Raw genomic sequence first — 113,368 nt, 5'->3', positions numbered from 1 at the left:
ACTATCTTCACGCCCCGATAATCGGGGCTTTGGCCAGCCAGACCCGGCATGATTCCCGCCCCCAGTCGCAGTCATGATCCGGGGGGTGTTGTCACCGGGTCTGGTGGGTGGCTGGTGATCGCTGATAGGGGTTTGGCCGGGATTTCCCGACGCCGTCCGTAACGTGGATGCCGAGACTTGCCACCGTTGTTGCAGGCCAATCCGTTCACTCTGCTCATACTTCGATGCAAGACACTCAACAACATGGCGCCGTCGATGTCTTCGTCGGCGTTGATGTCGGTAAAGGCCAGCATCATGCCGTCGCGCTCGACCGGAACGGCAAGCGCCTTTACAACAAGGCGCTACCCAACGACGAGGTCAAGCTGCGAGCCCTCATCACCGAGCTCAAGACTCACGGTCGACTGTTGTTCGTCGTCGATCAACCGTCCACCATCGGCGCGCTTCCTGTAGCCGTCGCCCGTGCTGAAGGCGTCCTCGTCGCCTATCTGCCGGGACTGGCCATGCGTCGCATCGCCGACCTACATGCAGGCGAAGCCAAGACCGATGCCCGCGATGCCGCGATCATTGCCGAGGCCGCTCGCTCGATGCCGCACACACTACGCTCGCTTCGGTTGGCAGACGAGCAACTCGCCGAACTCACCATGCTGTGCGGCTTCGACGACGATCTCGCGTCTCAGGTCACTCAAACCAGCAACCGCATTCGCGGCCTGCTCACCCAGATCCATCCGGCGCTCGAGCGCGTTCTCGGACCGCGCCTCGACCATCCGGCGGTGCTCGATCTGCTTGAGCGCTACCCCTCGCCAGCCGCGCTTGCCGCAACTAGCGAGAAGACGCTCGCCAACCGCCTGACCAAGCTCGCGCCTCGCATGGGCAAGAACTTAGCGGCCGAAATCGTTCAAGCGCTGAGCGAGCAAGCCGTGATCGTACCCGGCACGCAGGCTGCCACCATCGTCATGCCCCGCTTGGCCCAGCAACTCGCCGCCTTGCGCAAGCAGCGTGACGAAATCGCCGCCGAAGTTGAGCGGCTGGTGCATGCTCACCCTCTTTGGCCGGTCCTGACCAGCATGCCGGGAGTCGGCGTCAGGACCGCCGCCAGACTCCTGACCGAAGTCGCCCATAAAGCCTTCGCCTCGGCTGCTCATCTCGCGGCCTACGCTGGCCTCGCGCCGGTCACCCGGCGCTCAGGCTCGTCGATCCGAGGCGAACATCCATCCAGACGCGGCAACAAGGTGCTCAAGCGCGCCTTGTTCCTCTCCGCCTTCGCGGCATTGCGGGATCCTGTCTCGCGGGCTTACTACGCGCGCAAGATCCAGCAGGGCAAGCGCCACAACCAGGCACTCATCGCGCTGGCACGGCGACGCTGCGACGTCCTGTTCGCCATGCTGCGCGACGGCACCATTTACCAACCCAAGTCAGCCCCTAACGCTTGACGAAAGACATAGGGGCACCCTCCTGTTGCAATCAATCGGGTTTCGGTGTGGGCGTTCGGTGGTGGCCGGTGGGCGCGGCCACGACAGAGAAAGATGGTGTTGAAACGCTAACGCTGCCATATGCGAACGCCGAGGGTCCGCGCCGAAGCCCGATTGCCCCCGCCTCCCTGCCCGCTCCGCCAGCGCAACCGCGCATCGTTCAGAAAATCGATACACCCGTCGATATAATTTCCCGAATATATCGAAATATCAACCATTAAAGACATTTCATTAAATCGATTAACATAGATTTTCGATTTACTGAACAATAGCCATTCCTCATCGAATATTTTTTTATTTATTTTTCGGCATGCTCGATTCATCGCGTTTCAAACGGCAAACGTTTGCACGACACAACTCGAAGCCTTACCCATCATTCCTCAGGAGGAAAGCATGACCGATTCTCAAACGTCATCCAATCGCGCCGGCGAGTTTTCGATTCCGCCGAATACCGATTTCCGCGCGATTTTCTTCGCGAATGCCGCCGAGCAGCAGCACATCAAGCTGTTTATCGGCGACAGCAAGGAACCCGCCGCGTATCACAAGCTGACGACGCGCGACGGCCCGCGTGAAGCGACGCTGAATTCCGGCAACGGCAAGATCCGCTTCGAAGTGTCGGTGAACGGCAAGCCGTCGGCCACCGACGCGCGCCTCGCACCGATCAACGGCAAGAAATCGGACGGCTCGCCGTACACGGTCAATTTCGGGATCGTCGTGTCGGAAGACGGTCACGACAGCGACTACAACGACGGCATCGTCGTGCTCCAGTGGCCGATCGGCTGACCTGACGCGCACCTGACGACTCCCCCCGCCGGCCGCCTCAGGGCCGGCCGGCGGTTGCGCGCCGCCTTCAGCGGCACCTCCCTCCTTTGCATCGAAACCCGCCCTACCAACGGAGACATCCATGCCCCTCCTTTCGGCTTCGATCGTCAGCGCACCCGTGGCGACCTCGGAAACCTACGTCGACATCCCGGGCCTGTACATCGACATCGCCAAGGCAGAGATTCGAGACGGGAAACTGCAGGTCATCCTCAACGTGCCGACGCCGTACGCGACCGGCAACAACTTCCCCGGCATCTATTTCGCGATCGCCACCAACAAGGGCGTCGTCGCGGACGGCTGCTTCACCTATTCGTCGAAAGTGCCCGAATCCACCGGGCGCATGCCGTTCACGCTCGTCGCGACGATCGACGTCGGCACCGGCGTCACGTTCGTGAAGGGCCAGTGGAAAAGCGTGCGCGGCAGCGCGATGCATATCGATTCGTACGCGAGCCTGTCCGCGATCGGCGATACAGCCGCGCAATCGTCGTCCGGCGGCGGCAGCGGCGAAACCGGCGCGGGCGGCAACTCGGGCGGCACAGGCGGCACGGGTAGCGGCACGATCGGCGGCGGCGGCGAACGCGACGGCACGTTCAACCTGCCGCCGAACATCAAGTTCGGTGTCACCGCGCTCACCAACGCGGCGAACGACCAGACGATCGACATCTACGTCGACGACAACCCGAAACCGGTCGCCACGTTCAAGGGCGCCGGCGTGCACGACCAGAACCTCGGCACCAAGGTGCTCGACTCCGGCAAGGGGCGCGTGCGCGTGATCGTGATGGCGAACGGCAAGCCGTCGCGGCTCGGCTCGCGGCAGGTCGATCTCTTCAAGAAGTCGTACTTCGGGATCGTCGGCTCGGAAGACGGCGCCGACGACGACTACAACGACGGCATCGTGTTCCTGAACTGGCCGCTGGGCTAAGCACGATGACGCGCGGCGCGGCAGGCAGCGCGCGCCGTCGTCGAATCCGCAATGGCGACGGGCCGACCCCACATTGCGAACCGATTCATTCGAGCAGTCAGTCGTAGTTCCACTGCTGTACTCCGTGCGCGACAACGGCGAAATCCATTCACCGGCCGCGCAACGCGAGACCTTTCATCGAGACGAGGACGACATGTCACAACCGTTTACCCATGACGATCTGTACGCCCTGCTGCAACTCGCCGGCAACGATGCCACCGCCGTCCAGGCGAACGGCGACCAGGCGGTGCTCGACCGCATGCGCCAGTTCATGACCGCGCAGCTCGTGGAAAAGCTGCCGCAATACGATGTGTTCGTCGACATCGCGACGATCCCGTACAGCTTCGACGTCGGCAGCTGGCAGAACAAGGTGAAGGCCGATGCGGCCGGGCAGGTGGTCGCCTGCACGGTGACGTGGGCCGGTGCGCCCGGCGTGCTGCCCGGCGCCGCGGCGAAGTTCGGCGTCGGCGCGGTGGTCAATTACTTCTCGAAAGCCACGCCGCAGCCGCAACCCACGCAGCCGGATCCCACGACGACCGGCGGCGGCGAACGCGACGGCGTCTTCAACCTGCCGCCGAACATCGCGTTCGGCGTGACCGCGCTGGTCAATTCGTCGGCGCAGCAGACGATCGAGGTGTTCGTCGACGACAACGCGAAACCGGCCGCGACGTTCCAGGGCGCCGGCACGCAGGACGCGAACCTGAACACGCAGATCGTGAACTCCGGCAAGGGGAAGGTGCGCGTGGTCGTGACGGCGAACGGCAAGCCGTCGAAGATCGGCTCGCGTCAGGTCGACATCTTCAAGAAGACCTACTTCGGCCTGGTCGGGTCGGAAGACGGAACGGACGGTGACTACAACGACGGCATCGCGATCCTGAACTGGCCGCTGGGTTAAGCAGCGCGACCGTGCCCCTTCGCCACGCCGCCCGGCGTGGCGATTCATTTCAACGCGCATGCTCGTCTCTTCCGCCACGCGCGACAGCCCTGATACCTTCAGTTCGGTCGCATGTAACGATCGAAATTGTTGATGTATTCGTCAAGGTGGAGTTCCAGTGCCTTCCTGTATTCATCGCAGAAATACTGGATCGTTTCTTCCCGCATCGCTGCCATGTCCGCACCGGACCCATGGCCGGATGCACTGAGCCATGCGTTGAATCGTGCGGTCGCATACATCATCGACGCACTGACTTTGCCGCGACTCGGCGCTTTTTGAAGCTGCTCGTTCGATAGCTCGATGTGCTCGTCTGCACGAGCATGGAAATTTTCGTCGACGTCCATGGCTTATGCACTGCGCGTTAAGTGAAAGTCCTTGTCCGGCATTTCAGGGGACTGCGCCCGTTGCGGTTCGGATCTTCTCGAACCGCTTCGGGGTCGACAGGTGGGCACCGAGGCGCGCGATCGTCGACGCGAATGACCACTCGAACGACGATTGCGACGAAGGCATCGTGTTCCCGAACCGGCCACCGAGTCAAGGTCGGCATCCTGCCTTCCGCCGTCACGCCGCCCCGCGCGGCGATCCGCAAGAACGATCAAATGCCCCCTCCGCCGATACCATATAGTCCGCTCGACACCCTCATTGGAACGCTATGAACCCGGTAGGACATGCACTCTGGTTTATCGAAACCAAACTGGACCGCGAACTGACGCTCGACAGGATTTCCGCCAATTGCGACATGACGCGCTTCGGCTTCTCGCGCCTGTTCTCGATGAATACCGGCTGGCCAGTGATGCGCTATGTCCGGTCGAGGCGGCTGACGCGTGCGGCACACACGTTGGCGCAAGGCGCGCCGGACATCCTGCAGGTGGCGCTCGATGCCGGCTATGGCTCGCATGAGGCGTTCACGCGCGCCTTCCGCGATTGCTTCGGCATCACGCCCGAGGACGTGCGGGCACGGCGCACTCTCGACGGATTGTCTCTTGTGGAGCCGCTACGCATGAAAGAACTGAAACTCATCGACGTTGCACCATCACGCTTCGAAGCCGCCGGAAAACGGCTGATCGCCGGCATGAGCGACCGGTACACCTTCGAAACCAACGAAGGCATTCCGGCGCTGTGGCAAGCGTTCATCCCATACATCGGTACCATTCCCGGCCAGGTCGACGACGTGACCTACGGCGTGTGCTGCAACCCGGATGCGGATGGCAGCTTCGAATACATCGCGGGAGTGGAAGTCACCCACCGCGACCGGTTGCCCGCGCCCTTTCGTTGCGTCGAACTCGAACCACAGCAGTATGCGGTCTTCGAACACAGTGGGCACATCTCCACGCTGCACCAGACGTTCTACAGCATCTGGAACGGCTGGCTGCCGACGTCCGGATTCAAGGCGGTCGACGCGCCCGAGTTCGAGCGCTACAGCGCGGACTACGATCCGGTGACGGGCGCCGGCGTGCTGGAAATCTGGCTGCCGGTCGAACCTGCTGCGTAAGCGGTTTGCCCTGATCGGCCACGACGGGGCGCGTCGCGGCCGGCACCTCGCCAACCGTCAACCGGCCCGAGATCCGGCAGGCTCCGACATCACAACCGGCTGCGACCACTCAACCGACGCCAGGCGCGTGCGTGCATCGAGCACCACGCGATTGAACGCCACGCGTCGCTCACCCTTCAGCTTCGCTGCCTTGCCCGCCTGTACCAGCGCGACCGGGTCGACGAGACGGGCATGCCGCCGAACCTCGAAGTGCAGATGCGGCCCGGTGGCCGTACCCGTGCTGCCGACCGCGCCGACACGCTGGCCGCGCACGACCCGCATGCCGGTTCGCAGCGTCGGCTCGAATGCCGACAGGTGCGCGTAGTACGACGCATAGCCGCCGTCATGACGAATCACCACGTACTTGCCGTAGCCGCGCGGCTCGGTGCCGATGAACGTGACGACGCCGCGCTCCGACGCATGAACCGCACGCCCGGCCGGCGCCGCGAGATCGACGCCGGAATGCACATGGCGCGCGCCGGTGACCGGATGCACGCGCGTACCGAAATGCGAGCTGATCCGCTTTGCGCTGACCGGCATCGCAAACCGCGCGCCGGCGAGCGGCACGCCGTCGAGGTCGTAATAGGCGCCCGGCGAGCCGGCATCGGGCGCAAACCACACGGCCGCGACGTGCTCGCCGCGCAAGCGAAGCTCGAGCGCCGTCATGCGCACGCCGCCCGGCAGCTTCGCGTTGCCGTCGGGTTCGTAGACGACGCGGAACGTGTCGCCGAGTGCACCGCGCTGTTTCAGGTCGATGCGACCGGCGAGCATGCGGGTGATCTGCGCGGCAACGCCGGCCGGCAGATCCGCACGCGCCAGCGACGCCTGCAGGCTGCCGACGATCGCGCCGCCACGCGCGCCGCGCTCGGCTTGCGCGAACACGAACGGCTCGGCGGCGGCAAGATCGACGGGACGCCGTTCGAACGCAGCCTGCTCGCCCGCGACGGGCAACGCCGACGCAAGACCGTAATCGAACCTCGATGCGTACGCGCGCTCGACCGCCCCGCGCGCCGCATCGCACAACACACGGTAAGCCACGCAGGCACCGAAGCGCGCCACGGGGTCGTCGCGTTCGCCGGCCGTCGGCACGGTCAACGCATGCGACGTGTAGGCAACGTCGAGCGGCGCGGCCGTCGAGGCGTGCAAACCGCCCCACGTCGTGCGCGCGGCATTGAAAAAAGGCACGTCGACAAGGTCGGCCATCACGGGCGAAAACGGCGCGGCGTCGTGCGACGCATGTGCCACCACACCCGGTGCGCCGGCCACACAGGCCGCCGCGATGACACCGCGCAGCAGCGCGCGGCGCACCGGGAAACCGTGAACGCCGCGCCGTGCGGGTTGACCTTGTTCGCGTGCGAGACGGAAACGCAGGTCTAACCGCATGACGTCGTCACTCGCTGTCTGTCAGTGAAAAATCGGGAAAGAACCGGGTATCGCGGAGGAATGATCGTCGCGACCCGGCAACGTGAAAACGAGTGTAGCGGCGCGATCGACGCGGCTGAATAAGACTAGTCTCATTTAATCGTAAAGCCGCTTAGTACAAAACCGAAACCTCGATTTCGCGGCCCGGCGGCACGGGTACGCGGCATTCGGCCCCACCCGCTGGCGCGAACCAATGTGTGCCGCATACAGTCGAACGCTGCCGGCGCGTGAGCGCAAGCCTGCTCGACCACGGCCGCGTCACGCATCGTTTCTTCAACCCGGAATCCCGTCAATGTTTCTCGATCAACTACATCCGGAACGCTGGACGTTCCTGTGGAACGCGCTGTCCACCCTCTCCCTCAAGCTCTGCGCCGGCCTAGCGCTGCTCGTCGCCGGCTGGTGGCTGTCGAAACGCATCGGCAACTGGCTGAACCGTCTGCTCTCGAGCAAGGAGCGCGTCGACGACACGCTGCGGCCGATCCTCTGCGACGTCGCCGTGTGGGGCATCCGCATCGTCGCGATCGTCGGCGCGCTGTCGCAGCTCGGCATCGAAACCGCGAGCATCGTCGCGGTGCTCGGCGCGGCCGGCCTCGCGATCGGGCTCGCGCTGCAGGGCACGATGCAGAACATCGCGGCCGGCATCATGCTTCTGCTGCTGCGGCCGTTCAAGGTCGGCGACTATATCGACGGCGGCACGGGCGTCGCGGGAACCGTCGACGAGGTCGGGCTCTTCATGACGCGGCTGACGAAGCCGGACGGCATCTGCGAATACGTGCCGAACAGCGCGCTGTGGGGCAGCTCGATCCGCAACTACACGCGCAACCCGACGCGCCGCCTCGATCTCGAAGTGGAAGTGTCGGTGCATGACGATATCGATCGCGCGCTCGACGCGCTGCGGGCGCTGGCCGCGGCCGATCCCGACGTGCTGCAGGACCCCGCGCCGGACGTGATGGTGATGCGCTTCGACGACAGCACGGTCGTCGCAAACATGCGCGTATGGACGCACACCGACAAGTTCTGGGCGATGCGCTGGCGCCTCGCGCGCCAGGTGCGCAAGACGCTCGCCGACGCGAACTGCGCGCTGCCGATCCGCACGCGCGAGCTGCACATCGTGCATGACGCGGAGCGTCGCGCCGACCGCGCGCAAACGCACGCGCTGTAAACGGCGAAGGCCGCGAAGCGCATCCTGCTTCGCGGCCCCGGCGACGTCAACGCAACGTCACCGCAACGTCACCGCCACATCACATCTTCACGATATCGAGCAGCGCCTTCTTGCCGCTCTTGTACGTGAACACCGAGATCGCGCCGTGCTTCAGGTCGCCCTGCGGCGTGAAGCTCGTCTCGCCGATCACGCCCTTGTAGTCGGTCGCGGGCATCGCCGCCAGCACCTTCGCCGGGTCGGTCGAGTTCGCGCGCTTCATTGCGTCGACGATGATGTAGACGGCGTCGTACGAGAACGGCGCATACACCTGCATCGGCTGGTGATAGCGCGCCTCGTAGCGCTTCGCGAACGCCGCGCCGCCCGGCATCTTCTCGAGCGCGATGCCGGCCTCGGAGCACACGCCGTCGCCGGCGAGGATCTTCGCGCGCATGCCGAGCTGGCGCGCCTGCTTCGCGAGCGGCCCGCCCGTCGCATCCATGCCGCCGTACATGATCGCGTCCGGATTCGCGCCCTTGATCTTCGTGAGGATCGCGCGGAAGTCGATCGCCTTGTCGTTGGTCGCATCGCGCGACACGACCTTCATCCCGGCGGCCTTCGCCGCTTTCTCGAACTCGGTCGCGAGGCCCTGGCCGTACGCGGTCGAATCGTCGACCACGGCCACCGTCTTGATGCCCATGTTCTTCGCCGCGTACATCGCGAGCGCCGGCCCCTGCTGCGCGTCGGTCGCCACCACGCGATAGGTCGTCTTGAAACCCTGCTGCGTGTAGGTCGGGTTGGTCGCGGCCTGCGAGATCTGCACGACACCGCCGTCGCGATAGACGCGCGACGCCGGAATCGACGTGCCCGAGTTGTGATGGCCGACGACGCCGATGACCTTGTCGTCGACGAGCCGCTGCGCGACCTGCGTCGCTGTGCGCGGATCGCCCGCGTCGTCCTGCGCGTCGAGTTGCAGCGTGACCTTCCTGCCGCCGATCGTCAGGCCCTTCGCATTGATTTCCTCGACCGCGAGGCGCGCGCCGTTCTCGCTGTCCTTGCCGAGGTGCGCGATCGCGCCGGTCAGCGGCGCGACGTGGCCGATGCGCACGATCTCGTCCGCATGTGCGGACAGCGCGCACGTAAGCGCCGCCGCTGCCGCGAATGCCGTCATGGAATGTCGAAGCATGTCTGTCTCCTGGTCAGTCTTGTGGGGCCCCGTTCGATGCGGGACGTGTTGTGGTTCGGATGACGAATCGGTTGCGGTCAGTGATGCAGCGCTTCCTGCACGGCGGGCCACATCCCCGTCGGCTGCACGGCTGCGGCGCCGCGCGTTACGCGCGCCCTTCGAATCCCAGCAGCACGTTGACCGCGTTGATGCCGATCTCGTCGACCATGTAGCCGCCTTCCATCACGAACAGCGTCGGCACGTTCAGGCGCGCGAGCGCCGCGCCGATGCGCAGGTAGTCGGGCGAGCGCAGCCGGAAATGGCTGATCGGGTCGTGCTCGAACGTATCGACGCCGAGCGACACGACGAGCGCGTCGGGCGCATGCGCGGCGATCGCGGTGGCCGCCTGATCGAGCGCCGCCGAGTAGGTGTCCCACAGCGTGCCCTTCGGCAGCGGCAGGTTCAGGTTGAACCCTTCGCCCGCGCCGATGCCGCGCTCGTCCGCATAGCCGGAGAAGTACGGATACGACACCGGCGGCTCGCCGTGGATCGACGCGAACAGCACGTCCGCGCGGTCGTAGAAGATGTCCTGCGTGCCGTTGCCGTGATGGAAATCGACGTCGAGCACCGCGACGCGCGCGGCGCCCTGCGCGACACAGTGCTGCGCGGCGATCGCCGCGTTGTTCAGGTAGCAGTAGCCGCCCATGTACTCGCGGCCCGCATGATGCCCAGGCGGGCGGCACAGTGCGAACGCCGCGCGCGCCGCGCCGCTCGACAGCAGGTCGGCGCCGGTGAGCGCCGAGTTCGCGCTCGCGCTCACGGCGTCCCACGTGCCGGCATTGATCGGCGCGCCCGCGTCCATCGCGTAGAAGCCGAGCTTGCCGTCGATGAACGCGGGCGGCGTCGCGGCAGCCGGCATCGCGCGCACCGGCCACACGAGCGGCAGCGCCTGGCAGGTGCGGCCCGTCGCGGTCCACTCGTCCCACGCGCCGGCGAGGAAATCGACGTAGCGGGCACTGTGCGCGGCCGCGTAGTGGGCGCGGTCGAACGGCTTCGGCGCGATCACGTCGCCGAGGCCGGCGGCACGCACCTGCGCGAGCACCGTTTCGGCGCGAAGGGGGTTTTCGAACGAATCGGTGATCGCGCCGTCCTTCAGTTCGACGCCGCGATGCAGTTGGTGATCGCTGCTGTAGACCGTGAGCATGGTTGACCGTTGCAGTGAGGGTGGCAACAGTTTATTGACGGCAACCGGCAATAGCTTTGCTTTCGACGCGCGCCTTTCGTACAATTTTGAGAAAACCGCCTACGGATTTCCGGAAATGAGCAAAAATCGCGCTTCAGCCGAACTGGATGGCGTCGACCGCGCCATGCTGCGCCTGCTGCAGGACGACGGCGCGTTGTCGAACGCGACACTCGGCGAGAAGCTGTCGCTGAGCGTCACGCCCTGCTGGCGGCGCCGCAAGCGGCTCGAGGACGAAGGCGTGATCACCGGCTACCAGGCGAATCTCGACCGGCGCGCGCTCGGCATGAACGTGTTCGCGTTCGTGCAGGTGACGTTCAACATGCATTCCGGCCAGGATTCGGATCACTTCGAGGACGTGATGCGGCGTCACGATGAAGTGACGTCCTGCCACAAGATCACCGGCGCGGCCGACTACATCCTGCAGGTCGTCGCGGCCGATCTCGATGCGTACGCGGAATTCGTCGAGCGCGTGCTGCGCAAGCAGGCCGGGGTGTCGTCGATCCAGTCGAGCCTCGCGTTGCGCGAAGTGAAGTTCTCGTCGCGGGTGCCGGTGCCAGGCGACTGACCGTTCATGCTGTTCCGCGCCCGGGCCCGGGCATCCGTTGTCGATCGTCATCCCATGGAGCGCTACCTGATGAAACGTCTTCTTCCGTCTGCTTCGCTGGCCGCCGCCATTGCCTGCGCGCTCGCGTTGAGCGCCTGTGCGGCGCAATCCACCGTGCCGGCCGCCGCGTCAGCGCCGGCCGAAGCTGCCGCGCCGCCCCCGCCGCCGATGCCCGGCAGCGATCGCGATTCGCACGGCTGCATCCCCTCGGCCGGCTATTCGTGGTGCGAAGCAACGCAACAATGCGAACGCCCGTGGGAACTCGCGAAACAGAAGGGCTTCGCGAATTCGGCGCAAGGGTACGACCAGTTCTGCCGGAACGGCACCGCGAAGTAAAGTGACGTGACGTCACGCGATCGTGTCGCGGCGCACGGCCGCGACACGAGGCAGCGCCCCTCGACATCCCCTCCCGATCCCGCGCAGTTATCCCCAGCTTTCCCGGTTCCAGCGACCGTCATTCCGGAAACCCGGACACACAAAAAACCCCACAAAAACAACGGGTTTTTTCGTTTGTGACACAGCAAACGAGTTCGGTTACATTACGCGCCCCTTGCCACCCCGCCCCCGCAAAACGCGTCGCGCGCGGCCTCTTTCCACGCAGCCTGAAGCGTCTTCCGCTCAGGCTTGCCGCAAGGGCCCGGGCGCGTTGTGCGCCACTGTGACGCAGGCACTTGCCTGCCCGCAGGCAGCCGATCCGAAGGTGTTCTTCCCGACGGGTTCGCGTGCGCAAATGCAACGGCGCGCGGCGTCGATCCGGAATTCCGGATTCGCGCGTCCGGATCTCCGGACCCGTGTTTCACCGCGATCGACACACGCGCCGGGCGGCTTGGCAAACCGATGCATTCAAGTTGAGAAAGGGATCTGCTGTGATCAAAACGTTACGGGTAATACTGTCGGCGCTCGCGCTGTGCGTCGCCGCGTCGTCCGCGCATGCCGCCGATACGAAGAAGGTCGACGTCCTGCTGGTGGGCGGCGGCATCATGAGCTCGACGCTGGGCGTCTGGCTGCACGAGCTTCAACCTGACTGGTCGATGACCATGGTCGAGCGCCTCGACGGCGTCGCGCTGGAAAGCTCGAACGGTTGGAACAACGCCGGCACCGGCCACTCGGCGCTCGCCGAACTGAACTACACGCCGGAGAAGGCGGACGGCAAGATCGACATCTCGAAGGCGATCGAGATCAACGAGTCGTTCCAGATCTCGCGCCAGTTCTGGGCGTGGCAGGTCAAGCAGGGCGTGCTGAAGAACCCGCACTCGTTCATCAACTCGACGCCGCACATGAGCTTCGTGTGGGGCGACGACAACGTCCGCTTCCTGAAGAAGCGCTACGAAGCGCTGCAGGCGAGCCCGCTGTTCCGCGGCATGCAGTATTCGGAAGACTACGACCAGATCAAGCAGTGGGTGCCGCTGATGATGGAAGGCCGCGACCGCAACCAGAAGGTCGCGGCAACGTGGACGCCGATCGGCACCGACGTGAACTTCGGCGAGATCACGCGCCAGTTCGTCGGCTACCTGAAGACGCAGCCGAACTTCACGCTGTCGCTGTCGAGCGAAGTGCGCGAGATCTCGCGCAACGCCGACGGCACGTGGCACGTCACGTGGGTCAAGCTGCACTCGGATGAGCCGGCGCAGTCGGTCGACGCGAAGTTCGTGTTCATCGGCGCGGGCGGCGGTGCGCTGCACCTGCTGCAGGCATCGGGCATCCCCGAGGCGAAGGACTACGGCGCGTTCCCGGTCGGCGGCTCGTTCCTCGTGACGGACAATCCCGAAGTCGTGAAGCAGCATCTGGCGAAGGCCTACGGCAAGGCGTCGGTCGGCTCGCCGCCGATGTCGGTGCCGCACCTCGACACGCGCATCATCGACGGCAAGAAGATCATCCTGTTCGGGCCGTTCGCGACGTTCTCGACCAAGTTCCTGAAGAACGGTTCGTACTTCGACCTGCTCAAGAGCACCAACACGCACAACGTCGCACCGATGATGCGCGTGGGTGTGGACGAATTCCCGCTGGTGCAGTACCTCGCCGGCCAGCTGATGCTGTCCGACGACGACCGCTTCAACGCGCTGAAGGAATACTTCCCGAACGCGAAGAAGGAAGACTGGCGCCTGTGGCAAGCCGGCCAGCGCGTGCAGATCATCAAGCGCGACCCGGTCAAGGGTGGTGTGCTGAAGCTCGGCACCGAGATCGTCAGCTCGCAGGACGGCAGCATCGCGGGCCTGCTCGGCGCATCGCCGGGCGCGTCGACGGCCGCGCCGATCATGCTGAACCTGATGAAGAAGGTGTTCAAGGACAAGGTCGCGACGCCCGAGTGGCAGCAGAAGATCCGCCAGATCGTGCCGAGCTACGGCACGAAGCTGAATGACAGCCCGGCGAAGGTCGTCGAGGAATGGACGTACACCAGCGACGTGCTGCAGCTGTCGCCGCCGCCGAAGATCGACGTCGGCACGCCGTCGCAGGCCACCGGCACCGCGCCGGCCCGCCCGGCGAAGGCGGCGACCGACATGGCGCTGTAACGCGCCGAGCGCCGCGCGACACCCTCGCGCCGCACGACACGGCCGCCCTCCGGGGCGGCCGTTTTTCTTGGCGGGTAGCGGGCGAAACCGCCCGGCCGGTCGCCCGCTTCCGCTAGAATTGCGGCACGCGCGACCCTGTCGCCGCCCGATCCACCATCCGCATCGACGCAATCCAAGCGACGCCCGGTGCGGCCCGCGCCCAGGCCGCGCTAGCGCCGCCCGCCGTTGCCGCGCCCGCCCGGGCGCGCCATCAACCGAATTCAGCTGGAGAAAGACCGTGTTTACCTGCCGAAACCAGAGCTGCGGCACGCCGTGGGAGCAGTCCGACGTCGTCATCAAGGACGAAGGCCAGGGGCTGCTGTTCCGCTGCCCGCTGTGCGGCGCGCGCAACTACCTCGAACGCTTCGAAGACGACGAAGGCAAGGTCGTCTACGAGCAGATGGAAGGCCGCCCTTACCTCGGAGACCTGGAATGACCCAGCCGACCGCCACGCCGTTCAGCGCGCTGTCGTTGACGCCCGCCACGCTCGCCAACCTCGCGCAGCTCGGCTACGTCGACATGACGCCGATCCAGGCCGCGAGCCTGCCGATCGCGCTGGCCGGCCAGGACCTGATCGCCCAGGCGAAGACGGGCAGCGGCAAGACCGCCGCGTTCTCGCTCGCGCTGCTGGCGCGCCTCGACGCACGCCGCTTCGACGTGCAGGCGATGATCCTGTGCCCGACGCGCGAACTCGCCGACCAGGTCGCGCAGGAAGTGCGCCGCCTCGCGCGCGCCGAAGAGAACGTGAAAGTGCTGACGCTGTGCGGCGGCACGCCGATGCGCCCGCAGGCGCAGAGCCTCGAGCACGGCGCGCACATCGTCGTCGGCACGCCGGGCCGCATCATGGATCACCTCGATCGCGGCAACCTGAAGCTCGACGCGCTGAACACGCTGGTGCTCGACGAAGCCGACCGGATGCTCGACATGGGCTTCTTCGACGACATCGCGAAGGTCGCACGGATGTGCCCGACCTCGCGCCAGACGCTGCTGTTCTCCGCGACCTACCCGGACGGCATCGTGAAGCTGAGCCAGCAGTTCCTGCGCAACCCGAAGGAAGTGAAGCTCGAAGAGCGCCACGACAACAGCAAGATCCGCCAGCGCTTCTATGAAGTGACGGAAGACGAACGGCTGCATGCGGTGGGGCAGTTGCTGAACCACTACCGGCCGGTGAGCACGATCGCGTTCTGCAACACGAAGCAGCAGTGCCGCGACCTGCTCGACGTGCTGCATGCGCAGGGCTTCCACGCGCTCGCGCTGCACGGCGAGCTCGACCAGCGCGAGCGTGACCAGGTGCTGATCCAGTTCGCGAACCGCAGTTGCTCGGTGCTGGTGGCCACCGACGTCGCCGCGCGCGGGCTCGACATCGCGCAGCTCGAGGCCGTGATCAACGTCGACGTGACGCCCGACCCCGAAGTGCACGTGCACCGCATCGGCCGCACGGGCCGCGCGGATCAGGACGGCTGGGCGCTGAGCCTCGCGAGCATGGACGAGATGGGCCGCGTCGGCGCGATCGAGCAGGCGCAGAAGCGCGACGTCGAATGGCATCCGCTCGCGGAACTGAAGCCGGCCGACGACGGCGTGCTGACGCCGCCGATGGAAACGCTGCAGATCCTCGGCGGGCGCAAGGACAAGATCCGCCCGGGCGACGTGCTCGGCGCCCTGACCGGCGACGCCGGGTTCGACGGCAAGCAGATCGGCAAGATCAACGTGACCGAGTTCTCGACCTATGTCGCACTCGAGCGCGGCGTGGCGCGCGATGCGCTGCGCAAGCTCAATGCCGGGAAGATCAAGGGCAAGCGGGTCAAGGTCCGGTTGATGGACGAAGAGTGACGGAACGCGGCGCGGACGGTCGCACCGTTGCGCGCCGCCCTGCATTCCCTCACATTACCCCCGCATCACGCCAGTTCCGGATATCCGTGCGCGGCCGCGTCCTCCGCGAGTCGCGCAATTACGTCGTAGTCGCCTGGCGACAACCGTTCGAATCCCTTCAACCGCAGCACGCGCGCCCGTTCCGCATCGGTGGCGACCGCGTGATCGAGCGCGTCCTGCAATGAGGCGACCTGCGCTTCCGGCAGCGCGCGCGATGCGATGAACGGTAATCCCGGCGCAGAGGCCGTCATCCCGATGATCCGGATGTCCTGCAGCAGATCGGGCAACGCGTCGCGTACATACGCGAACGTCACGCAGTCGATCGCCGCACAATCGGCTTCCGCCAAAGCCAACGCACGCAGCACGTTCAGGTGCGAGCCGAGCGCCGTAACCGATCCGAAGAATCGTCCGTCGCGTGCATGCGGCGCGACCGCGTGCCGGAGCGCGTTCATCCCGCTGTGCGAATCTCGACCGTTGAATGCGGCCCGCAGCCCCCGGCATGCGGCGAGCGTCGTCGCGCCGTCCGCGTGTGCATCTGCCGACACGACCAGCACGCTGCTGTAGTGCGCACCGTGGCAACCGTCGGCATCGAACACGGGGGTCGCGATCAGTCGCACGACATCGCGCAGGCCCAGCATCCGGTACGGGTAGCCGCAGGTCTGCGACAGCAGCAGATCGTCGCGCCGCCACAGCGCGTGCAGGTCGTCGAGGGGTTCGTCGGGAAGCGTGACATCGGCGGGCCCGCCCGCGTTCGCGAACGCATCGAGCGCGTCGCGCAGCAACGCGCGCCACAGCGCGTCGTGGCGCGGCGTCACGTTGTACATCGGCAGGGCGGCGATCCATGAGCTCATGCGGGCATTCTACGCAGTGACGCTCGCGCAACGGAACCCGGTTCGATCACGGTAAAACGGGGGCTGAACGCGGCGCAGCGCGCCCGAAGCTTATCGGCCACGCGACGATAAGCAAATGCGAATCGATTGGTTGGCCGCGCAGCGCGATCCCGGTACCGTCCTGATGCCTGCCCGAGCATCGCCATTGCACGTGATAACGGACAGGCCGACCGTGATCCGCGAGACACCTGCGCACCGGGCCGAGCGCACCGGTTCAACCGCTCGTTCCCCGCACTGCCCGTTCAATCCGCCTCAACGCCATGGCCGAATACTTCGACGTCGACCACGCGCGTGCGATCGCCGCGCTCGACACCCGCTTCACCGCCCGCACCGAGTGGCCGACCTGGCTGCTGGTCGTCGCGATCTACGGCGGCTGGCTCGCCGTGCTGCTGCTCGTGCGTGACGGCACGCTGTCGCTCGCGGCCGCGACGCCGCCGCTGATCCTGCTCGGCGCATGGCACCTGTCGCTGCAGCACGAGCTGCTTCACGGCCATCCGACACGCTCCGCCCTCGTGAACAAGCTGCTCGGTTATCCGCCGCTGACGGTCTGGTATCCGTACACGCTGTATCGCGACACACACCTCGACCACCACCGCGACGAAGACCTGACCGTACCGGGCGTCGATCCCGAAACGAACTACGTCACGCGCGAACGCTGGGCGCAGCTGCCGCGCTGGCGCCGCGTGCTGACGGTCGCCCGCAAGACCTTCATCGGACGCTTCATCGCCGGGCCGCCGCTGAGCATCTTTGCAATGTGCATCGATGCATTCGCCGCGTTTCGTCGCGGCGACTTCCGCTATCTGCCGATGTGGGCGATGCATATCGCCTGCGTGGTTGCGCTGCTCGGGTGGCTGCAATGGGCCATCGGCGTGCCGTGGTGGTATTACCTGCTCGTGATCACGTGGCCGGCGTTGTCGATCGCGATGATCCGCTCGCTGTACGAGCACCGCGCCGCCCCGCATCCGAAGGCGCGCATCGCGATCAATGAAGCCGGCTTCGCGATGCGGCTGCTGTACCTGAACAACAACTATCACCTCGTCCATCACGACCTGCCGAAGCTGCCGTGGTACGACCTGCCGCGTGCGTACCGGATGCGACGCAATGCGTACGCGCAGAAGTGCGGCGGCTTCGTGATTCGCGGCGGGTATTGCGAACTGCTCGCGCGCCATGCGTGGACGCCGACCGATACGCCCGTCCATCCGTTCGACCAGGGCACGGCGTCGTTGTCGACGGGGAGCGGCGTGAAGGTGGCGGTGGTCGACAAGGTGCTGCAGATCAGTACGTGACGTTCGGCGGAGCCGACGATTCGTCCGCCCCACCGCACATTTCTTACGAAACACCAACATTCCTGCTCCCACCCGAGCATTGCCAATTGCGTCGGCAATGCCCAGAATGACGGCTCGTCCGGGGCTTCCAACAATCATTCGCTCCGGCTCTGCTCCCGGCCGCGCGCCGCACGCCCCCACGACGATGCAACCGAACACCCCGCCCGGCGCAATCCGCGCGATCGGCAACGACTGGTCCGTTTCCGCGATTACCGCGGGTTTTCTCGCGGTACTGATTTCCTACGCAGGCCCGCTCGCGATCTTCTTTCAAGCCGCGCAGGCAGCGCATGCGTCGAATGCGTTGGTGTCGTCGTGGGTCTGGGCGATCTCGATCGGCGCCGGCGTATCGGGCCTGTTCGCGAGCTGGAAGCTGAAGGTGCCGGTCATCACCGCGTGGTCAGCGCCCGGCACCGCGCTGCTCGTCGGCCTGTTTCCGCAACTGACGCTCAACCAGGCCGTCGGCGCGTACATCACGGCCGCGCTGATCATCCTGCTGATCGGCGTGACCGGCTATTTCGACCGGCTCGTGCGCCACATTCCGCGCGGTATCGCGTGCGGGATGATGGCCGGCATCCTGCTGCCGTTCGGCACGCATGCGTTCGCCGCCGCGTCGGAACAGCCCGCGCTCGCGTTCGGGATGATCGCGGCCTACGTGACCTTCAAGCGCCTGCTGCCGCGCTACAGCATCGTGCTCGTGCTGCTGACGGGCGCCGCGCTCGCGGCGCTGCTCGGGATGACGCATCTCGGCAACGTGTCGGCGAGCCTCGCGCACCCGATCTTCATCGCGCCCGAATGGACGCTCGGCACGACGCTCAGCCTCGCGCTGCCGCTCGTGGTCGTCAGCCTCACCGGCCAGTTCCTGCCGGGCATGACGATCCTGCGCGTGTCCGGCTATCACACGCCCGCGCGGCCGATCATCACCGCGACCAGCGTGATGTCGCTCGTGGTCGCGTGCTTCGGCGGGATCACGATCGTCGTCGCGGCGATCACGGCCGCGCTCTGCACCGGCAAGGACGCGCACGAAGACCCGGACCGGCGCTACATCGCCGGGCTCGCGAACGGGGCGATCTACCTGATCGGCGGGCTCTTCGCCGGCACGATCGTCACGGTGTTCTTCGCGCTGCCGAAAGCATTCGTCGCGATCCTCGCAGGGCTCGCGCTGATCGGTGCGATCGGCGCGAACGTGCACGGGATCTTCGAGGATGAGAGCCACCGCGAAGCATCGTTGATCACGTTCCTCGCGACCGCGTCGGGCATGACGTGGCTCGGGCTCGGCTCCGCGTTCTGGGGGATCGTGATCGGGTCGCTTTCATACGCTATCCTTAACAAGGTGCGGCGACCCGCGTGATGCGTAATGCGCGTCGCCGCCGCCTCTATTACCGCGCGTGCTGGCGCACCAGTTGTGCGAGTGCATCGGTCAGCGTCGTCGTGCCGTAAAGCCGTTCCGACACCCCCTCCTCGACGTCGATCTGCCCCGCGTTGTGCACATCGTAGAGATCGACGATCAACTGCGCATGGCGTTCGCTGAGGCCCGCACGCAGCAGCGTCGCGGCCCACGTCTCGCGCGGCAGTTCATGCGCGACGATGGGCCGGCCGGCCGCCGCGCCGAGCGTATCGGCGATCGCCGTCACGCTCACCCGCCGCGGCCCTTCGATACTGACGATGCGCGGCCCGTTGCCGCCTTCCGGCGCGTCGAGCAGCAGCCGCGCCGCAACGACGCCCACGTCGGGCGCCCAGACCGTCGGGAACACCTTGCCGACCGGATGGTGAAAGCTCGGCAGCACACCGGTGCCGAGTGCGACCGGCAGGATGCGCGTCCAGTTCTGCAGATGCTCGGCCGAACGCAGCAGCGTCAGATGCGTCGGGATCGTCTTCAGCCGCTCCTCGAAGTGATGAAACAGCCGGGTGATGCCCGTATTGCCGTCGCGCTCCGCACCGTAGTCCGACAGCGCGAGCAGCACCGGCGGCGGGTTGGCGGCGAGCGCGGCGGTGGCGACGTCGATCGTCCGCGTCATCGTCGCGGCCGGATCGGGGTCGGCGACCGGCACCGGGCACAGGATCTGCACGGCCCGCGCGCCGTCGATTGCCGATGCGACCGCGTTCGCGTCCGTCAGCTCGGCGATCACGACATCGCAGCCGAGCTGCACGAAACGTTCACGATGGCGTGCGTCGCGCAATACCGCGCGCACGGGATGGCCGGCGTTGCGTAGGGCCGTCACGGTCGACTGGCCGACGTTGCCGGATGCACCGAAGATCACGAACACGATTCGCTCCTTGGGGGATGAAAGTGTCGTGATTGTCAGGTTGGGCGGCGGGAGCGGCGCGCAGGGAGGGATGAATACAGCAGGAAAGGATGACGGGATGCGGGGAGCGCACGGATCGCGCCGTGCGCCGCCGCGAAGCCGAGGCTAGCGACGCGAAGGCTTCGCACCCTCCTCGCCGTCATACGCAAGCCGCAGCCCGCCCCTTGCCCCCGACCGCGCAATCTCGGTCGGCGTCGCGCCCAGCACGCGATTCATCCAGTTCGCCATGTGGCTCTGATGCGCAAACCCGGCTTCGAGCGCGATCTGGCTGATGCTGAGCCGGCCTTCTAGCAGCAACGCCTTCGCGCGCTCGACCCGGCGCCGCACGACGTACTGGTGCACGGGCATCCCGAGCGTTTCGCGGAACAGCACCTTGAAATGCGGCACGCTGATCGACACGAGCGCCGCGAGTTCGGCCAGCGTCATGCGCCGGTCGAGGTTCGCTTCGACGTAGTCGATCACGCGCGCGGCCGCCTTCGGCGCGAGCGTGCGGCGGCGCTCGCGGAACGCCGGCTGGCCGTCGACCAGCCGCGCGACGAGCGCCGTGCACAGGCTTTCCGCGTAGAGCGGATCCGACGCGTCTTCCGCTTCGAGTTCGGCGGCCATCGCCCACGCGATGTGCTGCAGGCGCGGGTCACGCACCTGCAGCCGGCGGCGGATCTGCCCCTGCGACGGCTTCAGTTCGAGCTGTTCGACGGTCCGCCGCACGAACGTGTCGCTGAGTGCGATATGGAGGATCTGGCAGTCGGCGCTGTCGGTCCACTGGCCGGGCAGGCCGGCCGGAATCACGTCGACGTCGCCGTGCGCCTGGATGCGCGACACGCGCTCGCCGTCGCACACGCAATCCGCGCGAACCGGCGACCCGATATGCACGCCGATCCGGTGATGCTCGGCCGCCGGAATCCGGTAGGTGCCCGCGCGGATTGCCAGCAGCGACGCGCCGAAGCCCTGCCAGCCGAGCCCGCGGCTCGAGCGCAGGCTGACCGGGACGCCGTTGTCCGTCGGCGCCGCGAGAATCGCATCGCTCATGGCCTTCCTCCAGTGGATCGGGATGTCGAACGCGCATTGTGACGCGTTTTCGGGCGGTCTGCCGGGCCTGCCGGCAACGCGCCCGGGTCGAGCAGAAAAAGATCATCCGTTCCTGCTCAGGGCCATCCTTGCGTGTGCGCCGGCGGGCGCCGCGCCACTTACGATGGCCCCATCCGACACCTACGGAGACCGTCATGCCCCATCAGTGCCTTGCGCAACGCGCAGCGTTCACCGCGCGCCCGCGTTCCGCCGCCACCCGTCCGTCATCCGGGCGCCACTCCCGCAGCAACCGCGCCCCGATCACCGCCTGGTGCCTGCGCATCGTCGGCTGGTACCGGCTCGAACGGCTGCTCGCGTCGATTCCCGACAGCAACGACGACTTCGGGCTCGTCTGACCGGCCGGTCAACGCATTCGCCTACTTGCGCCGCCGCTCGTGCGGCGCCGCCGTCGCGCCGTCGATCACCGGTGCGCCCTGCTTGATCAGGAAATCGCGGAACAGCCCCGTGACCTGCGAGATCCGCCGGTCGGCGAGCGTGACCACATACCATTCGCGCTCGATCGGGTTGCCGGGAAACGGCAGTTGCCCGAGCAGCCCGGTGCGCAGTTCGAGTGCACACGCGTGCAACGACAGGAACGCCACGCCGAGCCCCGCTTCGGCCATCTGCTTGATCGCCTCGTTGCTCGACAGTTCGGAGCCCACATGGAACCGGTAACCCGCGTTCTTGAACAGGCTCTCGACGGTCGAGCGCGTACCCGCGCCGCGTTCGCGCACGAGCAGGTGCGCGGATTCGAGATCCTTCAGCGCGACGCGCTTGCGCTGCATCAGCGGATGGCCGGGCGCCGCGACGAACACCATCGGATGCTTCGCGAACTCGACCGCATGCGTGCGCAGTTCCTTCGGCGCGCTGCCCATCACCGCGAGATCGATTTCATGCGTGGCGAGCATGCGGATGATGTCGTCGCGATTGCCAACCTTGAAATAAGTCTTCACGTGCGGACGCGTCGCGGTGAATTTCACGAGCAGCGGCGGAATCAGGTACTCGGCCGTCGTGATCGCGCCGATCCGCAGCGTGCCGCCGAGATCGCCCGTCAGCGCGGCCACTTCGTCGCCGGCCTCGCTCCACAGATGCAGGATCTCGCGCGCATAGCGCGACACGATCTCGCCGGCCGCGGTCAGCTGCACGCCCCGCCCCACCCGCTGCAGCAACGCGGCGCCCACCGCCTCCTCGAGCAGGCGCACCTGCAGCGACACGGCCGGTTGCGTCAGGTTCAGTTCCTCGGCCGCCCGCGACACGCTGCCGAGCCGCGCAATCATGTCCAGCGCCTTCAGCTGCCGGAACGTCGCGGTCTTTCCTATAAGTGAATACATATGAGTCGCTTATAAACATTAAATTGTTCGTGTAGGTTCAAAACTATATCGTCGGTTCTTGAGCAATGTCATCCGAATCGTCATTCAGCGGGAGCCCAACATGGACAACACCACGCCCAACCTTGCAACGGACCGCGCACCGCGCCTGCCGCGCATCGTGATCGTCGGCGGCGGCGCCGGCGGCCTGCACCTCGCCACACGTCTCGGCGATACGGTCGGACGCCGCGGGCAAGCCGAAGTCGTGCTCATCGACCGCTATCCGACGCACTTCTGGAAGCCGCTGCTGCACGAAGCCGCATCGGGCCATCGCGACCCGGCCTCGCACACGATCGAATACGCGGCGCAAGCGAAGCGCCACGGTTTCCGCTTCATGCAGGGCGCGCTGCAACACGTCGACCGCGCGGCACGCACGGCGACGATCGCAGCCGTGCAGGATGCGGACGGCACGGAAATCCTGCCGCAGCGCGAGCTCGGCTATGACGATCTCGTGCTCGCCGTCGGCAGCGTGACGAACTTCTTCAATGTGCCGGGCGCGGCGCGCCACGCGCTGCCGCTCGAAAACCTCGACCAGGCCGAGGATTTCCGCCGGAAGTTCCTCGCGGCCTGCACGAAGGCGAATCACCTGGCCGAGCAGCAGCCCGCGCGGCGCGCGGCGCCGATCTGCATCAACGTGATCGGTGCGGGCGCGACGGGCGTCGAGCTGGCAGCGGCATTGCGGGATGCGATCCAGCAATTGACGACGTACCGCTTCAAGGCGCTAGTGTCCGCGCGCGACGTGCACATCCGGCTGATCGAAGGCGGCCCGCGCATCCTGCCGGCGCTCGACGAGCGGCTGTCCGGCAAGATGCACGCGCAGCTTCGCGCGCTGAACGTCGACGTGCTGACCGATACCCGCGTGGCGGAAGTCGGCGCGGATGCCGTGACGACCTCGACCGGCGAACGGCTCGCAAGCGACATCACGATCTGGGCGGCCGGCGTGGCGGGCCCCGCGTTCCTGCGGCAGATCGGCGACATCGCGCTCAATCGTTCGAACCAGGTGATCGTGACCGAGACGCTGCAGACGCCGGACGATCCGCACGTGTATGCGTTCGGCGACTGCGCCGCCTGCCCGACGGCCGGCGCGAACGGCTTCCTGCCGCCGCGTGCGCAGGTCGCTTTTCAGCAGGCCGTGTACCTGGTCAACGCGTTCGCGCGGCGCGTCGCCGGCAAGCCGGTGGACGGCTTCACATTCCGCGATGCGGGCACCGTCGTGTCGCTCGGGCATGCGGGCGCCGTGTACCAGGCCGACATCGGCGTGCGTTCGCGCTCGCTGATCGTCGACGGGCTTGCCGCAATCGGACTGTACAAGTTCCTGTATCGCAAGCACCTGTTCAGCGTGGTCGGCGTGAAGCGTGCGCTGTTCCAGTCGCTGAGCCACTGGCTGCAAAGCCGCAACCAGCCGTCGATCAAGCTGCACTGATCGCGTCGATTCACACGCAGCCTCGCAAGACGGCATATCGGGCGTGCATCGTTCGATATGCCGTTTTTTCATTTGCCCATGCGCGGTGCATTCAGCGCGTGCGCGAATCTGGTGCATCACATCGAGGGCCGTCGATGCGATGCGATTCGCGCGGAACAGGCCGTGCGACACGCATCCCGCGCCCACATTGGCTCGTCGTCCCATTCATTAGTCGAATCGTATGGGTCGGATATAAATATTAATTGGTCGCGTTTTCCGGATCGACGCTAAGGTGTGTGGCATTCCCGTCGGCGAACGGATCATCACGTCTCTGAAGAGGAATCACCGTGGTTATCGAAGCCATCGTCACCCGTCTCGACGCAGCATTCGCGCAAATCGAAGCAACGCCGGATTCGCATGAATCGCGCCATCAACGCGATGCGATCATCCAGTGGCTCGATCGAGCATCGGAAGAAGGATATCGACTCGGTCTCGTCACGACGCTGCCGGCCGCACGGCTCAGCGACATGTTCGAAGGCCAGTTCGGCCGCGCGAACCTCGACCGCTTCTCGGTCGTCGTCACGGACGCCAATCAGCAGGACTCCGGATCAACCCAGCATCCCTTCGACGTCGCGTTGCAGGCACTCGGCGTGCCGCCCGAACGCGCGGTGGCCATTGCGAGCAGCGAACCGGAGCGCCGCGAAGCCGAGCATTTCGGCCTGTCGCGCTGCGTGAACATCACCGACACCGTGCGCTCGATCGCATCGGCCGGCCTGCACTGAACGCCGGCGCACGGGCCGGCGTTGGCCGGCCGTGCGCGACTCGAAGGCAATCCGACGATTGCCCGACCGAATCCTGACACTCTGCTGTCAAAGTCGCTTGCAACACTTCCGGGCTTGACCGATCACTCCCGGAGACGGGACGACGCAAACCTGCATCGTCCCGCCCGTTGCACGCCACGATGACACGCCCGATCCGCACCGCCACCGCCCTCGCGATTACCTGCCTACTGCTCGCCGCTTGCGGCGGGGACGACTCGGCACCACCCGCGGCCTCTGCCGACAACAGCGGCTCGACGCCCGCACCGCAACCGCAGCCACAGCCTCAGCCCAAGCCGACACCCGCGACTTACTACCAGACGAAGACACCGTACCGCCCGCAGCAGGACGCCGCGACGTACGAAGCGCCGCCCGCCGGCTACGCGCCCGTCTATACGGAACTCGTCGCGCGCCACGGCTCGCGTGGATTGTCGGGCTTCAAGTACGACGGCGCGATCTACGCGATGCTGGTCAAGGCCGAGGCCGACGGCGCACTGACCGCACTCGGCGCGCAGCTCAAGGCCGACACGTACGCGATGATGAAGGCCAATGCACTGCTCGGCTATGGCGTGGCGGGCATCTCGACGCCCGGGTACGGCAATCTCACGCAAACCGGCATCCGCGAACACCAGCAGCTCGCCGCACGTCTCGCGCAGCGGCTGCCTGCCTTGTTCGCGGCCGGCAACCGGCAGGTCGTCGTCGTCAACTCCGGCCAGGATCGCGCGGTCGACAGCTCGACGTATTTCTCCGCGTCGCTCGTGGCCGCGCAGCCGGCACTGGCCTCGGCGATCACGCTGCCCGCCGCGCCGTCCGGCTATCCCGCGAACGCGCCGGTCGCGCAGCCGGCCGGCACCAACCGCTTCCTGCTGTATTTCCACGCGCTGAAGCCGGCCACCGATCTCGTGACCGATGCAGGCAACCCGTACTACGCGACCTATCAGGCGAGCCAGGCATACCAGGCCTATGCGAACGACGCGACGGTGGCCGCGAAGCTCAACGCGATCAAGGCCGCGCCGCAGGCGGCCGACGTTGCGCAAACGGTGCTGTCCGCGCTCGTGTCGCAAGCCTTCATCGCGAAGCTCGGCACCGACGGCTACACGTTCGCGAACACCGGCACCTATGCCTTCACGTCGGCGGACGGCAAGTTCACCAACACGCTGAAGGGCGACGGCAAGACCAAGATCGCGACGGCCGTCGATGCGGTGAACGTGCTGTACAACCTGCTGCAGGTCGCGCCCGCGATGACGGCGGAAACCGGCGGCGTCACGATGGAGAATTACATCGGCGCGGAGCAGGCGCAGTATCTCGCGTATCTGCAGGATGCCGAGGACTACTACCAGAAGGGGCCCGGCATCCAGGAAACGAACCCCGTCACGTACCGGATGGCGAAGGTGCTGCAAGACGATTTCTTCGGTGAAGTCGATGCGATCGCGCGCGGCGACCTGACCCGCGCCGCGAAGCTGCGCTTCACGCATGCGGAGATCGTGATTCCGTTCGCGTCGATCATGAACCTGAAGAACGTGTTCGTGCCGACGCCGCACGCGCAGACGTACACGTACGCGACCAATCCGTGGCGCGGTGAACAAGTGTCGCCGATGGCCGCGAACATGCAGTGGGATGTCTATCGCAACGGCTCGCGCCTCATCGTGAAGATGCTGTACAACGAGCGCGAAACGGATTTCCAGGCTGCGTGCGACGGCGCGAAAATCGCGCCGGGCAGCCACTTCTATGACTACGCGGGGTTGAAGCAGTGTTACGGGTATCAGTGACGTGACGCGGGCGGCGGGTTACGCAACCCGCTCGCCCCGCTACCCGCCGGCGCTCTCCGGCTCGACCAGCATGACCTCGATCCGCTCCTTGCCCTTCCCGGTATTCCTGCGCTTGAGCGTCAGCATGCCGATCTCGCCGGTCGACGCCGGATGCGTGCCGCCGCACGCCATCGTCGCGAAGCCGTCGACACGCCAGAACCGGCGTTGCGCGTCGACATCGCTGAAATCGGTCACGATGCGCAGGTCGCGCTTCGACAGGTCGGCCGCGGCCGATTCGATCTCGGGAAACAGCGGCGCCACGCTCGTGTCGCTCGCGAAGTCGATGCGCGCCTTGTCCTGCCCGATATGCGCGCCGATGCGCTCGATGCCGGGCCTGAGCCGATAGACCAGCTGCAGCACCATTTCGGCCGCGAAGTGCAGACGCATCAGCCGGTACCGCCGTGCCCAATCGATGCGCCAGGTCACGCGATCCCCGACGCTCAGCGCATGATCGCGTGGCAGCGTATAAACGATGTCGAGGCCCTGCTTGTCGGCCTGGATGACCGGATAGCCGCCCAGTGAGCCCGCGTCGCTCCCCTGCCCACCCGAAAACGCAAAGAAGATGGTGGCGTCCACCCGCACGCGATCGCCGTCGACGTGGCTGACGACGGTATCCAGCGTGGTCCGGTAGGGATCGTCCCAGAATACTTTCTTCGTCATTGCCCGCCGCGCCTTCCGCCGAGGAAAGCACGCAGGTTAGCCGGATCGCGTACCCGCGGCTTGTACGATCTTGCGCCCTTGCGCCGACGCCTCCTCATCAGACATGGCACGCGATGCTGTCGCGGCCTCCTCCTCGCCCTTGCGCTCGACACTCCACGCATGAATCGGCCGATGCCCCGGCCGCTCCCATTCGGGCGGCATCCACAGGTGTTTCAGCCGCTGCAGGACGGGCCCGGGCGCGAACACGTCGCGCCACATGTCGACGAATTCGTGCAGGTTCAACACCAGAAAGTTATACGAACGAATCTGCTGCGTGATCCCGTAGTCGACCGGCTCAGTTTCCTCGACATACGTGCCGAACAGGCGATCGAAGATGATCAGCACGCCGCCGTAGTTCTTGTCGATGTAACGCGGATTGCGGCCATGATGCGCGCGATGATTCGACGGCGTATCGAACACGTACTCGAACCAGCGCGGCAGCCACCCGATCGCTTCGGTATGCACGAAGTACTGGTACGCGAGATCGACCGCGAGCAGGAACAGCACGACGGCCGGCGGGATGCCGAGCCACACTGGCGGCAGGTAGAACACGAACACGCCGACGAACGCGTTCAGCAGCGACTGCCGCATCGCGGTCGTGAAGTTCATCACTTCGCCGCTGTGATGCGGCACGTGCGCGGCCCAGAACCAGCGCACGCGATGCGACGTGCGATGAAACCAGTAGTAGCAGAACTCCACGACGACGAAGATCGGCACGATCGTGAAGCCGTTCACCGGCACGTCGAACAGCCGGTGCCGGTAGACCAACGCGAAAATCGCACCCGTGAACAGGAGCCCCATCACGGTTTCGGCCACCTGATAGCCGGCGCCGAGCGACAGGTTCGCGACGATCTCCTTCCAGCGAAACGGCTCGCGGCGGCCGCGCCCGGTCATCATCGCGTATTCGATCGCGAACGCGATCAGGAAGACCGGCGTCATGCCGATCAGCAGCACCTGCTTCCAGTCCACGTCGTTACCCAGGAACGCGTGGAGCCACGTCATCAACTCGGTCGGCATGTTCGCGGCCTCGATCAAGAACTGACCGGCAGTATGGTCGCGCACGGGTCGCCCCGCGTTGACACTTGCCGACAATTACTTGACACTTTCCGCCATGCCCGCCGCCTCCCCGCTATCGACGCAGCGCGTCTACTACTCGAGCACCTACGTGCGGCTGCTGTTCGACTATCTGTCCGAGCAGGGCAAGGATGCCGCGCGCGTGCTCGGCGACGCGCGGCCGCCCGAGGACGATCGCGGGCTCACGCTGTACGCGAGCGCTCACTGGCGGCGCCTGCTCGAATGCGCGGTGCACGCGCTCGACGATCCGCTGCTCGGCCTGCACGTCGGCCAGCGAATCACGCCCGCCCATCTCGGTGCGCTCGGCTATGCGTTGCATGCGTGCCGCGATGCCGGCGCCGCGCTCGCGCGCTGGCAGCAATACGAACACCTGATTGCGAACGTCGCGCGCATGGAAGTGCGGGTCGAGGCGACGTCGGTCGCGATCGAATGGCATGACGCGCCGGAGCCGCTCGGCCCGCTCGTCGATGAAGTGGCGCTGACGGCCATCGTCCAGTTCGCACGCAACATCACCGGTACGCATCACGGGCCCGACGAGGTCTGCCTCGTGCACCCGTCACCCGGCGACGAACAACCGTACATCGACTATTTCGGCTGCCCGGTGCGATTCGGCCAGCCGGTGAACCGCCTCGCGTTCCCGCTGCACCTGCTCACGCAGCCGCTGCGCCAGCCGGACGACGCGCTGCTGCAGATGATGGAACGCCAGGCGAGCGCGCTGCTTGCCGAGCTGCGGCAGACGGACGATCTCGAACAGTCGGTGCGCGAAGCCGTCGCGCGCCTGTTGACGCAGGGCGAAGCGAGCCTCGAACAGATTGCCGCGGACCTGCATGTGTCGTCGCGCACGCTGCATCGACGCCTCGCCGAACTCGGGCTCAACTTCCGGATACTACGCGAGGACACGCGGCGGCGGCTCGCAATCGACCACCTGAACGATCCGCGGCTGACGCTCGCGGAAGTCGCCTGGCTGCTCGGCTATTCGGAACACAGCGCCTTTACGCGCGCCTTTCGGCGCTGGACCGGCGAATCGCCGCAGCAGTGGCGCAGCCGGCAACCGGCGCGGGCCGCGAACGTCGCGCGCGGCTGAGTGCAGCGCGCCAGCGAGCCGCCGACGAACTCGCGTCCGCCCGCGCGGTCGAACGAGCATCGCCGGAGAATCCCATGAAACGCGTTGCTGCTGTCGCTGTCCTGACCCTGCTGGCCGCCGTCAGCTTGCCGGCCGCCGCCGGTGCGCCGTCCGGCAGTGCCGAGCCGGCGCCCGTTCAAGCGCACGCAAAAAACTGCGTGCCGTCCCGCGACGCCACGCATGACGCCCGCGCGTCGTCGAAGGCGCCGCCGATCCGCGTATGCGTCAGCGATGCCAATACGCAACTGAACCTGCCGTGGTTCCTGACCGATGTGCTCACCGCGGTGGATACGCACCAGTCGGGCGGCGACCTGCTGCGCAAGATGCGCAACGATTTCTGAATCGCGGCCCGCGCGGCGCGCCGGCGCCGTATCGTTCACTCATCTTCGGACGCCTGCAGCACCTGCACGAACGTGCCGACCATGCCGGCCCACATCGCGGGATCGGCAATGCTGCGCAGCAGCGCGAGCAATTCCTTTCGTTCCCCTTTCGAAAGCGGACCATGTCCACTGCTGATGGTGTCGTAGCGTGACGTGCCGCGCGAGGCGAGCGCGCGGTCGAGCAGGTAGTTACGGGTTTGCCCGTTCACGGCAATCTGGATCCACAGCGTACCGCCGTCGGCCGCGGCTGCGCCATCGGTCATGGTGACCGTGGGCGCGGTATTTTCTTCCATCCCGGCGCTCCCGCAAGACGTGCGACCGTATCGCGCGGCGGCCGATCGCGGGCCGCCGGCAGGTCGACGAAGACAGCATCCCGAAAGAATGTTTCCTGTCGAGACGCAATGACAAAACTACACTAATCGTTGAATAACAATATTTCACAATCTCTCGTCACATCTTATACTTGCCGCGCACCATCCTCGTGCCAAGAGACGGTGTTTTTTCGTCCCGGCCGCAAGACCATGCGGCCGGGGTTTTTTCGGTGTGTTATGTCGATATACATGCGCTGCGTGCACATGCTCATAGCGGCCAGCCGCCGGAATGATTGGCCGATTGCGACGGGGTTGCCGCAGATGCCCGCCGCGACCGCAGCATCGATCGCATTGCGATACCGGCGCGCATCGCGCATGGCCAGAACCCGGCATGACACATGCACGCCGTGGGTGTATCGACCGGTTCGACTCGCCTCTCCATACACACAACACCAAAGGCGACCGCGGGAATGTCAGCGTTCACGCCAGGCTCGAAGGCCGTTTTCCAGCGCAGCGGCGCATGGCCGCGGGTTGCCTTTTTCGCCGCCGTAATCGTTTGCGTGCTCGTACCGGCATTTGCGATCGCGCTTGCCGACCGCTACGCGCGCGATACCGTCACCGAGCATGAGCGCGTCATCGCGAACGACATCGTGGCCTCGGTGGACCGCATCCTGGACGGTGCGCGCCTGCGGCATGTGGACGAACTGACCGCGCTCGTCGGGCGGCCATGCCCGGCGGTATTCCGGACGCTCGCCGAGATAGGCACGCGCCTGCGCTATCTGCGCGCCGTCGCGCTGGTGCACGAGGGCCGTGTCATGTGCTCGTCGGCGCTGGGGGCGATCGACCTGCCGCTCGGCGCGTATACCCACGAGCCGGAACCGGGCTCGACGCTCGTCACGCTGCTGCGCCAGACGCCGTTCCAGCAAGGTATCCCGGTGCTGCCCGTGTTTTACGCGACCGCACCCGGCGCGGGTGTGCTCTACCTGATCGAAGGCGACTACGTGGCCGACGCGCTCGCGCACGGCGCCCGCTACGGAACGGAAACCGCGACGCTGTCGATCGCGGGTTCGGGCCATCTCGACCAGCACGGGAAGTTCACGCCGGAGTCGGCCACGGATCCCGCGGGCGGCAGCACGCTCGTCTCGCCCCGCTGGCCGTTCACGGTGCGGGTTGCCGCATCCGCGCACTACGCGTCGCAGGTCCGGCAGCACGACCGGCTGATCGCCATCACGATCGTGCTGCTGGCGGACGGCCTCGTGATGGCGGCTTACCTGCTCGCGATGGCGCCGCGCCGGCTGCTGCTGAAGGCCGTGCGTAACGCACTCAGGCGCGACGAGCTCCACGTCGTGTACCAGCCGATCGTCGATGTCGAGACGCGCAGGACCGTCGGCGTCGAGGCGCTGCTGCGCTGGCAGCACCCCAAGTGGGGGGCCATCAGCCCGGCCGTGTTCATCCCGCAGGTCGAATCGAGCGCGGTGCTGCCGAAAGTGACCGAATTCGTGCTGCGGACAGCCGTGGCGGAACTGTCCGCGCTGACGCCGTGCATGCCGCTGCGTATCGCCGTCAACATCGCGCCGAAGGATCTCGAGCGCACGCGGTTCGTGTCCATCGTCGAGGAGGCAATCCGCGCGCTGCCGCCGGGCTTTACGCTGGTGCTCGAAGTGACCGAGCGCATCCTGCTCGAGAAGAATGCGCGGACCACCGCGATCTTCCATGCGCTGCGAGCGAAAGGCGCGAAGTTCGCGATCGACGATTTCGGCACGCATCACAGCAATCTCGACATGCTGTCGCGCTTTCCGTTCGACTACGTGAAGATCGATCGCCAGTTCATCTCGCAACTGAACGGCGGTAACGCGGGGCTGATCGAGGGGATCGCGTCCGTTGCGCATCACTACGACCTGAAGATCATCGCGGAAGGCGTGGAAACGGAAACGCAACACCGCGCACTGCATACGGTCGGGATTCAGTACGCACAGGGTTACCTGTATCAGCGACCGCAGCGGGCGGAGTATTTGAAGCAGGATGGTGCGTGGGTGTCGGCGTAGCGGCATTGCCGCCGACGGTTACTTACTGTGCACCGTATTGACCACCGAGGCGCACGCGGCCCTGCTCGACCCAGCCTTCGAAGTCCTCGCCGGTCTTGCCGTTCACGTACATGATGTTGTACCAGCGCCCGTGCGGCTTGTAGACGGTCACCGAATCGCCGGGAATGATGAAGGTGCGCTTCGTCACGCATTGCGCATCGGGCGCCGAGTAGAAGTACACGCGCCCCGCGCCGATGACCGTGCCTGAAGCCGGCGGCCGGAAGTTGTCGTCCGGGCCGCTCGTTGCGGTGTTGAGCTTTTCGCAGTCCACTGCGTTTTTTGCATGCGCGCCGTTCGCGCCCAGGCACGTGCCGATCGCCAGCATCGCGATACCGATGCGCATCGTCATGTTCATCTGCATGATCCGTTCTTGACGTCGTATTGTCGTTTCGTTTTACCGGCTCTCTACCGGCATGTGCTCAATCCTACGTGACCGTCGCCGGCTCGACCCCGGCCGCCTCCGGACGATGGCCAAGCCGCGCGGAAATCGCCTGCCCGGCTTCCTTCAGCAGCGCGACGTAATGCGCCTTCGTATCCGCGCCGCATCGCATCGTCGGAAACGACAGCGACAATCCCGCGATCACGCGATCGAAACGGTCGAACACGGGCACCGCGAGACACAGCAGGCCATCTTCCTGCTCCTCGTTGTCCTCGCCATAGCCCTGCTGCCGCACGTGCGGCAGGATGCTCATCACCGCTTCCGCCGACGCGAGCGTCTTCGCGGTCGACTTCCGGAACTCGATGCCGGCCAGCACCGCACGCGCCTCACCGGGCGCCATCCACGCGAGCAGCACCTTGCCGATCGCCGTACTGTACAGCGGATTGCGCCGGCCGATCCGCGACTGCATGCGCAGCCCGTAATCGGCGTCGATCTTGTGGATGTAGATGATCGCGTCTTCGTCGAACGCGCCGAGATGCACGGCTTCGCGCGTCAGCTGACCGATGCGGCGCATCTCGAGATCGGCTTCGCGCACGAGGTCCACGCTCTCCAGCGCCTTGCTGCCGAGCTCGAACAGCCGGATCGTCAGGCGATAGCGGTCGGTCTCGCCTTCCTGCGCGACGTAGCCGAGCGCCTTGAGCGTCTGCAGGAAACGATGCACCGTCGTCTTCGACATGCCGAGCTGCTGCGACAGTTCGCTGATGCCGATCTCGCGGCGTTCGCCGAGCGCGGCGAGGATCGTGAAGACCTTGCCGACGGCCGCAACCGAGTCGGCTTTCTCCGCGCTGCCGGCCGCGTGCGGATCGCCGGTCTCCGGATGGCCGGCCCGCGGATGGCCGCCCCCCACTTCCGGGTTCGCCTGATCGCGCTTGCGCTGTCTGGGCGTTACTGTCATGTCCGTGAATCCGTGAGATGCGAATCGGGAGAGCATAACGCGTTCGCCGTGCGGTACGGTCAGCGCGCGAGCCACCCGCCGTCGACGGCAAGCGTGTGACCGTGCACGTAGTCCGATGCGCGCGACGCAAGAAACACCACCGCGCCCGCGAGATCGTCCGGCACGCCCCAGCGGCCGGCCGGGATGCGGCCGAGGATTTCGTCGCTGCGCCGGCTGTCCTCGCGCAACTGCGCGGTGTTGTCGGTCTCCATGTAACCCGGCGCGATCGCATTCACGTTGATCCCGCGCGCGGCCCACTCGTTCGCGAGCAGGCGCGTGAGACCCAGTACGCCGCTCTTCGACGCCGTGTACGACGGCACGCGGATGCCGCCCTGGAACGACAGCATCGACGCGACGTTCACGATCTTGCCGCCGCGCCCCTGCCGCACCATCTGGCGCGCGACGGCCGGCGACAGGAAGAACACGCTCTTCAGGTTCACGTCGATCACGGCGTCCCAGTCGGCTTCGGTTAATTCGAGCGCATCGCAGCGGCGAATCAGGCCCGCGTTGTTGACGAGGATGTCGACGTGACCGAACGCATCGACCGCGCCGCCGACGATCCGTTCGACCGGCTCGAGCGTCGACAGATCGGCACGCACGTCGACGAAGCGCCGCCCGGCCGCTGCGACGCGCGCCGACGTCTCGTCGGGCACCGACCGGTTTGCACCGACGATGTCGCACCCCGCCGACGCGAGCGCCACGGCCATCGCCGCGCCGAGCCCCGTGTTGCAGCCGGTGACGATCGCGACCTTGCCGGTCAGGTCGAACAGGCCGGCGAGCGCGGCGCGCATATCGGCGGCAGGAAGATCGGGCGTATCGCGTTTCATGATGTCAGCGCAGCTCGGCCACGGCGATGTGATCCATGTCCTTGAACACCTGGTTCTCGCCGACCATCCCCCAGATGAACGTATACGCCTGCGTGCCGACGCCCGAATGGATCGACCAGCTCGGCGAGATCACGGCCTGCTCGTTGTGCACGACCACGTGGCGCGTCTCCTGCGGTTCGCCGAGCAGGTGAAACACGGCCGCGTCGGCCGCGAGGTTGAAGTAGAAATACACCTCCATCCGCCGCGCGTGCGTATGGCATGGCATCGTGTTCCACAGGCTGCCGGGCTCGAGTTTCGTCATCCCCATCGACAACTGGCAGGTGGGCAGCACGTCGGGCACGATGAACTTGTAGATCGTGCGGCGATTGCTCGTGGCCGCATCGCCGAGCGTTTCGGGCGACGCCTGCGCGAGCGTGATCGTGCGTGTCGGATGGGCCGTGTGTGCGGGTGCGCAGTTCAGGTAGAACTTCGCGGGATGCGCTCGATCGTCGCTGCCGAACACGACACCCTGCCCGCCTTGCCCGATGTAGATCGCCTCCTCGGTGCACACCGCGTGACGCTGCCCGTCGACTTCGACCCAGCCGGGCCCGCCGATGTTGATCGCGCCCAGTTCGCGCCGTTCCAGCAGATGGCTCACGCCCATCGCGGAGCCGAGCGACGCGGGCACCTCGACCGGCCGCGTGGCCGGCCACGCGCCGCCGACGATGATGCGGTCGATATGGCTGTAGGTGAGCGACAGCGCGTCCGGCTCGAACACGTTCTCCACCAGGAAATGCCGGCGCAGGCCGGCCGTGTCGAGCGTTTTCGCGTGTTCGCTGTGGATGCCCTGCCGCACTTCCATGCCGGTTCTCCGAGGGGAATGGGCACGCCGCCGGCACCCGCGCCGACGCTCGCCCTGATGAAGATTGAAGCACACATTCCTCAAATTCGGAACGTCGATCCGGATTTTTGATTCCTCACCCAGGATCGATAAATTCCTTTGGGATCAATAGCATCGCGTCTTATGGGTATACGACTACCACCGAGATTCACAAAAACGGAACGGTATTCCGAATCATGTCCTATAGTCAGTCAGCAGACATCGTTCGACAACGGGACGCATCGACGTCCGTGGAGGAGACGTGAAGCTGAAACAGGCCATCGACCGCATCCCGGGCGGGCTCATGCTGGTCCCGATGCTGCTCGGCGCGTGCGTGCACACGTTCGCGCCGAACGCCGGGAAGTACTTCGGCTCGTTCACCAACGGCCTGATCGCGGGCACGGTGCCGATCCTCGCCGTCTGGTTCTTCTGCATGGGCGCGACGATCAACTTGCGCGCGACCGGCGTCGTGCTGCGCAAATCGGGCACGCTGCTCGCGACGAAGCTCGTGGTCGCATGGCTTGCGACGGTGATCGCCGCGCAGTTCATCCCCGACGATGGCATCAAGACCGGCCTGTTCGCGGGCCTGTCGCTGCTCGCGATCACGACGTCGATGGACATGACCAACGGCGGCCTCTACGCGGCCGTGATGCAGCAATACGGCAGCAAGGAAGAGGCGGGCGCCTTCGTGCTGATGTCGATCGAATCGGGGCCGCTCGTCAGCATGCTGATTCTCGGCGCGGCCGGTGTCGCGGTGTTCGAGACGCGGCTGTTCGTCGGCGCGGTGCTGCCGTTCCTGATCGGCTTCACGCTCGGCAATCTCGACGAGGACCTGCGCGAGCTGTTCGGGCGCTGCGTGCATCCGCTGATCCCGTTCTTCGGCTTCGCGCTCGGCAACGGCATCGATCTCAACGTGATCGCGAAGAGCGGGCTGCCGGGCATCGCGCTCGGGCTCGCGGTGATCGTCGTGACGGGCGTGCCGCTGATGCTGGCCGACAGGTTTCTGGGCGGCGGGAACGGCGCCGCCGGGCTTGCCGCGTCGTCGACGGCCGGCGCCGCGGTCGCGAACCCGGCGATCATCGGCGAGATGATTCCGAAGTTCAAGCCGATGGTGCCGGCCGCGACGGCGATCGTCGCGACCGCGTGCCTCCTGACGGCGATTCTCGTGCCGATATTGACGGCGATGTGGGCGAAGCGGGCGGCGAGGATGTCGGGGGCGCCGATGAGGATTGCCACGCGTTCGTCGCCGGGACGGGCGATCGAGCACGAGGGGCATGTTTGAGGGATGCCGGTTCGAGTCTGGCCTCAGGCACCCGCTTCAAGTCAGTCAATGTTCGATGGTGTAAAAAACCCGGCAAATCGATGAGTTTCCCGGGGTTTTCGTTCGCCGGTGTTTGCGTGCATCCTGTCGCGCACTCGCGAATCCGGACATCGATGCGCATCCGCCGCGTGGCGCTTCAGTCGAACGTATGCACGACAGCGGACGCCTTGGTCGCGATCAGCCAGCTTCCTTCTACCTTATGCATGACGAAGTGATCGTTGAAGAGCTTGTTTCCGATTCGCACCCGCACGGTAGCCGTTGAAAGGCTGTCCGAGATATTCTCCGTCGACAGGATCGCTTCATCTCTCGGCGCGCCGGTCGCTCGAGGACTCTGCCTACCATGGATGAGTGCCGCATACTCCTGTGACGACAGGGTGCGCAACCGGCCTTCATCCACCCACTGAATCATGCAGCTCGGGTGAAAGACCGCGTCGAAGTCACGGCTCTTCGGCTCATAAGCCAAATTGAAATAATCGTCGATCAAAGCGACGACGGCTTGGGTCTGGGTCATGGCTGGCTTCCCTCGGTAGTGAACGGCTCGTATAGTGAGTGATCGTCCCCGCCCTCGGCTACGGCGACCCGGTTATCGCTGCCATTACAGGAACACATGGATCATGGAAGACCTCGATGGGGGACTCGTCAGCGGCTTGCTGGTTCTCGCAGCCATCGCCGAATCCGGGAGCTTCGGCCGTGCCGCATCTCGTCTGGGCAAGACTCAACCGGCGGTCAGTCGTGCGATCCAGCGACTGGAAGACCGCCTGCGCGCGAAGCTCGTGCATCGCACCAGCCGGCACGTCGAAGTGACGGACGCCGGCCATGATCTGCTGTCCAAGGTGCTGCCGTTACTCCAGGGGATTGAAGAGGCAACTGCCGGCGCCTCTGACCAGATCTCGATCGTCAACGGCACGCTCCGTGTGGCGTGCGATGCCGTGTTCGCTCGCCTGGTGCTCGCGCCGGAGCTGGCCCAGTTCATGAAGGATCACCCGGCGCTTCACATGAAGCTGGAGACCCGGAACGACCTCCCGGACCTGATCAGTGACGGATTCGATCTCGCCATCCGGTTCGGACCACCAACCGTTTCGACCCTGGTCTGTCGCAGGCTGTACAGTCCGCGGGTGCTGACCGTGGCCGCGCCGTCGTATCTGGAGCAACGCGGCCGGCCGAGGTCGCCGCAGGATCTGGTCGACGATGGCCATGAATGCATCATGGCTATCGACCCGGCGACCGGCAGGCCCTTCGATTGGGAGTTCTGGCGTGGAAACGAGAAAGTGAAGGTGGCCGTCAGCGGGAAGCTGATGGTCACGGATGCAGGAACCAAGATCGGCGCCTGCCTTGCTGGCTACGGGATCGCTCAGGTGATCGACCTCGGGATCGACACTCATCTGCGGGCGGGCACGCTGGAGCCGGTGCTGACGGACTGGTGCGACGAGACGTTCCCGCTTTACGTCTACTATCCGAGCCGGAATCACGTGCCGGCCAAGGTACGAGCGTTCATCGACTTTGTTGTCGGGATGATGCCGGGGCTGCGGTCGAAAGGGGATGATGCTGGCGCTTGCCGGCAACCGTCAGTGGCGGCGCTCGAAACGCTGCGTCGCGAGTAGCCTGCTGCTTTCCGTCGCGCGCGCTTGCGCCCGCATGAAGCCGTTCCCGTCGTGCGGCCTCGAATACGTGTCGCAAGCACTGCGGCTACGGCGACGGCATGCCCTGCGAGGTTTCAACCGTGTCGCGGTTCACGGACGCGTAGAACACGCGGAACCACATCCAACAAGCCACAAAGGCACAGCCAAGAACAACGATCGCCATCATTCCGGACAACACGCCCGCCCCCAGCATGCCGCCAAGCAACTGCACAGCCAAATAGAACACCACCGAGGTGGATGCCATCGCCGCGAGCGACGCGCCCAGCAGACGCCAGCCGTGCAGTCGCACGAGGTCGCGAGGCAGGCCGAGTCGCGCTCCCGCAAAAACCAATGCTGCGGGAACGGCAACCGCGCCAACGTAGCCGAACATCATGCGCGCGAGGTCGTCGTCAAAATGGTCGAGCAACATCGGCACCGTCGTCGTCATCAAGAGCAGACATACGCTGGCGAACAGCCACGCCGCGAGGCCGGCAATGGTCCGCGCTGCACGACCTCGCGGCGCCTCGGGTAACGCATCGTTGCGAAACATGCGCGTGACGAGCCGCCATGCGAACCAGGCCACGAATGCATAAAGGGCGGCGCTCACCGGTGCGATGAGATTCACGATGGCCGTCAGACGAGTGCCATTGCCGGCCAGACTCAGCACCACCGCCTGGATGATGAATATCTGTGCGATCTGCCAGACCAGCAGGCATAACGCATAGCTCGCGAGCAGCCTCGCGGGGCGACGGAACGCAAGCTGATCGCGATGCTCCCCGTGCCATCGGACAATCAGATAAACCAGGCCGGTTCGGAACACCAGGTTCTGGATGAAACTGGTCAGTTGCAAAGCCACCATCTGCGTGTCTAGCGAGAACCTCGTCAACTGGACGTAGAGGCCGGACAGAAACAGCACCGTGATGATGAACGCCGCAACGAGAGCCGCCGCACCGGGTAATGAAACGGGCCGGTTGGGGGAATTCATTTGGACTCCAGGGTCAATGAGGTGATCAGATTCACGGTGCCAGATTTTACGGCCTGTCGGTTGGCGGACGGCAACACGTCGCTCTCGAGAAACCTGCGCCGCGTATCGTCAATCTGGGCGGTTTCGTGTGTCGCGCACCATGCGTCGTATTACGGGCAAGGTAAGCGTTCTCGCTCTTCGAGCAAGCTGCTAGCAGGCGCGAAATGAGCAGGAGGCGTTCTACGCATGGTGTATCGAACCTGCCTCCCATGGGCCGACCCGAGCGAGCGACGGGTCACGCAATCTTGCCGCATGAGTCGATCAGGTCTGATCAAGATATCCCACGAGTTCCCACGCAACTTGTTCAACGTGTTGACGCGTACCCATCATGCTGTCGAGCACCGCCAGCTTTCTCGGTTCGTGCACGACGACGGACGGCAAAGCGTCGCCCTTGAGGAACCGGCGCTGCGTATCGCCAATCTGACCTGCACCGAGTTTCGCGCACCATACGCCGTCTTCCGGGCAGGGCTGGCCAGTGTGCGCGATCGTACCCAATGGCAGGCGAGACGCGATGTTTTCCGATTGCTCGGTCAGCGAAGTCTTATCCGCCGATCCCGGAAGCGGTAACCCCGTCGCGGGATCGAGATGCTTCGCCTTCGCCATCTCGTTGATGAAATCATCCGAAGGCTTCTGAGGCGGAGCGGCTGCATCCTGCTCCTTTTGCCACTGGAACGTACCGTCCCAAGGCGGCAGCTTTGCAGGTGGTAGCGGAACGATCTTGTCGATATCCGGGACCTTGGGATTGCGGCCGTCGTTGTGGTCAAGAAATCTCGCAATCAGATCGTAACGTCGAGTCCGCTCCGGATCTTTGGGGAGTCCAAGGTAATACAAGCGATCGCTCTCGGGAGGCGCTTCAAATCCATTTTCGAGGAACGACGCAGACTGAATATCCCCCGCCTCGACTCCTTTTTGGAACACCTTTACCGCTTCCGCATAGTGCTTATCGGTCTTCAGATCAATTCCCAACGTACTCGCCGCTTTACCGAACCCTTGGGCTGTTGCGCATTCACGCATTTGCTTTGCGATCTCAGGAGCCTTATCCATCGGGGCGAGCAGATCCGCCACATAGTATTGCGCTTCCGGGCTCCCCAAATCAGCCGCCTTCCGAAAATAACGCAACGACATTTCCGGATTTTTCTTCAACCCATATCCACTCTCCAGATAATGACCTATATCATAGTATCCGGAAGGTATCCCTTTATCGACAAGCCGCGACGCAAGATCGATCGACTCTTTCTCTGCATCAGGAGAGCTTGCAAGCCCTTGCGAAATCAACAATTGCGCATTGGTATTGGCCTTGTAGTGATCATATGCCGCCGCTATTCGATAGTAGCGAAGAATATCATCGAAATCTTTCGGGCCACTGCTTTTTTGCAAATATCTGGCATATTTGAACAGAATATCTGCATTGGGGTCCAACGATGGCAAATGATCCGATTCGCGAGCGCAGGAAAACGCCAGATTTGCACGAATGGCGCTCAGATCAGGCAATTGAGACACTTGCGACTCCTTTTTGGTACATGCGCACAAGCTTACGGATAGAAAAATGATCAGGAGATATCTGTTCATCAATTAGTCTGCATATGTACGTTTAGCCGACGATCTCATAAACTTTACGAGTGACTTTTCCGGCGGAAGATTCTTTGTTTTGTTTGTCTTGTTTTGCTCGACAACGTCATGCCACGCCATAAAAGATTTGAAAAAGTCGTCCTGTGCACCGTTGGCTCCGGCATGCATCCTCCACAGCTTTTGCCTTAGCGGCTTTGTCACGGCCGAGTTTTCGTGGCAAATATTGAGCTCGCTATCGACATTCATGCTCCGGAGGTTCACATTCGCAGAGCCGATCGTCATGAACGCATCGTCAATCGTCATCAGTTTCGCATGAACATAGATAGGCAACCAGTTTCCCCCAGGCGAATCCGGGGCAACGAGCGTACAAACCTGTACCTTAAGCCCCTCGATGTCCAACGGCGGAGCGTCCGAGTCGATGTGCGCATTGAGCTGCTTTTTTCTCTTTAACTCGTTCAATGCTTGCTGCAGCTCTTGTTGCTTCGCCATATTGTCCTGATAGAAATTCATGGCACCCTGCAACGAAGCTGCACTGATATCGACGCCTTGTGCCGCAAATTTTTGCTGTATCGACTGTTGGGTGGCAAGTTGAGCTTCCAGGTCCTTTTGCTGCGCGGCGTAGTCGTCGCCACGTTCGAGCTGAGCCACTCCAGGCATAGTGTTACCACACCCGAGCGACTCAAGCATTTGGTACGTTCTTACCGTTCCGTTTCCGACCGCATCGTCACTGGAGTTGGTGATGACGAACAGATAAATCGAACCGTCTCTGCCGGAGTCACGGCCTGCCTTCGCTTGTGCCTTTGCAACGTCCTTTATTTTCTGCGCAAGGTCGTTCCAGCGAAAATACTGATTCTGGATGAAAATACACTGAGTCGCGTTGTTAACTGCATTCAAGTACATCACCTGAATGTCTCGCTTGTTTTTCTCTGATTGTGTGCGAACGATCTGCGCCATCACTGGAGCGTCATCCGGGGCATCATTTCTGATTTTATGTGTCCCGGCCAAATGCTCTCGTGATTTCTCCAGTTTTTGGCCAGTCGCATCATCCCACGCTTCACAAAAATTCTTGTTCAGATATTGCAATATAGGACCGGTCACTCGACTGGAAATATCCTGCCACGGATAGGGACCGTTGCGCCCCTTGCTGGGTGCCATGGCGTGACAGCTATGCAGGTCAGTGTCCCAATATTGGTCAAGCATGTTGTGCCCCATGACGAAGCCGGTAGCCAGATCCGGATCTTCGTAGTCCACCAGCACCATTTTCTGGTGGTGCGACGGTTCGCCTCCCATTGCAGCAGAAGTCGTCGCCTTTGTGCTGCCGCTCCAACCATCCATTGTCCCGTAACCAGATATTCTTCCCACGATTTCTGATCGCACCGACAGGTCGAATCCTCGCGTAGCCAACTCGATATTCGGAAATCCTGCGGTCTTATGCAAAACCGGATTGGATACAAAATTAAATGGTGCCGAGACGGAGCTCACTATGTTCATCGGCAAATTAACGACACGGTCGATAACTCGATCGGTGACAGAGTGAATTACTGGGTTCGTGACATTATTAAAATTGGCACGCCTGTACCAATTGATATCAAACAGTCGCTCCTCATCCGTTTGATAATCCCGCCCAAGCATTGACACTCGATCGTAAACCCACTTCGGAAGCACACGTTTAAGCGGCGTTACAAAGTCATTTCCCGGCATATTGTTTTCGCTGAGCTCCGCCATATAAAATGGATCACGCCAGCACAGCAATCTTACCTTTATGCCTTCTTTTCCTTTTTGCTCCAACAGATCGCCGATTCGCTCCCCGCTGCCATCACGAACAAAATACATCGAAGGCTGGAAACCCCAGCAAATGATGTCGATCGAATGTTTTGCACCAGCTATCGCCTTGTACACAGCGGCGAATGCATCGTGACCATTGACCAGCGGACGGAAACCTGCGGTTGCCGGGCCATACTCACTGTGACAAACAAACCATGGCAGGCATGCCGTCGCCGACGACGTGTGGTTCTGTGCAATCGGCGTGGTAATGGATTGATTTACATTTGCCATGGCCTATGATTCCGATGAAGGACTGAGCAGCTCGTTATAGGTTTGCCGATGCGCGGCTCTATCCGATGCAGCGCTATCGTCAGGTGTCGCTTCGTGAAACTGGAAACCTTGATTCGCGAGCGCGCCATTCGCCGCATCCCGATACTCACCCGGCACCGGAATCTCGTGCTTGACCCCGTTGGCCATCTCCAGTGTGTACTTCTGCGTCGTGACATGATGATCGATCGGCAACTGCCCCGTCTTGTCGAACACGCCCTGCTTGACCAGCGCCCCGTCCGCATAAAGCTTGTAGGGCATGCCGACCGGAACGACACTGGGTGCAGACGGTGACGCAGAGGTATTCAGCATCAACCGTCGCGTCGGCAGATCCTTGAACGCCGGATTGGTCACATCCATGCTCGTCGGACCGCTGAACGCATGCTGCGCCCCCTTGACGTCAATCTTGCCGGGCGCATGAATCTCGATGTCGCCGCCTTTCAGCCGAATGTACGCGCCACCCGACGTCAACAGGATTTCCTGCTGTGCCGATGCCTGGACCTTCTCGGTCACGGACGCCAGCAACAGCGACTTCTGCGCCGTCACTTCGACATTGTCAGCGTGCGTCTGAACTTCGATCTTCCCCTTCGCCGCGAACAGCTTCATCCCGGCGTTCTGCACGAACAGGCTCAGTTTCTCCGTAATGCTGGCGACGAGCGACTTGCCGGTCGCAATGTGCGTGCTTTGGCCGCTGACGATATTGACGTGCTGATCGGCTGCAACGTGCGTCGACTTCTGCGTCGACAGACCGATACCCGCAGGCGCGGCAACCAGGATCACCGGCTGCTTGAACGCGCCGGCGTCGCCCGTCCCTCCACCGGCCGTCACACCGCCACCGCCCGTCGCACCCGACTCGTTGTGCTGCGCCGCATCCGCAAAAGCCTTGAAGGTGTCGTGGCCCTCCTTCAGGCTTTCCGCCTTCGACGTTTCGCTTGCCTGCGACAGGCCATCGAGGATATTCGCCGAGCCGTTCAATTGACGCGTTGCCAACGTCGTGTCGAGCGGCTGACTGGCGACCGGGTGCGTCGTCACGAACAGCCCTCGCCCTGCTCGAAGCGCACCGTAGGCGTCCGAACTCAGATCGAAGCCTTTGCCCAGGTAACTGCCACGCGTGTTGTCGGTCTGGTCGATCAGGTAGCCCAGGTGCAACGATGCGTTCGTACTGCTGCTGTACAGGTGCACGCGGTTCTGGCCCGTCGAATCGTCCATCACCATCTGGTTGTAACCGCTCCCCGAGAACTCCTGAGACCGGTAACCCGACAGCAGGGCATTCGAATGCCATCGTGGCTTCGCGCTCCCGTTGTACACCCGGTGTAGCGCAATCGGACGATCGATGTCGTTCCCGATATGGCCAATCAGCAATTCCTCGCCCGCGCGCGGCATGTGAACGCCGCCGTACCCGTCGCCGGTATCGGATTGCGCGACACGCACCCAGCATGAAGCACGCTCGTCGCCTTGGTTGTGCCGGTCCCAGATGAACAGCACCTTGATCCGGTTCAGGTCGTCGGTATACGCCTGCTCCCCCTTCGGACCGGCAACGATGGCCGATTCGAGTTTCGCTTCGGGCTTTTTGTGTTCGAGGGGGCTGTGATACGGCACCGACGTGCGCTGCGCTTCGATGGCAACGCGATAGAAACCCGTCGAGCCATCGGCATGCGAGACGGCGAACATCTTGTCCGTGTCGTCAGCTTCGGCCTGCTTCACTGCCTGATAGAGGCTATGCGGGTAATTTGCTTCGTGTCCCGAAAGAGGCACGTTGTTCGCGATGATCCACTCGACCTCGATCACCGCGAACTCCCGATGGTCCGCCGCGTCCTGATCATGCTCGGGATGTCCGGTCAGCGTGAATCGCCGCCCCGCATCGATGCGGCGCACCCCGCCGACACCATCGTAGCGCTTGGCCTGCGACTCCCATTCCTCCATGCGGATCTTGCTGAGATGGTCGCCACGCTCCTGCTCGGGGTACGTATAGCCGCCCGTATATTCATACACTTCGGCCTGCGACGGGAGATCGCCCTGATTGGCCATCGTGGGAACCGACGTCGCCTTCGGATTGGCTGGCGTGGCCGGATTCTTGTAGTCGAACGTTCGCGTCGACAACAGGACGGACTGCAGCGTCCGCGTTCCGGCCCACTGCGTCAACGCGTCCACTTCGCCATGAACGCCCGCGCGGGAAAATTCGACCGTTGCCGGCGCAAGCGGCTCGAGCGTCTGAAGACGATCGGTAATCACCAGCGTATGGGATTTGCCGTCCTGCGCCTGTTTCCAAATGCCGTACAGGCCCTCGGATTCGAGAAGCCGGTGAACGAAATTCCAGTCGGTTTCGTCCTGACGGCAGTAGGAGCGCGAAGGCAGCAGTTGCGACAGTTCAAAGCGATACATCCCGCGTGCCTGCGGATGATCGTTGAATACATCGGTAATGATCGCGTCGACGCTTTTGTCTTGCCAGTGACGCTGGTCGCGGCGGAACTTCAGAAAATGCAGCCACGACGAGAAACTGAGCTGGTAGCACGCTAGGCCACCGTCCACACCGAGCTTTCTCGCGGTATGAACGTAACCGTGGTGCGGAAGATAGGTCTTGTCGGTCTGCTGGACCCACAGCGTGATCGGCTGCGAAATCAGTGTCTTGAGCTGGACATCGTTCGACGTCGACACGCAGTCGATCATGAACAGGTAATCTCGACCGATACGGGACTGCCCGAACATCCGATGCGGAATCAGAACGTTACCCCCAAGCGGGGTGTCGAGCTTGAGAAGTCGCTCCTGCTGAGCCAGCGCTCCCGTAATCGCCCCGATCATGCTGTGCGCATCCATAGCGCCTCTCTCAGAATTATGTTGTTCTTGACTGACGATTCTACGAATGACGATTCTGTGACGTCAATCGGTTGGAATTCAAATAATTGAAAACTGTAATTATTCATTCATCCATATGAATGGCTTTAGTAATTTCACCCTGCTGCTCCGCACACCCCATTCGCACCTGTATCCCGGCAGCACAGTGACGCTCGGCAATGACGCGCCGCGCAATGCGACGCCGCATCCCGCCGTCATCGAATTCGCGGACGGATCCGGCGCCACAGCCACGCTTTCCCGCGTCGACGATGACGCGCTCGAACTCGCCGTCGACGAATACGTCACGCAGAAGCGCCACAAGGTCGTCGCGCGCCGCTGGCTGCTGCGGCCTGCCGATACCACGCGTACGGCATGGCGTGTCGCCGAGCGGCTACCCGCCGCCTGACGTTCGCACCCGCACGACGCCCACCAGCGGCGATGCCCGCCCCCTTACGCCCTGTCATGATCGTTCGCCTCGCGTCCGTTGCCAGCCCCTCGCAGAAAAGGTGACCGAACAGCCTCCCCATCGGCGCGAGCACCGTCAGCATGCCGCTCGTGCTGAACATGCGCACGCGCGACCGGTACGTCGAGCTGATTGGCGGCCATCCGTTCGAGAATGACTCGCACAACCTCGACAGGATGCCGTTCGAAGCAACCGCCACCAGCGGCGACGACGCGGAGCGCGGCTTCTCGCTCGACAGCGCGATTCGCGGCCCGCTGCGCACACAGGGCGGCGACAAGCGCATGCTCAGGCCCGACGACCGCTTCCTCGCACAATCGCTCGTCGTGTTCTGCGTGGCCGAATCGCTGCGGTTCGACAGGATGCGCGAGATCGTCGGCCAGCCGCGCAGCCGGTTGTCCCCGGCCGACCGGCAAGCGTCCGCGCGCGTCGACCTCGTCGGGTTCGGTCCATCGCGCCGGGCATGCGGGTACTGATGCGGTCGTCGTGATGCGGTGACGTCGCGACGCGCTCGCGGCCGGCGCCTGCGGATCCCCCGCCCAAGCGCTAAAATCCGCCGCCTGAGCATCCACCACGAGCAAGCGTTTTGACGGCGTTCGAGCAGGGTTTCATCCTCACCCGCCACTGGCGGGACACCGCCTCCGGCATCGAGATCGAGTTCTGGCTGGCAACCGAACACGGTCCGCGCCGCGTACGGTTGCGCCCGCAGGAAGCCGTCGCGTTCATTCCGGCCGAACAGCAGGCGCTCGCCGAACGCGCGCTGGCCGGCGAGCGCGAGGCCGAGTTGCGCCCGCTCGCGCTGCGCGACTTCCGGCAGCGTCCGGTCGTCGGCCTCTATTGCAAGCGCTATCGCCATCTGTCCGGGCTGCAGAAGCGTCTCGCGGCAGCCGGCGTCGACGTCTACGAAGCCGACGTGCAGCCGCCCGACCGCTACGCGATGGAGCGCTTCATCACGGCCTGCGTGCAGTTTCGCGGGCAGCCCGGCCCCGACGGCACGCTGGCCGGCGCCGAGCTGAAAGCCGCGACCGGCTATCGCCCGGCGCTGCGCTGCGTGTCGCTCGACATCGAAACCAGCGTGCACGGCGAGCTGTACTCGATCGCGCTCGAAGGCTGCGGGCAACGGCAGGTCTACATGCTCGGCCCGGCGAATGGGGACGGCAGTGACGAAGCAAACGCCATCGACTTCCGCCTCGACTACTGCGACAGCCGGCCCGCGATGCTCGCGCGGCTCAACGAATGGTTCGACGAACACGATCCCGATGCGGTGATCGGCTGGAACCTCGTGCAGTTCGACCTGCGCATCCTGCATGCCCATTCGGAGCAATACGGCATCCCGCTGAAGCTCGGCCGCGGCGGCAGCGTGCTCGACTGGCGCGCGCACGGCCAGCAGCCCGACCACTTCTTCGCGGGCGCGGCAGGCCGGCTGATCCTCGACGGCATCGACATGCTGAAATCCGCGACGTGGACGTTCCCGTCGTTCAGCCTCGAATACGTGTCCCAGGCGCTGCTCGGCGAAGGCAAGTCGATCGACAACCCGTACCAGCGGATGGACGAGATCCAGCGCCGCTTCGATCACGACAAGCCGGCGCTCGCGCGCTACAACCTGAAGGACTGCGAGCTCGTCACGCGCATTTTCGACGAGGCCGACCTGCTGTCCTTCGCGCTCGAACGCGCGAGCGTGACGGGCCTCGCGGCCGATCGCACCGGCGGGTCGGTCGCGGCCTTCACGCATCTGTACCTGCCGCGCATGCACCGGCTCGGCTATGTCGCGCCGAACCTCGGCGACGTGACGGGGCAGAACAGCCCCGGCGGCTTCGTGATGGATTCGCGCCCCGGGCTGTACGACTCGGTGCTCGTGTTCGACTACAAGAGCCTCTATCCGTCGATCATCCGCACGTTCCTGATCGATCCGGTCGGGCTGATCGAAGGGCTCGCGAATCCCGGCGACGACGCATCGGTGCCCGGCTTTCTCGGCGCACGTTTCTCGCGTACCGCGCACTGCCTGCCCGATATCGTGCGCCGCGTGTGGGAAGGCCGCGACGATGCGAAGCGGCAGCGCAACGCGCCGCTGTCGCAGGCGCTGAAGATCATCATGAATTCGTTCTACGGCGTGCTCGGCTCGACGGGCTGCCGCTTCTTCGACCCGCGCCTCGCGTCGTCGATCACGATGCGCGGGCACGAGATCATGCACCGCACGCGCGAGCTGATCGAAGCGCAGGGTTACGAAGTGATCTACGGCGATACCGATTCGACGTTCGTGTGGCTCGGCCGCGCGCACGACGACGACGAAGCCGGCGCCAAGGGCCGCGCACTCGTCGAGCATGTGAACCGCTGGTGGCAGGCGCACCTGCGCGAGACCTTCGGGCTCGAGAGCGCGCTGGAGCTGCAATACGAGCGGCACTACCGCCGCTTCCTGATGCCGACCGTGCGCGGCGCGGAAGAAGGCAGCAAGAAGCGCTATGCAGGCCTCGCGGCGGCGGCTGACGGCGGCGAGGACCTCGTCTTCAAGGGGCTCGAAACGGTGCGCACCGACTGGACGCCGCTCGCGCAGCAGTTCCAGCGCGAGTTGTACCGGCGCGTGTTCAGCCGCGAGCCGTACCAGGATTTCATCCGCGACACCGTGCGGCGCACGCTGGCCGGCGAATTCGACGACCAGCTCGTCTACCGCAAACGCGTGCGCCGGCCGCTGCGCGAGTATGAGCGCAACGTGCCGCCGCACGTGCGCGCAGCGCGGATCGCCGACGAGTTCAACCAGGCACAGGGCCGGCCGCTGCAGTATCAGCGCGGCGGCTGGATCAGCTACGTGATGACGACGGCCGGCCCCGAGCCGCTCGAAACGATGCGTTCGCCGATCGACTACGCGTTCTACCTGAGCCGCCAGCTTCAACCCGTCGCCGATGCAATCCTGCCGTTCCTGCGCGACGACTTCGAGCGCGTGATCTCCGGGCAGGGGCAGTTGTTCCAGGAGTAGCCGCGCCCTGTCGGGCAAGGGGGACACGGCGGGCCGGTTAAAATACCGCGCTGCTGCGCGTCCTGCCGCAGCCGAAGGAGATTCATCATGACCGCACGTCGCGGAACAGCGGTCGCCATCGCGCCCGGCCACGAGGCAGCCAGCCTGTCGAAAGCCCAGAAAGCATTCAATACGCTCGTCCAGCAGATCGAGAAGCGGCGCGAGCGGCTCGGCGCGTGGGAAGCCGCGATGCCGGCCTTCCAGAAGAAATTCGTCGACGAGCTGTTGCCGCTCGAACAGACGTCGACCGCGCTGCGAATCCGGTTGCTCAATCAGCTCGACGACGCGTATCTGCAGAAAGGCTTGAGCAAGGCCGAGCAGCACACCCTGTCCGGGATGATCGCCAACATGGCGCGCGACTTGCTCGACTTCAGCGACGACGCGCAGTTGAAGGCCATCCACGCCCGGCACAGCGGGGCCGATCACGGCGACAACGCAGCAGCCGAGCCGGGGCCGGAACCGAAGTCGGAATCGACGCCTGGCGTGGCAACGGAAGACGATCTCGACGCGCTGTCGCCCGAAGAGCTCATGGCGCGCATGCAGGCCGAACTGGACGCGCAGTTCGAGCGGGACATGGCCGAGCACGCGGCCCGCGAGGCACAGCGTGCCAAGCGCAAGAAAGCGCCCCGGCAATCGGCCGCGCTGGCGAAGCGCGAAGCCGAGCAGGCCGAAGCGAGCCGGTCGATCCGCGAGGTCTACCGGAAGCTGGCGAGCGCGCTGCACCCCGATCGCGAGACCGACCCCCAGGAACAGGAACGCAAGACCGTGTTGATGCAGCGGGTCAACCACGCTTACGCGAACGGCAAGCTCCTGCAACTGCTGGAGCTGCAGCTGGAGATCGAACAGATCGACCGGCACGCGATCAACGGCCTCGGCGAAGACCGGCTCGCGCGCTACAACGGCATCCTGGAAGATCAGCTTCGCGAGCTGGACCAGGAGATCCAGGACGTCGAGACCGGATTCCGGCGGACTTACGGGATCGCGCCGTCGGTCAAGGTCGCGCCCGATACCATCATGCGCATGCTCACGCGCGACATCGCGGGCACGCAGCGCAGCATCCACGATCTGAACCTGACGCTGCGCGAGTTCGACGATCCGGCGAACGTCAAGGAATGGCTGAAGGACATGAAGCGCCAGCAGGCATTCCCGCGTTTCGACGACTAGCCGTGCCGGGCAGGCATGCGTCTGCCCGCCGAACATCGAGTGCGTAGCCGGTCTGACGGAACAGCTGCGTGCCCCGCATCGATCGGCATTCCTCGCAAATCAACCCACCCCAAACGTGGCACCAAGGACGCCGTATTTCATCCACTGTCACGGATTCAGGAACACAGCTGGACAGGAATCGGCATTTATCCGGCCGATCCGGGTTCCTAAACTTGTCTCGTCGGTTCAGCCAGCCACCATCGCGCCGAACCGCAACAAAACCGTCTGAGGAAACCGTGAAATCCATCATCGTCACCATCGCCACCGTCGCCGCTACCGCCACCACCCTCCTCGCCGCACCGACCGTGTCGTACGCGCAGTCGTCGCACTCGACGCTCACGCGTGCGCAGGTGCGCCAGGAATTGTTCGACCTCGAATCGGTCGGCTACGAGCCGATCGCCGGTGATGGCGACAACTATCCGGGCGACATCGTCGCCGCACAGGAACGCCTGGCCGCCAAGCGGCTGGCCGAGCGCAAGAGCGCCGAGGCGGCCTACGGGTCGAACGGTGCGCCTCGCACGGATTCGGGCGCGCCGGCGGTTGCGGTGGTGAAGCCCTGACGCCGTAACGCACGGCCACGCATCGACGCAGGCGGGCGGCCACGACATCCGGCCGCCACGCTGCGCCGCGGTCGCCCGCTCGGGCGAACCGCCGCTTCGCGTCACGCCCGGTGCCCCGAGATCGGCCCCGCTTCGCCGGTCAGGTTGAAGATGCTGTCGATCCACGCCAGAAACGTCGAGAACGTGAAATCCGACCACTGCTGCGTGCGGAACGCCTTCATCACCGGCGTGTCGGCCGGGTCCTGCTGGTTCAGCAGGTTGTCGACGAAGGTGCCGATATCCGCGTCGACGCCGTGCTCGTGGATCCCCGACCCGGTAAAGCTGACCGCCGTCACCTGGTGGTTGGCGATGAAGTCGTTGCGTGCCCACGGCATGAAGTAGCCGAAGTTCGGCAACGGGTTCAGCGTCTGCCTCAGCCCGTCCAGTTCCTGGGCGAACATCGCAAGCGACAGCGAATCCTTCGTCGCATCGTCGGGCGCCGCGATCACGGCCGGCACGAACGCGCGATAGTGATACGCGGCGATGATCTTGTCGCGCTGGTAGCTCGAGAAGCCGAAGCGGTCGTGCGGGAATGTCGCCGACAGCGCCGCATACGCGCTCCCCATGTTGCCCGGATCGAAATGGCTGGTCAGCCGGCTGTTCACGGTGATCATTCCGTCGGGGCCCGTCATCCCCCACTCGGTGCGCACGCGGTCGTACAGGCCGACCGACGGATGGGTGGCCGCGTCCGCGTCGAACGGCGTGTTGAACACGGTACCGGCGTCGTCGAGCAGCGAACTATGCGCCTGCGGCTGCAACGTGTTGCGCAGCGTCGCGTAGTTCGCGAGCGTGCCGTAGCCGCCCGCGCTCATCCCGTACACGAGCAGACGGTTCGGCTTGCCGAAGCCGTGCGACGTCAGCCACTGCGCGACGGCCTGGATGTTCTTCAGCCCGCTGTAGTGCTGCAGCCGCCAGTCGCCGCTCGGCGACGTGTAGTTGCGCACCGCGCTGCCCATGTGGATATCTCCGGTGCAATAGGGCACGAAAACCTGTGTCCACTGCTGCGTCTCGACCTTCGGTTCGCCGACCAGAATATGCGCGAGATCCATCCGCGTGAGCAGCGGCGACAGGAACGACGACAACAGGCTCTCGTTCGCGGTGCCGTTCATGTAGTTGTGCGGGATGCCGTCCGGGTTGAAGCCGCCAAGGCCGGCCTCGGCGCCGGTCGACGTCTGCGTGCAGGTGCCGTAGTCCCAGCACGCGCCGCCCGGTTCCATCATGTACAGCAGGTTGTCCGACTGCGCGCGATTGACGTAGAAGCGCATCGGCGTGCCGTTGCCGCACGATGCACCGGTGCTCTCCGGCAAGGTCACTTCGTACCACGAATAATACGGAATCGACGGATCCGGCATCGTCGTATCAGCGGCGTGGCCGTTCAGTGCCGCGCAACCGAGCAACGTGGCAACGGCCGCGCGCAGCAGGCTTCGTGCTGTGGACATCTCCCCCTCCTTGTCGATGGACATGGCGCGGCCGCCGGGCTCAAGCCCGGCGTCGCGGATTCGGCGCTCAGTGCACGCCGGACGATGAAGCGCCGTCGAACAGCTGGACCCGCAACGCCTGCAGGCGCTGCGCGATGACGGCTTGTTGCCGGTCGGGATCGGGAATGCTCGCCTGAACCTGCCGGACGACGTCGCGGCTCTGCTGTTCGTACGAGAGATAGCGCGGGTCCTGCGCCGGCGACGGACCGACCGTCTGCTGCGCATAGGTGTCCCATTGCGCACGCATCGACCGGATCGCCGCGCTGCGCGTCGCGGGATCGGCTTCGGTGTCGGTGAGCAGCGCCGCGCTCAGCGCCTCCGCCTGCACCGGCACGATCTCGTTGCGCGCGACATGGCCGGGGAGTTCGTCGAGAATCCGGCGCGCGAGTGCGGCGCGCTCGGCTTGCGGCATGCTGTTGCGGCGATTCCCATACGCGGCAACCTCGTCGCGAAAGCGCGCGAACGCGACGATGCGCTTCACTTCGGCATCCGCATCGGGGCGCCCCGCGAGGCTGCGGCGCAGCGCGTCGACGTCGAGCCGCCGCTCCTCGGGGCCGGGCGTCGCGGCGCCGGTGCCGAACGTATCGGCCGCGTCCGGCTGCGCGCTCGCCGTCGTGGTCGTTGCGTCGGACGACGCGGCGTGCGCCGGTGTCGCCGCCTCATATCGCCAGACTGCAACGACGGTCACGCCGATCGCCGCGATCGCGCCCGTGCGCCGCCAGAGTGCCCTGTTCTTCTTCACGTCGCCTCCTCGTCACGTCATGCCGTTCTTCGCCGGTGCATCCGCGAGTAGGTTCTAGGTCGAATCCGGCATCCCGTCAAAAGCGGCACTAGAACGCAGGCACTAAACCTGCTCGCGGCGGCCACGTCCCCAAGACGTTTGAAACGCATTTCGTGGTCGTTCGGCCAAGCGCGCCATGTCGCGCGCCACGCCCGTCCGGCGGCGGTTCGAGCCAACACTCGCCATGTGCGTCGCGACACCAAGCAAGCAGTGATCCAGCCGCGCGCAGCACGCGGGCCATGCATCGGCGTGACCGATACGGATGGCCGGATAAGACCCGTCGAACGACCCGCTGAGCGCTTGGTCGTCATTTTGGCCAGCCCTATGCTGGTTTCCGACACGCGCCGAACGGTCGGCGCGACGCCCACCCCACCCAGCCGAGCCCGTTCCATGAGCCGTGCAGACCTTCCGCATCGCGCACCCACCGCCGTCCACGACTATCCGACCTATCGCGACGCGCTCGCGGGCCGCCGGCTACCTGCCGCATTCGTCGACCTCGACTGCCTCGACGCGAACCTCGCCGACCTGAAGCGCCGCGCACGCGGCCTGCCGATCCGGCTCGCGACGAAGTCGGTGCGCTCGCGCGAACTGATCGGCGCGGTGCTCGCCGCCGGCCCCTTCATGCAGGGGCTGCTGTGCTACTCGGCCGCGGAAGCCGCGTGGCTCGCGGACGGCGGGTTCGACGACATCGTCGTCGCGTATCCGACCGTCGAGCCCGCCGACCTGCGCGCGGTGGCCGCGCAGCTCAGGCGCGGCCGCTCGATCACGCTGATGGTCGACGACGCCGCGCAGGTCGACGCGATCGACCACGTTGCCCACGACGAACGCGTGACGATCCCGCTCGCGATCGATCTCGACATGTCGTCCGCATATCCGGGCCTGTACTTCGGCATGTACCGCTCGCCGGTGCGCGACGCGGCCGGCGCACTCGCGCTCGCGAACCGCATCGCCGAGCGACGGCACGTACGGCTCGACGGGTTGATGGGCTACGAAGGACAGATCGCCGGCGTGGCCGACACGGAGCCTGGCAGCGGCGCACGCAACGCGCTGGTGCGTCACCTGAAGCGCCGCTCGGCGCGCGAGATCAACGCGCGCCGCCAGGCGGCCGTGCAGGCGCTCGCGGCGGCAGGCCTCACGTTGCGCTTCGTGAACGGCGGCGGCACCGGCAGTATCGAGAGCACGCTCGGCGACGCGTCGGTCACCGAGCTTGCGGCCGGCTCCGGCCTCTACGCGCCCGCGCTGTTCGATCACTACGCGGCGTTTCATGCGCAGCCGGCCGCCGGTTTCGCGCTGCCGGTCGTGCGGATTCCGCGGCCGGGCATCGTGACCTGTTCGGGCGGCGGCTATATCGCATCGGGCCCGGCCGGCAAGAGCCGCCTGCCGCGGCCGTGGCTGCCGGCCGGCTGCACGCTGATCGACAACGAAGGCGCGGGCGAAGTGCAGACGCCCGTGCGCGTGCCGCGCGGCGTCGCGCCGGCGATCGGCGATCCGATCCTGTTCCGCCATGCGAAGGCCGGCGAACTGTGCGAGCGCTTCAACACGCTGCTGCTGATCCGCGGCGGCCGCGTGGTCGGCGAGGCGCCCACCTATCGCGGCGAAGGCAAGAGCTTTTTCTAGCGGGCCGCGCGGCCCGTCGTTCAAAACCCGTCAACCCGTTCAACCTGTTCAAACGACAACCACGGAGACAATGCCATGTGGCGCAACTGGTCGGGATATGTCTGCAGTCCTGATGCAACCGTGTCGACGCCTGCGTCGGCCGCCGGGCTCGCGGCCGTGCTGCGCGACGCGGCGGCCGCCGGCGCCACCGTGCGCGCGGCCGGCGCCGGTCATTCGTTCTCGCCGCTCGTGCAGACCGACGACGTGATCCTGTCGCTCGACGCGATGCAGGGCGTGATCGACGTCGACCGCGACCGGCGCGTCGCGCGCGTGCATGCCGGCACGCGGCTGTGGGCGCTGGGCCCGGCGCTCGCCGCGCACGGCCTCGCGATGGAGAACCTCGGCGACATCAACGTGCAGTCGATCGCCGGCGCGACCAGCACCGGCACGCACGGCACGGGCATCACGCTCGGCAACCTGTCGACGCAGATCGACAGCCTGACTTTCATGTGCGCGGACGGCAGCGAAATCCGCGCGAGCGCCGACACGCATCCCGACCTGTTCGCGGGCGGCCGGATCGGGCTCGGCGCGCTCGGCGTGCTGACGGAGATCGGCCTGCGCCTCGTGCCCGCGTTCAAGCTGCGCCTCGAGCGCGGCGGCATGCGGCTCGACGACTGCCTCGCGCAAGCGGATGCGCTGATCGCGAAGCATCGCTCGTTCGAGTTCTACTGGTTCCCGCATACGGACACCGTGCTGACCAAGGCCTGGGACATGACCGACGAGCCGGCCGACGCGGTGCACTGGGCGCGCCGTGCGTCCGAGTCGTTCCTCGAGAACACGGTGTTCGGCGCGCTGTGCGGGCTCGGCCGGCGCGTGCCGTCGCTGTGCCCGGCGCTGAGCCGGCTGTGCGCATCGACCGTGTCGGCCGGCCGCCACGTGGATGCAAGCTACGCGATGCTGTCGACGGTGCGGCGCGTGCGCTTCAACGAAATGGAATGGTCGGTGCCGGCCGAACGCGGTGCCGATGCGCTGCGCGAGATCCGCGCGTTCATCGCGCGCCGCAGCTTCCCGCTGATGTTCCCGATCGAATACCGCTGGGTGCGCGGCGACGACATCTGGCTGAGCCCCGACTACGGCCGCGACAGCGTGCGCATCTCGGTGCACCAGTATCGCGGGATGCCGTTCGACGCGTACTTCTCGGGCGTGCAGGCAATCTGCCGCAATCACGGCGGGCGGCCGCACTGGGGCAAGGTGCATGCGATGAAGGCCGTCGAGCTTGCGGCGTGCTATCCGCACTGGGACGATTTCCTCGCGCTGCGCGAACGGATGGACCCGCATGGCCGCTTCCTGACGCCGTACCTGCGCACGCTGTTCGGCCTGCCGCAACACGCAGGCGCAAGCGTCGCTTCAACCGCGCGCGCCACGCCGGCCCGCCGAGGGACACACCCGATGCACGAAACGGCCGGCATCGCACACGATCGACCGCGATCCAACCAGGAGGCTTCATGAGCACCGCCACCCTGCATGCCGCCGCGCAGTCGCGCCCCGATCCGTCGACCGGCGCCGTCGTCCGCCTTGCGCTCGCGTTCGCGGCGGCCACCAACGGCCTGATCCTGTCGCCGTTCCTCGTCGCGGCCGTGATGACGCGCTTCCGGCTCGACGAAGGCACCGCGACCGCGCTCGTCAGCGCCGAGATCCTCGGCATCGCGATCAGTTGCGCACTGCTGTCGCACCAGATCGCGCGCGCCGCGCGGCCGTTCACGCTGGCCGGCCTGGTCGGCACGATCGCCGGGCAGGCGCTCAGCGCGGTCGCGCCCGGCATCGCGTCCGCGGCGCTCGCGCGCGGGATGACGGGACTGTTCGAAGGGATGCTGTTCGTCGTCGTCGCGTCCGGCGTGTCGCAGCGCGCGTCGACCGACCGCCTGTGGGGGCAAATCAACCTGCTCGCGGGCGTCATCAACGGCGGCATCCTCGTGCTGATCTCCGCCTTGCCGGCCGGCTGGCTCGGGCACGGGGTGTTCGCGCTGCTGGCGGCCGTCGTCGCCGTGCTGGCGCCCGCGATCCGCGGCATCGACGCGTTCGCGAGCGCACCCGCGCAGACCCACGTGCGCGCCGGCACGCTGCCGTGGCGGCCGGTGATCGCGATCTGGGTCGTGACGGCACTGGTGTACGGCGTGCAGGCGTCGCAATGGGCGATCGCCGGCTTCGTCGGCGAGCGTGCCGGGCTGTCGCCGACGACGATCGGCGTGCTGCTGTCGGTGTCGTCGCTGCTCGGCTTCGTCGGCGCGGCGATTCCGTCGCATCCGGCCAGCCACCCGCACCGCCTCGCGCTGATCTGGGCCGCGCAGCTCGCGATGATCGCGTCGATCGAATGGTTCTTCAGCGCGCGCGGCGGCAGCGCGTACTTCCTGAGCCAGTTCGTGCTGAACAGCGCGTTCTTCGTGATCGTGCCGTTCCTCACCGGGATGCTGTCCGACGTCGACCCGGACGGATCGCTGGTCGCGCGCACGCTCGTCGTCACGTTCTTCGCGGCGGGCATCGGCACCGCGCTGTCGGGTGCGCTGCTCGGCCGCTTCGGCGGCTCGCGCGTCGCCCACGTGCTGTGCGTGGCCGTGCTGGCGGCCGCCCCGTTCGTGCGGCTCGCGCTGCGCCGCGCGGCGCCCGGTGCGATGGCGCGCGCGTCGCCGTCGCCCTGACCGCGGTGCGCCATGGCGTGGCCGCGACGCACCACGCGAATGGCCGCCGCAGCCTTGGCCCATGCAAATTTGGCTTTCACCATTCGTTTCCGGCGGTACGAGCCGCCGTCCCCATGTCGATGCGGAGTCCATAAAAATGAATCGCCACGAATGCGTTCGCGCCGCGTGCAGCGCGATGTTGGTCCTGGCCGGTACCGGCGCGCACGCGCAAAGCAACGTGACGCTGTATGGCGTGATCGATGCGGGCATCCGCTACGAAACGCACGGCGTGTCCTACGGCGCCGACGGTGCGCCAGTGTCGACGGGCCGCAAGATCTCGATGGCGGACGGCGGCGGCCTGACGGAAAGCTACTGGGGCCTCAAGGGGCAGGAGGATCTCGGCGGCGGGCTGTCCGCGCAGTTCAACGTGGAAAGTCACTTCGGCCCGAACAGCGGCGCGATCGTGCCGGCCGGCTCGCCGAACTTCTTCGAGGTCGCGTACGTGGGGCTGACGTCGACGTCGCTCGGCCAGCTCGCGCTCGGCCGCCAGTACAACGTGCCGTTCGAGATGGTGTCGCTGACCTACGGCTCGAACCTGTGGGCCGGCGCGCAGGACCCGTACTTCAACCTGTTCAAGCCCGAGCAGACGATGCTCGCCGGCTCGCGCACCAGCAACATGATCCAGTACGGCGCGCAGCTCGGCGGCCTGTACCTGCTCGCGCAGTACGCGCCGGGCGGCCATGCGGGCGGCGGCGTGCTCGGCGGCCAGGCCGGCGCGGCGGTCGCCTACGCGCCGGACAAGGGGCCGTTCACGGTCGGCGCGTCGTTCATGCGCAGCTGGGACGACGTCACGCACGCGAAATTCGACATCTATGGCGGTGGCGGCTCGATCACGCTCGGCAACGCGACCGTCAACGCCGGCTATATCGAGAACGCGCGCGACAACGACTTCACGTCGTTCGCGAACGGCCCGTTCAGCCCGACCGATCTCGCCGCGCTCGGCATCATCTCGCCCGCGCAGGTGGTCGATCCGTCGACGCCCGGCGGGTTCCGGCGCCGCAAGATGGCGCTCGCGGGGCTGACCTACCGGTTCACGTCGGCGTTCACGGCCGCCGTCAACGCGTGGTGGACCACGCAGTCGGGCTACACGCCGGACTTCGACGGCCGCGCGCGCCAGTTCCAGGTGATCGCCGGCTACAGCCTGTCGAAGCGCAGCATGCTCTACGCGGAAGTCGACTACGCGATCTATCGCGGCGGCCTGGTCGGCGCGCAGCTGGTCGGCGTGAACGGGCAGTCGCCGAGCACGAGCACCACGCAGCTCGGCGCGACGGTCGGCCTGCGCCACTACTTTTGACGCAGAGCCGCGCGGGATGTGGGCAATCGCGGCCGGGGCGGCACCGGGTTTCCGGCCGGGCGGGACGAGTACAATCCATGGAAAAAAATACGGAGCATCCATGGACGAACCCGACCGTTATACGACGGCGAATCTGCCGGTCCATTTGTTGCGGTGCCTCGCGGAGACAAGCAAGGAACTGGGCATCGACCCCACGCGGCTGTGCCTCGGGCTCGGCTTCGACGTCGCGGACCTGTCGAATCCGTCGTGCCGGATTTCCTTGCGCCAGGCGAGCACGATGATCCGCCGCGCGCTCGAGATGGCGCCGGGGCGGGCGCTCGGCCTCGAACTCGGCACGAGCGAGACGATCGCGTCGATCGGCCTGGTCGGCTACGCGATGCTGACGAGCCCGACGCTGAAGGAAGCGATCGCGGTCGGGATGGCACTGCAGCGCCACACGGGGCCGCTGTTGCGCTTCGACGTGACGTCGGATGCACGCACGCTGTCGATCCGCGCGACCAACGTCTTCCTCGAACCCGACATCGAGGCGTTCCTCGTCGAGGAAGCGTTCGGCAGCTTCATGAAGATCGGGCGCTCGCTCGTCGGCCCCGCGTTCCAGCCGAAGGTCGTCGATCTCAGCTACCCGCCGCCGGCCTATGCGGAACAATACGCGCGCGTGTTCCCGTGCCCGGTACGGTTCGAGCAGGAGCAGAACCTGTTCTCATGCGACGCCGCGCTCGGCAACCGCCCAATCGCGACCCACGATCCGCTCGCGCATCGCCAGGCACTCGAATTCCTGCAGGACGCGTTGCCGCCCGAACCCGAAGGCACCGAATTTCTCGAATCGATCGAACGGATCATGCGGCGCGACCTGCGGCATGCGCCGTCGCTCGCGGCGATCGCCGCGCAACTGTGCATGAGCGAGCGCACACTCCGGCGACGGCTCGCCGATCAGGGCGTGTCGTATCAGACGGTGATCGACACGATTCGCAGGAAGCGCGCGTTCACGCTGCTGAGCAACCCGCGATTGTCGATCGAGGACGTCGCACACGAAGTCGGGTTCAGCGACGCGCACAACTTCCGGCGCGCGTTCAAGCGGTGGACGGGGCACGGGCCGAGAGAGGGGCAGCGCACGGCGCCGTGACGGGCGCGCATTCGACCGGGACGGGCGGTGGCACGGCACCGCTGCCGCATCGCCCCATTGGCGTGCCCCGCACACGCATCACTGCGCGTCGCCGATCCCGCCCATCAGCCTCACCAGTTGCTCGCGCAGCCACCGGCTGCCCTGGTCCTGATCGGCGCTGCGGTGCCAGTAGCAGAAGTATTCGAGGCCCGGCATCTCGAACGGTAGTTCGAGAATGCGCGCCGGATAGCGCTGCAGCAGCCGCAGCGGCGCCGTCAGCGCGAGATCGCCGCGCATCGCGATCAGCGGCGCGACCATGTAGTGCTGCACGCGCATCTGGATGGTGCGGCGCAGCCCGAGGCGCGTCAGCTCCGCGTCGACGTGCCCGCTGCCCTTGCGGCGGCTCGACACGTGGATGTGCCCCATTGCAAGGTAGTCGTCCATGGTGAGCGTGTCGCCCTTGAACGGGTGATCGTTGCGGATCATGCACGCATAGCGGTCGCGCACGAGCAGCGCCTGGTGCAGGTGCGGATCGCCGATCAGCGGTGCGTCGATCGCGATGTCGACGGAGCCGTTCGCGAGCGCGGTCGCGACTTCGCGGCGATCCATCGTGTAGCTGCGCACGTGCATGCCGGGCGCATGCGTCTGCAGCAGTTCGCCGAGCGCGGGCAACAGCAGCGCCTCGGTCAGGTCGCTCATGCTCATCCGGAACACGCGCGTCGACGACGCCGGATCGAACACGTCGCCTTCGTGCGCGCTCGAATCGAGCAACTGCATCGCCTCGCGCACGCGGCCGACGATGTTCTCGGCCAGCGGCGTCGGCATCATCCCGGCCGGCGTGCTGACGAACAGCGGATCGTTCAGGGTCTTGCGCAGCCGCGCCAGCGCGTTGCTGACGGCCGGCTGCGTGAGGTTCAGCACCTCGGCCGCGCGCGTCAGGTTGCGCTTGGTGTAGATCGCGTCGAATACGACGAACAGGTTCAGGTCAATCTTCGAAAGGCGCATCGCCGGTTCTCCTTGCCGGCATCTTACGGCGTGCGCCTCCCGTTCGTCCACGGCCCTGCGCATCGTGGCGCGGCGCTCAGCCGCGCGGCGGCGGCGTCAGGTACGCGGCCGTCGAACCCGGCTCGCCGTCCTTGATTTCCATTCGCGCGATCGCCTGCAGATGCACCTCGTCCGGGCCGTCGGCGAAGCGCAGCGCGCGACCCCAGGTCCAGTGGTCGGCGAGCGGCGTATCGGGGCTCAACCCCGCCGCGCCGAACACCTGCATCGCACGGTCGCACACGTCCGTATAGACGGTCGGCACCAGCGCCTTGATCATCGAGATTTCCTTGCGGGCAGCCTTCGCGCCGACCTTGTCGATCATCCACGCGGCCTTCAGCACCAGCAAACGCGCCTGCTCGATCTCGATGCGCGAGCGTGCGATCCATTCGCCAACCGTGCCGTGCTTGTTCAGCGGCTTGCCGAACGCGACGCGCGACTGCGCGCGGTCGACCATCAGCTCCAGCGCAAGCTCGGCCGCGCCGATCGAGCGCATGCAGTGGTGGATGCGGCCCGGCCCGAGGCGGGCCTGCGCGAGCGCGAAGCCGCTGCCTTCCTCGCCGAGCAGGTTGCTCGCCGGCACGCGCACATTGTCGAACGTGATCTCGCAATGCCCTTCCGGCGCGTAGTGATTGACCACCGTGATGTTGCGCACGATCGTCACGCCCGGCGTGTCGCGCGGCACGAGGATCATGCTCTGCTGCTGGTGCGACGCGGCCTCGGGATCGGTCTTGCCCATCACGATGAGGATCCTGCAGTTCGGATGCGCGGCGTTCGTGATGAACCACTTGCGGCCGTTGATCACGTACTCGTTGCCCACGCGCTCGATGCGCGTCGTGATGTTCGTCGCATCCGACGATGCCACGTCGGGCTCCGTCATCGCGAATGCCGAGCGGATCTCGCCGCGCAACAGCGGCTTCAGCCACTGTTCGCGCTGCTCGGGCGTCGCGAACATGTGCAGCAGCTCCATGTTGCCGGTGTCCGGCGCGTTGCAGTTGAACACTTCCGACGCCCAGCCCACGCGCCCCATGATCTCGGCGAGCGGCGCGTATTCGAGGTTCGTCAGGCCCATGCCGGGCTCGTCGTCCTTCAGGTGCGGCAGGAACAGGTTCCACAACCCTTCCGCCTTCGCGCGTTCCTTCAGTTCCTCCATGAACGACACGGGATACTGGCCCGCGTGCACTTCCTCGTTCCACTGGCGAATGCGCGGCACGATGTGCGCGTCCATGAATGCGCGCACGCGGCTGCGCAGTTCTTCCACTTTCGGGGTGTAGCCAAAGTCCATGATCGACTCCTCGATTCCGTTCGTTCGGTTCGGTCAGAAGGCCGAGACACCGCCGTCGACGGCGACGGCCTGCCCGGTCAGATAAGTGTTTTCCTTCGCGCACAGCGTCAGCATCGTCGCGACGATTTCCTCGGGCCGGCCGAGCCGCTTCATCGGCGAGCCCTGCGCGAGAAAGTCCTGGCGGTCGCCGATGTCGCTGTCGGTGACCATCGGCGTCGTGCTGTAGAACGGGCACACCGCATTCACGCGAATGCCGTGGCGCGCGTATTCGATGGCCGCCGTCTTCGTGAGCCCGACCACCGCATGCTTGGACGCCGCGTAGGCCGCCAGCTTCGGCGCGCCGCCGAGCCCGGCCATCGACGCGACGTTCAGGATCACGCCTGCGCGCTGCGCGAGCATCTGGCGGATCTGGTGCTTCATCCCGAAGAACACGCCCTTCGCGTTCACCGCGAAACTCAGGTCGAGATCGGCTTCGTCCGTATCGATCACCGCCTTCATCGGCGGTGCGATGCCCGCGTTGTTGATGCCGACGTCGAGCCGGCCGAAACGCTCGGCCGCCGCCTGCACCAGCGCGGCCACCTCCGCCTCGACGCGCACGTCGCAGCGCTGCGCGATCACGTCGGCGCCGGCCGCGCGCAGCGGCGCGGCCACGCGTTCGAGCGCTTCGCCGTTCAGGTCGCCGAGCGCGACGCGCGCGCCCATCGCGGCCAGCTCGCTCGCGAGCAACGCGCCGAAACCGCTCGCGGCGCCGGTGATCATCACGGCTTGCCCGGCATAGCTGTCGATCTTCATCGCGCGCTCAGATCGTCAGGCCGCCGTCGACGACGATGCATTCGCCGTTCGTGTAGCTCGCCGCGTCCGACACGAGATACAGCACCGTGCCGGCCATTTCGCGCGGCTCCGCATGGCGGCGCAGCGGGATCTTCCCCATCCAGGTCTCGTAGATGTCCTTGTCGGCGAACAGCGCACCCGCGAACTTCGTCTTCGTGAGACCCGGCAGCAACGCGTTCACGCGGATGCCGAGCGGCCCGCATTCCTTCGCGAACGCCTTCGTCATGTTGACGACCGCCGCCTTCGTGATCGAGTAGATGCCCTGCCGGTCGCCCGGCTGCAGCGCGTTCACCGACGCGGTGTTCACGATCGCGCCGCCGCCATGCGTCTTCATCAGCTTGCCGGCCTCGACCGACATGAAGAAGTAGCCGCGGATGTTCACGTCGACCGTCTTCTCGTACGCGGCGAGATCGGTATCGAGGATGTGCCCGAAATACGGGTTCGCGGCCGCGTTGTTCACGAGGATGTCGAGGCGGCCGTGCTTGCCGCGAATGTGCTCGAACGTCGCGGCGATATCTTCGAGCCGCCCGACGTGGCAGGCCAGCGCCTCGGCGCGGCCGCCTGCCGCGACGATCTCGTCGGCCACGGCCTGACAGTCGTCGCGCTTGCGGCTCGACACGATCACGTGCGCGCCCTGCTCCGCGAGCAGTTTCGCGATTTCCTCGCCGATGCCGCGGCTCGCGCCCGTCACCAGGGCGATCTTGCCCGTCAGGTCGAACAGATTCGTTGCCATGTTGCTGTGCTCCTCCATTGATGTGGTGTCCTGCCGCTGCCCGGTGAAACCGGCCGCTTCAGCGATGCGCGTCGATCACGCCGACGGCCAGCTCGGCGAGCCGCCCGGCCATCGCGCCGACGCGCAGCGCCTGCTCGCTCGACGCATTGCCCTGCAGCGCGCGCGCCTTCACGCCCTGCGCGATCGACGCGAGCCGGAAGAAACTGAACGCGAGGTAGAAGTGCCAGTCGCGGATCGGCTCGATGCCGCGCAGTTCGCAATAGCGCGCGACGATCGCCGCTTCGTCCGGCACGCCGAGTTCGGCGCGATCCTGGCCCGCGAGCCCGCGCACCTGCCCGCCGGACGGCAGCCGCAGGCACATGCAGAGATACGCGAGATCGGCGAGCGGATTGCCGAGCGTCGACAGCTCCCAGTCGAGCACGGCCTGCACGCGATAGCTGTCGCGCGCGAACATCAGGTTGTCGATCCGGAAATCGCCATGCACCAGCGTCGGCCGGCCCGTGTCGGCAGGGCACGCCTTCGGCAGCCAGTCGATCAGCGTTTCCATCGCGTCGAGGCGCTCGGTTTCCGCCGCGCGGTACTGCTTCGTCCACACGCCGATCTGGCGCTCGAAGTAATTGCCGGGGCGGCCGTAGTCGGCGAGGCCCACCGCATCGACATCGACGTCGTGCAACGCGGCCATCGTCTGCAGCAGTGCGTCGTAGCATGCCGCGCGATCGGCCTTCGGCAGTTCCGGCAGTGCGGGATCCCAGAAGATCCGGCCGTCCTCGTAGCTCATCACGTAGAACAGGCTGCCGATCACGTCGCGGTCTTCGCAGAGGTGATACGGACGCGCGACCGGCACCGCAGTGCCCGACAGCGCGCTCAGCACGCGGAATTCGCGGTCGACCGCATGGGCGGACTTCAGCAGTTCGCCCGGCGGCTGGCGGCGCAGCACGTAGCGGCCGCTCTTCGCGTGCAGCAGGAAAGTCGGATTCGACTGGCCGCCGGCAAACTTCTCCGTGTCGACCGGGCCTTCGAAGCCCGGCACGTGCGCTTCCAGATAGCGCGTGAGGCGGGCTACGTCGAGTTGCTGGGTAGGGTTCGTCATCGTCGCGATCGTTCGTGGGTCAGCCGTAGGTTCGCAGCGCGTGTCGTTCGGGATCCTCCAGATGCGGGATGCCGTTGAACGACGCGAGGTGGAACGCATCGGCATTGAAGAAAAACTGCGAAAGACTGCTGTTGCGGATCTGCAGGTTCAGCGCGATCGCGCTCGACGGCGGGGCGGCCAGCACCTGCTGCACGGTGACCGCGATCGGGCCGCCGGAGCTCACCGCCAGCACGCGCTGGCCGCCGCCGTGGCGGATCGCCGCGCGGGCCTCGGCCACGCGCTGCTGGAAGTGTGCCCAGGTCTCGGGGGCCGACTCGCCGAGCTTGTCTTCCGACCAGAGCTGCAGCACCTGCCGGAGCGCGCGGAAATGCTCCTTCATCGAGCCGGCCGCGAGGCGGGCGATGTCGGGGTAGTCGTGCGCGGCGGCCGCGAACAGACCGTGGAAGTCGTATTCGTTCAGGCCCGGGTGGCGGTCGACGGGCGCGCCTTCCCGGCCCATCCCGCGCAGGATCGCGTCGACCGTCTGCGCGTGGCGGTTCAGCGTGCCGCAGATCACGCGGTCGAATGTGAGCGCTTGCTGCGCGAAGTATTCGCCGAGCCAGACGCCCTGCCGCTCGCCCGCCGCGGACAACCGGTCGTAGTCGTCCGTGCCGAAGGACGCCTGCCCATGCCGTACCAGAAAAAGTTCAGCCATCGCATGCCCGCCAGATCAGAAGGATTCAGCATAGGGGGCAGGGACGCATTTTTAAACTTTATTTTCTGAATCCGGGGGTATTCATTTTGTGAATTCACTCCGCTCCGGACCTTGCCGCTGTTCGGCGCGCGCCGTCGCGGCACGCGCATTGCTCCCATCGCCCTCGGCGGGAGAACCGCAAAGTCAAATCCGTTCCAGGAGGGGTGCGATGCTCGGTACTATCCTAATCATCATTCTGATTCTCCTACTCATCGGTGCATTTCCTGCATGGCCCCACAGCCGAAGTTGGGGCTATTGGCCGTCGGGCACCGTCGGGCTGGTCGTCCTCATCGTCGTGATACTGGTGCTGCTCGGCCAGATCTGAGGCAACAGCGCGCCAGCCGGGCAGGCAGAGGCCCGCATGAAACAATGGCGACCGGCCCTGCCGGCCATACCCGAACGTGCCCATCCCGACACCGGGATGGCCGGCAGTCGATTCCCCGGCATGACGCGCACCGCGCTTCATCGATCATCATGATCCGCGAGACCCACACCCCATGACCTCCGACAGCGAAACGAAGCCGGACCAGGCGCCAGATGCGGACGGGTGGTGCAGGTTCGACGATCCGTCACGCGAGTGCGATACCCATCACGCCCGCATCCAGGCGGAACTCGAAATCGAAATCCCCCCCGAGCATCCGTTCTACCGGCGCAATCTCAAAGTGATCGCTCACGCACTGGGTTGCGACGACGTGATCTGCACCCACGTCGACGAGCCCGGCCGCTATTCGGTGCTGCATCTCACCTGGGGCGGGCGCCCCGAGATCGGCACCTGCCCCACCATCGATTTCGACGGCGACAGGCACGGTGTCGCGCAGTATTTCGACTATTCATAGGTGAGTTGCGGCGGCTTCCGTTTCCAAGGGTCGAGAAGCGGTGTGCTACCGGATCGTGCGCTGCATGACGATCACGTCGCCGGAAAACCTCGGATTCACAGTGCGACGAATCTCGTCGAAACCTTCGCGCTGCCAGAAGGCCTGGGCGCGAGGATTGGTCGAAATGACGGCCAGTTGCGCGGTGCGGTAGCCCCATTTCCTCGCCATGTCGAGGAGCAACCCCAACGCGGCCTTGCCGTAACCGCGCTGCTGATGCGCTTCCGAGAGCAACAGCAGACCGATCCACAGGCAGTCGTCGTCCGGATAGGCCCGGATGACATCCGCGCAGCCGATCATGTGCTGGTCGACGCACAACCCGAACACCGATTTGTCGGCCGCCGCCTTGGCGGCAGGCTTGCCGTCGAAAAAATCGTCGACGTCTTCCTCGGTCGGCAAACGGCCTTCGACGCATTGCGTGTACGAAGGTGCTTCAGTGAAGACACGCCAGACGTCGGCACGGTCGCTGGCCGACTCGCCGGAAAGCGGGTGAAGGATGAGCATCAGCATCGGATGGCCGCTGGAGACAGGAGAGCCGATTTTAGGGCGAACGGCTTTCCTTATGCGTTACGCCTCCGGAACACACCGCCGCCCGCTTGCACCCAGCCTCCGCGCCCGCCGCTGCCCACCCCGCTCGACACACGATGACCGACGCCCTCAACCCGAACTATTTCGAATCCGTCGCCGCCAGTTTCGACAAGCAGCACGCGATGCGTCTGATCCAGGCCAGGATGCCGCTGATCGACGTCGGACGGACCGAGATCCACGTACCGCACTGGCAGGGCATCGAGCAGCAGCACGGCTTCGTCCACGGTGGCGTGGTCGGCATGATCGCCGATTCGGCCGCCGGCTACGCGTCGATGACAACGGTGGCCGCCGATGCGTCGGTGCTGACCGTCGAATACAAGATCAACCTCGTCGCGCCTGCCGCGGGCGACAAGCTGATCGCCCGTGGCGAGGTGATCCGGCCGGGGCGAACGCTGATCGTGACCAAGGCGGAAGTCTTCGCAGTGACCGGCGACAAGGAAACGCTGTGCGCGGTCATGCAGCAAACCATCATGGTGATGCACGGGAAGAGCGATCGCGTGTGACGCGCCGGCGACATGCGACCCCGTCGAATCGCGAGTTGACCGAAAGGTTTCGGCCAGGCCCCGCCTTCGAAGCAATCCGCCGGCACACGCCGGCGCGCACCGCCGCCCGACCTCCGCTCGACGGCGTTTCCCATGCGGTAGTATGGCGACTCGATGGAAACCCCGATGGACTCACACGAATGGCCCTGCCTGATCTCCCGCCCCCTTCCAGCGCCGGCCAGGACGCCCAGGCGCTCGTCCTCATCGCAGAAGACGAACCCGAGATCGCCGAGATCCTGACCGCCTATCTCGCGCGCGGCGGCCTGCGCACCGTGCACGCGGCCGACGGCCGCCGCGCACTGGAACTGCACCTGCAGCTCAAGCCCGACCTCGTGCTGCTCGACGTGCAGATGCCGCACGTCGACGGCTGGAAGGTGCTCGCCGAAATCCGTCATCGCGGCGACACGCCCGTGATCATGCTGACCGCGCTCGACCAGGACATCGACAAGCTCACCGGCCTGCGCATCGGCGCCGACGATTACGTGGTGAAGCCGTTCAATCCCGCCGAAGTCGTCGCGCGTGCGCAGGCGGTGCTGCGCCGTTCGATGGCCGGCTCCCGCCAGGAAGAACAGCGCGTGCTGCGGGTCGCGCCGTTCGAGATCGATCTCGAACGCCATGAAGCCACGCTCGAAGTGGGCAGCGAGCGGCACACGCTCGTGCTGACGCTCACCGAGTTCAAGCTGCTCGCGCAGCTCGCGCGCGCGCCGCGGCGCGTGTTCAGCCGCGCCGAGCTGATGGCCACCTGCCTGCCGGAAGGCGACGCGCTGGAGCGCACCGTGGACAGCCACGTCAGCAAGCTGCGCAAGAAGCTGGACGACCTCGGCGTGCAGGGCGTGCCCGTCAGCGTGCGCGGCGTCGGCTACAAGCTCTGGAGTTGACGTGAAGCTCGATGGCCTGAGCCGGCAGATCGCGCTGACGATGGCCGGGATGGTGTTCGGCGTGACGCTGCTGATGGTGCTCACCGCCATCCTCTTCTACTACGTCGCGTTCAACTACTGGCCCGCGCATTTCAACACGAAGGACTGGCTGCCGACCGCGCCGGAATGGCTGTGGCTGATCGCGACCACGTCGGTCGGCCTCGTGCTGTCGGTCGCGGTCGCCGTCAATCTCGCGCGCCGCATCCTCGTGCCGCTCAATTCGGTCACGGACAGCATCCGCCGCGTCGCGCGCGGCGATCTCGGCGCGCGTGCCGTGGCAGGCGACCGCTCGCTGCATGAAGCCGCGCTGCTCGCCGACCACTTCAACGCGCTCGCCGACGAGCTGCAGCGCGTGACCAACGAACAGGCGATCTGGAATGCCGCGATCGCGCACGAGCTGCGCACGCCCGTCACGGTGCTGCGCGGGCGCCTGCAGGGGCTCGCCGAAGGCGTGTTCAAGCCCGACGAAGCGCAGTTCCGCAGCCTGCTCACGCAGGTCGAAGGGCTGACGCGGCTGATCGAGGATCTGCGCGTGGTCAGCCTCGCGGATAGCGGCCATTTGAGCATCCAGATCCGCGACGCCGACCTTGCCGCCGACGTGCGCGCCGTGGTCGACGTGTTCACCCATACGCTGCAGGCCGCCGGCCAGCAGCCGGTGCTCGATCTCGACCCGCGGCCCATGCGCTGCGACCCGGTGCGCATCCGTCAGGCGCTGCTCGCGTTGCTGGAAAACGCACGCCGCCACGCGGTGCCCGGCACGATCCGCATCCAGACGCGGATCGAAGCAGGCATGTGCCGGCTGCGCGTCGAGGACGACGGCCCCGGCATCCCGGCCGATTTCGCGCCGCACGTGTTCAAGGCCTTCCGGCGCATCGACGAGTCGCAGCCCGGCGGCAGCGGCCTCGGGCTCGCCGTCGTCGCGGCGATCGCCCATGCGCATCAGGGCGAGGCCATCTGCGTGCCGACCGGCGCGGGCGGCACGCGGTTCGAAGTACAGTGGCCCGACAACCTCGTGCCGACGCCGGACCACGCGCGCTTTCCGGCTTGAGACGTCGGCTTCACGTCGCTTTTACGTCACCTTCAACCGTCACGCGCCCGGTTCGCGCCCGACCTGTTCGAGCGGCGGGTTGAACCCGAGCACCGTGTACTCCCGGACGGACACGGTTCCTTTCCCCGCCGCGCCCTGCACGACGACCGCGCGCACCGCGCCGGCCCGGTCGAATTTCAGGCGGGTGCCGAGGGTCGCGTTGCGCAGCGCCTCCACTTCCTCGATCCGCGCGATCGCCAGCTTGCGCACCGCGCCGGACACGTACACCGGCAGGAACACCAGCGCGATGAAGATCGACACCGCGTCCTTCGAGGCGGTATCCAGCACCGGCTGACCCGACATCACGAGCGACAGCGAGGTCGCCGCGACGAAGATCGCGAGCACGGTCGCGCCCACGCCGAGCGACGAGAACCGTTCGGCCGCCTTCTTCATGCGTGCCTTCACGAGCGCGCGCGTGGTCGCGGACGGCACCAGCCATTCGCGCTGCGCGCCGTGGTATCCGGCGAAGCCGAGGAACAGCGTCGCGACGGCGCTGACGCCGATGCTGGTGTACAACGCGTCGAACAGCATGCAGATGAATTCGAGCACGAACACGATCACCGGCGGCCACAGCAGCAGACGGAACGAATAGCCGTCGCGGCCATGCCCGCGGATCCACCATTTCACCGGCGGCAGATCCCAGAAGCGGCTCTCGCGATGGAGTGAAAGTTCTTCGTCGTCGGTCAATTCTTCACCTGTGGTGCTCGGTTGCGTCGTGTGCGGCTGATGCAGATGATGCGGCTGATGCCCCTGAAACGGGAATGAATACCTGGGGTTATCGATTGATCCCAAAGATTCATTAGACAGTGTCTCCGCCGCCGCGCGATGCTGGCCCGGCCAGTGAACGCGGCGTCATTGCCACGCCGCGCACGAGAATGGAGTGAGACACATGCCTAACGACCACCGTCAACGGCGCCACACGCTGTGGCTGCTGTGCGCGCTTTCGTTCATCCTCTACGTCGACCGCGTCAACCTCGCAACCGCGGCCGGCGCGATCAAGGCCGAGCTCGGCCTGTCGAACACCGAACTCGGCGTCGCATTCTCCGCGTTCGCGTATTCGTATGCAATCTGCCAGATCGGCGGCGGCTGGATCGCCGACCGGTTCGGCGCCCGCATCACGCTGATCGGCTGCGGGCTGATCTGGGTCGTGTCGACCTTCACCACCGGCTTCGTGCACAGCCTCGGGCTGCTGTTCGCCGCGCGCCTGCTGCTCGGCATCGGCGAAGGCGCGACGCTGCCCGCCCAGGCCCGCGCGATCACCCACTGGTTCCCGCGCGAGCGGCGCGGCGTCGTGCAGGGCTTCACGCATTCGTTCTCGCGGCTCGGCAACGCGGTCACGCCGCCGATCGTCGCCGCGCTGATGACCTGGCTGTCGTGGCGCGCCGCGTTCTTCGTGATCGGCGCGGTCACGCTGGTGTGGCTCGCGTGGTGGATCGTCGGCTTCCGCGAACATCCGCTCGGCGACGAAGCCGGCAACGATCGCCCGCGCGCTGCCCGTGCCGTGCCGCCTGCCGGCCCGACGCCGTGGGGGCCGCTGTTCCGCCGGATGGCGCCGACCATCTTCGTCTACTTCTGCTACGGCTGGACCGCGTGGCTGTTCTTCACGTGGCTGCCGACGTTCTTCCTGAACGGCCAGGGCCTGAACCTGAAGTCGACCGCGCTGTTCGCATCCGGCGTGTTCTTCGCGGGCGTGGTGGGCGACACGCTCGGCGGCTGGCTGTGCGACCGGATCTACCGGAAGACCGGCAACCTCGCGCTGTCGCGCCAGAGCGCGATCGTCGCGAGCTTCGTCGGCGCGCTCGCGTGCCTGCTGCCGCTCGCGGTCGTGCATTCGACGGCCGGCGTCGCACTGTGCCTGTCGGGGTCGTTCCTGTGCCTCGAACTGACGATCGGGCCGATCTGGGCCGTGCCGAGCGACATCGCGCCAACCCACGCCGGCATCGCGAGCGGGATGATGAACGCGGGCTCCGCGATCTCGGGGATCCTGTCGCCGATCCTGTTCGGCTATCTCGTCGATCGCACGGGGAGCTGGACCGTGCCGTTCATCGGCTCGGTCGCGATGCTGCTGATCGGCATCGTCGCCGCGCTGCGGATTCGCCCGGACCGCTCGTTGGCGGAATCGATGTCGGCGCTCGCCGACGCGCCTGCGGCGCCGTCGGTGCGCTGAGGCGGTTCGCTTCGGGTTCGTCTGCCTTATCCGTCTCATAGGCGGCGCCATCGCGCTTCACTGCGTTCCGCGATGGTGGTGCATGACCGACTCGGCTTGCTCGGCCGGCTCGGTTAGCTCGGTTAGCTCGGTTAGCTCGGTTAGCTCGGTTAGCTCGGCTGATCCGGATGGCTCGGCTGGCTCGGCTGATTCGGCCGGCCCGGCTGGTTTGGCTTGCCCGGCTGATTCGGCTTGCCCGGCTGATTTGGCCTGATCGGCTGATTCGGCCACCGCGTCTGATTCGGCCAGCGCGGCCTGCGCGGCTGGCTCGGCCGCCTTGGCTGGCAAACCGCGCCGTTACTCGCCGCCGTCATCTCCGGCTCCTTCGCGATGAAACAGCGCAAGAAACTGCTGCGCGGGGATGCTCAGCGGCCGGTCGCGCCGCACGAGGCTGCCGTACGACGGCAGCTTCTGTTCGAGCGTGTAATCGACGATCGCGACGAGCCCGTGCTCCGCATTGCGCCGCGCCACCGTCAGCGGAATCACGCCGAGCATCGTCGAACGGTCGACGAGGTTCATCGTCGTCAGGATCGACCCCGTTTCGACCAGCCCGCGCGGCATCGGCTGGTGCCGCGCGCGGAACTCGCGTTCGACGACCTCGCGCGCCGGGCTGCCGGCCGGCTGCAGGATCCACGTGTAATCGAGCAGCGCGTCGAACTCCACCGGCCCCGCGCCCGCAAGCGGATGGTCGCGGCCCGCGATGATCGCGAGCGCCTCGTCGTCGACCACGCGGAAGTCGCAATCGGTCCCGACGTGGCGCCCGATCACCACTTCGAGCACGCCTTCGCGCAGCTGCGGCATCAGCCGGTCGCTCGTATCCACCGCGATGTCGATCGCCAGCAGCGGGTAACGCGCCTTCAACTGCACCAGCGCCTCGGTGAGCCGCCCCGGCGACGCCGCCATGATGCTGCCGATCGCGAGCCGCCCCGCGCTGCCGAGCTGCAGCTCGCCGAGCTCGCGATTCAGCGCCTCGACACTGCCGCGAATGCCGCGGAAATAGCCGAGCACGCGCTCGCCGGCCGGGTTCAGCACGAGCCCGCGCCCGACGCGATCGAACAGCCGCTGGCCGAGCGCGCTCTCCAGTTCGGCCAGCATCTTCGTCGCGGCCGGCTGCGTGAGGCCCATCTGGTCGGCCGCCGCGCGCAGCGTCGAGCATTCGTCCACGGCCAGCAGCAGCGCGATCTGCCGCATGCGCAGCCGGTTCAGCAGTTGCGGGGTCGAGTCTCGTCGGTCGATCGAGCCCATCTCTGATTACTCCAGGTTATCGATTCATCAAGAGTTTTCAATTTACCGACTCATTCCGTCTACCTAGCATCAACCCCATAGACAAACGGCCAAGCGCCGCCACCGGAGACACCGCATGAACACCCCCTCGCCCGCCGCCGCCCTGCCCGTCGTCGCGCTGACGCTCGGCGACCCCGCCGGCATCGGCGCCGAACTGATCGCGAAACTGCTCGCCCGCCCCGACGCCACCGCCCGCGCGAATCTCGTGCTGATCGGCGATCGCTGGCTGTGGGAAGCCGGCCAGCGCGTCGCCGGCATGACGGTCGACGTCGAACCCGTCGCATCGCTCGCCGCCGCGCGCGGCCGGCCGTCCACCGCGCGCCCCGCATTCGTCGCCCTCGACACGATCGATCCGGCCGACGTCACGGTCGGCCAGCCCGGCGCGGCCGGCGGCCGCTCGACGCTGACCGTCCTCGACCTGTGCCTCGACGCCGCGCTCGCCGGCGACATCGACGCGATCTGCTTCGCGCCGCTGAACAAGTACGCGATGAAACTCGGCGGGCTGAAGCACGAGGACGAGCTGCACCACTTCGCCGAGGCGCTCGGCGTGACCGGCTACTTCTGCGAATTCAACACGCTCGGCGAGCTGTGGACCGCGCGCATCTCGTCGCACATTCCGCTGAAGGATGCGCCGGGCTACCTGAGCATCGAGCGAATCGAACAGGCATCCGAACTGATCTACCGGTCGCTGCTCGCGAACGGTGTCGCGGCGCCGAAGGTAGCGATCGCCGCGTTCAACCCGCACGGCGGCGACGGCGGCAGCTGCGGCCGCGAGGAAATCGACATCATCGAGCCGGCCGTGCGCCGGCTGCAGTCGCGCGACTGGCCGACCGACGCGCCGTTCCACGGCCCGTTCCCCGCCGACACGATCTTCCTGAAGGCGCAGGCCGGCGACTACCAGGCGATCGTCACGATGTACCACGACCAGGGGCAGATCGCGATCAAGCTGCTCGGCTTCTCGCGCGGCGTGACGGTGCAGGGCGGGCTGCCCGTGCCGATCACGACGCCCGCGCACGGCACCGCCTACGACATCGCGGGCCGCGGCACGGCCGACGTCGGTGCGACCTGGCAGGCGCTGCAGATCGCGTGCCGGATGGGCGCCGCGCGCCGTACGCAGGCCGTTTCCGCCTGACCCGACGGCCACGCCGGCCGACCGCCTTTCAACACGAAAACATCACACCGAACTCCGGAGACACCCGATGAAGATCCGTTCCGTCCGCGCCCGCGTATTCCAGTGGAAAGGCAAGACCGTCCCGCCCCAGGGCAACTTCTGCTCGAACGCGATGGACCTGCTGTACGCGCCGCAGGAAACGATGAGCACGTTCCGCTTCCATTCGTGGACGGTCGTCGAAGTCGAGACCGACGACGGCATCGTCGGCCTCGGCAACGTCGCGCTCGCGCCGCATGTCGCGAAGGTGATCATCGACCAGTACCTCGCGCCGCTCGTGATCGGCCAGGACCCGTGGGACTACGAATACCTGAACCAGCGGATGTATCGCGCGACCCACGCATGGGGCCGCAAGGGCATCGGCATGGCGGCGATCTCGGCGGTCGACATCGCGATCTGGGACATCCTCGGCAAGAGCGTCGGCAAGCCCGTGTTCAAGCTGCTCGGCGGCCGCACCAAGGAAAGGATCCCCTGCTACTACTCGAAGCTCTACCGCACCGACCTGAAGGAGATGCAGGACGAGGCGCAGCGCTACCTGAAGGAAGGCTTCCGCGCGTTCAAGATGCGCTTCGGCTACGGGCCCGCGCACGGGCAGCAGGGCGTGACCGAGAACCTGAAGTCGGTCGCGGCGATCCGCGAGGTGATCGGCTACGACAACGACCTGATGCTCGAGTGCTACATGGGCTGGAACCTCGAATACGCGAAGCGCATCCTGCCGAAGCTCGAGAAATACCAGCCGCGCTGGCTGGAAGAACCGGTGATCGCCGACGACATCGACGGCTACGCGGAGCTGAACCAGCTCACGCGCATCCCGATCTCCGGCGGCGAACACGAGTTCTCGCTGTACGGCTTCAAGCAGCTGCTGGATCGCAAGGCCGTGTCGGTCGTCCAGTACGACACGAACCGCGTCGGCGGGATCACGATGGCGCACAAGATCAACGCGCTGTGCGAGGCGTACAGCGTGCCGGTGATTCCGCATGCGGGCCAGATGCACAACTATCACCTGACGATGAGCACGCTCGCGTCGCCGATGAGCGAGTACTTCCCGATGTTCGACGTCGAAGTCGGCAACGAGTTGTTCTATTACATCTTCGACGGCGAGCCGGTGGCCGAGAACGGCTTCGTGCAACTGCGCGACGACGTGCCGGGCCTCGGCCTCACGCTGAAGACCGAATTCCTCGACCAGTTCGACATCGTCGAGTGAGGGCCGCCATGAACGCACGCTATCAGGGCGTCTTTCCGGTTGTGCCGACGATCTTCGACGCAACCGGCGCGCTCGATCTCGACGGCCAGCGCCGCTGCCTCGAGTTCATGATCGACGCCGGCTCGCAGGGCCTCTGCATCCACGCGAACTACTCCGAGCAGTTCGCGCTCGGCGACGACGAACGCGACCTGATCACGCGCGCCACACTCGAGCACGTCGCGGGCCGCGTGCCGGTGATCGTCACGACGTCGCACTTCAGCGCGCGGATCTGCGCGGAACGTAACCGGCGCGCGCAGGCACTCGGCGCGGCGATGGTGATGGTGATGCCGCCGTATCACGGCGCGACGTTCCGCGTGCCGGAAGCGCAGGTGCGCGCGTTCTTCCGCGAAGCCGCCGACGGCCTCGACATTCCGCTGATGATCCAGGACGCGCCCGCGAGCGGCGTCGCGCTGTCCGCGCCGTTCCTTGCGTCGCTCGCCCGCGAGATCGACGCGGTGTCGTACTTCAAGATCGAGACGGCCGGCGCCGCGTCGAAGCTGCGCGAGCTGATCGCGCTCGGCGGCGACGCGATCGAGGGGCCATGGGACGGCGAGGAAGGCATCACGCTGCTCGCCGATCTCGATGCCGGCGCGACCGGCGCGATGACGGGCGGCGGCTATCCGGACGGGATTCGCCGGATCACCGACGCGTATTTCGCCGGCCGTCGCGACGAAGCCGTCGAGCAGTACGCGCGCTGGCTGCCGCTGATCAACTACGAGAACCGCCAGTCGGGCTTCCTGACCGCAAAGGCGCTGATGCGCGAAGGCGGCGTGATCGCGTGCGACGCACCGCGCGCACCGTGGCCCGAGCTACCTCCCCAGGTGCGCGCCGGATTGCTCGACGCGGCGCGGCGGCTCGATCCGCTCGTGCTGCGCTGGGGGCGCTAGGCGCGAGGCACCCGACATCGGTTCACACGTGCAACGCCGCAGGGCGTTGCGCATCGGCGCGTCACGGCGTGACAGCGGTCCACCAGAAGACCGCCGCCGCCATCACCAAGATTGGAGACACCATGACCCTGTTGAACCCGGCCACCCCGGCCTACGAAGCCGGCGAAGCCATTCCGCGCCGCCGCTGGCTGCGCGTGATCCCGCCGCTGCTGCTCGCCTGCATCATTTCGTACATGGACCGCGTGAACATCGCGTTCGCGATGCCCGGCGGGATGAACGCCGATCTCGGCATGGACGCGACGATGGCCGGCCTCGCCGGCGGCATCTTCTTCTTCGGCTACCTGTTCCTGCAGATTCCCGGCGGCCGGCGCGCGGCGCTCGGCAGCGGCAAGACCTTCATCGCATGGTCGCTCGTGAGCTGGGCCGTGCTGTCGGTGCTGACCGGGCTCGTCACGCATACCTGGCAACTGCTGACGCTGCGCTTCCTGCTCGGCGTGGCCGAAGGCGGGATGCTGCCCGTCGTGCTGACGATGGTCAGCCACTGGTTTCCCGACCGCGAACGCGGCCGCGCGAATGCGATGGTCATCATGTTCGTCCCGCTCGCCGGCATGATCACCGCGCCGCTGTCCGGCTTCATCCTCGCCGCGTACGACTGGCATCACCTGTTCTTCAGTGCGGGCGCGCTGTCGCTGCTGTGCCTCGTCGTGTGGCTGATGTTCGCCGACGACGGCCCGGAGACCGCGCGCTGGGTGTCGCCGCGCGAGAAGGCCTACATCCTCGACGCGCTGCGCGAAGAGCAGGAACGCAAGCGCGCGGCCGGCACGCCGGCTGCCGCGTCGTTCGGCGAGCTGCTGCGCAACCCGACGATCTGGCTGCTGATCGCGATCAACTTCTGCTATCAGGTCGGCATCTACGGCTATACGATGTGGTTGCCCACCCTGCTGAAAAACCTCACGCACACCGGGATGGGCAAGATCGGCCTGCTCGCGATGCTCCCGTATGTCGCGATGGTGATCGGGATGTTCGTCACGTCGTATTTGTCTGACCGAACCGGCAAGCGCCGCCTGTTCGTGCTGCTGCCGCTCGTCGGCTTCGCCGCGTGCCTCGCGCTGTCGGTGCTCACGCATGCGTCTATGGCCGTGTCGTTCGCGTTCCTGATCGGCTGCGGCTTCTTCCTGCAGGCGGCGGCCGGCGTGTTCTGGGCGATTCCGCCGAAGCTCTGCAGCGTCGAGACGGCCGGCAGCGCGCGCGGCCTGATCAACGCGCTCGGCAATCTCGGCGGCTTCTGCGGCCCGTATGCGGTCGGCGTGCTGACCCAGCACGTAAGCGCGGCGGCCGGCGTGTACAGCCTCGCGATCACGCTCGCGGTGGCCGGCCTCCTCGCGCTGACGCTGCCGAAACGCTGCGAGGACTGAAAACGGATACACGAATACGCAGGCTTGCTGACGAATCGACGGAGACCCCACCATGAACGACATCCTGTTGCTGGTGCAGAAATGCGCCCACACCTTCAGCTTCTACGACCTCGACACGAAAACCGCGCTCAAGCACGTCGTACTGCCGAACTTCCCGCACGAGTTCACCGTCGACGTGAACGAGCGCTTTGCGTACGTCGGCATCTTCGGGATCGAGACCGCGTGGTCGCGCGGCCATGACGGCGATCACCGGATCGCGGAGATCGATCTCGTCGAACGCACGCACACGCGCATGCTCGACCTGTGGCCGTACTACCGGCCGCATGGGATGGCGAGCGACCGAGACGGCCGGCTGTATGCGATGAGCGAGGCGCACGACATGCTGCTCGTGTTCGACGAGCCGACCCGACAGCCCGTGCCGAACATGGCCGTGCCGTCCGGCGGCGTGAAGACGCACCTCGTCACGCTCACGCGCGATGCAAGCCGCGCGTACGGCGTGCACCTGCTGTCGAATACGGTCACGCAATTCCATCCGCGTGACGCGACGGTCGCGCCGCGCGCGGTGATGCCCGGCCCGCGCCCCGAAGGCAATGCGCTGTCGAGCGACGAACGCACGCTGTTCGTCGCGAATCGCGGCGACGATACGCTGGTCGAGATCGACACCGACACGATGACCTGCGGCCGCCGCGTGAAGACGCGTAGCGATCCGAACCGGATCTACCGCACGAGCGCGCCCGACGGCCGCGACCTGCTGCTGCTGACCAATTCGGGCGAGCGGTCGATCTCCGTGTTCGATGCGCGGCAGCTCGAGGAGATCGAACGCATCGCGCTGCCGGCGAACCCGACCGCGCTGTCGTTTCATCCGTCGCGGCGCGTCGCGTACGTGTCGTTCCAGGACGACTACGTGCGCAAGCTCGATCTCGATACGTGGCGTTTCGTCGGCGCATTGGCGACGCTGCGCGAGCCCGATGCGTCGTACGTGCTCGCCGGCGCGCGCTGACATGCACGACGCGTCGTCGCTCGACGGCATGCAGGATGCGCTCGTCGATGCGCATCACCACCTGTGGCGGCTCGATGCCGGTGCGCACTATCCGTGGCTGCAGGAGGACTACGATCCGGCGCGCTTCATGTTCGGCGACTATACGGCGCTGTGCAGCGACTTCGGGGTGGACGAGCTCCGGCACGCAGTGCAAGGTGCACCGATCGTCGCGAGCGTGCATGTCGAGGCCGAGCGGGCGCACGACGAGGCGCTGGCGGAAACGCGCTGGCTGCATGAAGTCGCGGAGTCGTACGGGTTGCCGTCGGCGGTCGTCGCGTGGGTCGACCTGCTCGCGGGTGACGCGGATGAGCGGCTTGCCGAGCAGACCGCGTGGCCGCGCGTGCGTGGCGTGCGCTTCAAGCCCCGTACGGCCGCCGCGCCGGATGCGTCCGTCGACGGGCCGGGCACGCTGCGCGATCCGCGCTGGCCGGCCGCGCTGGAACGCCTCGCCGCGCATGGGCTGTGCTGGGATCTGCGCGTGCCGTTCTGGCATCTCGAGGAGGCGGCTTCGATGCTCGCCGGTGCACCGGATGTCGACGTCGTGCTCGAACATGCGGGGCTGCCGTGGGATCGCTCGGATGCAGGGCTCGCGCACTGGCGGCGCGGCATGGAGGCGCTTGCCGCCCTGCCACGCGTCACCGTGAAGATCTCCGAACTCGGCTTGCGCGATGCAGAGTGGAACGACGCTGAGAACGCGCGGATCATCCGCGATACGATCGCGATCTTCGGCGCGCGGCGCTGCCTGTTCGCCAGCAACTTTCCGGTGGCCGGGCTGCGTGTGTCGTATCCGGCGCTGCTGCGCACGTTTGCTCGTGCGATGACACATCTCGACGACGCCGCGCGCCGCGCGATCTGGCATGACAACGCAGTGCGGGTGTACCGGATCGCGCTCGACACGCAGCAAAGGCCGGCACGCGGATGAAGCCGCGCGCGATACATGCACCGGCTCAAGCGCGATAAATCGGTAGGCAGCAAAATTTGGCGTGGCGTAATCGTATTTTCGCCAGTTAAAAGGGCCGGTCAGTGCATCGACCAGCCCGGCCATATACGATCACTGCCCCGCGGCAGCCTCGATCGCGTCCGTGTCCCACTTCCCACGTCGCGTTGCCTCGGCCAGCATCCCCAAGGTCAGAGGCCGCCGTTCCGGGTGCCGGAGGCGCTTGACGAACAGCCCGATAAGTGACGACAGCAGTTCCTGACCTTCGGGGCCAAAATAGCGCCGGTACGGGAATCCCTGGGCGTCGACGCCGAATGTCTCTGCCCACCTGTCGATGAATTCCACCCCATCGAGGCCCGTGACGCCGAGATCCTGCTCAAGCCGGGATTCCGGCTGCAAGTTCAGCTTGCCGCCGAGCAGCGGCCGACCGAGTTCTTCGCGTGTGAAGGCTTCCAGGCGTTCCCAGGTATCGTCTTTCATGGTTCAGAGCACCCGGTCCTCGGGCTTTACGATTCGGTTGTAGGTCGACACGGTGTTGCGCATGATCAGGTAGGCGTCGCGAGCCAGAAACACCTCACCCAGAAACACCTCACCCACGACGGGGACCGCCCGACCGACCCACGCGCCGAGGCGGCGAGTGAAGGCGATCCGAATACCGGACAACCCGACACCCGTGATCATCGGCAGGCGAAACGGCAACGTTTGAGGAAACAACTTCCGAGCGGCAACGGAGGCGACGGACGTGCCCGGCGTAGCGCCTGCGAACTTGCCCGGGACTGGGACGTCAGCCTGACCGAGAAGCATCGCTGACGCAGCGGCCAGATCGTCCAGGCCGAGCTGCTTGCGTGTCTCGTCGAACGCGACCAAGGCAAAGATGTCGACGGGCCGTAAATCCTGTCAGGTGCCGTAGTTGTACCTGTTTTCGCTCATTCATTTTTCTCCTGATCCGGCAAGGACGCTGCTCTCTCAGCGGGTGCCCCCTGCGAAGGCGACACTTTACCGCATCGCCTGGAACAGCCCGGCCGGCGCAGGTGCGCATGGCAGCCGCCATCTGCTCGTACTCGCCGAACGGGAAAGCGACGCCGTAGCCCGCGGCCTGCCAGTAACCCGGATCGCGGCAGAAAAGCGCGTGCGGCCGGTCGTAGCGGCTGATGCAGTCACGCCACGACACGCGGATAGCTCGAGCCGTCCCGCCCCTCCCGCCGGCCGGATGCCCCACTCCACCACCACATTTTGTGCATCGCACGACCAACCCTGAGCAAAAAGTATCGGTTGGCGTTTTCTTTTGATGTGGTGCCCGCATCGCCCCCGTCTCACCATTGTTCCTGCCGTCATCGACGGCATTCGAACAAGCAGAATCAAGGAGACACGGGTGAACAAGATGCGAATCGTCGCAGCCGGCTTGCTGCTCGGCGCCTGTCTGCCGGGCGTCGCGGCCGCGCAAACCTGCAAGGTGCCGACCCTTCGGGTGCTCGCGCAGAAGAGTCTCGGCCTGTCGGTCATGGAGAAATCGCTGGCCGACTACGAGAAGAAGAGCGGCACCAAGGTCGAGATCAGCTATTTCGGCGAGAACGACCGCCGCGCGAAATCGCGGCTCGACGCGTCGACCGGCGCGGGTTCCTACCAGATCTACTACGTCGATGAGGCGAATGTCGCCGAATTCGCGTCGGCCAACTGGATCGTGCCGCTCCTCAAGTACTACCCGAAGGAATACGACTACGACGACTTCCTGCCCGGCCGCCGCGCGGTCGCGAGCTACAACGGCGTCGCGTACTTCGCGCCGCTGATCGGTGGCGGTGACTTCCTGTTCTACCGCCGCGACATCCTCGACGCCGCGCACATCCCGGTGCCGAAGACGCTCGACCAGCTCGTCGCCGCGATCAGGAAGCTCAACGCGCCGCCGAAGCTCTACGGCTGGGTCGCGCGCGGCCAGCGCGGCTCGGGGATGAACGTGTGGCGCTGGTCGCCGTTCATGCTCGGGATGGGCGGCGCCTGGACCGACAAGGGCGGCCAGCCCGCGTTCAATTCGCCGGCCGCCGTGAAGGCCACGCAGCTCTACAGCGACCTGTTCAAGTTCGCGCCGCCGGGCGCGGCGACCTACGACTGGAGCAACGCGCTCGAAGCGTTCCGCTCGGGCAAGGTCGCGTTCATGATCGAATCGACGCCGTTCGCGGACTGGATGGAGGATGCGAGCAAGTCGAGCGTGGCCGGCAAGGTCGGCTACACGCGCCCGCCCGCGCCGCTGCCGTCGGCCGCGTACGGCCACGGCTTCGCGATCTCGGCGGTCGGCGCGAAGGACAACTGCACGCGGCTGGCCGCCGGCCGCTTCATCGCGTGGGCGACCAGCAAGGACCAGGAGCAGGCGCGGCTGCGCAACGGCGTGTTCAGCGACTACAACCGGTCGAGCACGATCGCGAGCCCGTATTTCAAGCAGCACGTCGCGCCGCAGATCCAGGCCGGGCTGAACGACACCAACCCGGTCACGCAGGTGACGATCTGGCGCACGCCGCAGTGGCCGGATATCGGCGACAACCTCGGCATCGCGCTCGAGCAGGTGTTCACCGGCACGCAGACGGACGTGCGCGGCACGCTCGACGACGCAGACCAGTACGCGAAGGACGCGCTCGAACATGTCGCTCGCAAATGACGGCGCCGGCGGACGCGCGCTCGGCGTCCGTCCGGCCCCTTCCCCATCTTCCGCCCGGCGCGGCCGCGCGCGCCGCGACCGCACGAGCCTGCCGTGGGTGTTCCTCGCGCCGACGCTCGCGCTGCTCGCGGTCCTGAGCCTCGTCCCGACGGTCGCCGCGATCAACCTCGCGCTGCGCAACCGCGTGCTGCGCTATCCGGACAGCGAATACGTCGGCCTGCGCAACTTCATCCGGCTCGCCTCCGACCGGCGCTTCCTGAACGCGATCGAAGTGTCGGTGCTGTGGGAAGTCGTCACGGTGGCCGGCGCGGTGCTGGTCGGGATCGCGCTGGCCGTATTCCTGTTCGAGCGTGTGCACGGCCGCTGGCGCCGCCTCGCATCGCTGGTGCTGATCATGCCGGTGCTGCTGCCGCGCGTATCGGCCGCGTTCATCTGGAAGTTCATGTACGCGCCGCTCACCGGCATCCTGAGCTGGTTGCTCGGCATGCTCGGGATCGAGAACACCGCGTTCCTCGCCGATCCGCATCTCGCGCTGTACGCGGTCGCGCTGGTCGACGTGTGGCAATGGGGGCTGTTCTTCGCGGTCGTGATCCTGAAGCTGCTGGAGACGCTGCCGCCCGAGCCGCTCGAAGCCGCGCGGCTCGACTACGCGACGACGTGGCAAGTGCATGCATACATCGCGCTGCCGATGCTGAAGGCGCCGCTCGTGAGCCTCGTGTTCATCAAGATGGTCGAGTCGCTGCGCTCGTTCGACCTGATCTACGTGATGACCAAGGGCGGCCCCGGCATCGCGACCGAGACGCTCGACCTGTACGCGTACCAGCAGGGCATCGGCCTCGCCGGCAAGGTGTCCTATGCGTCGGGCATGGCCGTGCTGATGATGGTCGCGACCACGCTCGTCTTCACGCTCATCTGGAAGAGGGTCAACAAATGGGACGACTGATGGCCCGCCGCGGCACCGCCGCGACCGTTTCGAACCTGTCGACCGTCATGATCGCCGGCGCGATCCTGCTCGTCGCCGCGTTCCCGCTGTTCTGGGCCGTGCTCAATTCGCTCAAGCACCTGCTCGACATCGTCACGCCCACGCCGCGCTTCATCTTCACGCCGACGCTCGCGAACTACGAGCAGGTGCTGTCGAGCCTCGAGGTGCTGATCGGGCTCGGCAACAGCATCGCGATCGTCGGCGCGGCCGTGCTGATCGGCGCGGTGCTCGGCGTGCCGGCCGCGTATGCGATCGCGCGTTACCCGATACGCGGCAAGCGCGACATCCAGTTCTTCCTGCTGTCGCTGCGCTTCCTGCCGCCGGTCGCGGTCGCGCTGCCGCTGATCGCGATCTGGGTCGATCTCGGGCTGTACGACACGAAGCTGTCGATGATCGTCACGTACCTGCTCGTCACGCTGTCGACCATCACGTGGCTGTCGATCCCCGTGTTCCGCCGGCTGCCGCGCGAGATCGAGGAAGCCGCCGCGCTCGATGGCTACGGCCCGTACGCGGTGTTCTGGCATATAGCGCTGCCGGTGTGCGCGAGCACGCTGCTCGGCGGCATCGTGTTCAGCTTCGTGCTGGTGTGGAACGAACTGATGATCGCGCTCGCGCTCACGTCGTCGCGCAGCGCGACGCTGCCGGTGGTCGCGTCCGCGTTCACGTCGCTCGGCCAGGAAGTGCCGTGGGGCGTGATCAACGCGTCGACGGTGCTGCTCGCGCTGCCGCCGCTCGTCTTCGTCGGCATGCTGAGCCGCCTGCTCAATTCGATGGTCAAGGGAAAATAAGGAGAACACGTTGAAAGCACTCGTACTCGAACGCACGCGCGAGCTCGCGCTGCGCGATATCGACCTGCCGCAAGCGGTCGGCCCCGGCGACGTCCGGATCAAGGTGCATACCGTCGGCGTCTGCGGCAGCGACGTGCATTACTACGTTCACGGCGGGATCGGCCCGTTCCGCGTCGACGCGCCGATGGTGCTCGGCCATGAAGCATCCGGCACCGTCGTCGAGACCGGCGCCGGCGTCACGCACCTGCGCGTCGGCGACCGCGTGTGCATGGAGCCCGGCGTGCCGCGCCTCGATTCGCCCGCGACGCTGCGCGGGCTCTACAACCTCGATCCCGACGTGCGCTTCTGGGCGACACCGCCCATCCACGGCTGCCTGACGCCGTTCGTCGTGCATCCGGCCGCGTTCACGTATCGGCTACCGGACAACGTGTCGTTCGCCGAAGGCGCGATCGTCGAGCCGCTGTCGATCGGCCTGCAGGCCGCGAAGAAGGCCGCGATGAAGCCGGGCGACCTCGCGGTCGTGATCGGCGCCGGCACGATCGGCGCGATGACGGCACTTGCCGCGCTCGCCGGCGGCGCCGCGCGCGTGATCCTCGCGGACGTCGTGCCCGACAAGCTCGCGCTGTTCGCCGGCAACCCGGCCGTCACGACCGTCGACGTGCGGACGCGGCCGCTGGCCGACGCGGTGGCCGAAGCCTCCGGCGGCTGGGGCGCGGACGTCGTGTTCGAGGCGAGCGGCAGCGCGAACGCGTATGCGGGCCTCGTCGACCTGATGTGCCCGGGCGGCTGCGCGGTGCTGATCGGGATGCCGGTCGCCCCGGTGCCGCTCGACGTGGTCGCGCTGCAGGCGAAGGAAGGCCGCATCGAATCGGTGTTCCGCTACGCGAACATCTTTCCGCGCGCGCTCGCGCTGATCGCGTCCGGCGCAATCGACGTGAAGCCGTTCATCTCGCGCACGTTCCCGTTTTCCGAAGGCGTGCGCGCGTTCGAGGAAGCGGCGAGCGGCCACCCGCGCGACGTCAAGATTCAGATCGAAATGGATTGAGCCATGGCCCAGATCACCTGCAAGGCTTTGTCGAAGCACTACGACGGCGGCCCCGCCGTGCTGCACCCGCTCGACCTCGAGATCGCCGACGGCGAATTCATCGTGCTGCTCGGCCCGTCCGGCTGCGGCAAGTCGACGATGCTGCGAATGATCGCCGGCCTCGAGGCGATCACCGGCGGCGAGCTCGTGATCGGCGACGCGGTCGTCAACGACCTGCCGTCGCGCGAGCGCAATGTCGCAATGGTGTTCCAGAACTACGCGTTGTATCCGCACATGACGGTGTACGACAACATCGCGTTCGGCCTGCGGCGCCTGAAGGTGCCGGCCGACGAGATCGACCGCCGCGTGCGCGACGTCGCACGCATCCTGAGCCTCGACGCGCTGCTCGACCGCCGCCCGCGCGCGATGTCGGGCGGCCAGCAGCAGCGCGCGGCGATCGCGCGCGCGATGATCAAGACGCCGGCCGTGTTCCTGTTCGACGAGCCGCTGTCGAACCTCGACGCGAAGCTGCGCACGCAGTTGCGCGGCGACATCAAGCGGCTGCATCGGCGGCTGAAAACGACCACGCTGTACGTCACGCACGACCAGCTCGAGGCGATGACGCTGGCCGACCGCGTCGTGCTGATGCGCGGCGGCCACATCGAGCAGATCGGCACGCCGGCCGAGCTGTACGGGCAACCGCACACGGTGTTCGCCGCCGGCTTCGTCGGCACTCCGGCGATGAACTTCGCGGACGGCACGATCGAGCGCCTCGGCGCGAACGTGCTGCTCGACTGCAACGGCGCGCGCTGGCCGCTCGCGTCGCCGCGCTTCGCCCGGCTGCACGACGGCCAGCAGGTGAAAGTCGCGATCCGCCCGAACCACCTGCGGCTCGTCACCGAACCGGATCCGACCCCGGGCACGCTCGCGCTGACCGGCACGGTCGAACTCGTCGAGCTGCTCGGCGCCGAGGCGCTCGTCACGCTGGACTGGAGCGGCCAGCCGTGCGCGGCCCTCGTGCCGGCCCCGATGGCCCCGGCGCCGGGGGCCGTGGTAGCGTTCCGCTTCGACGAAGAAGCCCTGCATCTGTTCGACGCCGGCACCGAGCGCAACGTCACGCTGCCGGACGCGAACCCGATCGCGCACGCGGCGCCGCCGGCGGCCGCGACGCGCACCACGCCGCCCGCCGCGACGGGCTGGTCGATGTCCCGTTCGTAGCACGCCGGCACGCCCCCGACGGAGCACACGATGAACCCGGATCTCGAGATCGTTCCCACCCACCGCGACGAATCGTTCCGCGCGTGGATCCACGACTATCCGCACTCGGTCGCGAAGTGGCACTTTCATCCCGAGTACGAGATCCATCTGATCCAGTCGTCGCACGGCAAGATGTTCGTGGGCGATCACATCGGCGATTTCGGCCCCGGCAACCTGATCGTCACCGGGCCGAACCTGCCGCACAACTGGGTCAGCGAACTCGCCGACGGCGAACGCGTGCCGTCGCGCGACGTCGTGCTGCAGTTCTCGCGCGACGCGATCGAGAAGATGGTCGGCGCGTTCAGCGAGCTGCAGCCTGTGATCGAGCTGATCGACGATGCGGCGCGCGGCGTGCAGTTTCCCGACCGCGTCGGCCGCGACGTCGCGCCGCTGATGCTCGAACTCGCGAACGCGCACGGCTGCCGGCGCGTCGAGATCCTGATGTCGCTGTTCGACCGGCTGTCGTCGTGCCGCGAGCGGCGCGTGCTCGCCGGCCCCGGCTACCGCAGCGACGCGCAGCACTACATGTCGTCGACCATCAACCAGGTGCTGTCGTACCTGCAGCAGAACCTGCCCGGCATGCTGCGCGAGACCGATGTCGCCGCGTTCGCCGGGATGAGCGTCAGCACCTTCACGCGGTTTTTCCGCCGCCATACCGGCTCGTCGTTCGTGCGCTACCTGAACCGGCTGCGCATCAACGAGGCCTGCGAGCTGCTGATGTTTTCCGACCTGACGGTGACCGACATCTGCTACCGGGTTGGCTTCAACAACCTGTCGAATTTCAACCGTCAGTTTCTCGCGATGAAGCAGGTGCCGCCGTCGAGGTTCCGCGCGCTGCACCGGCTCAACGAACCGCACGGCCGCGACGACGCGCCGCCGCTTCGGCGTGCGCCGCCGCGCGCCCCAGACAGGATGCTTCACACGTGACATTTCTCGGCATCGATCTCGGTACGTCCGAGGTCAAGGTACTCCTCACCGATTCCCGTTCGGTCCCGCTCGCGACCGGCTCGGCCGCGCTGTCGATCAGCCGCCCGCATCCGCACTGGTCGGAACAAAGCCCGCAGGCGTGGTGGCACGCGATGCTCGATGCGATCGCGGCGGTGCGCGCCGCGCATCCTGCCGGCTTCGCCGCGCTGCGCGGCATCGCGCTCTCGGGGCAGATGCACGGCGCGACGCTGATCGATCGCGCGGACCAGGTGCTGCGCCCCGCGATCCTGTGGAACGACACGCGCGCCGGCACCGAATGCGTCGAACTCGAAGCGCTGGTGCCGGAATCGCGTGCGATCACCGGCAACATGGCGATGCCCGGCTTCACCGCGCCGAAGCTGCTGTGGCTCGCGAAATACGAGCCCGCCGTGTTCCGCGCGGTGCACAAGGTGCTGCTGCCGAAGGACTACCTGATCTGGCGCCTGTCCGGCGAATTCGTGTCCGACATGTCCGATGCGTCGGGCACGCTGTGGCTCGACTGCGCGCGCCGCGACTGGTCCGACCGGATGCTCGCCGCGACCGAGCTGTCGCGTGCGCAAATGCCGCGCCTCGTCGAAGGCAATGCTCCGGCCGCGCAGCTGCGCGACACGCTGCGGCGCGAATGGGGCATCGCGGGGCCCGTGACGATCGCCGGCGGCGCCGGCGACAACGCGGCGTCGGCGATCGGCATGGGCGTCACGGGTGCCGGCAGCGGCTTCCTGTCGCTCGGCACGTCGGGCGTGCTGTTCGCCGGCAACGACCGCTTCGCGCCGAACCCGGATGCGGCCGTGCACGCGTTCTGCCACTGCGTCGAAGGGCGCTGGCACCAGATGAGCGTGATCCTGTCCGCTGCGGCGAGCCTCGACTGGCTCGCCCGCGCGCACGGCACCACCGCGGGCGAGCTGGCCGCGCGCGCCGAACGCGCGGCGCCGGTGCGTGCGCCGCTGTTCCTGCCGTATCTCGGTGGCGAACGCACGCCGCACAACGACGCGCATGCGCGCGGCGTGTTCTTCGGGCTGTCCAACGAGCACGCCGCGGACGACCTCGCGTATGCGGTGATGGAAGGCGTCGCGTTCGCGATGGCCGACGGCTACGACGCGCTGCGCGCGGCCGGCACGACGCTCGACGCGGTGTCGTTCATCGGCGGTGGTTCGAAGAGCGCGTTCTGGGCGCGGCTGTGCGCGAATGCGACCGGGCTCGCGATGCAGCGCCATGCGGACGGCGCGGTCGGGGCTGCACTGGGTGCCGCGCGGCTTGCACGCCTCGCCGCGACGGACGACACGCTCGCGGAAGTCTGCGTCGCGCCGCCCGTCACGGAGACGGTCGCGCCTGATGCTGCGACGGCCGATCTGCTGGCGGGGCGGCTGGCGCGCTATCGGCGGCTGTATCACGCGCTGCGCGACGAGTTCGCGGCCGCCGACTGACGCGCGGCGCGGCCTGTGTCTTCATCAATTCGCGCGCGATCGCGCTTGACCCGGCCCTTGGGATCGCCTTTATGCTGGTCGTCACGAATCGACGACCCGAAGGTGACCCATGAGCGATGTCACACGCGGCCTGAGCGCATCGGAAGCCGCTACGCGGCTCGGCGTATCGGTGAAGGCGCTGCGGCTGTATGAGCGGCAAGGACTGGTCACGCCCGGGCGAACGCTGGCCGGATATCGCGCCTACGGCCCGGACGATCTGGCGCGTGCGGCCGAAGTCGCGGCGCTTCGCGCGCTCGGCTTGAGCCTGGCTCAGGCCGCGAACGTGCTGGGAGGCGACGCCCGCAGCCTGAGCGACGCCCTGGCGACGCATGAAGCGGCGCTCGGGCGCGACATTCAGGATCTGGTCGGCAAGGTCGACAAGGTTCGCGCGATCCGCGCCGATCTCGCACGCGGCCGCATGCCCGACGACGGCGAATTGACGCGTCTGCTCGCTCCGGCCGCCGCGGGCGTTGCGTTCAGCCTTCCCTGGCCGTGGGACGGCGAATGGTTCGAATTTCGCGATATCCGTCCGCTGAACTACATCATCGGTTCGCTGGGCAGCGGCAAGACCCGTCTCGCGCATCGGCTGGCCGACGCATTGCCCGGTGCCGCGTTCATCGGGCTGGACCGGCTGGAAGACGGCGGCGCAGCTGCCTTCGCCGCGTTGCGGGCCGATCCGGCGCTGAAGGCGCGGGTCGAACGCACGTCGGCATGGCTCGCTGACGAAGGTGCCACGGCGTCTGCGGCGCTGACCGTGCTGCTTGCCGGCCTCGAGGCGGATGGCGCCGGCGCCCGGGTCGTGGACATGATCGAACAGGATCTCGACCAGCCGACGCAGGCGGCGCTGATTGCGTGCCTTCGCCAGCGTGCCAGAGCCGACGGCATGCGGCCGCTGTTCATGCTGACCCGCTCGTCGGCGATGCTGGACCTGTCGGCCGTCGGACCCGACGAAGCGATCATTCTGTGTCCCGCGAACCATAGCCCGCCGGCCCGCGTCGCACCGTACCCCGGCGCACCGGGCTACGAAGCGGTGGCCACCTGTCTTGCGTCGCCTGCCACCCGCGAACGGATCGCGCGGCTGCCGGAGGCGGGGTAGCGGCATCGCTGCGGATTGGCGTCACGGTCGACGATGGCCGGCGTGTGCGGCTCGGGCAGCCGATGCCGTAGGGCGACAGAGTATGGGCAGCAGTGTGTGCAGAAAATCAGCGACTTACGTCCAGTCGCGCCGCCGGTGCCGGGACGGGGGCGGGGCGTCAGAGTTAGTGCAATTGGTCTACTGCGGCGCCTAACGAGTGGCATTTCGTTGTGCGCGATTGACTGCTGCCGCCCCGAAGCGAACGTTCAGCCTACTCGAACATGTCGGCTACCGCGGCTATTTCACGGCATCGATTGTCGGCAATCGTCCCTGGATAGCCCAGAACCACTGACGGCAGATTACGCGGTGGCCGATCTCCGGTCATTGCTTCTATAACGTTCAATCCTCCGCCGTTAGTTCCACTGTGCTATCTTGGATTCGACATACAAATTTGTGTCGATCCGACGGCGGCACTGAGCGAGAGAAAAATCGAAAATGTTCTGTCGGTTCTTCCATCTCCAATAGAACGGAAATAGATTTTATCTTGTGTTTATTGGCAAGAAGTAGCAGCGTGTTTCTCAGCTCCCCCTCCTCCGCCTCCTTGTTCTCTTCTTGAGATTTTGCTCCGAAATATTTTATTATAACATTTTCGATAATTTTACCTTCCTCCTTTACGCCAATCTCGTCGATCATAGAATTTGCGACAGCGTAGCGAAGCGGACTATCGCCAGCCTCGGTTATAGACGTTACCTTAAACAAATTATAATAAACGAAGTAATCGTACTCTTCATTGGGAACTCGATACACCATGTCCGAAAATCCACGGTGAATGCGATTTAACGGCCTCGTCGCTGGATTTTGTGTTGAACCGACGTAATGTACCTCGGTATCTATGCCGAGATCGATACCGCACTGAAGCAGAAAATCGTGTATGGGCATCGAAACTTTTTCAACATCCGAAACAAAGATCGTTATCAGTCGTTCGGAAACTTCGACGCGTGGCTTGATCGCCTTGCCGCTCTGATAATCACGTATCTTTGTTGTGACCTTTATTGGCTTATCGCTTCGGCCGATCGTTACGTAAAAATTCAATCGACTTCCAAAAAACGAATATCGAGGTTTTCGTTTCATGGAAAATCTAACCCTTTTCCGCGCACCAAGAAAATATACAAATCTCTTGTCGATTTGCGACTTCAATACTGCCTGCAAGTTCTTAAAATAATCCGTTATCTGTTTTTTTACATCAAAGCCATCAGGCGGGTCAATTACCAGGTCATACCAAAACCGATCTGATTTTGAAAGTTCGACTTGCCACTTTTTATCGGCATCTTTGTACGAAGGTTCATTCTTGACGAATTCAAACATTCCACGCGACATGTACGCACCCCGTTTTTATTCGGACACGCAATCGTAGCGGGATTATGTGATTTTCGCTGGGGTACGTGCGTCTGCTTGCCCAAGCCAAACCGATGACTGAAGCAACATCCCAAGCCTGCCGTATACGGGGCCTAGATCGTGACGGATCTGACTGACCTATGAGGTATGAATCCGGACAGCGACGTCACCGGGTGATATCGACAATGCGCAGGACAGTCGCAGTAACTCAGTCAAACAATCGCAAAGCCGTGGCACCAGTCGCACACACTTCGGCGCTCCACGGGTGCGCAATCCACCACACACGGTTCACGCACGCATGAGCCGATACAGGCGCCGCACCAGCGTCAACGCCTGCTGCGCCGACATCAGGTTCGTGAACCCGAGCAACATGCCGGGCGGCATCCGGCGGCCCTGGCTCCACTCATTCAGCGGCTGGATGGAAAACCCCTGCAGCCCGGCCATGCGAGCGACGGCGCGATCGTCGACTGCCGTGCGCCAATAGGCCACCACATGCAGGCCGCCCGCGCGGGGCGGAATGTGCAGCGTATCGCCGAACACCTTGCCCAACGCATCGATCAACCACGCTCGGCGAGTGGCGTACAGCGCACGCATTTTCTTCAGATGGCGCGCGAAGTGCCCTTGCTCCATGAAATCGGCGACGACGGATTGCATCAGCATCTGGCCGCTGCCGCCGAACCAGCCGGCGGTGTCGCGAAAGGCCGCGACCAGCTCCTCCGGAACGACGAGATACCCCAGCCGCAAGCCCGGATACAGCACCTTGCTGAACGATCCGGTGTAAAGCACGCGGTGGTGGCGATCCAGGCTCTTGAGCGCGGGCAGCGGGCGGCCGTGGTAACGAAACTCGCTGTCGTAATCGTCCTCGACGATCCAGGCCCGCTGCTGACGGGCCCAGTCGAGCAAGGCGAGGCGTCTCGGCAGCGACAGCGCGACACCGAGCGGGCTTTGATGGGTCGGCGTCACCACGGCAAAACGTGCATCGGCCGCCCGGCGCTGCCCCGCTTCCACGCACAGGCCGTCGTCGTCGACCGGCACGGACACGAGCCGCATCCCCGCGTGCTCGAGCAGGCGGCGGGCGTGGATATAACCGGGATCCTCGAACCAGCCGGTGTCGCCGGGACGCAGCAAGGTCCGGCAAATCAGGTCCAGCGCGCCGCGATACCCCGCGGTGATGAAAATCTGCCCGGCCGAGCAGTCGATGCCGCGCGACACGCCGAGATAGGCGGACAGCGCGCACCTGAGCCCGTCGTGCCCTTGAGGCGGCGCGTAGTCCAGCGACGGGGTCGCCATCGCCCGCACATGACGCCCGGTGAGCCGTATCCACGGCATGCGCGGAAACGCATCGAGCGCGGGAATGCCCATCTGGAACGGCTTCGGCCCGCTCGCCGTCGAATCGCCGCGCGGCGGTTCGTCCGGCCTGGGCGCCGCGGCGCGCGGCTGCCGGCCATCCGGCAGTTGGGGTGACACGACGGTGCCGGCCGGCCCGTGTGCGACCAGGTACCCTTCGCCGATGAGGATCTGATAGGCCGCTTCGACGGTGCCGCGTGCCAGATTGAGTTCGCTGGCCAGGCTCCGTACCGACGGCACGCGCTTGCCCGGCGCAAGCTTGCCCGTCTCGATCGCATCGCGGAAACGCCGGACCAGTTGCCGATAGACCGGCATGTCGAGATGACGGTCCGGCATCAGATCGTCGATTTTCATGTCCCAGTCAAATAGTCACTTTTTGGACCTTCAGGATACGCCATCCGATTCGTACAGTAACGTACGTTACCGTGGAGCAATCGTGATGCCAGAGATCCATTTGAAACGTGCCGAGACGGACGCGGATTACCGGTCGACGTTCGACGTGATGCGCGAGCTGCGCCCGCACCTGGCCGATGCCGATGCGTTCGTGCGGCAGATGCGCCGCCAGGCCGAACAAGGCTATGTGCTGCTGACCGCACGGCACGGCAACCCGGACGGCGCGGTCGTCGCGCTGGCGGGATACCGTCACCTCGAAAACACGCTGTACGGGCGCTTCGTCTATGTCGACGATCTGGTCGCGACCGAACACGCGCGCGGTCAACGGCTGGGCGAGCGGTTGCTCGATGCGGTGCGCGACGACGCGCGGCAACACGGCTGCCCGCATCTGGTACTCGATACCGGGCTCTCCAACGCGCTCGCGCAGCGTTTCTATTTCCGCCAGGGGCTGCTGTCCCGCGGCATGCATTTCAGTCAGTCTCTACAGGCGCTCTGATGAACAACCTTCTTTTTGTCGATGCCAGTCCGCATGGCAGTCATTCGCTGGGCGCACGCATTGCGCACGAAGCCATCGCGCAATGGCAGGCGGCCCGCCCCGATGCGCGGGTCGTGTCGCGCAGCCTCGGTCAACCCGGATTGCCTTCGCTATCGGCCGACTATGCGCATGCGGTGGTCGCGAGGCAGCCGGATTCCGATCCCGCACTGGCGTACTCCGAACAACTGATCGCGGAAGTGGAACACAGCGACGGCGTGTTGATCAGCACACCGATGCACAATTTCACGGTGCCTGCCGCGCTGAAGTTGTGGATCGATTTCGTGCTACGTATCGGCCGCACGTTCACGGCCACGCCGGAAGGCAAGTTCGGCCTGCTCACCGATCGACCCGTGCTCGTGCTGGTACGCTCGGGCGGCATCTGCACCGGCGCAGCGGCACGGCAGCCCGATTTCCTGACCCCGTACCTGAAGCAGGTGCTGGCCGTCATCGGCCTGTCGACGGTCGATTTCATCTACCTCGAAGGCATTGCGCCGAGCGACGCAGCCATCGACGCGGTACGCGGTCAGTTGGCCGCATCGACCCTGCTGGCGCGACGCGCGACGGAAACGGCATGAATTCGCCAAGCCCCGGTACGCATGCGTTACCCGATGCGGACCGGGGGCAGCGGATATAAGGCATCCCGGGCCGGGCAGGTCGCCGTCAGGATTCCAGCCGTCCCATCCGGCGCGCCATCGCCGGGCTGACCGCATGCACCGGATCGAACCCGAAGAAGTCGAGCACGTGGCGCGCGACGTCGTCTCGATCGTTGTCCGCGCAGATCATGTGATAGCTGTTCTCCAGCACGATCCCGCGCGCGTCGGGCATCGTTTCCAGCAGGAAATCGGCCGAGCGCAGGCTCGTCAGTTCGTCCTCGCGCGCATGCAGCACGAGCGTCGGGCACGGCGTGCCGGCCGCGGCCTCGAGCACCCAGTCGCGCATCCGGTCGACCTGTCGCACGCACGCGAGCGGCACCCACGCATAGTGGAAATTGTCCTCGCGCTCGAACTTCTTCTTCACGATCGCGCGGATCGTCGCGTTCTTGATGCCGAACGGATCGCCTTCCTCCACACGCATCCGCTCCGCCACACCCGGCACGCGGTACAGCACGTGCCGCAGCGCGCGGTACCACGGCGTCGACCAGCCGTCGATGAACACCGGCGTGGCCAGCAACGCGAGCCGGCCGCGCGCATGCTGCACGCGATGGCACAGCAGCAGCGCGACCAGCGCACCCATGCACATGCCCGCGACATGCAGCGTGTCGTACTCGTTTTCCAGCGCACGATACTGCTCGGTCACCGCATCGAGCCACGCCTCCGCGCGCACGCCGACCAGATCCTCGGGGCGCGTGCCGTGCCCCGGCAGCGTGATCATGTGCGTGTTGGCGCCCGCGCGCCGCATCGCCTTGTGCAGCGAACCGAGATCGTATTGCGTGCCGCCGAGTCCATGGATCAGCAGGACGCCCGTGCGGCCCGTCATGACGTGCGTCCGCTCATTCGTCCGCCGCCGGCCACACGCGCTCGAGTTGCCAGACGCCCGCCACCACCGTCACGTCGACATTCGAATCGAGCAGTGGCGCGCCATGATCGGTGACCGTCTGCGTGCCGCCGTCGCGCTGCACGATGCGCAGCGACAGCGATGCGCGATCCTCGCCCGCGATCTCCGCATCCCAGTAGTCGCGCAGCGCATCGCGGTCGCCCGGCTGCACGCGTTCGAGCACGAGCGGCACGCTCGCGATCTGTGCAGCATCGACGCCGACGCCGAACACACGCTCGACGTCGCCGCTCCACTCGATCCGCCCCGATTCCGGGTCGAGCACGTATGCGATCTGGCCGGCGCTCGCGAGCGCGAGCTCCATGTTGTTCTGCAGGACTGCCGCATGTTCATGCACGCGTTCGCGGGTCGTCTTCAGCGTGCTCACCGCCAGCACCAGCAGCGACGCGACCGCCAGATAGAGCTGCGCCTCGAGCAACGCACTGCCGTAATGCTCGTGAAACGACGCGAACGGGCCGTCGCCCTGCGCGGTCTGCTCGATCACGATCAGCGCGAGCACCAGCACCGACGACGAGCCCGCGCGGCCGCCGAGCAGCAGCGTCACCGCGACGGTGAGGAATAGCGGGATATACGTCAGCGCGAAGCCGGCGCCGGTGCCGAATTTCTGCGACGTGTCGCCGTCGAAGATCACGAGCGCGACGCCCACGACCAGCACGAACGAGACCATGCCGAGCACGAGGTCGAAGCGCTCGTGATCGCCCGAGCGGTGCGCGCGAAAGCGCGACCATGACGCGAGCACCGGCGTGACCAGCAGCACGCCGACGAAATCGGACGCGGCCCACACCGACCACACGTCGAAGAACGGCGCGCCCTTGACCACCGTGTACCAGGCCGCGCCGCCGATCGCGCCGACCACGCCCGCGATCAGGCCGGCGAGGATCACCGAGCGCAGGAAATACAGCCCCTGGAGCGAGAAGCGCACGCGCTGGACGAGCCACACCGCGAGCGCGGCCGCGCCGACCTCGTCGACGGTGAACAGCACTGCGTTGAGCAGGTTGCCGTGTTCGATGCCGCTCAGCGCGAGCTGCCCGACCAGGAACGCGCCGGCCAGCGTCAGCCATTCGCGCATCGGCCGCAGCATGAACGCGCCGACCGTCACGCCGGCCGGCAGCCAGATATAGCCCGTCAGCCGGACGGGGCCGTTGAACTGGTGCGAGATGTAGCCGGTCGCGAGATAAAGCGCCGCCCAGAGCAGCGCGGCGACGAGGCCAGGCCGCGATCGTTTGGTGTCCATCGAGAATCCCTGTGTGCTGCGCCTGCGGTCGGCAGGTGCGCGATGTGCGAATGATATGCGGACGGGGCGGGCCGGGGAATACCGGGGCCGGAAGCGCGTGCGGGCGCCCGCGCGCTGGCGGTTGTGACCGGGCAAGGATCGGAAAAGTTCGGCGTGTGCCGGGTACGGTCGGGACACGTCAGAACGTCGTCTTGGCCGGACGGCCAAAATCGCCCGCGGCCGGTGGATCGCATCTAGCATGAAAGACATCCGAAAGCATGCGCTTCCGGTATCGTCCACGTCATCCGCCCACTTTCCGCATGACCATACGCCATGAAAACCGTACCGGCCCGGCCGATCCCGGCCCCCTCTGCGCCATGAGCCGCTTTCGCGCCACATACGACGGGCCCGCGCTCGAATCGTCGGAAATGGACGTGCGCGAACTCGCGCCCGCGCTGCTTGCCATCGGGGATCTGCTCGACGCATCGACCCGCGCGCTGTGCGGCAATCAGGTGCGGCCGCAGGTGAACGTGCGCGGCAGCTTCAAGACCGGCAGCTTCGGCATCGACCTCACGCTCGCGACCTCATTGCTCGGCCGCATGCGCGACATGCTGAGCGGCAACGAAGGCACGGCGCTCGCCAATGCGGTCACGATCCTGACCGCGCTCGGCATCGCCGCGCCGAAGGCGGGAAAGGGGCTCTTCGCCGTCCTCAAATGGCTGCGCGGGCGCGAGATCCTGCAGGTGCAAATGCAGGACCACACCGCCATCCTGCACGTCGAAGGCGACACCCTCGAAATCGACCTGCCCGTCCTCACCCTGTTGCGCGACGTCGGCGTGCGCCACGCTACCGAGCAAGTGCTTGCACCGCTCGCGCGCGAAGGCATCGTGGTGTTTGCGGTCGGCACCGATACGGAGATAGTCGAAACGGTCGACCGGAGCGAAATCGCGTGGTTTCACGCGCCCGAACCCGCCGACTCGCTGATCCTCGACGAGCATTGCAAGATGGCGTTCTCGATCGTGTCGCTCGCATTCAAGGACGACAACAAGTGGCGGCTGTACGACGGCACGTCGACGATTCATGCGGCTATCACGGATACCGGCTTCCTGTCGCGCGTGAACAACAGTCAGGTCAGCTTCAGCAAGGGTGACGTGCTCGTGTGCAAAGTCCGCATGCAGCAGTGGCAAACCTCGGACGGAGCAAAAACCGAATACGAAGTGACGGATGTCCTCGAACATCGCCCAGCCAGCCTACAGATTCAGTTGCCGGGCCTTTGACCGGCACTCCTCATTCGGCAATCATTCGCTGGGGTTCGACCTTCCCGTCGACGCTCCCGCCTTCCCGAACGAACGAGTCCGCCCGATGACACACGCAATCCGCCTGCGCCCGGCGTCAGCCGCCGACCTGCCGTTCCTGCTGACGCTTCGCAAGCTCACGATGACGGAGCACCTGCAACGCGCTGGCATGCCGTCCGACGACGACGCGCACGACCGGCGCATCCGCGCGCATTTCGACGATGCGATGATCGTCTGCGAAGGCGATGAAACCATCGGCTTGCTGAAGGTGACACGCGCCGCCGACGAGTGGCACGTGCACCAGATCCAGATCCTCCCGGCGCATCAGGGGCAGGGCATCGGCGAAGCCGTGCTGAGCGCACTCCTGAGCGACGCGGCACGCGCGCACGTGCCGGTGTCGCTCAGCGTGCTGCACGGCAACCCGGCGCGGCGGCTCTACGAACGGCTCGGCTTCCGCAGCGAATCGGAAACCGAAACGAGCGCGAGCATGATCTGGCGCGCGTGACATCCGGCGTTTCAACGCCGCCGCATTACTGCGTGATCTTCGCGTCCTTCAGCAGGTTGCCGATCATCTGCGCACTCGCCTTCTCCACCGCAGCCGCCTGCAGTTGCTGCTGAAGCCCCGGCTTCGCGGTCGCGAAACCCGGCACCTGCGTCGGCCGCTTCGCATCCAGCTTCACGATCGCCCGCACGCCATCGACCGGAATCGAATCGCTCGTCGCGGCGCCGACCTTCAGTTTCTCGAGCGCCTGCGCGACCGGCAGCGGCAGGCCAGACGTCTTGCCTTCCGTCGCCGGCGTGTGGAAGCTCACCCACGGCAGCTCGCCGCCGGCGTCGCGGCTCGGCGCCATGCTGTACTGACGCGCCAGCCCTTCGAACGACTTGCCCGCCTTCAGCTCGCTGAGCACCGTCGCGGCCGTCACCGGATCCTTGACGATGATCAGGCGCGGCTTGTACTCGTTCTTGCCGAGCGCGGCCACGAGTTCGTCGTAGCGCGCCTTGACCTGTTCTTCTGTCACCGGCTCGGGCTTCACGTTGTCGCGCAGGTAAAGCTGCACTTCGGCATTCGTTTTCGCCTGCTGCACCGCCGCCTTGACCTCGGGCTTGTCGGCATAGTTCGCCTTCTCGGCGGCCTGCTGAACCAGCACGCGCGTGATCAGCTGATTCTTGATCGCCTGGCGGATCTGCGGCGAGTCGGGTTGCCCGGACGCGCGCAGCAGCGTATCGACGTCGGCCTGCGTGATCGGCGTGCCATTGACCGTCGCAACGGTCGCCGTGGTCGCCGCCGTCTCTGCATGGACAGTACCGCTCAGTGCGCCGGCCAGCGCAGCAATCAGCAACAGGCGGTTCGGTGTGGGTTTCGTCTTCATCTTTTCGTCACTTCGGCTCAAAAAACGCGGCATGGGAAGCCGCGCAAATGCCCCGGCACTGCAATGCGCCGGCGCAACCAGTCAGTCGATTCGGGTCATCGTCATGAGCACGCGCAGTGCCTGCCGGTGCCGCAGTCATTGTGCCCGTAACCGATTTTCCGCGTCGTGTGGTTGGGGACAGCCGCCCGGCGGGCGGCGAGGCGCGCGTTGCGCACGCCGGTCATTACGAACGCGTGATGTGGAAATTCTGTGGAAGCGGCATGGAAATCCCGCGAAACCGCGATGAATCACGTCATGGCGTCGCGAGCCCGGCCGCCGACCGAGGTCGAGGCGGTCGCGCGTGCGTCGTCAAAGTCAGGGCGTCCAGCGGTACACGGTGATGCTGTTCCCTTTCACGTTGTTCTTCATCACCACGTACTCGCCGTTCGATCGGCGGTAGGCGCGGATGCTGTACATCGCATCGATCGCGCTGCTGGTATCCACGGTCGCGGGGCTCGCGTTGACCAGCGTGGTGTCGAGATTGCCGGTGGTGAGGTTGAATGCGTCGACGTTCGGCCACAGCGGCCCGCTGCTGCTGAACCAGTAGCCGACGAACAGATGGTTGCCCACCGCGTCGATCGATTTCGCGCCGCTGTGCGGCAGCGTGATCACAGGGTCGGGCTTCGTCGTGTTGCCCGCGCTCCAGCCGTGATACACCTCGATGCGCGTGCCGATCGACGTCCAGTCGTTGCTCCCGATGGCGCCCTGCGCGAGCACCATCGTGTCGCTGTCCGCGAGATAGACGATGCGCGTGAGCGGCTGGATGCTGTCGGGCACGCGGGTCGCGACGCCCGGCCCCCACGACGGCTTGCCGCTCGCGTCGAAACCGGTCAGCGGGTAGTGGGTAATCGCGCCGGTCTTGTCGAGGCCGGCCCACACATCGCCCTTGCTGTCGATGCTGAAGCCGCTCGTCACGCGCCGCGTGGTGTTGAACGCGGGGCCCGGGATCGAGCCGTCCGGAATCGCGATATAGCCGTTCGCCGCGTTGAAGTGGAAGAAGTAGAAAATCGGCGGGTTCTGACCCGCCGCGACGAGAATCCGGTACGCCCCCACCGACGTGAGCAGCCCGAAATGCTCGTCGCGCTGCGTGTCGCTCATGTTGATGCGCGGATCGGCTGGATACGTGAACGGGTCGACCGTGTTCGCGACGAACTTGCCGCCCGCGCTGCCGCTGTACACATGCGTGCCGCCATAGAACAGCGCGCCGTCCGTGACGGGGTCCGGCGCGGCGATCCCTTCGAAGTTCAGCGACTGCAGCGTCCACCGCAGGCTGCCGGTGCTGCTGTACGCATGAATGTCGGTCGCGCCGTTGCGGCCGAGGTCCCAGCTGCCGCCCCATGGATTGTTGAGCACGTAGAGATTGCCGCCGGTGTCCTTGCCGAGCCCGACGATGCGCGTGAAGCGCTGCGCACCGACCTGCCCCTTGATGCCCGTCGTCGTGTCGAGATAGCCGCCGCGCACGCCGAACGTGCCGGCCAGCGCGGGCCGTCCCGACACCGTATAGCGCTTGATGTTCTGGTCGGGGCCTTCGTCGCCCACCAGCAACTGGCCGGCCGTGGCATCGAAAACCAGCGCCGACGGCTGCGACCCGGCCGGCATCCGGATCGTGTTCAGCAGCGCACCGGCCGGGCTGAAGCCGGCGATCGCGCCCGCACTCTTCTGCGCGACCCACACGTTGCCCGCGCCGTCCACCGCGAGCGCGCCCGGTGCTGACACGCTGATGTCCCGCTGCCACGCGCCGTCGGTGGTGAATACGCGCACGCGATTGCCGTAGAAGTCGCTCGCATAGAGCAGCGAGCCGGCCGTTGCGAGCCCGGTGACAACATCGATGCGCGGCTGGTTGGTCGCCGCGCTGACCTGGATGACGCGGTCGCGATACTTCGTCGCGCGGTTGTAGCGCCCCACCGCGCCGCTGCCGTACGTCTTGCCGGGCTGCAGCGCGGCGAACAGCGACGTCGCGTTACCGGTGATCGCGCTGCCCTGGAACTCCGAGTGCGTGCCGATCGAGCCGATGCTCTTGCCGTTCTGGTAGATCGCGACACCGCCTTCGTCCTCGTCCCACATCGACGCCGTATAGATCACGCCTTCGGGCGCGACCCACATCGCGCGCGCGACGTTGCCGACGTGGGCCGCGAGCGTGCCGTACGTATTCGCCAGCCAGTCGGTGGTGTTGCCTGCGTGAACGGCGGGGGTCATCGCGGCGATCGCTGCGGCGAGAAGCGCAGCCTGAAATCGTTGTCTGGCGACCATGACGGATGTGCTCCTGAATGGTGGAACATTCACATGAAGGGCAGGCCGGATGGCTTGAAAACCGCAATGCGTAAATTCTTCCCCTGAATCATCCGGCGCAGTCGGTATTACGTGCAGCATGCGTTCGATAATGCGCAGCGCGAGAATAGCGTTATATAAATCGAAAAAAATTGCGAATCGCTCGCGTCATTGCGATTTTCACGGGTTCGGCTTTGATGGCATTGCCCGTGACACCTAGGCGCGCCGACGGCGAGCGCGACTGCGCGACAGTGAATGGTCACTTACACGTCGAATTGGGGATCGGGAAAATCAGGCTTGCGCGTGTCCGCGGGAATATCGCCGTGTATTAAACGACGACGGATTGAAACGGCGAGCGCCAAGTATCAATCAGGGAATCAGGGAAAACGACCGCATTCAAGACGGGATCATCGTCCCAAAACAAATCGCCGGCCTGAATCCGTTTCGAATCCAGGCCGGCGATTATCCACTACCGGAAAACAGGCAGCGCACCCCTATCGCTGCGCTGCCGCATTGCTGCATGTCATGCCGATGCCGAGGTCTCCGGCACCTTCACCTTCATCGCACGGCCATTGTCCGGATCGTTGTCGTCGCGCGGGGCGTCGAGCTGCCCTTCCCACTTCGCGACCACGGCCGCCGCGATCGAGTTGCCGACCGCGTTGGTGGCCGAGCGCCCCATGTCGAGGAACATGTCGACGCCCATGATCAGCAGCAACCCGGCTTCGGGCAGGTTGAACTGGTTGAGCGTCGCCGCGATCACGACCAGCGACGCGCGCGGCACGCCCGCCATCCCCTTCGACGTGACCATCAGCATCAGCAGCATCGTGATCTGCGTGCCCAGCGGCAGATGAATGCCGTACACCTGCGCGATGAACAGCACCGCGAACGTGCAATACATCATCGAGCCGTCGAGGTTGAACGAATAGCCGATCGGCAGCACGAAGCTCGAGATCTTGCGGTTCACGCCGAAGCGGTCGAGCGCGTCCAGCAGCTTCGGATACGCGGCTTCGGAGCTCGCCGTCGCGAACGACAGCAGGAACGGCTCGCGGATCAGCCGGATCAGCGTGAACGCACGCTTGCCGAGGAACGTCACGCCGGCGAGCGTCAGCACGCCCCACAGCAGCGCCAGTGCCAGATAGAAGCTCGCCATGAACTTCGCGAACGTGAGCAGGATGCCGAGCCCCTGGGTGGTAATCGTCGACGCCAGCGCCGCGAACACCGCGACCGGCGCGAACCACATCACCGCGCCCGTCACCTTCAGCATCACCTGCGCGAGATCGTCGATCACGCCGGTCAGGCGCTTGCCCGACTCGCCGAGCGCGGACAGCGCCGTGCCGAAGAAGATCGAGAACACGACGATCTGCAGGATTTCGTTGTTCGCCATCGCTTCCGCGATCGACTTCGGCACCAGGTGGACCACGAAGTCCTTCAGCGTGAAGGCGCCCGTCTTCAGGCCGAGGGACGCATCGGACGCCGGCAGCGGCAGGCTCAGATGGCTGCCCGGTTGCAGGATCGTTGCGGTCAGCAGGCCGAGCAGCAACGACGTGAACGACGCGATGAAAAACCAGCCGAACGCCTTGACGCCGACGCGGCCCACGGCACTGCCGTCGCCCATTTGCGCAATGCCGACGGTCAGCGTCGCGAATACCAGCGGCGCGATGATCATCTTGATCAGGCGCAGGAATACGTCGGACAGCAACGACACGTAGCCGGCGACCTCCTTCGCCATGTTCGGGTCGGGAAACGCGCTATGACAGGCGTAACCCACTGCGATACCAAGAATCATCGCGACAACGATGTACTTGGTGATGTTGTGCTTCTTCTTCATTAGTAATCCAAATCACAAATCGTATGTTGCTAACGGCTGGCACATCTTTCGCGCCCGGCTACAAATCGAAACCCACGTCTCTCTGGGTGCGACGAGTCCGCCTTTGGCAGTCGCCATGGCGGACAGGGGGGGCATTCTAACGCAAATGGCCGTCCGGCTTTCAAATCTGAAAGTCGAACGGGTTGATCTGCGTCCGGATGCCGTCGAAAAGTCGGGTTTTGTCGCGATCCAGCCCGCTTCCTGCCTGGTTCCTGCCCCGTCGGCAGTGGGTAATCGGGCCGCGTCTCCCATCGCGCAGGCTCGCCACGGTTCACGCGCCGGCGACAGGAACCGTAGCGCCAAACTCCCCCCTCCTCCCCGGCGGCATCGCACCGCGTGACGACACGGTGAACGATCGTGACACTTGTTCACAAAGATGCGCAGACCTTGACACTACGGTACGTAATGCTTCTGTAATATTTGGAAACGATTCGCGGTGGTGCCCCGCCGGGGCGTCGATGCGCGATCACGCATCGACAACGCGGGACCCGGTTCGAATCATTGCTTTCACTAGGCGGACGCGCTCGTTTTCTCAGTAGTCCTGCCGAGTGAATGATCGAGGAAAGGCGGCATCGTGATGAACATTCTGTATACCAACTTCCACGGCGACTACGGCGGCGGCCAGGACACCTACGTCCGTGATCTTGCCGCCGCGATGAGCCGGCACCATCGCGTGACCGTCGCGTCACCGGAGGGTAGCCGCCTGTCGCGACTGTTGAAGGACAGTCCCGACGTGGCCATCTTCGACATGGAATTCAAGCCGCGCTGGAACCGGCTGTGTCAGGAAATCCTCCGGCTGCGCCAGTTGATCGTCGCCGAGCGTTTCGACGTCATCCATGTGAACGGGTCCGCCGATCACCGGCAGGTGATGCTCGCGCTGCTCGGCTGCCGGTATCGGCCCGCGGTCGTGCTCACCAAGCACAACACCTACCGCGCCGACAGCTTCGGCAACCTGCTGCGCGCACGCCTCGCCACCGACCACACCATCGCGGTCAGCGACTACGTGGCGGGCATGCTCGCGCTCCGGTCGCCGTACGGGAACGTCACGGTCGTCAAGCACGGCGTGCGCCGGCAGGCCGCGGAACGACTCGCGAGCGATGAAATCCGCCGCCGCAAGATCGCGCTGTTCGGGCCGTCCGGCGCGGACGCGATCGTGCTGGGCAGCAGCGCCGGCACCGCGCCGGAGAAAGGCTGGATGGACCTGATCGCGGCGCTGGGCCGCCTGCCCGAACACGAGCGCGAGCGGTTTCGCGTGCTGCTGGTCGGCGCGGAGCCGACCGCCGAGCAATGCGAGCAGATCGCGCTGCACCGCATGGCCGCGCGCACCGCTTTCACCGGCCGGCTCGACGACGTGCGGACACCGTTCTCGATCATCGACGTGTCGTTCGTGCTGTCGTACCACGAGAGCCTGTCGTATGCGTGCCGTGAAGCGATGGCGCTCGGCTGCCCCGCGATCGTGACGCGCGTGGGCGGGCTGCCCGAAAACGTCGAACCGGGCGTGGACGGCTGGGTCGTCCCGCCGCGCGAACCCGCTGCGATCGAGGCCATCCTGCGCGCGATCATGCGCGAGCCCGGGTGCGTGCGCGCGATGGGGCGCAGCGCGCGGCTGAAAGGCAAGCGTGAATTCTCGTTCGAACGATTCATCGACGCGACGCTGTCCGTCTATCAGAAATCGATTCGTCACAACCCGTATCGTCGGGTGACATCCATGAGGTCCGTTTAATGGCAATGAATATCTGGAAGAAGTATTGGGACCTGCGCACGCAGGAGTGCCCGTGTGACGTGCACTTCGTCGAATGGCTGGAAGCCGCGCGCCTCAAAGGCATCCGCATCTATCACTTCGGCACCGGCGGCCATCATCATGTCGGCGTGGAATGCGCGCGGCCGCACCTGAACAACACCGTCTTCGGCGTGACGGCGTCGCCGAAGGAATACAAGTCGTACGTCGATCTCGTCACGCGGCAACCGGAGGTGAGCAAGACTTATCTGGCCTATTTCGGCGACATCTATACGAGCAACTCGGACCTGCTGCCGGCGTTCGACGTCGTCACGCTGTTCCATCTGTGCGAGTTCCGCGACGAGACGAACAGCCGCTACGGCGCGAAGACCGACGCCGACGTGCTCGACCTGTTCGCCCGCCATACCGCGCGCAACGGCCACCTGCTGTTCTACAAGGGCTCGTCGGCATACCGGAAGGCCGAGCCGATCATCGAGCAATGGGCGGCGAATGCCGATTTCGTCGAAATCGGCGACTTCAAGACCCTGCGGATTTTCCGCAAGGCCGCGTAATTCCCCGTTCTCGCGATCCGCTCATGCTGCTGCCCGCCACGCGCTACCCGATCCTGATGTATCACCAGGTCCGCACGCCGCCGCCACCGCCCGACCGGCTGCGCAGCCTGAGCGTCGCACCCGACGCGTTCCGCCGCCAGATGACGCTGTTCAAGCGGCTCGGCTACCGTGGCCTGAGCGTGCGCGAACTGCAGCCGTACCTGCGCGGCGAGCGCAGCGGGAAGGTCTTCGGCATTACGTTCGACGACGGCTTTCTCAACGTGCTGACGCATGCGATGCCCGTGCTCGACGCGCTCGGCTTCACCGCGACCTGCTACTTCGTCGCCGGCCGGTTCGGCGGCGAGAACGACTGGGATGCGGCCGCCGATACCGCACGCTCCCCGCTGATGACGTACGCGGACATGCTCGCATGGCGCGATCACGGCCATGAAATCGGCTCGCATACGCTCGATCACGTCGCGCTGTCGCACGTGCCGGCGCACGTGTCGGAGGTTCAGATTACCGAATCGAAGCAGCGGCTCGAAGCGTTGAGCGGCCAGCCCGTCGAATCGTTCTGCTACCCGTACGGCGATCTGGACCCGCGCGTGCGCGACCAGGTCGCCGCCGCGGGTTACCACAACGCGACGACGACCCGGCGCGGCTGCGCCGACGTGTACGACGATCGGTTCCTGTTGCCGCGGATTGCGGTCGCGGGCGGCGTCGGTGCGATGCGGCTCTGGTTCAAGTGTGCGAAGGCGCGGGTTCAGCGGCACAGGTAGCCCCGGCTATGCCGGCCGCTGCCGGCAGAATGCGAGCAGGGGACGCACGGCGCCGTCGAGCGAGCCGAAGATCGAATACGCGGTCGTTTCGTCAAGCGCGGCCCCGAGCCCGGACAGGCACGCCCACGTCAACAGGCCCGGAAGCGACCGCGCAAATGCGAATCCGACGAACCCCGCCGCACGGCAAAGCAGGCCGAGCGTGGTCAGCACGCGGCTGCTGAAGCGATCCGTCGACGCCCCCAGCACCAGCGGCAGCAACCGGCTCGCCAGCTGGTTCACCGTCAGCACGCTGGCAACGCTGCCCGCGTCCAGATGGCGCTCCATGTCGAGGAACGCGGCAAGCTGCGGCAGCGATCCGAACACCGACAGATTCACCAGGAACTGGAGGATCAGCAGCATCCGCGTCGACGTCGGCACGCCTTGCGCGATTCCGGTGAGCCAGGCGGCCGGGTTGTTGTGCTTCTAGCGCAACGGGTCGACTCTGTCGCCGGACACTCGGCGATCGCAATCATCCATCATGTTCTCCACTGACGTTCGATGCCGGCCAGACGGAGCATGAAAAAAGCCCCGTCCGTTTCCGGCGGGGCTTGGGGTGGGTTCGATACACTGACCTACGACGCGCGACCTCCTCCCGGCCCGCCATTGGCGGTCGTGGTGGTAGTCGTGGTCGTGACGAAAAGTGCGTTCATGTGAGGAATCTAGTCAACCTGCTGTCGGGCGTCAATACGTCGACTGCGTCGCCGGTCGGACAGGAAGTTCATCGATGTCACGGAAAACGCGTCGGTCTTTCTGATCCCGTGCGGCCGCCGGACCGTACGTCCCGCTCCGGCCATGCGCTCACCGCTGGAACGCCCTGCGCATCTGCGCGCCGGCCACGTCGAACACCTGGCGGGCTGCCGGCGTCACGCCGGCCATATGGATGCACGCATGGATCATCCCCAGCAGCACGACGCAATCGATCGGCATGGTCAGCGGCTCCGTTCCAGGAACGGCAGCAGATGGCCGATGAATGCGTCGGGCGCCTCTTCCATGATGAAGTGGCCGCAATCAGGCACGACCGCGCCCTGCAGATCCCTCGCGTTGTCGCGCATCGTGACCAGCGGTGCATCGCCGGTCGCATGTTCGGCACCGATGGCGAGCACGGGCATCGTCAGCGGGTGCTTCGCCCGCGCCTCATTCTGCCGGATCGTCTCCGGAATCGCGCGGTAATAGGCGAAGCCGCCGCGCAAGCCGCCCGGTGCCGAATACGCGTCGATATACACATCGACGGCCACGCAATCGCGCCGGAACGACCAGCAGTTGAACATGAATTCCAGATAGGCCCGTTCACGTCCCGCAATCAGCGTCTCGGGCAGATCGGCCAGCTGGTTGAACATGAAATGCCACAGGAAGATGTTCTCTTCCGGCGGAGCGAAGATCGACGGCGCGGGCGCCAGCCCGGGGATCACCGCCTCCGTGAGCGTCAGCGACTTCACCGCCTCGGGCCGATCGCTCGCGAGCGCATAGGCCACCCACATACCGACGTCGTGGCCGGCCACCTGGTACACATCGAAGCCAAGCTGCACCATCACGCGATGCAACGTGGCCGCCGTGTGGCCCGTGTCGTAACCCGCAAGCGGCCGGTCGGAATAGCCGGTGCCGGGCGGATCGACCGCGACGGCCATGAAGCCGCGCGCGGCGAGCGCCTGCATCACATGACGCCATGCGTACCAGGTTTGCGGCCATCCCGGAATCAGCAAGACCGGGGTGCCCGCGCCGGCCGTGACGCAATGAATGCGCTGGCCGTCGACGCGCACATATTGATGATCGAAGCGTTGAGCGTCGGCTGACGACGACTGAAGTTGAGCGGACATATCGATGGTTCCTCGCAACGGGGCCGGCTCAGGCGATGCCGAGCATGTCGTGGATTTGCTGTTGATTGACCGCGGCACCGGCGAAGTCGTCGAAGATGCGCTCCGTCACCCGGATGGTGTGGTCGTTGATGAACGCAACCCCTTCGCGCGCGCCGTCTTCCTGGTCCTTGAGGCAGCACTCCCACTCGAGGGTGGCCCATCCTGCGTAGTCATACTGAGCAAATTTCGAAAAAATCGCCTTGAAGTCGACCTGACCGTCGCCGAGCGAACGGAAACGGCCGGCACGCTCGAGCCACGAACTGTAGCCGCCGTAGATGCCCTGACGCCCCGAAGGCAGAAACTCGGCATCCTTCACATGGAACATGCGGATGTGGTCGCGGTAGATATCGATGTACGCGAGATAGTCCAGCTGCTGCAGCACGAAATGGCTCGGATCGAACAGCATCTTGCAGCGCGCGTGCTCGCCGACCCGCGCATGGAAGCGCTCGAAGCTGACGCCGTCGTGCAGGTCCTCGCTGGGATGGATCTCGTAGCAGAGGTTGACGCCGTTTTCATCGCAGACATCGAGAATCGGCCGCCAGCGGCGCGCCAGTTCATCGAAAGCCGTCTCGATGAGGCCGGCGGGCCGTTGCGGGAACGGAAACAGGTAGGGCCACGCGAACGAACCCGAAAAAGTGCCCATGTCGGTCAGCCCCAGGCGGCGTGAAGCCCGCGCCGCGAGCGTGAGCCGATCCAGCGCCCATGCGGTGCGCGCGGCCGGATTGCCGCGCACGGCTGCGGGCGCGAAGTTGTCGCACATCGCGTCGTACGCCGGATGCACGGCGACCAGTTGCCCGAAGATGTGCGTGGTCAGTTCGCTGATCGCCAGCCCGTGATCGGCCAGCATGCCCTTCATGTCATCGCAATAGGCCTGGCTTTCCGCGGCCGTCTCCACGTCGAACAGCCGGCCATCCCATGCGGGAATCTGCAGCGCCTTGAAGCCGACGCCGGCCGCCCATTGCGCGATGCTCGGCAAGCTGTTGAACGGTGCCGCATCGTCGGCGAACTGCGCGAGATGGAGACTGGGGCCCTTGAGGGTACGCATGATCATCAACTCCTATTGTTTGTTGATCGACAAAGAATAGGATACGGGAACGGCGCGTGTCAACACGGCGCGCGATAGAATCGGCGCACGATGTGACGACGGACGAAAGGGAAATGGCGGGACGACCGAGAGAATTTGATCGCGGCATGGCGCTGAAACGCGCGATGCTGGCGTTCTGGCGACACGGCTACGAAGGCACGTCGATGTCCGATCTGGTCGAAGTGATGGGGATCGCGTCAGCGCGCATCTATGCCGCCTTCGGCAGCAAGGAAGCCCTGTTCCAGGAAGCCGTGGCGCTCTACGAGCAAGGCGAAGGCGGTTTCGCCGATCGTGCGCTCGCCGAGGAAACGGATGTCCGCGCGGCGGTCGAACGGATGCTGCGCGATGCGGTCGCCGCCTATACCCGGCGCGGCCAGCCGCACGGCTGCATGGTGGTGTCCGCCGCCACCAATTACTCGGCCGAAAACGAAGGGGTCATGGAATGGCTGGCCGCCCATCGGCGCGCCCGCACGCAGTCGATCGCCGAGCGCCTGCAGCGCGCAGCCGAACAGGGGCAGCTCGCGCGGGACACCGACATCAAGGCGCTGGCCGATTTCTATGCGACGCAGCTGCACGGCATTTCCGTTCAATCCCGCGACGGGGTATCGAAAGAGCGCCTGCTCGCCTCGATCGGGCCGGCGATGATGCCGCTCGCGATGGCTATGCGTGACGGGGCGTGAGGCGGCGCGACTGATGGACCCCGATATTCAGAACATGCTCCGCCGCTATCGCGAACGAGAGATCGACCTGCATCAGTTGCGCGTGTGGCTTGACGGCGAAAGAACGCGTGTGGACGCACACATCCCCCGCGGTGAATGGCTGAAACTGAGGCGAGGCAGTGAAGCGCAAAGCAACGGTGCGATCGCGCGTCTGCTTCCCGCGTGCATACGCTGTCTCAGTGTCGGCGAGCCCAAAGCATTCGCGTCACATCATGAGTATCAGCAGTACACCCACCGTCGTGACGCAGCCATCGCAAACGGCGTCCTCTCCGACATTCCGCAACCTCATTTCTCTTCCGAAGGCGCCGATTCGGCAGGCTCCGCGATGTACTGTCGCTGCACCTGCTGCCGCGCGATCTGGGCATTCGTCGAGCCCGAGAAAGCTGAAAACGGTTCATGGAACCGAATCATCTAGGTGCGGCGTCCGAGAAGCGAGAAACACGTCCGACGAAAGATAATCGAAAGAAATATCAACACCCAATAGCCGATAAAATTTCAAAAAATTGCAATCATCGTTTCACTATCAGGCTCTCTTGAAGAGCACGGCTGCCCACCAGGCATTCCATACGATTGAGTCCCACTAAAAATTACAGAACCCCCCTCAATCCAGACGCAATCCAAACCTCCAAATAATTTATATAGATAGAAGAAAATCTATCTAGCAACGTGCCCCTCCGCCCATCCCATTCCCTTAAGAAACCCCTCTATAATTTAGCAAACCAAAATACGATATTGAGGGCCACAAGATGAGCAGCTCGACCAATCCGCCTTTCCGTTTCTCTCTACAGGATTATTCACCTGCCGAACGTCTCGAGGCATGGCAGACCCAGTATTCGATTGCGGAGTTCGCTTTAACCACGCCGATTGACCCGATAATCGACTATCAGTTTATCGGCTACACGCTCGGCAACATCTCGGTCGGCAAATGGACCTACCATCATCCGGGGAACCCGGCCGTTCCGCTCTCGTACGCGCTCAACCGTTCGGCGGCGTTCATTCGGCGGGACGGGATGGACAACTATTCGTTCAACCTGCGTGACGCGGGAAGCGTGCGCGGGGAGATCGACGGACGGCCGGTGTTCGTGCAGCCCGGGGATATCCTCGTCGTCGACCAGGCGCGTCCTTATCACCGTGAAATCCAGGCAGGCGACGCGGTCACGCTGCTGGTCGCGCGCGACATGCTGCCGAGCCTGCCGTCGAGCGTCCACGGCACCATCTTCAGCGGCGGAATCAGCCAGCTCCTCGACAGCTACCTGAGGAGCCTGCTCGACAAGATCGGCACGCTGTCGCAGTCGGAAGCGCTGCATGCCGAGCAGGCGACGCTGAGCCTGGTGAAGGCGATGCTCAGCCCGACCGCGCAAGAGATCTCGAATGCGCGCAACGAGTTGCTGTCGGCCCTGTACGTGAAAATCAAGGAGTACATCCGGCAGAACCTCGAATCGCCGGACCTGTCGCCGGATCGAATCTGCAAGGAAATCGGCATCTCGCGCTCGAGTCTGTACCGATTGTTCGAGCAGGATGGCGGGGTCGCGAATTACATCCGCAAACGCCGTCTGCTCGCGATTCACCGCGCGCTGATGTCGCCCGAGAGCCCGCGTCACCGGATCGGCGATCTCGCATACCGATACGGCTTCAACAGCAACACGCAGCTCAGTCGCGCGTTCAAGCTGGAGTTCGGTCACGCGCCGAGCGAGACACGCGTCGTCGCAGGAAGCCCGCAGCATCGCCTGCAACGACACGCGGATACCGACTACAACGGCTGGCTCGCGCAGATTCGCTGAACGTCGTGGCGCACACAGCGCACGACGGCCCGGCGTGCGGTGCACCGGGCCGTATGCGCATGCGGCCGAACAATCAGGCGAACGCTTCGACGGCGGCAGCCGTGTCCTCGAAGATCCGATAGTGGCGGATCACGTCGCCCTCGATACGTGCAACGACCGCGAATTCGCTCTTGAAGGTGCGGCCCGTCTTGCGCACGCGATGCTGCATGTAGCCGTACGCGAACACATAGTCGTCGGCTTCGGCCCATTTGCGGATCTCGAACTGCTCGGTCTCGAACTGCTCGACCAGCGTGCCCAGCAGGCGTTCGACACCGGCCTTGCCGACGAAGCGCCCGTAGATCGGCAGGCTCTCGGGGCCCTGCGGCTCGAACACCGTCGCGTCGTCGATCACTGCGAGCGCGCCCGGTACGTCACCGGCGCCGACCTTCGAGAAGAACTGTTGCAGCGGATTGAGTGCCATACAAACCTCCATGAATGGTGAATGGCAAAGCGGGATTGTCGAGACCGGCTCCCGCCGCGATGCCGGTATATCGTCGTGTCGACGGCTAGGATTCGAGCAGCGCGATCTTGCCGTCGACATTCGCCCAGCGGGCCGCGTCGACCGGCGGCAGCTGGCTGCGCGTGATGCTCGGCCACGTCTTCGACAGCGTCGCGTTCAACGCGACGAACGCGTACTGCACCGCCGGCACTTCGTCGGCGGGAAAGATCGCGCCGACCGGGCATTCGGCACGGCACACGCCGCAATCGATGCACTCGTCCGGATCGATGACCAGAAAATTCGCGCCTTCGTGAAAGCAATCGACCGGACACACCTCGACGCAATCGGTGTAGCGGCATTTGATGCAGTTCTCCGTGATCACGTGTGCCATGTTCGGCTCCTGTCGAAAGGCCCTTGCGTCAGGACGACGCCGGCACGGAAACGCACAGCGACGCGGAGGCGAACAGCCGCTCGATCCACTCGCGCGTCTCGTCCGGGCTCGGCGTGCCGATAATTCCCGCAAGCGGGGTTTCGCGCGCCGAGTACGTGACATTCGATGCGAATGCGCGACCCGTCTCGAGTTCGGCCCACGCGAGTACCGCGGGGCTCGTGCGGAACGGCTCGATGCCGGAGAACCCGTGGAAGCGGCCGCCTTGCACGTGATGGCCCGGAAACACGAACCAGCCATGCCAGAGCTGCTGCGCGAACGCGGTGCGCGCCGGCAGGCTGGCCGGCTCGCCGATCAGCAGCCGCAGTTCGACCGACGGCAGGTGGATGCCGGTGGCAAGTTCGAACGTCGCGACCACGTCCGCGCCGCCGACCCGGTTGCCGACTTCGAGAAACACCAGTTCGCCATCCTGCT

General features: G+C 65.7%; 108 protein-coding genes and 1 pseudogene (1 of these 109 cut by a window edge). 62 read left to right on the top strand and 47 right to left on the bottom strand.

Translation table 11 applies throughout. The features are described 5' to 3' along the window. The first annotated feature begins 224 nt into the window (after positions 1-224). From CFB50_RS19095 to CFB50_RS19080, 4 genes are all read left to right on the top strand, one after another. Positions 225-1,430: an IS110 family transposase gene (locus CFB50_RS19095; protein WP_069247589.1), complete on the top strand. Its 1,206-nt coding sequence runs from the start codon at positions 225-227 to the stop codon at positions 1,428-1,430. A 432-nt stretch (positions 1,431-1,862) separates the two neighbouring features. Further along, positions 1,863-2,252: a fucose-binding lectin II gene (locus CFB50_RS19090; protein WP_069250531.1), complete on the top strand. Its 390-nt coding sequence runs from the start codon at positions 1,863-1,865 to the stop codon at positions 2,250-2,252. Between the two features lie 121 nt (positions 2,253-2,373). Continuing rightward, positions 2,374-3,213, top strand: coding sequence for a fucose-binding lectin II (locus tag CFB50_RS19085; RefSeq protein WP_089446880.1), 840 nt, complete (start codon positions 2,374-2,376; stop codon positions 3,211-3,213). Positions 3,214-3,406: 193 nt separating this feature from the next. After that, the gene (locus CFB50_RS19080) at positions 3,407-4,147 is read left to right on the top strand and encodes a fucose-binding lectin II (RefSeq protein WP_089448365.1); all 741 of its coding nucleotides are present in this window, start codon (positions 3,407-3,409) and stop codon (positions 4,145-4,147) included. A gap of 98 nt (positions 4,148-4,245) precedes the next feature. Here the strand turns inward: CFB50_RS19080 and CFB50_RS19075 are convergent, their stop codons facing one another. Beyond that, the gene (locus tag CFB50_RS19075) at positions 4,246-4,530 is read right to left on the bottom strand and encodes a DUF3144 domain-containing protein (RefSeq protein WP_069250529.1); all 285 of its coding nucleotides are present in this window, start codon (positions 4,528-4,530) and stop codon (positions 4,246-4,248) included. A gap of 308 nt (positions 4,531-4,838) precedes the next feature. On the opposite strand from CFB50_RS19075, the gene CFB50_RS19070 reads away from it, so the two are divergent. After that, entirely contained in the window at positions 4,839-5,678 is an 840-nt protein-coding gene (locus tag CFB50_RS19070) for an AraC family transcriptional regulator (protein ID WP_089446879.1), read from the top strand. 57 nt (positions 5,679-5,735) lie between these two features. Here CFB50_RS19070 and CFB50_RS19065 read toward each other — a convergent pair whose 3' ends face one another. Beyond that, positions 5,736-7,100: a M23 family metallopeptidase gene (locus CFB50_RS19065; protein WP_089446878.1), complete on the bottom strand. Its 1,365-nt coding sequence runs from the start codon at positions 7,098-7,100 to the stop codon at positions 5,736-5,738. 331 nt (positions 7,101-7,431) lie between these two features. On the opposite strand from CFB50_RS19065, the gene CFB50_RS19060 reads away from it, so the two are divergent. Further along, positions 7,432-8,301 (top strand): mechanosensitive ion channel family protein, encoded by an 870-nt coding sequence (locus CFB50_RS19060; protein WP_069250526.1) that lies wholly within the window; start codon positions 7,432-7,434, stop codon positions 8,299-8,301. 79 nt (positions 8,302-8,380) lie between these two features. On the opposite strand, the gene CFB50_RS19055 is transcribed toward CFB50_RS19060, so the two are convergent. Further along, entirely contained in the window at positions 8,381-9,463 is a 1,083-nt protein-coding gene (locus tag CFB50_RS19055; protein ID WP_089446877.1) for a branched-chain amino acid ABC transporter substrate-binding protein, read from the bottom strand. Positions 9,464-9,608: 145 nt separating this feature from the next. Further along, the gene (locus tag CFB50_RS19050; RefSeq protein ID WP_069250524.1) at positions 9,609-10,646 is read right to left on the bottom strand and encodes a histone deacetylase family protein; all 1,038 of its coding nucleotides are present in this window, start codon (positions 10,644-10,646) and stop codon (positions 9,609-9,611) included. A 115-nt stretch (positions 10,647-10,761) separates the two neighbouring features. Between CFB50_RS19050 and CFB50_RS19045 the strand changes: the two genes are divergently transcribed. The 5 genes from CFB50_RS19045 to dbpA all read left to right on the top strand — a co-directional run bounded on the left by CFB50_RS19045 (position 10,762) and on the right by dbpA (position 15,668). Beyond that, on the top strand, positions 10,762-11,250 hold the full coding sequence (locus CFB50_RS19045) for an Lrp/AsnC family transcriptional regulator (protein WP_046548968.1): 489 nt from the start codon (positions 10,762-10,764) through the stop codon (positions 11,248-11,250). A 69-nt stretch (positions 11,251-11,319) separates the two neighbouring features. Further along, entirely contained in the window at positions 11,320-11,625 is a 306-nt protein-coding gene (locus CFB50_RS19040; RefSeq protein WP_069252822.1) for a hypothetical protein, read from the top strand. A gap of 512 nt (positions 11,626-12,137) precedes the next feature. Then, entirely contained in the window at positions 12,138-13,799 is a 1,662-nt protein-coding gene (gene mqo, locus CFB50_RS19035; protein WP_179254202.1) for a malate dehydrogenase (quinone), read from the top strand. A 277-nt stretch (positions 13,800-14,076) separates the two neighbouring features. Then, positions 14,077-14,274 (top strand): hypothetical protein, encoded by a 198-nt coding sequence (locus tag CFB50_RS19030; RefSeq protein ID WP_011356541.1) that lies wholly within the window; start codon positions 14,077-14,079, stop codon positions 14,272-14,274. Beyond that, complete coding sequence (gene dbpA / locus CFB50_RS19025) at positions 14,271-15,668, top strand: ATP-dependent RNA helicase DbpA (RefSeq protein ID WP_069250522.1); 1,398 nt, start codon at positions 14,271-14,273, stop codon at positions 15,666-15,668. Before CFB50_RS19030 ends, dbpA begins: the two co-directional genes overlap by 4 nt. A 65-nt stretch (positions 15,669-15,733) precedes the next feature. On the opposite strand, the gene CFB50_RS19020 is transcribed toward dbpA, so the two are convergent. Then, a complete protein-coding gene (locus tag CFB50_RS19020) occupies positions 15,734-16,558 on the bottom strand; it encodes a phosphate/phosphite/phosphonate ABC transporter substrate-binding protein (RefSeq protein ID WP_069250521.1) in 825 nt (274 codons plus the stop codon). A 299-nt stretch (positions 16,559-16,857) separates the two neighbouring features. Between CFB50_RS19020 and CFB50_RS19010 the strand changes: the two genes are divergently transcribed. Together CFB50_RS19010 and CFB50_RS19005 are read left to right on the top strand one after the other, a co-directional pair. Further along, positions 16,858-17,883 (top strand): fatty acid desaturase, encoded by a 1,026-nt coding sequence (locus tag CFB50_RS19010; protein ID WP_089446875.1) that lies wholly within the window; start codon positions 16,858-16,860, stop codon positions 17,881-17,883. A 184-nt stretch (positions 17,884-18,067) separates the two neighbouring features. Then, positions 18,068-19,270 (top strand): benzoate/H(+) symporter BenE family transporter, encoded by a 1,203-nt coding sequence (locus tag CFB50_RS19005; protein WP_089446874.1) that lies wholly within the window; start codon positions 18,068-18,070, stop codon positions 19,268-19,270. A gap of 28 nt (positions 19,271-19,298) precedes the next feature. Here CFB50_RS19005 and CFB50_RS19000 read toward each other — a convergent pair whose 3' ends face one another. Both CFB50_RS19000 and CFB50_RS18995 read right to left on the bottom strand, forming a co-directional pair. Continuing rightward, complete coding sequence (locus tag CFB50_RS19000; RefSeq protein WP_069250518.1) at positions 19,299-20,186, bottom strand: NAD(P)H-binding protein; 888 nt, start codon at positions 20,184-20,186, stop codon at positions 19,299-19,301. 144 nt (positions 20,187-20,330) lie between these two features. Continuing rightward, positions 20,331-21,254, bottom strand: a complete 924-nt coding sequence (locus tag CFB50_RS18995) for an AraC family transcriptional regulator (protein WP_069250517.1) — start codon at positions 21,252-21,254, stop codon at positions 20,331-20,333. Positions 21,255-21,448: 194 nt separating this feature from the next. Here CFB50_RS18995 and CFB50_RS18990 point away from each other — a divergent pair, with 194 nt between their 5' ends. Further along, positions 21,449-21,649, top strand: a complete 201-nt coding sequence (locus CFB50_RS18990) for a hypothetical protein (protein ID WP_069250516.1) — start codon at positions 21,449-21,451, stop codon at positions 21,647-21,649. 21 nt (positions 21,650-21,670) lie between these two features. On the opposite strand, the gene CFB50_RS18985 is transcribed toward CFB50_RS18990, so the two are convergent. Next, positions 21,671-22,624, bottom strand: coding sequence for a LysR family transcriptional regulator (locus CFB50_RS18985; protein ID WP_069250515.1), 954 nt, complete (start codon positions 22,622-22,624; stop codon positions 21,671-21,673). A gap of 100 nt (positions 22,625-22,724) precedes the next feature. Here CFB50_RS18985 and CFB50_RS18980 point away from each other — a divergent pair, with 100 nt between their 5' ends. From CFB50_RS18980 to CFB50_RS18970, 3 genes are all read left to right on the top strand, one after another. After that, positions 22,725-24,083 (top strand): NAD(P)/FAD-dependent oxidoreductase, encoded by a 1,359-nt coding sequence (locus tag CFB50_RS18980; RefSeq protein WP_069250514.1) that lies wholly within the window; start codon positions 22,725-22,727, stop codon positions 24,081-24,083. A gap of 326 nt (positions 24,084-24,409) precedes the next feature. Next, entirely contained in the window at positions 24,410-24,844 is a 435-nt protein-coding gene (locus CFB50_RS18975) for a phosphatase (RefSeq protein ID WP_089446873.1), read from the top strand. 179 nt (positions 24,845-25,023) lie between these two features. Next, positions 25,024-26,649, top strand: a complete 1,626-nt coding sequence (locus tag CFB50_RS18970) for a histidine-type phosphatase (protein WP_069250512.1) — start codon at positions 25,024-25,026, stop codon at positions 26,647-26,649. 39 nt (positions 26,650-26,688) lie between these two features. On the opposite strand, the gene CFB50_RS18965 is transcribed toward CFB50_RS18970, so the two are convergent. Further along, positions 26,689-27,348: an alanyl-tRNA editing protein gene (locus CFB50_RS18965; protein ID WP_069250511.1), complete on the bottom strand. Its 660-nt coding sequence runs from the start codon at positions 27,346-27,348 to the stop codon at positions 26,689-26,691. A 36-nt stretch (positions 27,349-27,384) separates the two neighbouring features. Continuing rightward, positions 27,385-28,404 carry a sterol desaturase family protein gene (locus tag CFB50_RS18960; protein WP_089448364.1) on the bottom strand — a complete coding sequence of 340 codons (1,020 nt, stop codon included), beginning with the start codon at positions 28,402-28,404 and terminating at the stop codon, positions 27,385-27,387. A 79-nt stretch (positions 28,405-28,483) separates the two neighbouring features. On the opposite strand from CFB50_RS18960, the gene CFB50_RS18955 reads away from it, so the two are divergent. Continuing rightward, the gene (locus CFB50_RS18955) at positions 28,484-29,545 is read left to right on the top strand and encodes an AraC family transcriptional regulator (protein ID WP_256979142.1); all 1,062 of its coding nucleotides are present in this window, start codon (positions 28,484-28,486) and stop codon (positions 29,543-29,545) included. A gap of 74 nt (positions 29,546-29,619) precedes the next feature. Further along, positions 29,620-29,925, top strand: a complete 306-nt coding sequence (locus CFB50_RS18950; RefSeq protein WP_069252820.1) for a hypothetical protein — start codon at positions 29,620-29,622, stop codon at positions 29,923-29,925. 35 nt (positions 29,926-29,960) lie between these two features. Here the strand turns inward: CFB50_RS18950 and CFB50_RS18945 are convergent, their stop codons facing one another. After that, positions 29,961-30,257, bottom strand: a complete 297-nt coding sequence (locus CFB50_RS18945) for a hypothetical protein (RefSeq protein WP_089446871.1) — start codon at positions 30,255-30,257, stop codon at positions 29,961-29,963. Between the two features lie 488 nt (positions 30,258-30,745). Here CFB50_RS18945 and CFB50_RS18940 point away from each other — a divergent pair, with 488 nt between their 5' ends. Continuing rightward, on the top strand, positions 30,746-32,320 hold the full coding sequence (locus CFB50_RS18940) for an EAL domain-containing protein (RefSeq protein ID WP_235986602.1): 1,575 nt from the start codon (positions 30,746-30,748) through the stop codon (positions 32,318-32,320). A 22-nt stretch (positions 32,321-32,342) separates the two neighbouring features. Here the strand turns inward: CFB50_RS18940 and CFB50_RS18935 are convergent, their stop codons facing one another. The 4 genes from CFB50_RS18935 to kduI all read right to left on the bottom strand — a co-directional run bounded on the left by CFB50_RS18935 (position 32,343) and on the right by kduI (position 35,400). Further along, a complete protein-coding gene (locus tag CFB50_RS18935) occupies positions 32,343-32,714 on the bottom strand; it encodes a hypothetical protein (RefSeq protein ID WP_089448362.1) in 372 nt (123 codons plus the stop codon). A 70-nt stretch (positions 32,715-32,784) separates the two neighbouring features. Then, positions 32,785-33,693, bottom strand: coding sequence for a DNA-binding transcriptional regulator KdgR (gene kdgR / locus CFB50_RS18930; protein ID WP_089446870.1), 909 nt, complete (start codon positions 33,691-33,693; stop codon positions 32,785-32,787). A 59-nt stretch (positions 33,694-33,752) separates the two neighbouring features. After that, complete coding sequence (gene kduD, locus CFB50_RS18925) at positions 33,753-34,559, bottom strand: 2-dehydro-3-deoxy-D-gluconate 5-dehydrogenase KduD (protein WP_089446869.1); 807 nt, start codon at positions 34,557-34,559, stop codon at positions 33,753-33,755. Positions 34,560-34,563: 4 nt separating this feature from the next. After that, on the bottom strand, positions 34,564-35,400 hold the full coding sequence (kduI, locus tag CFB50_RS18920) for a 5-dehydro-4-deoxy-D-glucuronate isomerase (RefSeq protein ID WP_089446868.1): 837 nt from the start codon (positions 35,398-35,400) through the stop codon (positions 34,564-34,566). A 280-nt stretch (positions 35,401-35,680) separates the two neighbouring features. On the opposite strand from kduI, the gene kdgT reads away from it, so the two are divergent. Next, complete coding sequence (gene kdgT / locus CFB50_RS18915; protein WP_089446867.1) at positions 35,681-36,700, top strand: 2-keto-3-deoxygluconate transporter; 1,020 nt, start codon at positions 35,681-35,683, stop codon at positions 36,698-36,700. Between the two features lie 175 nt (positions 36,701-36,875). Here the strand turns inward: kdgT and CFB50_RS18910 are convergent, their stop codons facing one another. Further along, positions 36,876-37,250 carry a nuclear transport factor 2 family protein gene (locus CFB50_RS18910; protein WP_069250503.1) on the bottom strand — a complete coding sequence of 125 codons (375 nt, stop codon included), beginning with the start codon at positions 37,248-37,250 and terminating at the stop codon, positions 36,876-36,878. Positions 37,251-37,353: 103 nt separating this feature from the next. On the opposite strand from CFB50_RS18910, the gene CFB50_RS18905 reads away from it, so the two are divergent. Then, a complete protein-coding gene (locus tag CFB50_RS18905; RefSeq protein ID WP_089446866.1) occupies positions 37,354-38,340 on the top strand; it encodes a LysR family transcriptional regulator in 987 nt (328 codons plus the stop codon). 85 nt (positions 38,341-38,425) lie between these two features. Here CFB50_RS18905 and CFB50_RS18900 read toward each other — a convergent pair whose 3' ends face one another. The 4 genes from CFB50_RS18900 to CFB50_RS18885 all read right to left on the bottom strand — a co-directional run bounded on the left by CFB50_RS18900 (position 38,426) and on the right by CFB50_RS18885 (position 45,856). After that, positions 38,426-39,343 carry a hypothetical protein gene (locus tag CFB50_RS18900; protein WP_089446865.1) on the bottom strand — a complete coding sequence of 306 codons (918 nt, stop codon included), beginning with the start codon at positions 39,341-39,343 and terminating at the stop codon, positions 38,426-38,428. A 300-nt stretch (positions 39,344-39,643) separates the two neighbouring features. Next, on the bottom strand, positions 39,644-40,951 hold the full coding sequence (locus CFB50_RS18895) for an SEL1-like repeat protein (RefSeq protein ID WP_235986603.1): 1,308 nt from the start codon (positions 40,949-40,951) through the stop codon (positions 39,644-39,646). A gap of 3 nt (positions 40,952-40,954) precedes the next feature. Then, positions 40,955-43,006, bottom strand: coding sequence for a phospholipase D-like domain-containing protein (locus CFB50_RS18890; protein ID WP_089446863.1), 2,052 nt, complete (start codon positions 43,004-43,006; stop codon positions 40,955-40,957). A 3-nt stretch (positions 43,007-43,009) separates the two neighbouring features. Further along, complete coding sequence (locus CFB50_RS18885; RefSeq protein ID WP_089446862.1) at positions 43,010-45,856, bottom strand: type VI secretion system Vgr family protein; 2,847 nt, start codon at positions 45,854-45,856, stop codon at positions 43,010-43,012. Positions 45,857-45,971: 115 nt separating this feature from the next. On the opposite strand from CFB50_RS18885, the gene CFB50_RS18880 reads away from it, so the two are divergent. From CFB50_RS18880 to CFB50_RS18860, 5 genes are all read left to right on the top strand, one after another. Next, positions 45,972-46,280: a hypothetical protein gene (locus CFB50_RS18880; protein ID WP_089446861.1), complete on the top strand. Its 309-nt coding sequence runs from the start codon at positions 45,972-45,974 to the stop codon at positions 46,278-46,280. Between the two features lie 140 nt (positions 46,281-46,420). Continuing rightward, on the top strand, positions 46,421-46,810 hold the full coding sequence (locus CFB50_RS18875; protein ID WP_235986605.1) for a hypothetical protein: 390 nt from the start codon (positions 46,421-46,423) through the stop codon (positions 46,808-46,810). A 110-nt stretch (positions 46,811-46,920) separates the two neighbouring features. Beyond that, positions 46,921-49,305, top strand: a complete 2,385-nt coding sequence (locus tag CFB50_RS18870; protein WP_089446860.1) for a DNA polymerase II — start codon at positions 46,921-46,923, stop codon at positions 49,303-49,305. Between the two features lie 87 nt (positions 49,306-49,392). Then, positions 49,393-50,508 carry a J domain-containing protein gene (locus CFB50_RS18865; RefSeq protein ID WP_089446859.1) on the top strand — a complete coding sequence of 372 codons (1,116 nt, stop codon included), beginning with the start codon at positions 49,393-49,395 and terminating at the stop codon, positions 50,506-50,508. A gap of 275 nt (positions 50,509-50,783) precedes the next feature. After that, positions 50,784-51,107, top strand: a complete 324-nt coding sequence (locus tag CFB50_RS18860) for a DUF4148 domain-containing protein (protein WP_089446858.1) — start codon at positions 50,784-50,786, stop codon at positions 51,105-51,107. Between the two features lie 101 nt (positions 51,108-51,208). Here CFB50_RS18860 and CFB50_RS18855 read toward each other — a convergent pair whose 3' ends face one another. Beyond that, on the bottom strand, positions 51,209-52,585 hold the full coding sequence (locus tag CFB50_RS18855) for a pectin acetylesterase-family hydrolase (protein WP_089446857.1): 1,377 nt from the start codon (positions 52,583-52,585) through the stop codon (positions 51,209-51,211). A gap of 67 nt (positions 52,586-52,652) precedes the next feature. Further along, complete coding sequence (plcR, locus tag CFB50_RS18850; protein ID WP_089446856.1) at positions 52,653-53,366, bottom strand: phospholipase C accessory protein PlcR; 714 nt, start codon at positions 53,364-53,366, stop codon at positions 52,653-52,655. A gap of 429 nt (positions 53,367-53,795) precedes the next feature. On the opposite strand from plcR, the gene CFB50_RS18845 reads away from it, so the two are divergent. From CFB50_RS18845 to CFB50_RS18825, 5 genes are all read left to right on the top strand, one after another. Continuing rightward, on the top strand, positions 53,796-55,022 hold the full coding sequence (locus tag CFB50_RS18845) for an amino acid deaminase/aldolase (RefSeq protein WP_089446855.1): 1,227 nt from the start codon (positions 53,796-53,798) through the stop codon (positions 55,020-55,022). 75 nt (positions 55,023-55,097) lie between these two features. Then, on the top strand, positions 55,098-56,510 hold the full coding sequence (locus CFB50_RS18840; RefSeq protein ID WP_089446854.1) for a D-arabinono-1,4-lactone oxidase: 1,413 nt from the start codon (positions 55,098-55,100) through the stop codon (positions 56,508-56,510). After that, positions 56,507-57,697: an MFS transporter gene (locus tag CFB50_RS18835; protein WP_089446853.1), complete on the top strand. Its 1,191-nt coding sequence runs from the start codon at positions 56,507-56,509 to the stop codon at positions 57,695-57,697. The genes CFB50_RS18840 and CFB50_RS18835 overlap by 4 nt, the downstream gene beginning before the upstream one ends. Positions 57,698-57,833: 136 nt before the next feature. Further along, entirely contained in the window at positions 57,834-59,030 is a 1,197-nt protein-coding gene (locus CFB50_RS18830) for a porin (RefSeq protein WP_089446852.1), read from the top strand. A gap of 100 nt (positions 59,031-59,130) precedes the next feature. After that, positions 59,131-60,153, top strand: coding sequence for an AraC family transcriptional regulator (locus tag CFB50_RS18825; RefSeq protein WP_089446851.1), 1,023 nt, complete (start codon positions 59,131-59,133; stop codon positions 60,151-60,153). Positions 60,154-60,231: 78 nt separating this feature from the next. On the opposite strand, the gene CFB50_RS18820 is transcribed toward CFB50_RS18825, so the two are convergent. From CFB50_RS18820 to CFB50_RS18795, 6 genes are all read right to left on the bottom strand, one after another. Then, the gene (locus tag CFB50_RS18820; RefSeq protein WP_089446850.1) at positions 60,232-61,137 is read right to left on the bottom strand and encodes a LysR family transcriptional regulator; all 906 of its coding nucleotides are present in this window, start codon (positions 61,135-61,137) and stop codon (positions 60,232-60,234) included. Between the two features lie 76 nt (positions 61,138-61,213). Further along, entirely contained in the window at positions 61,214-62,458 is a 1,245-nt protein-coding gene (locus CFB50_RS18815; protein WP_089446849.1) for an acyl-CoA dehydrogenase family protein, read from the bottom strand. Between the two features lie 33 nt (positions 62,459-62,491). After that, entirely contained in the window at positions 62,492-63,250 is a 759-nt protein-coding gene (locus CFB50_RS18810) for an SDR family NAD(P)-dependent oxidoreductase (RefSeq protein ID WP_089446848.1), read from the bottom strand. Between the two features lie 7 nt (positions 63,251-63,257). Then, positions 63,258-64,022: an SDR family oxidoreductase gene (locus tag CFB50_RS18805; RefSeq protein ID WP_089448361.1), complete on the bottom strand. Its 765-nt coding sequence runs from the start codon at positions 64,020-64,022 to the stop codon at positions 63,258-63,260. Positions 64,023-64,080: 58 nt separating this feature from the next. Then, positions 64,081-65,112: a phosphotransferase gene (locus tag CFB50_RS18800; protein ID WP_089446847.1), complete on the bottom strand. Its 1,032-nt coding sequence runs from the start codon at positions 65,110-65,112 to the stop codon at positions 64,081-64,083. A gap of 19 nt (positions 65,113-65,131) precedes the next feature. After that, positions 65,132-65,806: a histidine phosphatase family protein gene (locus tag CFB50_RS18795; protein ID WP_089446846.1), complete on the bottom strand. Its 675-nt coding sequence runs from the start codon at positions 65,804-65,806 to the stop codon at positions 65,132-65,134. Between the two features lie 208 nt (positions 65,807-66,014). Here CFB50_RS18795 and CFB50_RS18790 point away from each other — a divergent pair, with 208 nt between their 5' ends. Then, positions 66,015-66,170 (top strand): DUF3309 family protein, encoded by a 156-nt coding sequence (locus CFB50_RS18790; RefSeq protein ID WP_089446845.1) that lies wholly within the window; start codon positions 66,015-66,017, stop codon positions 66,168-66,170. 172 nt (positions 66,171-66,342) lie between these two features. Beyond that, entirely contained in the window at positions 66,343-66,681 is a 339-nt protein-coding gene (locus tag CFB50_RS18785) for a hypothetical protein (RefSeq protein ID WP_089446844.1), read from the top strand. Between the two features lie 45 nt (positions 66,682-66,726). Here the strand turns inward: CFB50_RS18785 and CFB50_RS18780 are convergent, their stop codons facing one another. Then, on the bottom strand, positions 66,727-67,227 hold the full coding sequence (locus tag CFB50_RS18780; RefSeq protein ID WP_089446843.1) for a GNAT family N-acetyltransferase: 501 nt from the start codon (positions 67,225-67,227) through the stop codon (positions 66,727-66,729). 134 nt (positions 67,228-67,361) lie between these two features. Here CFB50_RS18780 and CFB50_RS18775 point away from each other — a divergent pair, with 134 nt between their 5' ends. The 3 genes from CFB50_RS18775 to CFB50_RS18765 all read left to right on the top strand — a co-directional run bounded on the left by CFB50_RS18775 (position 67,362) and on the right by CFB50_RS18765 (position 69,812). Then, positions 67,362-67,808 (top strand): PaaI family thioesterase, encoded by a 447-nt coding sequence (locus CFB50_RS18775; protein ID WP_089446842.1) that lies wholly within the window; start codon positions 67,362-67,364, stop codon positions 67,806-67,808. A 179-nt stretch (positions 67,809-67,987) separates the two neighbouring features. Beyond that, on the top strand, positions 67,988-68,725 hold the full coding sequence (locus tag CFB50_RS18770) for a response regulator (protein ID WP_089446841.1): 738 nt from the start codon (positions 67,988-67,990) through the stop codon (positions 68,723-68,725). 1 nt (position 68,726) lies between these two features. Then, a complete protein-coding gene (locus CFB50_RS18765; protein WP_089446840.1) occupies positions 68,727-69,812 on the top strand; it encodes an ATP-binding protein in 1,086 nt (361 codons plus the stop codon). A gap of 39 nt (positions 69,813-69,851) precedes the next feature. On the opposite strand, the gene CFB50_RS18760 is transcribed toward CFB50_RS18765, so the two are convergent. Beyond that, the gene (locus CFB50_RS18760) at positions 69,852-70,538 is read right to left on the bottom strand and encodes a hypothetical protein (RefSeq protein WP_069250480.1); all 687 of its coding nucleotides are present in this window, start codon (positions 70,536-70,538) and stop codon (positions 69,852-69,854) included. Between the two features lie 202 nt (positions 70,539-70,740). Between CFB50_RS18760 and CFB50_RS18755 the strand changes: the two genes are divergently transcribed. Then, positions 70,741-72,018 (top strand): MFS transporter, encoded by a 1,278-nt coding sequence (locus CFB50_RS18755; RefSeq protein ID WP_089446839.1) that lies wholly within the window; start codon positions 70,741-70,743, stop codon positions 72,016-72,018. Between the two features lie 336 nt (positions 72,019-72,354). Here the strand turns inward: CFB50_RS18755 and CFB50_RS18745 are convergent, their stop codons facing one another. Then, positions 72,355-73,302: a LysR family transcriptional regulator gene (locus tag CFB50_RS18745; protein ID WP_089446838.1), complete on the bottom strand. Its 948-nt coding sequence runs from the start codon at positions 73,300-73,302 to the stop codon at positions 72,355-72,357. A gap of 115 nt (positions 73,303-73,417) precedes the next feature. On the opposite strand from CFB50_RS18745, the gene CFB50_RS18740 reads away from it, so the two are divergent. The 6 genes from CFB50_RS18740 to CFB50_RS18715 all read left to right on the top strand — a co-directional run bounded on the left by CFB50_RS18740 (position 73,418) and on the right by CFB50_RS18715 (position 80,015). Further along, positions 73,418-74,473, top strand: coding sequence for a 4-hydroxythreonine-4-phosphate dehydrogenase PdxA (locus CFB50_RS18740; protein WP_089446837.1), 1,056 nt, complete (start codon positions 73,418-73,420; stop codon positions 74,471-74,473). A 67-nt stretch (positions 74,474-74,540) separates the two neighbouring features. After that, a complete protein-coding gene (locus tag CFB50_RS18735; RefSeq protein WP_089446836.1) occupies positions 74,541-75,713 on the top strand; it encodes an L-rhamnonate dehydratase in 1,173 nt (390 codons plus the stop codon). 8 nt (positions 75,714-75,721) lie between these two features. Next, on the top strand, positions 75,722-76,639 hold the full coding sequence (locus tag CFB50_RS18730; RefSeq protein WP_089446835.1) for a dihydrodipicolinate synthase family protein: 918 nt from the start codon (positions 75,722-75,724) through the stop codon (positions 76,637-76,639). A gap of 122 nt (positions 76,640-76,761) precedes the next feature. Then, the gene (locus CFB50_RS18725; protein WP_039344369.1) at positions 76,762-78,054 is read left to right on the top strand and encodes an MFS transporter; all 1,293 of its coding nucleotides are present in this window, start codon (positions 76,762-76,764) and stop codon (positions 78,052-78,054) included. Between the two features lie 52 nt (positions 78,055-78,106). Next, complete coding sequence (locus CFB50_RS18720; protein WP_089446834.1) at positions 78,107-79,054, top strand: YncE family protein; 948 nt, start codon at positions 78,107-78,109, stop codon at positions 79,052-79,054. Position 79,055: 1 nt separating this feature from the next. Then, complete coding sequence (locus tag CFB50_RS18715) at positions 79,056-80,015, top strand: amidohydrolase family protein (protein ID WP_089446833.1); 960 nt, start codon at positions 79,056-79,058, stop codon at positions 80,013-80,015. Positions 80,016-80,144: 129 nt separating this feature from the next. Here the strand turns inward: CFB50_RS18715 and CFB50_RS18710 are convergent, their stop codons facing one another. Both CFB50_RS18710 and CFB50_RS18705 read right to left on the bottom strand, forming a co-directional pair. Beyond that, entirely contained in the window at positions 80,145-80,510 is a 366-nt protein-coding gene (locus CFB50_RS18710; RefSeq protein ID WP_089446832.1) for a DUF1493 family protein, read from the bottom strand. 3 nt (positions 80,511-80,513) lie between these two features. Further along, positions 80,514-80,960 (bottom strand): annotated as a pseudogene (locus tag CFB50_RS18705) (STM2901 family protein). Positions 80,961-81,411: 451 nt separating this feature from the next. On the opposite strand from CFB50_RS18705, the gene CFB50_RS18700 reads away from it, so the two are divergent. The 8 genes from CFB50_RS18700 to CFB50_RS18665 all read left to right on the top strand — a co-directional run bounded on the left by CFB50_RS18700 (position 81,412) and on the right by CFB50_RS18665 (position 90,253). Then, positions 81,412-82,677 carry an ABC transporter substrate-binding protein gene (locus CFB50_RS18700; protein WP_373452979.1) on the top strand — a complete coding sequence of 422 codons (1,266 nt, stop codon included), beginning with the start codon at positions 81,412-81,414 and terminating at the stop codon, positions 82,675-82,677. Beyond that, positions 82,661-83,620: a carbohydrate ABC transporter permease gene (locus CFB50_RS18695; protein ID WP_235986607.1), complete on the top strand. Its 960-nt coding sequence runs from the start codon at positions 82,661-82,663 to the stop codon at positions 83,618-83,620. The genes CFB50_RS18700 and CFB50_RS18695 overlap by 17 nt, the downstream gene beginning before the upstream one ends. After that, the gene (locus CFB50_RS18690) at positions 83,608-84,447 is read left to right on the top strand and encodes a carbohydrate ABC transporter permease (protein ID WP_089446829.1); all 840 of its coding nucleotides are present in this window, start codon (positions 83,608-83,610) and stop codon (positions 84,445-84,447) included. Before CFB50_RS18695 ends, CFB50_RS18690 begins: the two co-directional genes overlap by 13 nt. A 10-nt stretch (positions 84,448-84,457) precedes the next feature. Then, complete coding sequence (locus CFB50_RS18685; RefSeq protein WP_006480069.1) at positions 84,458-85,492, top strand: NAD(P)-dependent alcohol dehydrogenase; 1,035 nt, start codon at positions 84,458-84,460, stop codon at positions 85,490-85,492. Positions 85,493-85,495: 3 nt separating this feature from the next. Beyond that, a complete protein-coding gene (locus tag CFB50_RS18680; protein ID WP_089446828.1) occupies positions 85,496-86,689 on the top strand; it encodes an ABC transporter ATP-binding protein in 1,194 nt (397 codons plus the stop codon). A 30-nt stretch (positions 86,690-86,719) separates the two neighbouring features. Then, positions 86,720-87,655, top strand: a complete 936-nt coding sequence (locus CFB50_RS18675) for an AraC family transcriptional regulator (protein WP_069250467.1) — start codon at positions 86,720-86,722, stop codon at positions 87,653-87,655. Next, the gene (gene xylB, locus CFB50_RS18670; RefSeq protein ID WP_089446827.1) at positions 87,652-89,118 is read left to right on the top strand and encodes a xylulokinase; all 1,467 of its coding nucleotides are present in this window, start codon (positions 87,652-87,654) and stop codon (positions 89,116-89,118) included. The genes CFB50_RS18675 and xylB overlap by 4 nt, the downstream gene beginning before the upstream one ends. 109 nt (positions 89,119-89,227) lie before the next feature. After that, the gene (locus CFB50_RS18665; RefSeq protein WP_089446826.1) at positions 89,228-90,253 is read left to right on the top strand and encodes a MerR family transcriptional regulator; all 1,026 of its coding nucleotides are present in this window, start codon (positions 89,228-89,230) and stop codon (positions 90,251-90,253) included. Between the two features lie 378 nt (positions 90,254-90,631). On the opposite strand, the gene CFB50_RS38830 is transcribed toward CFB50_RS18665, so the two are convergent. Together CFB50_RS38830 and pdxR are read right to left on the bottom strand one after the other, a co-directional pair. Then, a complete protein-coding gene (locus CFB50_RS38830; RefSeq protein ID WP_144020671.1) occupies positions 90,632-91,597 on the bottom strand; it encodes a hypothetical protein in 966 nt (321 codons plus the stop codon). 318 nt (positions 91,598-91,915) lie between these two features. Continuing rightward, positions 91,916-93,328: a MocR-like pyridoxine biosynthesis transcription factor PdxR gene (gene pdxR, locus CFB50_RS18660; protein WP_089446825.1), complete on the bottom strand. Its 1,413-nt coding sequence runs from the start codon at positions 93,326-93,328 to the stop codon at positions 91,916-91,918. 85 nt (positions 93,329-93,413) lie between these two features. Here pdxR and CFB50_RS18655 point away from each other — a divergent pair, with 85 nt between their 5' ends. Further along, positions 93,414-93,863 carry a GNAT family N-acetyltransferase gene (locus CFB50_RS18655; RefSeq protein ID WP_089446824.1) on the top strand — a complete coding sequence of 150 codons (450 nt, stop codon included), beginning with the start codon at positions 93,414-93,416 and terminating at the stop codon, positions 93,861-93,863. Next, positions 93,863-94,477: an FMN-dependent NADH-azoreductase gene (locus tag CFB50_RS18650; protein WP_089446823.1), complete on the top strand. Its 615-nt coding sequence runs from the start codon at positions 93,863-93,865 to the stop codon at positions 94,475-94,477. Before CFB50_RS18655 ends, CFB50_RS18650 begins: the two co-directional genes overlap by 1 nt. 85 nt (positions 94,478-94,562) lie before the next feature. Here CFB50_RS18650 and CFB50_RS18645 read toward each other — a convergent pair whose 3' ends face one another. Both CFB50_RS18645 and CFB50_RS18640 read right to left on the bottom strand, forming a co-directional pair. Further along, the gene (locus tag CFB50_RS18645) at positions 94,563-95,378 is read right to left on the bottom strand and encodes an alpha/beta hydrolase (protein WP_089446822.1); all 816 of its coding nucleotides are present in this window, start codon (positions 95,376-95,378) and stop codon (positions 94,563-94,565) included. Positions 95,379-95,391: 13 nt separating this feature from the next. After that, complete coding sequence (locus tag CFB50_RS18640) at positions 95,392-96,687, bottom strand: MASE1 domain-containing protein (protein WP_089446821.1); 1,296 nt, start codon at positions 96,685-96,687, stop codon at positions 95,392-95,394. Positions 96,688-96,986: 299 nt separating this feature from the next. Here CFB50_RS18640 and CFB50_RS18635 point away from each other — a divergent pair, with 299 nt between their 5' ends. Together CFB50_RS18635 and CFB50_RS18630 are read left to right on the top strand one after the other, a co-directional pair. Next, complete coding sequence (locus CFB50_RS18635) at positions 96,987-97,943, top strand: hypothetical protein (protein WP_089446820.1); 957 nt, start codon at positions 96,987-96,989, stop codon at positions 97,941-97,943. 85 nt (positions 97,944-98,028) lie between these two features. Then, entirely contained in the window at positions 98,029-98,466 is a 438-nt protein-coding gene (locus tag CFB50_RS18630) for a GNAT family N-acetyltransferase (RefSeq protein WP_089446819.1), read from the top strand. Between the two features lie 25 nt (positions 98,467-98,491). Here the strand turns inward: CFB50_RS18630 and CFB50_RS18625 are convergent, their stop codons facing one another. The 3 genes from CFB50_RS18625 to CFB50_RS18615 all read right to left on the bottom strand — a co-directional run bounded on the left by CFB50_RS18625 (position 98,492) and on the right by CFB50_RS18615 (position 103,466). Continuing rightward, positions 98,492-99,331 (bottom strand): peptidylprolyl isomerase, encoded by an 840-nt coding sequence (locus CFB50_RS18625; RefSeq protein ID WP_089446818.1) that lies wholly within the window; start codon positions 99,329-99,331, stop codon positions 98,492-98,494. Positions 99,332-99,685: 354 nt separating this feature from the next. Beyond that, complete coding sequence (locus tag CFB50_RS18620; RefSeq protein WP_089446817.1) at positions 99,686-101,620, bottom strand: SMP-30/gluconolactonase/LRE family protein; 1,935 nt, start codon at positions 101,618-101,620, stop codon at positions 99,686-99,688. 541 nt (positions 101,621-102,161) lie between these two features. Continuing rightward, the gene (locus tag CFB50_RS18615) at positions 102,162-103,466 is read right to left on the bottom strand and encodes a dicarboxylate/amino acid:cation symporter (RefSeq protein ID WP_089446816.1); all 1,305 of its coding nucleotides are present in this window, start codon (positions 103,464-103,466) and stop codon (positions 102,162-102,164) included. A 616-nt stretch (positions 103,467-104,082) separates the two neighbouring features. On the opposite strand from CFB50_RS18615, the gene CFB50_RS18610 reads away from it, so the two are divergent. Genes CFB50_RS18610 through CFB50_RS18600 form a run of 3 tightly spaced genes read left to right on the top strand, consistent with a single transcriptional unit; the run spans position 104,083 to position 106,552 of the window. Beyond that, a complete protein-coding gene (locus CFB50_RS18610) occupies positions 104,083-105,228 on the top strand; it encodes a glycosyltransferase (RefSeq protein WP_089446815.1) in 1,146 nt (381 codons plus the stop codon). Positions 105,229-105,233: 5 nt separating this feature from the next. After that, complete coding sequence (locus CFB50_RS18605) at positions 105,234-105,794, top strand: hypothetical protein (protein ID WP_069252815.1); 561 nt, start codon at positions 105,234-105,236, stop codon at positions 105,792-105,794. A 23-nt stretch (positions 105,795-105,817) separates the two neighbouring features. Continuing rightward, the gene (locus CFB50_RS18600; protein ID WP_089446814.1) at positions 105,818-106,552 is read left to right on the top strand and encodes a polysaccharide deacetylase family protein; all 735 of its coding nucleotides are present in this window, start codon (positions 105,818-105,820) and stop codon (positions 106,550-106,552) included. Positions 106,553-106,558: 6 nt separating this feature from the next. Here CFB50_RS18600 and CFB50_RS18595 read toward each other — a convergent pair whose 3' ends face one another. The 4 genes from CFB50_RS18595 to CFB50_RS18585 form a co-directional block, all read right to left on the bottom strand. Beyond that, the gene (locus CFB50_RS18595) at positions 106,559-106,969 is read right to left on the bottom strand and encodes a hypothetical protein (protein ID WP_089446813.1); all 411 of its coding nucleotides are present in this window, start codon (positions 106,967-106,969) and stop codon (positions 106,559-106,561) included. Positions 106,970-107,389: 420 nt separating this feature from the next. After that, the gene (locus CFB50_RS40045) at positions 107,390-107,518 is read right to left on the bottom strand and encodes a hypothetical protein (protein ID WP_256979140.1); all 129 of its coding nucleotides are present in this window, start codon (positions 107,516-107,518) and stop codon (positions 107,390-107,392) included. A 2-nt stretch (positions 107,519-107,520) separates the two neighbouring features. Further along, on the bottom strand, positions 107,521-108,405 hold the full coding sequence (locus CFB50_RS18590; RefSeq protein ID WP_089446812.1) for an alpha/beta fold hydrolase: 885 nt from the start codon (positions 108,403-108,405) through the stop codon (positions 107,521-107,523). Between the two features lie 28 nt (positions 108,406-108,433). After that, positions 108,434-109,489 (bottom strand): sugar phosphate isomerase/epimerase family protein, encoded by a 1,056-nt coding sequence (locus CFB50_RS18585; RefSeq protein WP_089448359.1) that lies wholly within the window; start codon positions 109,487-109,489, stop codon positions 108,434-108,436. A 113-nt stretch (positions 109,490-109,602) separates the two neighbouring features. On the opposite strand from CFB50_RS18585, the gene CFB50_RS18580 reads away from it, so the two are divergent. The 3 genes from CFB50_RS18580 to CFB50_RS18570 all read left to right on the top strand — a co-directional run bounded on the left by CFB50_RS18580 (position 109,603) and on the right by CFB50_RS18570 (position 112,028). Next, positions 109,603-110,208, top strand: coding sequence for a TetR/AcrR family transcriptional regulator (locus CFB50_RS18580; protein WP_069250445.1), 606 nt, complete (start codon positions 109,603-109,605; stop codon positions 110,206-110,208). Between the two features lie 13 nt (positions 110,209-110,221). Next, complete coding sequence (locus CFB50_RS18575) at positions 110,222-110,662, top strand: hypothetical protein (RefSeq protein WP_083266196.1); 441 nt, start codon at positions 110,222-110,224, stop codon at positions 110,660-110,662. 331 nt (positions 110,663-110,993) lie between these two features. Next, the gene (locus CFB50_RS18570; RefSeq protein ID WP_089446811.1) at positions 110,994-112,028 is read left to right on the top strand and encodes a helix-turn-helix domain-containing protein; all 1,035 of its coding nucleotides are present in this window, start codon (positions 110,994-110,996) and stop codon (positions 112,026-112,028) included. Between the two features lie 73 nt (positions 112,029-112,101). Here the strand turns inward: CFB50_RS18570 and CFB50_RS18565 are convergent, their stop codons facing one another. From CFB50_RS18565 to CFB50_RS18555, 3 genes are all read right to left on the bottom strand, one after another. Next, the gene (locus CFB50_RS18565; RefSeq protein WP_069250443.1) at positions 112,102-112,488 is read right to left on the bottom strand and encodes a nuclear transport factor 2 family protein; all 387 of its coding nucleotides are present in this window, start codon (positions 112,486-112,488) and stop codon (positions 112,102-112,104) included. An 85-nt stretch (positions 112,489-112,573) separates the two neighbouring features. Next, complete coding sequence (gene fdxA, locus CFB50_RS18560; protein WP_069250442.1) at positions 112,574-112,897, bottom strand: ferredoxin FdxA; 324 nt, start codon at positions 112,895-112,897, stop codon at positions 112,574-112,576. 28 nt (positions 112,898-112,925) lie between these two features. Beyond that, on the bottom strand, positions 112,926-113,368 hold the 3' end of the coding sequence (locus CFB50_RS18555; protein WP_069250441.1) for an ATP-grasp domain-containing protein. Its footprint extends 802 nt past the window's final position; the window shows 443 of its 1,245 coding nt (coding positions 803-1,245); its start codon lies beyond the right edge, outside the window; its stop codon occupies positions 112,926-112,928.

Source organism: Burkholderia sp. AU33423, assembly GCF_002223135.1.
Classification (GTDB): Bacteria; Pseudomonadota; Gammaproteobacteria; order Burkholderiales; family Burkholderiaceae; genus Burkholderia; species Burkholderia lata_D.
This window is presented reverse-complemented; position numbering and strand designations above follow the sequence as displayed.

Excerpts from the sequence above, each read along its gene's own strand:
- CFB50_RS19095 (WP_069247589.1), top strand. The coding sequence starts at position 225 with ATGCAAGACACTCAACAACATGGCGCCGTCGATGTCTTCGTCGGCGTT.
- CFB50_RS19090 (WP_069250531.1), top strand. The coding sequence starts at position 1,863 with ATGACCGATTCTCAAACGTCATCCAATCGCGCCGGCGAGTTTTCGATT.
- CFB50_RS19085 (WP_089446880.1), top strand. The coding sequence starts at position 2,374 with ATGCCCCTCCTTTCGGCTTCGATCGTCAGCGCACCCGTGGCGACCTCG.
- CFB50_RS19080 (WP_089448365.1), top strand. The coding sequence starts at position 3,407 with ATGTCACAACCGTTTACCCATGACGATCTGTACGCCCTGCTGCAACTC.
- CFB50_RS19075 (WP_069250529.1), bottom strand. The coding sequence starts at position 4,530 with ATGGACGTCGACGAAAATTTCCATGCTCGTGCAGACGAGCACATCGAG.
- CFB50_RS19070 (WP_089446879.1), top strand. The coding sequence starts at position 4,839 with ATGAACCCGGTAGGACATGCACTCTGGTTTATCGAAACCAAACTGGAC.
- CFB50_RS19065 (WP_089446878.1), bottom strand. The coding sequence starts at position 7,100 with ATGCGGTTAGACCTGCGTTTCCGTCTCGCACGCGAACAAGGTCAACCC.
- CFB50_RS19060 (WP_069250526.1), top strand. The coding sequence starts at position 7,432 with ATGTTTCTCGATCAACTACATCCGGAACGCTGGACGTTCCTGTGGAAC.
- CFB50_RS19055 (WP_089446877.1), bottom strand. The coding sequence starts at position 9,463 with ATGCTTCGACATTCCATGACGGCATTCGCGGCAGCGGCGGCGCTTACG.
- CFB50_RS19050 (WP_069250524.1), bottom strand. The coding sequence starts at position 10,646 with ATGCTCACGGTCTACAGCAGCGATCACCAACTGCATCGCGGCGTCGAA.
- CFB50_RS19045 (WP_046548968.1), top strand. The coding sequence starts at position 10,762 with ATGAGCAAAAATCGCGCTTCAGCCGAACTGGATGGCGTCGACCGCGCC.
- CFB50_RS19040 (WP_069252822.1), top strand. The coding sequence starts at position 11,320 with ATGAAACGTCTTCTTCCGTCTGCTTCGCTGGCCGCCGCCATTGCCTGC.
- dbpA (WP_069250522.1), top strand. The coding sequence starts at position 14,271 with ATGACCCAGCCGACCGCCACGCCGTTCAGCGCGCTGTCGTTGACGCCC.
- CFB50_RS19020 (WP_069250521.1), bottom strand. The coding sequence starts at position 16,558 with ATGAGCTCATGGATCGCCGCCCTGCCGATGTACAACGTGACGCCGCGC.
- CFB50_RS19010 (WP_089446875.1), top strand. The coding sequence starts at position 16,858 with ATGGCCGAATACTTCGACGTCGACCACGCGCGTGCGATCGCCGCGCTC.
- CFB50_RS19005 (WP_089446874.1), top strand. The coding sequence starts at position 18,068 with ATGCAACCGAACACCCCGCCCGGCGCAATCCGCGCGATCGGCAACGAC.
- CFB50_RS18995 (WP_069250517.1), bottom strand. The coding sequence starts at position 21,254 with ATGAGCGATGCGATTCTCGCGGCGCCGACGGACAACGGCGTCCCGGTC.
- CFB50_RS18990 (WP_069250516.1), top strand. The coding sequence starts at position 21,449 with ATGCCCCATCAGTGCCTTGCGCAACGCGCAGCGTTCACCGCGCGCCCG.
- CFB50_RS18985 (WP_069250515.1), bottom strand. The coding sequence starts at position 22,624 with ATGTATTCACTTATAGGAAAGACCGCGACGTTCCGGCAGCTGAAGGCG.
- CFB50_RS18980 (WP_069250514.1), top strand. The coding sequence starts at position 22,725 with ATGGACAACACCACGCCCAACCTTGCAACGGACCGCGCACCGCGCCTG.
- CFB50_RS18970 (WP_069250512.1), top strand. The coding sequence starts at position 25,024 with ATGACACGCCCGATCCGCACCGCCACCGCCCTCGCGATTACCTGCCTA.
- CFB50_RS18965 (WP_069250511.1), bottom strand. The coding sequence starts at position 27,348 with ATGACGAAGAAAGTATTCTGGGACGATCCCTACCGGACCACGCTGGAT.
- CFB50_RS18960 (WP_089448364.1), bottom strand. The coding sequence starts at position 28,404 with ATGCCGACCGAGTTGATGACGTGGCTCCACGCGTTCCTGGGTAACGAC.
- CFB50_RS18950 (WP_069252820.1), top strand. The coding sequence starts at position 29,620 with ATGAAACGCGTTGCTGCTGTCGCTGTCCTGACCCTGCTGGCCGCCGTC.
- CFB50_RS18945 (WP_089446871.1), bottom strand. The coding sequence starts at position 30,257 with ATGGAAGAAAATACCGCGCCCACGGTCACCATGACCGATGGCGCAGCC.
- CFB50_RS18940 (WP_235986602.1), top strand. The coding sequence starts at position 30,746 with ATGTCAGCGTTCACGCCAGGCTCGAAGGCCGTTTTCCAGCGCAGCGGC.
- CFB50_RS18935 (WP_089448362.1), bottom strand. The coding sequence starts at position 32,714 with ATGAACATGACGATGCGCATCGGTATCGCGATGCTGGCGATCGGCACG.
- kdgR (WP_089446870.1), bottom strand. The coding sequence starts at position 33,693 with ATGACAGTAACGCCCAGACAGCGCAAGCGCGATCAGGCGAACCCGGAA.
- kduD (WP_089446869.1), bottom strand. The coding sequence starts at position 34,559 with ATGAAACGCGATACGCCCGATCTTCCTGCCGCCGATATGCGCGCCGCG.
- kduI (WP_089446868.1), bottom strand. The coding sequence starts at position 35,400 with ATGGAAGTGCGGCAGGGCATCCACAGCGAACACGCGAAAACGCTCGAC.
- CFB50_RS18910 (WP_069250503.1), bottom strand. The coding sequence starts at position 37,250 with ATGACCCAGACCCAAGCCGTCGTCGCTTTGATCGACGATTATTTCAAT.
- CFB50_RS18905 (WP_089446866.1), top strand. The coding sequence starts at position 37,354 with ATGGAAGACCTCGATGGGGGACTCGTCAGCGGCTTGCTGGTTCTCGCA.
- CFB50_RS18900 (WP_089446865.1), bottom strand. The coding sequence starts at position 39,343 with ATGAATTCCCCCAACCGGCCCGTTTCATTACCCGGTGCGGCGGCTCTC.
- CFB50_RS18895 (WP_235986603.1), bottom strand. The coding sequence starts at position 40,951 with ATGAACAGATATCTCCTGATCATTTTTCTATCCGTAAGCTTGTGCGCA.
- CFB50_RS18890 (WP_089446863.1), bottom strand. The coding sequence starts at position 43,006 with ATGGCAAATGTAAATCAATCCATTACCACGCCGATTGCACAGAACCAC.
- CFB50_RS18885 (WP_089446862.1), bottom strand. The coding sequence starts at position 45,856 with ATGGATGCGCACAGCATGATCGGGGCGATTACGGGAGCGCTGGCTCAG.
- CFB50_RS18880 (WP_089446861.1), top strand. The coding sequence starts at position 45,972 with ATGAATGGCTTTAGTAATTTCACCCTGCTGCTCCGCACACCCCATTCG.
- CFB50_RS18875 (WP_235986605.1), top strand. The coding sequence starts at position 46,421 with ATGCCGCTCGTGCTGAACATGCGCACGCGCGACCGGTACGTCGAGCTG.
- CFB50_RS18865 (WP_089446859.1), top strand. The coding sequence starts at position 49,393 with ATGACCGCACGTCGCGGAACAGCGGTCGCCATCGCGCCCGGCCACGAG.
- CFB50_RS18855 (WP_089446857.1), bottom strand. The coding sequence starts at position 52,585 with ATGTCCACAGCACGAAGCCTGCTGCGCGCGGCCGTTGCCACGTTGCTC.
- CFB50_RS18845 (WP_089446855.1), top strand. The coding sequence starts at position 53,796 with ATGAGCCGTGCAGACCTTCCGCATCGCGCACCCACCGCCGTCCACGAC.
- CFB50_RS18840 (WP_089446854.1), top strand. The coding sequence starts at position 55,098 with ATGTGGCGCAACTGGTCGGGATATGTCTGCAGTCCTGATGCAACCGTG.
- CFB50_RS18835 (WP_089446853.1), top strand. The coding sequence starts at position 56,507 with ATGAGCACCGCCACCCTGCATGCCGCCGCGCAGTCGCGCCCCGATCCG.
- CFB50_RS18830 (WP_089446852.1), top strand. The coding sequence starts at position 57,834 with ATGAATCGCCACGAATGCGTTCGCGCCGCGTGCAGCGCGATGTTGGTC.
- CFB50_RS18825 (WP_089446851.1), top strand. The coding sequence starts at position 59,131 with ATGGACGAACCCGACCGTTATACGACGGCGAATCTGCCGGTCCATTTG.
- CFB50_RS18820 (WP_089446850.1), bottom strand. The coding sequence starts at position 61,137 with ATGCGCCTTTCGAAGATTGACCTGAACCTGTTCGTCGTATTCGACGCG.
- CFB50_RS18815 (WP_089446849.1), bottom strand. The coding sequence starts at position 62,458 with ATGGACTTTGGCTACACCCCGAAAGTGGAAGAACTGCGCAGCCGCGTG.
- CFB50_RS18810 (WP_089446848.1), bottom strand. The coding sequence starts at position 63,250 with ATGAAGATCGACAGCTATGCCGGGCAAGCCGTGATGATCACCGGCGCC.
- CFB50_RS18805 (WP_089448361.1), bottom strand. The coding sequence starts at position 64,022 with ATGGCAACGAATCTGTTCGACCTGACGGGCAAGATCGCCCTGGTGACG.
- CFB50_RS18800 (WP_089446847.1), bottom strand. The coding sequence starts at position 65,112 with ATGACGAACCCTACCCAGCAACTCGACGTAGCCCGCCTCACGCGCTAT.
- CFB50_RS18795 (WP_089446846.1), bottom strand. The coding sequence starts at position 65,806 with ATGGCTGAACTTTTTCTGGTACGGCATGGGCAGGCGTCCTTCGGCACG.
- CFB50_RS18790 (WP_089446845.1), top strand. The coding sequence starts at position 66,015 with ATGCTCGGTACTATCCTAATCATCATTCTGATTCTCCTACTCATCGGT.
- CFB50_RS18785 (WP_089446844.1), top strand. The coding sequence starts at position 66,343 with ATGACCTCCGACAGCGAAACGAAGCCGGACCAGGCGCCAGATGCGGAC.
- CFB50_RS18780 (WP_089446843.1), bottom strand. The coding sequence starts at position 67,227 with ATGCTGATGCTCATCCTTCACCCGCTTTCCGGCGAGTCGGCCAGCGAC.
- CFB50_RS18775 (WP_089446842.1), top strand. The coding sequence starts at position 67,362 with ATGACCGACGCCCTCAACCCGAACTATTTCGAATCCGTCGCCGCCAGT.
- CFB50_RS18770 (WP_089446841.1), top strand. The coding sequence starts at position 67,988 with ATGGCCCTGCCTGATCTCCCGCCCCCTTCCAGCGCCGGCCAGGACGCC.
- CFB50_RS18755 (WP_089446839.1), top strand. The coding sequence starts at position 70,741 with ATGCCTAACGACCACCGTCAACGGCGCCACACGCTGTGGCTGCTGTGC.
- CFB50_RS18745 (WP_089446838.1), bottom strand. The coding sequence starts at position 73,302 with ATGGGCTCGATCGACCGACGAGACTCGACCCCGCAACTGCTGAACCGG.
- CFB50_RS18740 (WP_089446837.1), top strand. The coding sequence starts at position 73,418 with ATGAACACCCCCTCGCCCGCCGCCGCCCTGCCCGTCGTCGCGCTGACG.
- CFB50_RS18735 (WP_089446836.1), top strand. The coding sequence starts at position 74,541 with ATGAAGATCCGTTCCGTCCGCGCCCGCGTATTCCAGTGGAAAGGCAAG.
- CFB50_RS18730 (WP_089446835.1), top strand. The coding sequence starts at position 75,722 with ATGAACGCACGCTATCAGGGCGTCTTTCCGGTTGTGCCGACGATCTTC.
- CFB50_RS18725 (WP_039344369.1), top strand. The coding sequence starts at position 76,762 with ATGACCCTGTTGAACCCGGCCACCCCGGCCTACGAAGCCGGCGAAGCC.
- CFB50_RS18720 (WP_089446834.1), top strand. The coding sequence starts at position 78,107 with ATGAACGACATCCTGTTGCTGGTGCAGAAATGCGCCCACACCTTCAGC.
- CFB50_RS18715 (WP_089446833.1), top strand. The coding sequence starts at position 79,056 with ATGCACGACGCGTCGTCGCTCGACGGCATGCAGGATGCGCTCGTCGAT.
- CFB50_RS18710 (WP_089446832.1), bottom strand. The coding sequence starts at position 80,510 with ATGAAAGACGATACCTGGGAACGCCTGGAAGCCTTCACACGCGAAGAA.
- CFB50_RS18700 (WP_373452979.1), top strand. The coding sequence starts at position 81,412 with ATGCGAATCGTCGCAGCCGGCTTGCTGCTCGGCGCCTGTCTGCCGGGC.
- CFB50_RS18695 (WP_235986607.1), top strand. The coding sequence starts at position 82,661 with ATGTCGCTCGCAAATGACGGCGCCGGCGGACGCGCGCTCGGCGTCCGT.
- CFB50_RS18690 (WP_089446829.1), top strand. The coding sequence starts at position 83,608 with ATGGGACGACTGATGGCCCGCCGCGGCACCGCCGCGACCGTTTCGAAC.
- CFB50_RS18680 (WP_089446828.1), top strand. The coding sequence starts at position 85,496 with ATGGCCCAGATCACCTGCAAGGCTTTGTCGAAGCACTACGACGGCGGC.
- CFB50_RS18675 (WP_069250467.1), top strand. The coding sequence starts at position 86,720 with ATGAACCCGGATCTCGAGATCGTTCCCACCCACCGCGACGAATCGTTC.
- CFB50_RS18665 (WP_089446826.1), top strand. The coding sequence starts at position 89,228 with ATGAGCGATGTCACACGCGGCCTGAGCGCATCGGAAGCCGCTACGCGG.
- CFB50_RS38830 (WP_144020671.1), bottom strand. The coding sequence starts at position 91,597 with ATGTTTGAATTCGTCAAGAATGAACCTTCGTACAAAGATGCCGATAAA.
- pdxR (WP_089446825.1), bottom strand. The coding sequence starts at position 93,328 with ATGAAAATCGACGATCTGATGCCGGACCGTCATCTCGACATGCCGGTC.
- CFB50_RS18655 (WP_089446824.1), top strand. The coding sequence starts at position 93,414 with ATGCCAGAGATCCATTTGAAACGTGCCGAGACGGACGCGGATTACCGG.
- CFB50_RS18650 (WP_089446823.1), top strand. The coding sequence starts at position 93,863 with ATGAACAACCTTCTTTTTGTCGATGCCAGTCCGCATGGCAGTCATTCG.
- CFB50_RS18645 (WP_089446822.1), bottom strand. The coding sequence starts at position 95,378 with ATGACGGGCCGCACGGGCGTCCTGCTGATCCATGGACTCGGCGGCACG.
- CFB50_RS18640 (WP_089446821.1), bottom strand. The coding sequence starts at position 96,687 with ATGGACACCAAACGATCGCGGCCTGGCCTCGTCGCCGCGCTGCTCTGG.
- CFB50_RS18635 (WP_089446820.1), top strand. The coding sequence starts at position 96,987 with ATGACCATACGCCATGAAAACCGTACCGGCCCGGCCGATCCCGGCCCC.
- CFB50_RS18630 (WP_089446819.1), top strand. The coding sequence starts at position 98,029 with ATGACACACGCAATCCGCCTGCGCCCGGCGTCAGCCGCCGACCTGCCG.
- CFB50_RS18625 (WP_089446818.1), bottom strand. The coding sequence starts at position 99,331 with ATGAAGACGAAACCCACACCGAACCGCCTGTTGCTGATTGCTGCGCTG.
- CFB50_RS18620 (WP_089446817.1), bottom strand. The coding sequence starts at position 101,620 with ATGGTCGCCAGACAACGATTTCAGGCTGCGCTTCTCGCCGCAGCGATC.
- CFB50_RS18615 (WP_089446816.1), bottom strand. The coding sequence starts at position 103,466 with ATGAAGAAGAAGCACAACATCACCAAGTACATCGTTGTCGCGATGATT.
- CFB50_RS18610 (WP_089446815.1), top strand. The coding sequence starts at position 104,083 with ATGAACATTCTGTATACCAACTTCCACGGCGACTACGGCGGCGGCCAG.
- CFB50_RS18605 (WP_069252815.1), top strand. The coding sequence starts at position 105,234 with ATGAATATCTGGAAGAAGTATTGGGACCTGCGCACGCAGGAGTGCCCG.
- CFB50_RS18600 (WP_089446814.1), top strand. The coding sequence starts at position 105,818 with ATGCTGCTGCCCGCCACGCGCTACCCGATCCTGATGTATCACCAGGTC.
- CFB50_RS40045 (WP_256979140.1), bottom strand. The coding sequence starts at position 107,518 with ATGCCGATCGATTGCGTCGTGCTGCTGGGGATGATCCATGCGTGCATC.
- CFB50_RS18590 (WP_089446812.1), bottom strand. The coding sequence starts at position 108,405 with ATGTCCGCTCAACTTCAGTCGTCGTCAGCCGACGCTCAACGCTTCGAT.
- CFB50_RS18585 (WP_089448359.1), bottom strand. The coding sequence starts at position 109,489 with ATGCGTACCCTCAAGGGCCCCAGTCTCCATCTCGCGCAGTTCGCCGAC.
- CFB50_RS18580 (WP_069250445.1), top strand. The coding sequence starts at position 109,603 with ATGGCGGGACGACCGAGAGAATTTGATCGCGGCATGGCGCTGAAACGC.
- CFB50_RS18575 (WP_083266196.1), top strand. The coding sequence starts at position 110,222 with ATGGACCCCGATATTCAGAACATGCTCCGCCGCTATCGCGAACGAGAG.
- CFB50_RS18570 (WP_089446811.1), top strand. The coding sequence starts at position 110,994 with ATGAGCAGCTCGACCAATCCGCCTTTCCGTTTCTCTCTACAGGATTAT.
- CFB50_RS18565 (WP_069250443.1), bottom strand. The coding sequence starts at position 112,488 with ATGGCACTCAATCCGCTGCAACAGTTCTTCTCGAAGGTCGGCGCCGGT.
- fdxA (WP_069250442.1), bottom strand. The coding sequence starts at position 112,897 with ATGGCACACGTGATCACGGAGAACTGCATCAAATGCCGCTACACCGAT.